This window comes from Streptomyces sp. SCA2-17 (assembly GCF_044336695.1).
The window spans coordinates 6,960,381-7,075,723 of sequence record NZ_CP117521.1 but is presented as its reverse complement, the minus strand read 5'-3'; the positions used below and the strand labels follow the sequence as shown (position 1 = coordinate 7,075,723).

At 69.3% G+C, this 115,343-nt stretch carries 90 protein-coding genes and 2 pseudogenes (1 of these 92 only partly in view); 43 read left to right on the top strand and 49 right to left on the bottom strand.

From position 1 onward, the window contains the following. Positions 1-2,148, top strand: partial view of a Helicase associated domain protein gene (locus PS271_RS31250; protein WP_398386578.1) — the 3' portion only. The gene continues 822 nt to the left of window position 1, outside the view; the window shows 2,148 of its 2,970 coding nt (coding positions 823-2,970); the start codon falls outside the window, past its left edge; it ends in the stop codon at positions 2,146-2,148. A gap of 105 nt (positions 2,149-2,253) precedes the next feature. On the opposite strand, the gene PS271_RS31245 is transcribed toward PS271_RS31250, so the two are convergent. Continuing rightward, the gene (locus PS271_RS31245; RefSeq protein ID WP_398386577.1) at positions 2,254-3,087 is read right to left on the bottom strand and encodes a hypothetical protein; all 834 of its coding nucleotides are present in this window, start codon (positions 3,085-3,087) and stop codon (positions 2,254-2,256) included. A gap of 790 nt (positions 3,088-3,877) precedes the next feature. Between PS271_RS31245 and PS271_RS31240 the strand changes: the two genes are divergently transcribed. Then, positions 3,878-4,408, top strand: coding sequence for a hypothetical protein (locus tag PS271_RS31240; RefSeq protein WP_398386575.1), 531 nt, complete (start codon positions 3,878-3,880; stop codon positions 4,406-4,408). Then, positions 4,338-4,886, top strand: a complete 549-nt coding sequence (locus PS271_RS31235; protein WP_398386574.1) for a hypothetical protein — start codon at positions 4,338-4,340, stop codon at positions 4,884-4,886. The genes PS271_RS31240 and PS271_RS31235 overlap by 71 nt, the downstream gene beginning before the upstream one ends. Here PS271_RS31235 and PS271_RS31230 read toward each other — a convergent pair. Next, positions 4,843-5,634 (bottom strand): IS5 family transposase, encoded by a 792-nt coding sequence (locus tag PS271_RS31230; protein WP_398386572.1) that lies wholly within the window; start codon positions 5,632-5,634, stop codon positions 4,843-4,845. The two genes, PS271_RS31235 and PS271_RS31230, sit on opposite strands and share 44 nt — an antisense overlap. Before the next feature lie 317 nt (positions 5,635-5,951). Next, the gene (locus PS271_RS31225) at positions 5,952-6,308 is read right to left on the bottom strand and encodes a hypothetical protein (protein ID WP_398386571.1); all 357 of its coding nucleotides are present in this window, start codon (positions 6,306-6,308) and stop codon (positions 5,952-5,954) included. A gap of 31 nt (positions 6,309-6,339) precedes the next feature. On the opposite strand from PS271_RS31225, the gene PS271_RS31400 reads away from it, so the two are divergent. Beyond that, positions 6,340-7,164 carry a helix-turn-helix domain-containing protein gene (locus PS271_RS31400; RefSeq protein ID WP_495656776.1) on the top strand — a complete coding sequence of 275 codons (825 nt, stop codon included), beginning with the start codon at positions 6,340-6,342 and terminating at the stop codon, positions 7,162-7,164. Here PS271_RS31400 and PS271_RS31210 read toward each other — a convergent pair. Beyond that, entirely contained in the window at positions 7,147-7,533 is a 387-nt protein-coding gene (locus PS271_RS31210; protein WP_398386570.1) for a transposase, read from the bottom strand. The genes PS271_RS31400 and PS271_RS31210 overlap by 18 nt on opposite strands. Before the next feature lie 88 nt (positions 7,534-7,621). Here PS271_RS31210 and PS271_RS31205 point away from each other — a divergent pair, with 88 nt between their 5' ends. After that, positions 7,622-8,350, top strand: coding sequence for a hypothetical protein (locus PS271_RS31205; RefSeq protein WP_398386568.1), 729 nt, complete (start codon positions 7,622-7,624; stop codon positions 8,348-8,350). 827 nt (positions 8,351-9,177) lie between these two features. Here the strand turns inward: PS271_RS31205 and PS271_RS31200 are convergent. The 15 genes from PS271_RS31200 to PS271_RS31130 all read right to left on the bottom strand — a co-directional run bounded on the left by PS271_RS31200 (position 9,178) and on the right by PS271_RS31130 (position 25,444). Further along, positions 9,178-9,462 carry a hypothetical protein gene (locus tag PS271_RS31200; protein ID WP_398386567.1) on the bottom strand — a complete coding sequence of 95 codons (285 nt, stop codon included), beginning with the start codon at positions 9,460-9,462 and terminating at the stop codon, positions 9,178-9,180. Positions 9,463-9,564: 102 nt separating this feature from the next. Next, positions 9,565-9,957, bottom strand: a complete 393-nt coding sequence (locus PS271_RS31195; protein WP_398386566.1) for a hypothetical protein — start codon at positions 9,955-9,957, stop codon at positions 9,565-9,567. 473 nt (positions 9,958-10,430) lie between these two features. Beyond that, positions 10,431-10,898, bottom strand: a complete 468-nt coding sequence (locus PS271_RS31190) for a hypothetical protein (protein ID WP_398386565.1) — start codon at positions 10,896-10,898, stop codon at positions 10,431-10,433. 162 nt (positions 10,899-11,060) lie between these two features. Continuing rightward, positions 11,061-12,995 (bottom strand): helicase HerA domain-containing protein, encoded by a 1,935-nt coding sequence (locus tag PS271_RS31185; RefSeq protein ID WP_398386563.1) that lies wholly within the window; start codon positions 12,993-12,995, stop codon positions 11,061-11,063. Between the two features lie 202 nt (positions 12,996-13,197). Continuing rightward, complete coding sequence (locus PS271_RS31180; RefSeq protein WP_398386562.1) at positions 13,198-13,971, bottom strand: hypothetical protein; 774 nt, start codon at positions 13,969-13,971, stop codon at positions 13,198-13,200. Positions 13,972-13,991: 20 nt separating this feature from the next. Continuing rightward, the gene (locus PS271_RS31175) at positions 13,992-15,182 is read right to left on the bottom strand and encodes a peptidase M23 (protein WP_398386560.1); all 1,191 of its coding nucleotides are present in this window, start codon (positions 15,180-15,182) and stop codon (positions 13,992-13,994) included. Next, complete coding sequence (locus PS271_RS31170; RefSeq protein ID WP_398386558.1) at positions 15,183-16,013, bottom strand: hypothetical protein; 831 nt, start codon at positions 16,011-16,013, stop codon at positions 15,183-15,185. Beyond that, positions 16,010-18,112 carry a TrbL/VirB6 family protein gene (locus PS271_RS31165; RefSeq protein ID WP_398386556.1) on the bottom strand — a complete coding sequence of 701 codons (2,103 nt, stop codon included), beginning with the start codon at positions 18,110-18,112 and terminating at the stop codon, positions 16,010-16,012. Before PS271_RS31165 ends, PS271_RS31170 begins: the two co-directional genes overlap by 4 nt. Beyond that, on the bottom strand, positions 18,109-18,663 hold the full coding sequence (locus PS271_RS31160) for a hypothetical protein (protein ID WP_398386554.1): 555 nt from the start codon (positions 18,661-18,663) through the stop codon (positions 18,109-18,111). The genes PS271_RS31165 and PS271_RS31160 overlap by 4 nt, the downstream gene beginning before the upstream one ends. Then, a complete protein-coding gene (locus PS271_RS31155; protein ID WP_398386553.1) occupies positions 18,660-21,209 on the bottom strand; it encodes an ATP-binding protein in 2,550 nt (849 codons plus the stop codon). The genes PS271_RS31160 and PS271_RS31155 overlap by 4 nt, the downstream gene beginning before the upstream one ends. Continuing rightward, positions 21,206-21,754 (bottom strand): hypothetical protein, encoded by a 549-nt coding sequence (locus tag PS271_RS31150; RefSeq protein WP_398386551.1) that lies wholly within the window; start codon positions 21,752-21,754, stop codon positions 21,206-21,208. The genes PS271_RS31155 and PS271_RS31150 overlap by 4 nt, the downstream gene beginning before the upstream one ends. Continuing rightward, on the bottom strand, positions 21,754-22,002 hold the full coding sequence (locus tag PS271_RS31145; protein WP_398386549.1) for a TcpD family membrane protein: 249 nt from the start codon (positions 22,000-22,002) through the stop codon (positions 21,754-21,756). Before PS271_RS31145 ends, PS271_RS31150 begins: the two co-directional genes overlap by 1 nt. 20 nt (positions 22,003-22,022) lie before the next feature. Continuing rightward, positions 22,023-22,841 (bottom strand): conjugal transfer protein, encoded by an 819-nt coding sequence (locus PS271_RS31140; protein ID WP_398386547.1) that lies wholly within the window; start codon positions 22,839-22,841, stop codon positions 22,023-22,025. A gap of 1,618 nt (positions 22,842-24,459) precedes the next feature. Then, positions 24,460-24,666: a DUF397 domain-containing protein gene (locus tag PS271_RS31135; RefSeq protein ID WP_398386545.1), complete on the bottom strand. Its 207-nt coding sequence runs from the start codon at positions 24,664-24,666 to the stop codon at positions 24,460-24,462. Beyond that, the gene (locus PS271_RS31130) at positions 24,644-25,444 is read right to left on the bottom strand and encodes a helix-turn-helix domain-containing protein (protein WP_398386543.1); all 801 of its coding nucleotides are present in this window, start codon (positions 25,442-25,444) and stop codon (positions 24,644-24,646) included. Before PS271_RS31130 ends, PS271_RS31135 begins: the two co-directional genes overlap by 23 nt. A gap of 291 nt (positions 25,445-25,735) precedes the next feature. On the opposite strand from PS271_RS31130, the gene PS271_RS31125 reads away from it, so the two are divergent. Both PS271_RS31125 and PS271_RS31120 read left to right on the top strand, forming a co-directional pair. Continuing rightward, on the top strand, positions 25,736-25,945 hold the full coding sequence (locus tag PS271_RS31125) for a hypothetical protein (protein WP_398386541.1): 210 nt from the start codon (positions 25,736-25,738) through the stop codon (positions 25,943-25,945). Further along, positions 25,942-26,304 (top strand): DUF6415 family natural product biosynthesis protein, encoded by a 363-nt coding sequence (locus tag PS271_RS31120; RefSeq protein WP_398386540.1) that lies wholly within the window; start codon positions 25,942-25,944, stop codon positions 26,302-26,304. The genes PS271_RS31125 and PS271_RS31120 overlap by 4 nt, the downstream gene beginning before the upstream one ends. A gap of 209 nt (positions 26,305-26,513) precedes the next feature. Here the strand turns inward: PS271_RS31120 and PS271_RS31115 are convergent, their stop codons facing one another. Continuing rightward, positions 26,514-27,275 (bottom strand): GntR family transcriptional regulator, encoded by a 762-nt coding sequence (locus PS271_RS31115; protein ID WP_398386538.1) that lies wholly within the window; start codon positions 27,273-27,275, stop codon positions 26,514-26,516. Between the two features lie 104 nt (positions 27,276-27,379). Between PS271_RS31115 and PS271_RS31110 the strand changes: the two genes are divergently transcribed. The 6 genes from PS271_RS31110 to PS271_RS31085 all read left to right on the top strand — a co-directional run bounded on the left by PS271_RS31110 (position 27,380) and on the right by PS271_RS31085 (position 31,082). Further along, positions 27,380-27,571 (top strand): hypothetical protein, encoded by a 192-nt coding sequence (locus PS271_RS31110; protein ID WP_398386536.1) that lies wholly within the window; start codon positions 27,380-27,382, stop codon positions 27,569-27,571. Between the two features lie 95 nt (positions 27,572-27,666). Further along, on the top strand, positions 27,667-28,701 hold the full coding sequence (locus tag PS271_RS31105; protein WP_398386535.1) for a radical SAM protein: 1,035 nt from the start codon (positions 27,667-27,669) through the stop codon (positions 28,699-28,701). Continuing rightward, positions 28,698-29,342 (top strand): dTMP kinase, encoded by a 645-nt coding sequence (locus PS271_RS31100; RefSeq protein ID WP_398386534.1) that lies wholly within the window; start codon positions 28,698-28,700, stop codon positions 29,340-29,342. Before PS271_RS31105 ends, PS271_RS31100 begins: the two co-directional genes overlap by 4 nt. Further along, positions 29,335-29,835: a hypothetical protein gene (locus tag PS271_RS31095; protein WP_398386532.1), complete on the top strand. Its 501-nt coding sequence runs from the start codon at positions 29,335-29,337 to the stop codon at positions 29,833-29,835. Before PS271_RS31100 ends, PS271_RS31095 begins: the two co-directional genes overlap by 8 nt. Then, positions 29,832-30,623, top strand: coding sequence for an STM4013/SEN3800 family hydrolase (locus PS271_RS31090; RefSeq protein WP_398386530.1), 792 nt, complete (start codon positions 29,832-29,834; stop codon positions 30,621-30,623). The genes PS271_RS31095 and PS271_RS31090 overlap by 4 nt, the downstream gene beginning before the upstream one ends. A 24-nt stretch (positions 30,624-30,647) precedes the next feature. Further along, positions 30,648-31,082, top strand: a complete 435-nt coding sequence (locus PS271_RS31085; protein WP_398386528.1) for an NUDIX hydrolase — start codon at positions 30,648-30,650, stop codon at positions 31,080-31,082. Positions 31,083-31,129: 47 nt separating this feature from the next. On the opposite strand, the gene PS271_RS31080 is transcribed toward PS271_RS31085, so the two are convergent. Next, positions 31,130-31,522, bottom strand: coding sequence for a hypothetical protein (locus tag PS271_RS31080; RefSeq protein WP_398386527.1), 393 nt, complete (start codon positions 31,520-31,522; stop codon positions 31,130-31,132). Positions 31,523-31,703: 181 nt separating this feature from the next. On the opposite strand from PS271_RS31080, the gene PS271_RS31075 reads away from it, so the two are divergent. The 3 genes from PS271_RS31075 (at position 31,704) to PS271_RS31065 (ending at position 36,295) form a co-directional block, all read left to right on the top strand. Then, a complete protein-coding gene (locus PS271_RS31075; protein ID WP_398386525.1) occupies positions 31,704-32,696 on the top strand; it encodes a hypothetical protein in 993 nt (330 codons plus the stop codon). A gap of 1,721 nt (positions 32,697-34,417) precedes the next feature. Further along, complete coding sequence (locus tag PS271_RS31070; protein ID WP_398386524.1) at positions 34,418-34,864, top strand: SUKH-3 domain-containing protein; 447 nt, start codon at positions 34,418-34,420, stop codon at positions 34,862-34,864. A gap of 921 nt (positions 34,865-35,785) precedes the next feature. Next, the gene (locus PS271_RS31065) at positions 35,786-36,295 is read left to right on the top strand and encodes a hypothetical protein (protein ID WP_398386522.1); all 510 of its coding nucleotides are present in this window, start codon (positions 35,786-35,788) and stop codon (positions 36,293-36,295) included. A 259-nt stretch (positions 36,296-36,554) separates the two neighbouring features. On the opposite strand, the pseudogene PS271_RS31060 reads toward PS271_RS31065, so the two are convergent. Next, positions 36,555-37,436, bottom strand: a pseudogene (locus tag PS271_RS31060) (IS5 family transposase). Positions 37,437-38,002: 566 nt separating this feature from the next. Here PS271_RS31060 and PS271_RS31055 point away from each other — a divergent pair. Beyond that, positions 38,003-38,374 (top strand): VOC family protein, encoded by a 372-nt coding sequence (locus PS271_RS31055; RefSeq protein ID WP_398386520.1) that lies wholly within the window; start codon positions 38,003-38,005, stop codon positions 38,372-38,374. Between the two features lie 650 nt (positions 38,375-39,024). Then, complete coding sequence (locus PS271_RS31050; RefSeq protein WP_398386519.1) at positions 39,025-39,546, top strand: hypothetical protein; 522 nt, start codon at positions 39,025-39,027, stop codon at positions 39,544-39,546. Between the two features lie 514 nt (positions 39,547-40,060). Here PS271_RS31050 and PS271_RS31045 read toward each other — a convergent pair. Further along, complete coding sequence (locus PS271_RS31045; RefSeq protein ID WP_398386517.1) at positions 40,061-41,212, bottom strand: epoxide hydrolase family protein; 1,152 nt, start codon at positions 41,210-41,212, stop codon at positions 40,061-40,063. Positions 41,213-42,047: 835 nt separating this feature from the next. On the opposite strand from PS271_RS31045, the gene PS271_RS31040 reads away from it, so the two are divergent. Further along, positions 42,048-42,788, top strand: coding sequence for a glycine-rich domain-containing protein (locus tag PS271_RS31040; protein ID WP_398386516.1), 741 nt, complete (start codon positions 42,048-42,050; stop codon positions 42,786-42,788). Positions 42,789-43,088: 300 nt separating this feature from the next. On the opposite strand, the gene PS271_RS31035 is transcribed toward PS271_RS31040, so the two are convergent. From PS271_RS31035 to PS271_RS30995, 9 genes are all read right to left on the bottom strand, one after another. Further along, positions 43,089-43,967, bottom strand: coding sequence for an IS5 family transposase (locus PS271_RS31035; protein WP_398386514.1), 879 nt, complete (start codon positions 43,965-43,967; stop codon positions 43,089-43,091). 39 nt (positions 43,968-44,006) lie between these two features. Further along, positions 44,007-44,414 carry a hypothetical protein gene (locus PS271_RS31030; RefSeq protein WP_398386512.1) on the bottom strand — a complete coding sequence of 136 codons (408 nt, stop codon included), beginning with the start codon at positions 44,412-44,414 and terminating at the stop codon, positions 44,007-44,009. Positions 44,415-44,416: 2 nt separating this feature from the next. Then, positions 44,417-44,839, bottom strand: a complete 423-nt coding sequence (locus PS271_RS31025; RefSeq protein ID WP_398386510.1) for a DUF6192 family protein — start codon at positions 44,837-44,839, stop codon at positions 44,417-44,419. Between the two features lie 12 nt (positions 44,840-44,851). Then, on the bottom strand, positions 44,852-47,161 hold the full coding sequence (locus PS271_RS31020) for a tyrosine-type recombinase/integrase (protein ID WP_398386509.1): 2,310 nt from the start codon (positions 47,159-47,161) through the stop codon (positions 44,852-44,854). A 101-nt stretch (positions 47,162-47,262) separates the two neighbouring features. After that, positions 47,263-47,592 carry a tyrosine-type recombinase/integrase gene (locus PS271_RS31015; RefSeq protein WP_398386507.1) on the bottom strand — a complete coding sequence of 110 codons (330 nt, stop codon included), beginning with the start codon at positions 47,590-47,592 and terminating at the stop codon, positions 47,263-47,265. A gap of 156 nt (positions 47,593-47,748) precedes the next feature. Beyond that, complete coding sequence (gene istB / locus PS271_RS31010) at positions 47,749-48,519, bottom strand: IS21-like element helper ATPase IstB (RefSeq protein ID WP_398382214.1); 771 nt, start codon at positions 48,517-48,519, stop codon at positions 47,749-47,751. Continuing rightward, positions 48,516-49,961, bottom strand: coding sequence for an IS21 family transposase (istA, locus tag PS271_RS31005; protein WP_398382215.1), 1,446 nt, complete (start codon positions 49,959-49,961; stop codon positions 48,516-48,518). The genes istB and istA overlap by 4 nt, the downstream gene beginning before the upstream one ends. Before the next feature lie 32 nt (positions 49,962-49,993). After that, entirely contained in the window at positions 49,994-50,872 is an 879-nt protein-coding gene (locus PS271_RS31000; protein ID WP_398386506.1) for a tyrosine-type recombinase/integrase, read from the bottom strand. A gap of 89 nt (positions 50,873-50,961) precedes the next feature. Continuing rightward, complete coding sequence (locus PS271_RS30995; protein ID WP_398386505.1) at positions 50,962-51,519, bottom strand: DUF6192 family protein; 558 nt, start codon at positions 51,517-51,519, stop codon at positions 50,962-50,964. Between the two features lie 1,469 nt (positions 51,520-52,988). Here PS271_RS30995 and PS271_RS30990 point away from each other — a divergent pair. The 3 genes from PS271_RS30990 to PS271_RS30980 all read left to right on the top strand — a co-directional run bounded on the left by PS271_RS30990 (position 52,989) and on the right by PS271_RS30980 (position 57,735). Then, a complete protein-coding gene (locus PS271_RS30990) occupies positions 52,989-53,117 on the top strand; it encodes a hypothetical protein (protein WP_398386504.1) in 129 nt (42 codons plus the stop codon). 134 nt (positions 53,118-53,251) lie between these two features. After that, on the top strand, positions 53,252-56,419 hold the full coding sequence (locus PS271_RS30985; protein WP_398386502.1) for a lantibiotic dehydratase: 3,168 nt from the start codon (positions 53,252-53,254) through the stop codon (positions 56,417-56,419). After that, positions 56,416-57,735: a lanthionine synthetase C family protein gene (locus PS271_RS30980; protein WP_398386500.1), complete on the top strand. Its 1,320-nt coding sequence runs from the start codon at positions 56,416-56,418 to the stop codon at positions 57,733-57,735. The genes PS271_RS30985 and PS271_RS30980 overlap by 4 nt, the downstream gene beginning before the upstream one ends. A gap of 46 nt (positions 57,736-57,781) precedes the next feature. On the opposite strand, the gene PS271_RS30975 is transcribed toward PS271_RS30980, so the two are convergent. Beyond that, positions 57,782-58,114: a hypothetical protein gene (locus PS271_RS30975; protein ID WP_398386498.1), complete on the bottom strand. Its 333-nt coding sequence runs from the start codon at positions 58,112-58,114 to the stop codon at positions 57,782-57,784. Between the two features lie 115 nt (positions 58,115-58,229). On the opposite strand from PS271_RS30975, the gene PS271_RS30970 reads away from it, so the two are divergent. Then, entirely contained in the window at positions 58,230-59,000 is a 771-nt protein-coding gene (locus tag PS271_RS30970; RefSeq protein ID WP_390956334.1) for a transposase family protein, read from the top strand. 766 nt (positions 59,001-59,766) lie between these two features. After that, complete coding sequence (locus PS271_RS30965) at positions 59,767-60,792, top strand: hypothetical protein (protein WP_398386496.1); 1,026 nt, start codon at positions 59,767-59,769, stop codon at positions 60,790-60,792. A gap of 644 nt (positions 60,793-61,436) precedes the next feature. Here PS271_RS30965 and PS271_RS30960 read toward each other — a convergent pair. The 7 genes from PS271_RS30960 to PS271_RS30930 all read right to left on the bottom strand — a co-directional run bounded on the left by PS271_RS30960 (position 61,437) and on the right by PS271_RS30930 (position 66,204). After that, entirely contained in the window at positions 61,437-62,546 is a 1,110-nt protein-coding gene (locus PS271_RS30960) for a M14 family metallopeptidase (protein ID WP_398386495.1), read from the bottom strand. Between the two features lie 15 nt (positions 62,547-62,561). Continuing rightward, complete coding sequence (locus PS271_RS30955; protein WP_398386494.1) at positions 62,562-62,885, bottom strand: hypothetical protein; 324 nt, start codon at positions 62,883-62,885, stop codon at positions 62,562-62,564. A gap of 401 nt (positions 62,886-63,286) precedes the next feature. Continuing rightward, positions 63,287-63,469, bottom strand: a complete 183-nt coding sequence (locus PS271_RS30950; protein ID WP_398386492.1) for a hypothetical protein — start codon at positions 63,467-63,469, stop codon at positions 63,287-63,289. Between the two features lie 108 nt (positions 63,470-63,577). Continuing rightward, positions 63,578-64,081 (bottom strand): SRPBCC family protein, encoded by a 504-nt coding sequence (locus PS271_RS30945; RefSeq protein ID WP_398386491.1) that lies wholly within the window; start codon positions 64,079-64,081, stop codon positions 63,578-63,580. Positions 64,082-64,085: 4 nt separating this feature from the next. Beyond that, the gene (locus PS271_RS30940; RefSeq protein ID WP_398386490.1) at positions 64,086-64,460 is read right to left on the bottom strand and encodes a VOC family protein; all 375 of its coding nucleotides are present in this window, start codon (positions 64,458-64,460) and stop codon (positions 64,086-64,088) included. A gap of 684 nt (positions 64,461-65,144) precedes the next feature. Beyond that, a complete protein-coding gene (locus PS271_RS30935) occupies positions 65,145-65,801 on the bottom strand; it encodes an SRPBCC family protein (protein WP_398386489.1) in 657 nt (218 codons plus the stop codon). Then, the gene (locus PS271_RS30930; protein ID WP_398386487.1) at positions 65,794-66,204 is read right to left on the bottom strand and encodes an ArsR/SmtB family transcription factor; all 411 of its coding nucleotides are present in this window, start codon (positions 66,202-66,204) and stop codon (positions 65,794-65,796) included. Before PS271_RS30930 ends, PS271_RS30935 begins: the two co-directional genes overlap by 8 nt. Positions 66,205-66,772: 568 nt before the next feature. On the opposite strand from PS271_RS30930, the gene PS271_RS30925 reads away from it, so the two are divergent. The 5 genes from PS271_RS30925 (at position 66,773) to PS271_RS30905 (ending at position 69,838) form a co-directional block, all read left to right on the top strand. Continuing rightward, on the top strand, positions 66,773-67,084 hold the full coding sequence (locus tag PS271_RS30925) for a methyltransferase domain-containing protein (RefSeq protein ID WP_398386486.1): 312 nt from the start codon (positions 66,773-66,775) through the stop codon (positions 67,082-67,084). Positions 67,085-67,503: 419 nt separating this feature from the next. Next, positions 67,504-67,878 (top strand): nuclear transport factor 2 family protein, encoded by a 375-nt coding sequence (locus tag PS271_RS30920; RefSeq protein WP_398386485.1) that lies wholly within the window; start codon positions 67,504-67,506, stop codon positions 67,876-67,878. Positions 67,879-68,250: 372 nt separating this feature from the next. Next, the gene (locus PS271_RS30915) at positions 68,251-69,063 is read left to right on the top strand and encodes an RICIN domain-containing protein (protein ID WP_398386484.1); all 813 of its coding nucleotides are present in this window, start codon (positions 68,251-68,253) and stop codon (positions 69,061-69,063) included. After that, positions 69,042-69,644: a glycosyltransferase gene (locus PS271_RS30910; RefSeq protein WP_398386483.1), complete on the top strand. Its 603-nt coding sequence runs from the start codon at positions 69,042-69,044 to the stop codon at positions 69,642-69,644. The genes PS271_RS30915 and PS271_RS30910 overlap by 22 nt, the downstream gene beginning before the upstream one ends. After that, the gene (locus tag PS271_RS30905; RefSeq protein ID WP_398386482.1) at positions 69,560-69,838 is read left to right on the top strand and encodes a glycosyltransferase family protein; all 279 of its coding nucleotides are present in this window, start codon (positions 69,560-69,562) and stop codon (positions 69,836-69,838) included. Before PS271_RS30910 ends, PS271_RS30905 begins: the two co-directional genes overlap by 85 nt. On the opposite strand, the gene PS271_RS30900 is transcribed toward PS271_RS30905, so the two are convergent. Next, positions 69,786-70,010, bottom strand: coding sequence for a thiamine pyrophosphate-binding protein (locus tag PS271_RS30900; RefSeq protein WP_398386480.1), 225 nt, complete (start codon positions 70,008-70,010; stop codon positions 69,786-69,788). The genes PS271_RS30905 and PS271_RS30900 overlap by 53 nt on opposite strands. Before the next feature lie 354 nt (positions 70,011-70,364). Here PS271_RS30900 and PS271_RS30895 point away from each other — a divergent pair, with 354 nt between their 5' ends. Further along, positions 70,365-73,352, top strand: a complete 2,988-nt coding sequence (locus PS271_RS30895; RefSeq protein ID WP_398386478.1) for a LodA/GoxA family CTQ-dependent oxidase — start codon at positions 70,365-70,367, stop codon at positions 73,350-73,352. Next, positions 73,349-74,518, top strand: a complete 1,170-nt coding sequence (locus PS271_RS30890) for an FAD-dependent monooxygenase (RefSeq protein ID WP_398386477.1) — start codon at positions 73,349-73,351, stop codon at positions 74,516-74,518. The genes PS271_RS30895 and PS271_RS30890 overlap by 4 nt, the downstream gene beginning before the upstream one ends. A 45-nt stretch (positions 74,519-74,563) precedes the next feature. On the opposite strand, the gene PS271_RS30885 is transcribed toward PS271_RS30890, so the two are convergent. After that, on the bottom strand, positions 74,564-75,463 hold the full coding sequence (locus PS271_RS30885; protein ID WP_398386475.1) for a helix-turn-helix transcriptional regulator: 900 nt from the start codon (positions 75,461-75,463) through the stop codon (positions 74,564-74,566). A 242-nt stretch (positions 75,464-75,705) separates the two neighbouring features. Here PS271_RS30885 and PS271_RS30880 point away from each other — a divergent pair, with 242 nt between their 5' ends. The 4 genes and pseudogenes from PS271_RS30880 (at position 75,706) to PS271_RS30865 (ending at position 79,027) form a co-directional block, all read left to right on the top strand. Further along, positions 75,706-76,440, top strand: a complete 735-nt coding sequence (locus PS271_RS30880) for an SDR family oxidoreductase (RefSeq protein ID WP_398386474.1) — start codon at positions 75,706-75,708, stop codon at positions 76,438-76,440. Positions 76,441-76,691: 251 nt separating this feature from the next. Beyond that, on the top strand, positions 76,692-77,297 hold the full coding sequence (locus PS271_RS30875) for a hypothetical protein (protein ID WP_398386472.1): 606 nt from the start codon (positions 76,692-76,694) through the stop codon (positions 77,295-77,297). A gap of 203 nt (positions 77,298-77,500) precedes the next feature. After that, positions 77,501-77,657: pseudogene (locus tag PS271_RS30870) on the top strand (IS5/IS1182 family transposase); the annotation flags it as partial. A 281-nt stretch (positions 77,658-77,938) separates the two neighbouring features. Then, positions 77,939-79,027, top strand: coding sequence for a hypothetical protein (locus PS271_RS30865; protein WP_398386470.1), 1,089 nt, complete (start codon positions 77,939-77,941; stop codon positions 79,025-79,027). A 266-nt stretch (positions 79,028-79,293) separates the two neighbouring features. Here the strand turns inward: PS271_RS30865 and PS271_RS30860 are convergent, their stop codons facing one another. Together PS271_RS30860 and PS271_RS30855 are read right to left on the bottom strand one after the other, a co-directional pair. Next, positions 79,294-79,542 carry a hypothetical protein gene (locus PS271_RS30860; protein WP_398386469.1) on the bottom strand — a complete coding sequence of 83 codons (249 nt, stop codon included), beginning with the start codon at positions 79,540-79,542 and terminating at the stop codon, positions 79,294-79,296. A 282-nt stretch (positions 79,543-79,824) separates the two neighbouring features. Then, the gene (locus PS271_RS30855) at positions 79,825-80,886 is read right to left on the bottom strand and encodes an ETX/MTX2 family pore-forming toxin (RefSeq protein ID WP_398386468.1); all 1,062 of its coding nucleotides are present in this window, start codon (positions 80,884-80,886) and stop codon (positions 79,825-79,827) included. A gap of 937 nt (positions 80,887-81,823) precedes the next feature. On the opposite strand from PS271_RS30855, the gene PS271_RS30850 reads away from it, so the two are divergent. From PS271_RS30850 to PS271_RS30830, 5 genes are read left to right on the top strand one after another with little or no spacing between them, the layout of a single operon-like run. Next, a complete protein-coding gene (locus PS271_RS30850) occupies positions 81,824-84,268 on the top strand; it encodes a metallophosphoesterase family protein (RefSeq protein ID WP_398386466.1) in 2,445 nt (814 codons plus the stop codon). Continuing rightward, the gene (locus tag PS271_RS30845) at positions 84,268-87,648 is read left to right on the top strand and encodes a DUF6603 domain-containing protein (RefSeq protein WP_398386465.1); all 3,381 of its coding nucleotides are present in this window, start codon (positions 84,268-84,270) and stop codon (positions 87,646-87,648) included. Before PS271_RS30850 ends, PS271_RS30845 begins: the two co-directional genes overlap by 1 nt. Continuing rightward, positions 87,645-91,070, top strand: coding sequence for a hypothetical protein (locus PS271_RS30840; RefSeq protein ID WP_398386464.1), 3,426 nt, complete (start codon positions 87,645-87,647; stop codon positions 91,068-91,070). Before PS271_RS30845 ends, PS271_RS30840 begins: the two co-directional genes overlap by 4 nt. A gap of 1 nt (position 91,071) precedes the next feature. Continuing rightward, complete coding sequence (locus PS271_RS30835) at positions 91,072-95,727, top strand: hypothetical protein (protein WP_398386462.1); 4,656 nt, start codon at positions 91,072-91,074, stop codon at positions 95,725-95,727. Between the two features lie 10 nt (positions 95,728-95,737). Beyond that, positions 95,738-97,579, top strand: a complete 1,842-nt coding sequence (locus PS271_RS30830; protein WP_398386460.1) for a hypothetical protein — start codon at positions 95,738-95,740, stop codon at positions 97,577-97,579. Positions 97,580-98,260: 681 nt separating this feature from the next. Here PS271_RS30830 and PS271_RS30825 read toward each other — a convergent pair. Next, positions 98,261-105,691, bottom strand: a complete 7,431-nt coding sequence (locus tag PS271_RS30825) for an SDR family NAD(P)-dependent oxidoreductase (RefSeq protein ID WP_398386458.1) — start codon at positions 105,689-105,691, stop codon at positions 98,261-98,263. 216 nt (positions 105,692-105,907) lie between these two features. On the opposite strand from PS271_RS30825, the gene PS271_RS30820 reads away from it, so the two are divergent. After that, entirely contained in the window at positions 105,908-106,870 is a 963-nt protein-coding gene (locus PS271_RS30820) for a 3-oxoacyl-ACP synthase III family protein (RefSeq protein ID WP_398386456.1), read from the top strand. Between the two features lie 515 nt (positions 106,871-107,385). After that, positions 107,386-108,645: a cytochrome P450 gene (locus PS271_RS30815; RefSeq protein WP_398387132.1), complete on the top strand. Its 1,260-nt coding sequence runs from the start codon at positions 107,386-107,388 to the stop codon at positions 108,643-108,645. Between the two features lie 102 nt (positions 108,646-108,747). On the opposite strand, the gene PS271_RS30810 is transcribed toward PS271_RS30815, so the two are convergent. From PS271_RS30810 to PS271_RS30795, 4 genes are all read right to left on the bottom strand, one after another. Next, entirely contained in the window at positions 108,748-109,767 is a 1,020-nt protein-coding gene (locus PS271_RS30810) for a terpene synthase family protein (protein ID WP_398386454.1), read from the bottom strand. A gap of 212 nt (positions 109,768-109,979) precedes the next feature. Next, entirely contained in the window at positions 109,980-110,537 is a 558-nt protein-coding gene (locus PS271_RS30805) for a hypothetical protein (RefSeq protein WP_398386453.1), read from the bottom strand. Positions 110,538-110,954: 417 nt separating this feature from the next. Next, on the bottom strand, positions 110,955-113,210 hold the full coding sequence (locus PS271_RS30800) for a M43 family zinc metalloprotease (RefSeq protein WP_398386451.1): 2,256 nt from the start codon (positions 113,208-113,210) through the stop codon (positions 110,955-110,957). A 502-nt stretch (positions 113,211-113,712) separates the two neighbouring features. Then, positions 113,713-114,174 carry a MarR family winged helix-turn-helix transcriptional regulator gene (locus PS271_RS30795; protein ID WP_398386449.1) on the bottom strand — a complete coding sequence of 154 codons (462 nt, stop codon included), beginning with the start codon at positions 114,172-114,174 and terminating at the stop codon, positions 113,713-113,715. A gap of 81 nt (positions 114,175-114,255) precedes the next feature. Between PS271_RS30795 and PS271_RS30790 the strand changes: the two genes are divergently transcribed. Then, positions 114,256-114,627, top strand: coding sequence for a VOC family protein (locus PS271_RS30790; RefSeq protein ID WP_398386448.1), 372 nt, complete (start codon positions 114,256-114,258; stop codon positions 114,625-114,627). The last annotated feature ends 716 nt before the right edge of the window (positions 114,628-115,343 follow it).

The following is a 115,343-nucleotide window of genomic DNA, read 5'->3' as shown; positions in this document are numbered from 1 at the left end:
CATCTCCCCTATCGCCTCGGTGAGATGCCCGCGCTGCTGGCCGAACTCGCACGCCGACTCCAGCGGCCCTGGATCACCCGTCACCTCGCCACCGATACCCACGGGCCGCTGTTCGCCTGGGCCCACTCCTGCGTACGCACCCGCGGCGCCTCCGAACCCGCGGCGCAGCACATGCTGTGGAAGGTCCACTCACCGCACCGGCCCCGCCCCCTCAGTGACCTCCTGGCCTCGCAGGGCTCACCCGTCGACAGCGGACAACAGCCGGCTCTGCGCGCCGTCAAGCGGCTGCGCGGCTACAGCCTCCAGGCCGAGCGCTCCTTCTCGAAAGGGCTGGGCCACGCCCGCATCTATCACCGGCAGCACGGGCACTTGGCCGTGCCCAAAGAAGCCGCACCAGACGGGTACCCGCTTGGTCAGTGGATCGCCAACCTGCGCACCCGGCACACCAGAATGCCCGCCCATCAAGTTGCTGCTTTGAGCGCCATCTACCCCTGGTGGAACGCCCCATGGAGCACTCTGTGGCAGCGCACCTGGCACCACGCCCGTACCCACACCCAGACCCACGGCCCGCTCGAGCCGACCCACGGCTTCCCCGCCACCGACTACAGCCTGGGCGAATGGCTGTACCTGCAGTGCACCCGCTACAGCGAGCTCCACCCCGGACAACAACGTCTCCTCGCCGAGATCGGCATCGACGCCCACGAGGCGGCCACGGCACGGCCACGACGCCGCAACGTGAAAGCCGGCGAGGAAGAAGCACTCGGCCACGCCCGTTCCCCCGCCGCCGAGCACGGAGACCTCGCCTCCGTCAGCGTAACCTCCATGCACCACGGATACCCGCTGGGCCGGTGGCTCGCCGGCCGACGAAGCCAGCAAGGACGCAGCGCCTTGGCGCACCACCGGGCACAGGCCCTCAATGACATCGACCCGTGGTGGTGCCCGCCCTGGCACCTGAACTGGCAGCGCAGCTACTACCGCGCCCGCAATGCCGCAAACGACCGGCTCCTGCGCCCCGACACCGGCTTCAGCGACCTTGACGACTCCCTCACCAGGCGATGGCTGCGGCGCCAGTGCAGCACGTACGACCAGCTCAACCCGGAGCAGCAGCGACTCCTCGCCGAGATCGGTATCACCTCCGAGGCGGCCCGCGCAGCCCGGGAACACGCATGCACGGCTCCGAAAGCACCGGCTGCCGCCCCGGTTCCGGGGGCAAAAGACAAGACCAGCCATGCCAGAAGGGCTGCAGATCCCTCAACTCCCACCGGTCCGCGTCGCGCACAGCGTACCGCCGAGCCGAAGCGTCCCCGCGAACCCCGCAGCCGCTTCGGCCACCGCCCCGGCCTGAGGCCGGGCTTCGAGACGGCCCTGGCACACGCCCGGGCCTGGCACGCCGAACACGGCCATCTCGCGGCTCCCCGTGACACCCGGCACGACGGCCATCCTCTGGGCATGTGGCTGTTCAGCCAACGCAACCGCGCCAAACAACGCGCCCGAGCCGGACAGCCGCCCTCACCCCACCTGAGCGAGCTCGCCGCGATCGACCCCTGGTGGAACCCGCCGTGGGACCTGCACTGGCAGCGCAACTACTACCGCGCCCGCGACCACGTCCAAGCAGGCCGCCCCTTCGACCCTGCCGCCCGCATCCCCGCACCGAGCACCGCCCTGGGCAGCTGGACCACCCGCGCCTGCTTGCAGTACCACCGACTCCACCCAGACCAGCAGCACCTGCTGAACGCCATCGGCATCACCGCTCAGACAGCCGGACAGTGGCCGCCCAGCCCCCGCCCCCGGCCGCACGCCGAAGCCCTCACGCACGCCCGTACCTGGGCCAGCGAACACGGCCACCTCTGCCCGCCGATCAAAACCGTCCACGACGGCTTCCCCCTCGGCGAATGGCTCAACCGACAGCGCGAACTCGCGAAGAAACGCAGCGGCCCCTCCCCAACCCAGCAGACACTGGCCACGATCGACCCCTGGTGGAACCCTCCCTGGCCCATCCTGTGGCAACGCGCCTACCACCACGCACACACCCACCCCCACCACCCCACAACCCACCACTGGCTGAACAAGCAACACCACACCTGGCCCCTCCTCCACCCCGACCAACAACACCTCCTCACCACAGCCGGCCTCACCTCGCCCAGCTGAGAACAGGCAAACCGCCGACACGCCCGGAGGCAGGAGCAGCCCCGGCAACTCCGCCCAACAGGCACCGGGACGCTCGCCCCTGGGGCCCCAGTGCTGGTGGTCCGGTCAGTACGCCGTGGCCCTTGCCACGTACCTGTGGTGAAGCCGCTGGAGAAGAGCCCGGGTGTGCTGCGTGAGCGGGCGGTGCTGTGTCTCGTCGATGACCAGCGCCATCAGATAGTGGTCGGGGCTGTTGCGTGCGGCATCGACCAACGTGGAAGCCCGGAGGTTGGGCCAGTACCGGCCATGGGCGAAGCCTGACGCGGCACGCCAGCCGGCGGTGACCTCGCGGGCCCGCAGGCCAGCGTCACAGGCCGCCTCCTCGATGATCTTCCCCGCTTCTGGTTTGTTGAGTGAAGAGACAGGGAGACCAAGGGACAGCGCGAGGTCAGCTATCTCCTGACGACGCTCGCGTCCGGTCTTTCCGCCCGGGCCAGGCACATGGTCCGTGTCCTCCTCGTGCTGGGCACGGTTGCGCATATCCTCACGCCACAGGGCCAGGGCCCGGCGGCGTCGCTCAGTGCGATCGTTACCGCCCAAGAGCCAGACAGCCGTAGCGAAGTTCTCCAGAGCCCCGCGCATCAGGGTCCACGGACTTTGCGGATCGACCTCCCCTGCCAACACCAGCCTGCGCAGCGCGTCGGCGTGCGCCACCCCGGCGCTGTAGGAGTTGCGGATGAGCGTCGACGCCGCGTACATACCCAGCGGTGCATCGTCAGCCGCGAGGCTGCTCGAAGGCTGCGGTGCCGGCAGTTGCTGGTACGCACCATCCCCGCGCAGGTTCTCCACATCCCCAAACAGCGGCTGCAGGTACGAGGCATCGAATCCTGACCTTGTCATGCCCGGCAGCGTACGGCCGACCACTGACACCCGAAGAGAAGAGAACGGACCAGCATGCATCCCCACAGCACCTCGCGCGCCGCGGTCCGCAACGCCCCTCATCACGTGAAGACACCCACAGCTGCCCGGTCACCCGCTAGACGAACACGCATACCAACGATCACTGAGCCTGATCGCCGCTCAAGATAGATGACAACAACTGACCACTCGACCAATTACCCGACAAAGGCCCAGCTCAGAACAACGCCGGATCCCACCGCCACGCCGCTTCAGCGATTCCCCCGAACCCAGGCCTGCTGACCACGCCACACACCAAACTGATCACCCAAGCTCAGACCAGCAGGCTCTGATCAGAAAAACCACCTCTGGACACTGGATGCACTGCGAAAACTCGGCATCGACTGGGCATAACCGACGCTGACCCGCCGCGGCACCGAGGCCCCGGGCATCATGCCCGGGGCCGTCGTGCTGTCAGCACTCGTTCCGGGCTTGAAGCGGATGCATCGTGATCCTGGCGTGCTGAAGGGTGGGCCTGGGCGTAGGCCTCGATGTCGCTCGGGACTGCAACGTGCGGGGTTTGCCCCATCTGCGGGCCGTCTTCTCCCAAGCACAGAGTCACGAAGCAAAGTTCTCAAGAGTCTGCGTCCAGACTGTCAATGCTTCTGATCTGAACAGGCAACAGTTCTAAGCTCCGAATAGTGATCTGCCTGCGGGTTTGGGCGTATAGATGTTTCCTACCATCAAGTGTTCACATGGTTTCCGATAAGACGAGCTGGGCGGATGGCCAGCCCGGCGGCCGCACCCGAAACCGACACCCGCCCCATGCGCAGCGGGGCGCATAGTTGGCGACGTGAACACCGAACTGACCGTGCTCCAGCGGGACAAGGCCGTGGGCCAGGACGACACGATACGGATGCTGCTGGGCGAGTCCAAGCGCTACGGCCGTGCCGTGCCGATCCGGCGCGCCTTCATCCAGGACGCCGACCCCGGCCCCCGCCTGGTCACGCGGCCCGGCCCGTTCCCCAAGCTGCTGCGCAGTCCCGGGCGGCTGGACCTCTTGCTGCTGATCCACTGTGTCGCCGCGCGCGCCGACTGGAGCGTCACCCGTCGCTCCGAGACCTGGGGGCGCGCCGCGGGGATCTCGTTCGCCACCGACGGCACGGCGAGCGCCGCGGTCTCCCGGCACCTGGCCAAGCTGAGAGGCTGTTGTCTTTCCGAGTCTGACGACTGCGTTTCAGCTGGTCAGGGGCAGGGCGGTGTTCGTGTGGGAGTGATGGATCGTCGTTTCGTCGCTCCTGTGGAGGTCGTGGATGCCGTCGGTTGTCGGACTGCTGGAACAGCACGAGCTTGCCGCCCGTCGTCGTGTGGACGGGCTGCGTGAGGAAGCCGACCGCATCCAGGCCGAGCTCGCGACGGCCGAGCAGGAGTGGCTGGAGTGGACGATCGCCCGCGAGCGTGTGGGTGCGGTGCTGTCCGCGCAGGGCGGGAGTTCAGCCGACGTGGTGGGCAGCGACCTGCCGGGCGGCGCCGGGACGGAAGCCGGGGTGAAGGCGTCAGTGCCCGTGGCGGCGAGGACGAAGTCGCAGGTTCCGGTGTGGCGCGAGGGGGTGGACGCGTCGGGACTGTCGGCGGACTACCAGCGCATCCTGGCCGTGCTCGCGGATCGGGTCCGTCTCGGTCAGGGCCCGCTGACCTGCCAGGAGATGGCCTCCGCCTTCGGCATGGACGTGGTGCCGGCCAAGGTGGAGGCACTGCGGTCGAAGGCGAAACGCCTGGTCGCGCGGGGCTGGCTGGCCGAACCTGCGCCGGGCCGGTTCACGCTCGCGCCGAATGTGAACGGGCCAGGCGGCGGGTCATGACCATGGTCATCGACCAGTAGACCATCGCCTCGGCGCTGGTCGTGCGGCGTTCGAAGTCGCGCACCAGACGGCGGCTTCGCATCAGGTGCGCGAAGAGCCGCTCGACGATCCACCGCTTGGGCAGCACCACGAAACCTCGCATGTCGTCACTGCGCTTGACGATCGCCAGGACCAGGGCGAGCGTGGCCAGGCAGTGCTCGACGAGGCTGCCGGTGTAGCCTCCGTCGGCCCAGACGAGTTCCAGCCGGTGGTGGGGGTCGGCCACCTGGGCGAGCAGCACCTTCGCGGCGGCGCGGTCGCCGACATCCGCGCTCGTGACCATCACGCCCAGCAACAGGCCGAGAGTGTCGACCACGACATGCCGCTTGCGCCCGTTGACCAGTTTCCCGCCGTCGAAGCCGCGGCTGTCGGCGCCGACCACGGCGTCCGCCTTGACGGACTGCGAGTCGATCACGCCGGCCGTCGGCTCCGCATCCCTCCCCGCCTCCTGGCGGACCCTGCCGCGCAGCCGGTCGTGGAACTCCCTGACCAGCACATGGTCGCGCCAGCGGCGGAAGAACGCGTAGACCCGGTCCCACGGCGGGAAGTCAGCCGGCATCGCCCGCCACTTGATCCCGTTGTCCACCAGATAGTGGATCGCGTCCAGCATCGCCCGGTGACAGTACGCCTCCGGCTGCCCGCCCCGGCCCCGCAGCCAGCCCGGCACCGGCAGCAGCGGCCGGACGGCCGACCACTCCTCGTCCGTCATGTCCGAGGGATAACGCGGCTGCCGGGCCTCGTGATCGGCAGCGTTTCCGAACCGGTGAGCCAAGCAGTCACACTCCAGGGCGACCGAGCTGGACGACCCACCCAACAACACGGAACACTGCGGCACCAGGGCCTCCTGATGTTGCTCGGTGATTCGACACCAACGAGCTGTTCAGGAGGCCCCACCCACATGCGCCGAGCACCCCGCGACCACCCGATCGGGACTCCCGTTCGACGGACATCCTTCAAGATCGGAAAGACAACAGCCTCTAACTGGTGCGGGGCATCACGGTCCCCTGCGAGGTGTTGGTGCTTCTATCAGCCATCGTCGCGGATGCACACCGCGTAGACGGTCAGGCCGAGTTTCGGAGCGATGGCTACGTACCAGCCGCTGCCGTCCTCCAGGGGACGGTTGTCCATGGTCGTGACCATGACCGACTCCCCGCCCATGGGTTCGAGGCTGTAGCCACCGCCGGTGACGATGTAGCCGGGAGGAACCTTCACCTCTACCTCCCCGTGGCCTTTAGCAGTGACGATCTTCTGGTCCAGGCCGGAGGCGTTCTTTCCGCCCAGGGTGGCGTGCGCGGTATCACGGACCTGACCTGCGGTCTTGACCGCTTTGTCGACGATTCCCATGAGATGCTTTCCGGTAGTTCGGGTGAGGTGCTTCCCCATATACCCTGCCTAACGAGCTCGTGCATGGTTGGTGGTGCGGCGCCGGGGCTTGATCCCTGATCATGTTCGTGTGGTGGGGTCTCGTGCAGCGATCATCAGCGACCGGAGGATCACAGGGCTGTCGGCCGATGTGATCGTCGAACTCGTCGCCGAGGTGGGTCCGTTATGGCACGAACGGCATCAGGCCGGACTGGCGTCCAGGCCGCGGAAGCGGGCGGTCGGGGCTGGCGCGAAGCACCGGTTGGTCTTCATCGACCGGCTGCTGGCCACCCTCGTTCACCTTCGTCATGGTGCCACTCACGACGTGCTGGCCTGCTGGTTCGGCGTTGACCGCTCCACGATCACCCGGGCGATCGGCGAAGTGCGGCCCTGCTCGCAGCCCGCGGCTGCACCATCGCCACCGGCATCCGGCTCCGCACCCTCGCCGAGGTCATCGGTCACCTCGGCGCCAGCGGGAAGACCGGGATCATCGACGGAACCGAGATCCGGGTCCGCAGGCCCGCCGTCGGTCGCAAGGACCGGGAGAAGTTCATCTCCGGCAAGAACAAGCAGAACGCGGTCAAGGCCATGGTCCTCACCGATGCCAGCGGCAGGCTCCTGTTCTGTAGTCCAGCCCAGCCGGCAAGCTATGCCGACATCACCCACGCCCGACAGTTGGGCCTGGTCAAGCACCTGGATGGCAGCCCAGCGGCCGTGTCGTGACACCACCGCACCGCAAGTTCAAGAAGAACCCACCGGACTGGTGCGAGCGCGCGATATGCGGCCAATCTGCTCGGTGCTCGAGTGGTGTTCCTGGACGGTGAGACGCTGTTGTCTTTCCGAGTCTGACGGCTGTGTTTTAGCTGGTCAGGGGTAGGGGTGGCGTTGGTGTGGGAGTGATGGGGTGTCGTTTCGTCGCTCTCGTGGAGGTCGTCGATGCCGTCGGTTGTCGGACTGCTGGAACAGCACGAGCTTGCCGCCACTCCTCGCGGACCCGGCCGCGCAGCCGGTCGTGGAACTCCCTGACCAGCACGTGGTCACGCCAACGGCGGAAGAACGCATAGACCCGGTCCCACGGCGGGAAGTCGACCGGCATCGCCCGCCACTTGATCCCGTTGTCCACCAGATAGCGGATCGCATCCAGTATCGCCCGGTGGCAGTACGCCTCCGGCTGCCCACCCCGACCTCGCATCCAGCCCGGCACCGGCAGCAGCGGCCGAACCACAGACCACTCCACGTCCGTCATGTCCGAGGGATACCGCCGAACACGCTCCGGATGGTCGGCCGCATTCCCGAACCGGTGAGCGACACAATCACACGGCAGAGCAACCGAGTTGAACTCCACCGGCGCGAGCACGTACAAATGCGGCAACAGGGTCTCCTGGATCTCGGTCGGCTTCGCAACCCCGAGCTACCAAGAGGCCCTGCCTTCATGCCCGCAGCCGGCCGCGATCACCCGAACGAGACTCCCGTTCGACGCCCACCCCTCACGATCGGAACGACAACAGCTACTGAAGGACCTGAAGCTGATCAGCACAGCGCCGGACGGCCGGATGACCCGCATCACCAAGCTGCTCGAGGACGGCTCCGGGAACCCGTACACGCGGCCGTCGGGCAACGCTGAGGGCTCCCGCAAGGACATCTACTTCAAGGTTCCTTTCGAGTACTGGGAGCAGGGCTACTACAGGTCCCTGGACATCCCAGCCAAGGCGATGCTGTTCATTCTCATGAGTCAACGCAGCCGGTCCTTCGTCCTGCACAAGGCTAGGGAGTACGCGCTCTGGTACGGGGTCTCCCAGTCGACAGTCGGGCGCGGCATCGAGGAGCTGAAGGCGAAGGGGCTGCTGTACAAGTTCCTGTCCGAGCAGTACCTGGACGGCTCCTCCCGCTTCGGCCAGAGCAAGCGTGTGCGCTGGGCCCTCGCCGCGCCGTTCGACCTGAATGTCAACAAGCAGGAACTCGAGGCAGCAGAGGCCGTGTGGACCCCTGAGGGCATCGCCCTCACCGCGCTGAGGCTCGGCTCCCGTATCCCCGTGCTCTCGGGGGCTGCAGCCCCGCGATGAACACCGCCGGGGACGCCACGGCGTCCCCGGCCCTACGACTCCCGGCCCGACAGGGTTGGGCGCGGCGCAGGCTGCCGCCCTGCAAAGGGCGACGGCCCCCTGTTCCAGCAGGGAGCCGCCTATGTGAAGAAACCAACAGCCCGCTCCACTGAGGAGGAACCATCAGTACCGACATCGAGCCTACGGGCACCGTCCAGCCGGCGTCGACCCGGCACCGCCAGTCCAAGACGCTGGGCCACAGCCGCCGTCTACGCGCCCTCATCCGGTCGGCGAGCCACGGCGTCGTCCGTGGCTCGGCAAGCACCCTGGGCGCCAGTGCCACGGGATGGCTCATCTGGTGGGTCCAGCAGCGCTGAGCCAGCGCATTCCTGCTGATCCGTTGACGGTCCCGACCTTAGGGCGGGACCGTCAACGGATCCTCTAAGGCGGCCCCTCGCTCGCCGCGCCCCACCGACCGGTGAACTCCTTCAGGGCGCGGCGCTGCTGTTCCTCGCGGGCGATCTGCCGCGCGAGGATGTCGTGTCCCCCGCTCCCTCGGACGACACGGGGGCCACTCCGACGCCGGCTGACCCGTCGCCAGGTGGGCCTGGGCCCCGAACCGGCGCGCGGTTCGGGCCCAACTGCGTGCGGACGATCACAGCTCAATGCCGATCCGCTCCACGTCGGAGCAGCTGGACGCGTTGCGAAAACTCGGCATGGAATGGACATAACCGACCACTGAGGCGGACCGGCCGTTGAACCGACCGGGCACCCGCAGCAAAGCGGCGCCAGAGCCCCCAGGCCGTACGGCAGCGCTCGGGGCCTCATGCGCAGCGGGGCCTCCGTAGTCATCCGACCGCTGAGCGGGCCTCCTGTGTCGCCTCCACCAGGTCGGGCCGCGCACCGTTCGCAGGGTGAACAACCCGGACCAGGCCCAGCTCGTGCAGGCGGAGCTGCGCCCTGTACAAGCCGAACTGCTTGTGCGTCCATGCCTCACGGCGATGGTCGTCCTCTGCGGCCTCGACAGGGAAATCCGGAGGATAAATGTCGTGGAAGAAGTCGGACATGGCAACAGGCCGTCCGGCCTCCAAGACCCGGAGTAGCAGCGCGTGCTCGTCATCGCTGAGAGACATGACTCCACCCTAGACCGGCCGGCCCCAGAAGGACCGCCGCCGACCAGCACCTCGACGCCGTGCGGTCGTTCCGATAGCAGGACCGACGACGCCGATCCGGCGTCAGGCCCGCTCCCGGGTCCGGGGAGCGGCGTCCTTGGTGCGGGAGCAGAGGTCTCCTACGGGGCAGGCGTCGCATCCCTTGTTGTCCAGCCATCCGCTGGCACGGACCGCGGCGAACAGCTCTTCGATATGGTCCAGTCCGTTTGTGTCGTCGAACTGAGCGAAGTATCGAGGGTCAGGCTCCTTAGAGGCTGCCAGGCAGCCTCGCATGTACACGAGGGCGCCGAACTCTTCGACAGACAGTTCGTGCTGGGCCTGGTTCGGGATACAGGCCTTGGGCACGGTCTCGGCTTCCGGGGCGTCCTGGAAGATCCACTTCCCACCCGGCGCGTCCGGGCGGCGTGCTACGACGCGCAGCAGCGGAGTGTCGTGGTGCATCTCGACCAGCAGCATGCCGTGCGCATGGAGCCGGTGCAGGGACCCCCGAACATCGCTTTCACCCGACGCCACGTCGTGTCGGCCGGTGCGCACGGCGACGATGCGGTCGGCGAGGCAGGTGTTGGCCAGAGCGCTTGGCGCACCTCCGCGACGCAACCCAATTGGAATGCGCACTGCACGACGACGCACTCCGCCTCGCGGCCACAGTCCCCGGCGTCCGGCTTCCCGAGACGGCCGGGCGTCTGGCCATCGATATCGCCGATCTACGCGAACAGATCTCGGCGTTCACCCCGACCTGCGACTGACGCTGCTCCAGCATCACGGCGTCGACACGCTCGCCATGGACCGCTTCCAGAGCCTGTCCGGCGGGGCACAGACCTGGGCGGGCGTCATCGAGACGGTGCGGCGATGGAGTGCCGGTGTTCGTCGAAGCTCCACCGCCTGCGCCACCTGCCTTGTGTGCTGGCACAGGTGCACTGAACGGCGGGTCAGCCGGCTGCTGCCTCTGCCATGAGGCGGGCCCGCCCTTCGGCACGCGGTTCGGCCTTCCAGCCAGGCAGGAGCGCCGATAGCATCGGGTCGCTTTCGATCTTCTGCTGGGTGAGCCGCATGCCTTCGTCGATGAGCGCGTTCCACTTCTCTGTGGCCAGCGCGACGCGGCAGGGCAAGTCCTTGATGATCTTCTCGTCCACGGTCAGGTAATTCGACGCCCGCCTCCCGGCCCCACGGGCCGTAGGCACGTAGGCGTCGGCGCCAGCCTGGTCAGGAAGCAGGGAGATGAGGACCGCATCCCCGGCCTCGGCGATCCTTCGTGCCGCCGTGTGGGCTGCCGAGACCTCCACCTTGTAGGGATCTCGTCCCAGCACCTCGATCACGGTCCTGCGGATACTGACTGTGTCCCGAGCGGCCAACGCGTTCTGCAGGGCCAGGCGGAAGGTCTCCGTCATCGATGTCATGACCGCGATTGTCACGACTGGCCGGCCCGGGACCGTGCACTTGGGGGAGGCGCCCGGGGTGCGTTCCCCCGTACGGCAGATACGTAGGGGCGTCGACACCGACGGTTTGCCGGAAGATCGTGCGACTAGCCGCAAGCGTACCCGCCACCGGTCTATCAACGATCAGGACACCTCAGCCTGGTCATCCACGTCTTCCACCGCCCGGGGCCGGTTCCGAGCCCACCGTTTAAGATCCGAGACCCGGTACAACAGCTCGACGCCCTTCTTCCCGGCCGATGCGGGAAAATCGGGATCGTTGGCCCGGGCCCACCGCAGCGTCGTCAAGGTGATGTCCGGCAGGTGCTTCAGCTGCGCCTGCCTCAGTCCGAGCAGTTCGTCGGCCGGCTCCTGCGGAGCCGCCGGAGACGCATCCTCGGCCTCGGTGGACGCTGCGGGGGCAGCGGGAGCGGCAGGAAGGCACTCGCCGCCGGGCACCGGGGCAGAGACCTGAATATCGCTGGGTATGACGGGCGGCGCGGCACGGAGCGGGGGGACGGGCGGGGCCGGAGCGGGACCGGCGGGCAGGGCCAAAGCCGTGCCGGCCGCGGGGCCGGTCGGGTGGGCCGGGCTGGCCGGTGCGGCGGGCGTCTTCTGCAGCGTGACCGCTGGGGTGCCGGCGGTGCCCATGGCCCAGGCGTGGGCTTCGGCGTGGGTCATGAAGAGGACTTGGGTTTCGTGGGCGGCGCCGCCGAGGACGACCTGGGCGCGGCCGGTGTGGGTGGTGCTCTTGGGAGCGGGGGTGATTTCGGGGGCGAGCATGCGCCAGGCGTTCTGGCTGTAGCGGGCGAGGATGCGGGTGTAGAAGTTCTCGCGCATTTCGGGTCCGCCGAGGGCGCGGGCGGTGGCGGACTGAGCGACGAGGAGGACGTGGAGGCGGACCTGGCGACCCATGAAGAGGATCTCGGCCAGGGCATCGATGGCAGGGGAGGTCTTCGGATCGTCCTTTTGCCGGGTCTTCTCCCAGTAGCGGGCCAGTTGCCTCATGGTGGCGTTGACCTCTTCGAGGAGGATCGCCAGCCTTGGCCCCACCGCGGTCGGGTCAGTGTCCTCGCCAAGCTGCTCGGCCAGGTACGTACGGCGCCGACCCTCGACGCCGAGCTGGATCAGGGCATCGTGGATCTCGGCGATATCCCGGCAGTACATCACTCCTGGCACGCCCCGGGCCCAGGGGTGAGAAATGCGCTTGTAGTCCAGGACGAAGGCCTGGGCGCCGTTGCGGATCAGCTGGGCGGCGATCGTGCGCAGGATGACGGACTTGCCACCGCCGGTGCCGGCGGAGACCAGGACATGCGGGGATTCGGCGTCCAGGTCGACTGAGATCCGCTTGCCGGAGCTGCCCATGCCGATCAGCGGGGCCGGCTCCGGCATCCGGGCGACCAGCTCGCGCACCTGCGCATCGCGGAAGAGCAGCCGCTTGGGGGGCCGTTGCGCTTTCTTCACCAGCACGTAGGGTTCCTTGCCGGCGGGGCGCCAGGAGAAGGAGACGCCTTCCAGGGCGAGCTTCTTCACGATCAGCGACGCTACGATCTCTTCGTTGAACCGCAGGTTCACCGGCAGGTTGATGCGGATCTCGGCGTCGTCGTCGGAGAAGCGCAGTGGCACGTGCAGGTAGGTGCGGGGGTCGGTCTGCTCCGGGATGCCCAGTGGTCCGGCGAGCGCCTGGTGCAGGGGCTCGACCCACTCGCGCATGAGCTCCCGCCGCTCCCGGCCAAGAACGGCGTACGCGAGCCCGCCAATCGCCGCTGCCCCGCCTGCGCCGGGGCCACCGTACTGGAGCGCCTGCAGAGTGGCGTCGGCTTCCTGCCAGTAGCCGTACCCCGCACCGCCAGCCGCGCCCAGCACAGACAGACGGACGGCCAGGCGCTGCCAGCCCGCCCGGAACGACCGCCGCGGCACCGGCCCCTCCGTCCCCGGCAAGAACCGGCGGCCCGGCTTGAAGAACGTGGCATCGGTGCGGTGGATGCCGTCCACGTCCCGGCCCGACAGCAGACGGCCCACGCCCAGGCCCAGCGTCCCGGCAAACTCCTCTATCTGACGGTTGACTTCATCTCGCGACATATCTACGCCTTTCGATCCCCTCGCCCCGGTTTCCGGGAATGGTCAGCAGACCGTACGGCGAGCGGCCTGTGGACAATGGACGGCTTCGAGACGGCAGGCGAAACCTCGCCTGTGGACAACAAGGGCGGGCTCGCCGGACGGCAGGACGTGCCACACGCCAGCGCCCTTTCTGACCGTTCTGCGATCAATTGCGTGGCCATCTTCACGATGTGCCGCCCTGCCGGACAAGAGAAGTGGCGCACCAGGCGCGCACCTCGCGCGCCCGACCGGCCTCGCCGAGGAGTTCGAGCACCTGCAGGACGTCGGCGCACATCGACGCTCCCGTGCCCGGATCCGTACGGGCCATCTCCCGCCATGCGACGTGCGCATTGCGGGCGTAGCGGGCGGTGTCCTCGTACGGCAGGGCGCCGGCGTGGTGACGGCGGGTGGCGGTGTGGAGGAGGAACTGGGCCGTCTCGTGCCCGTGGGGCTGCTGGCGCAGAGTGAGCCAGGCACGCAGGGTCAGGATGTTGACGGTGTGGGGGTGGAGGGGGCCGAACTCCTGGGTGAGGGCGGTTTCGAGGGTGACCGCGGCGACGGTGGCGGTGATGAGGTCGCCCGTGCGGTCGGCGGCGGTGAGGTGCTCGAACAGCGGCCCATGGTGCGCGGGGAGGGGCTGCTGCCAGCCGGACGCAGAGGTGGTGCCTGGCTGGACGTGTGGTGGGGCAGCGGGGTGGGGGGTGTCGAGGGTGGTGACGGTTCCGTCAGTGTCGACGATCAGGGGCCAGACGGTGCCGTCGGGTTCCTTGGCGGTGACGCGAACGGGCCGACCGTGCAGGGCCGCCTTGACCCGGATCTCGGCCAGGGCTGTCACGCGCGGCTCCTGGCCGGGTACGGCGTGGACCGGTTCGCCGTCGAGCGTGGCCTTGCCGGAGGAGAAGACGGTGATCGTGTAAGCGGGGGTGGCCGGTAGGTGGGCGGGGTCGCTGACGGGCATGGTACTCATCCCTTTCTTGGCTATCCGCCGTTGGGGAAGTAGGGCGGCGCCCAGCCCTCGTAGGTCGCCCGCCACTTGGCCTCGATCTCGGTGGCCGGCACGACATCGATGTATCCCGAGCGTTTGATGTCATTGCTGGCGATCACCCCGTTGCCGAGGTAGACGGCGACGTGTCCGGCGACCTTGCCGGTGTCCCAGAACATCAACGCGCCCGGGGGCGGGTTGCGGTCCTTGTCGTGCTTCATCGCCCCCGGCATCTCGCGGTAGTGCTGAATGGCGTACTGGGTGCCGGAGAAGTTCCAGCCATAGGCGCGGGCCACGAACGCCAGGCACATCGCATACCAGTCTTGGCCTCCCGTCTCGGACTCGTGCCGGGCCCACATGATGGCCGCCTCAGTGGATCGGGGGTTCTTCACGTCGGCCGGCCAGTTCGCGGCACCGTCGTGGAACGCCTCCCCCGGCTTTCCCGGCGTCGACGAGTCGGGGTAGCAGTTCTCGGCGTTGGCCGGGCGCCCCGGGGCCGACTCGGAGGGCTGCTCGCTCCCGGTCGCGCTTCCGGCCCGGTTGAGATCGATCTTGGCGCCCTGGGCGATCTGCCGGGCCGTGTCCTCGTGCACGGCGTAGAGGCTGCCGTCGGCGGAGCGTTGCACTGCCTGGGCGGCCTGGGCGTAGGGCATGGATTCCCAGCCTTTGATGTCGGTCAGTCCGGGTGGGTCGCCCTTGTCGCCTCCGAAGAAGAACATTTTCGCGGCGTATTCGACGTTCATGATCTGTTCCTTAGTGCCCCATCCGGTGGAGGGACGCTGCTGGAAGACTCCGATGGAGTCGCGGTCGCCGTGGTTGAGGTTGAGGAGCTGGGATTCCTGCAAGGCCGTCATCAGAGCAATGAGGGTGGCGCGGCCGGGCAGGCCGTTATTCTTCGCCACGCGGTCGATGATCTCGGCGTTCTCCGTCTGCTTCTGCCGCAGGTTCCCTGACGGGTCCCCGGCGCCGATGTTGTTGCCGCTGCGGTCGATGTCGGCCTCCGCGCCCGGCTTCCCTTGGTCGCCGCAGCCGTTGTCCCGTGCGTTGGCGCTTCCGCCGAGCATCCCGACGATGCTCATGAAGAAGACGAACGGCAGGAACAGCGCCCCGGCGGCTGCGGCGAGCTTGAGTATCAGCCCCCGGCCGGCCGCGCCCGCGGCGAGCCTGATGACGTCCTGAGCCTCCATCTACAGCCCCAGCACGCGGGTGATCTGCCACTTTCCCTCGCCGCTGAGCATCACCTCAGTGCGCAGGGTGCGGGTTTCGGTGTAGTCGGTGTAGCCGTGGACCTTGATCTCGGCCGCGGCGTTGCGCCACACCCGCAGCGGGTTGTCCGGCGGGAGATCCCCGCCGGCCGGAGTGATCTTGACGTCGGTGACGGTGGCGATGCCGCCGCGGCTGACGAGGACGTCCCACGCCGGATCCGTGTGGTGCAGGAGATTATCGGTCAGCGCGGATGAGGCCCACGGCGCCGCCCGGCGTACGGGTCCCTCGTGCGTCTCGTCCACGGGCGGGTTACGGGTGAGGTACTGGCGTACCCACTGATCGACCACCGACTCCGCCTGACGCACATCAGGACTGGAGTTCTCAGACAGCGAGGCCGGCGGCGACGGTGGCGCTGAGGGCTTAGGCGCGGCGAGTGCCGCCGAGGGCATTCCCGGCGGAGCACTCTGCGGGGCGAAGTGCGACGGGGCCGGGCGGGCGAAAGTCTCCGGGCCGGTGCTGGTGTCGCTGCTGCTGCCTGACCACCACTTCACCCCGAGGCCCACCAGCAGGAGCAGCACGACCAGGAGGAGGGCGCCGCCCGCGGTGACCGGCTCCTTCTGCCTTTCCTCGCGTATCCACTCCTGCCTACGCTCCCGATCACGCCGCCGGTACGCCTTACGAGCACGTCGGCGCTGCCGGAGCGTGCCGTCCTTCGCCTCGTCGGGGTAGTCGTAGCGGGCTTTGAGCAGTTCGCGCCATTCCTGGGCGCTGCTGGGCTTGCGTTCCTGGTCCTTGTCGTCGTTCTTGGTCACCGGGTGGCCTTCTTTCGGGTCGCCTTCGGTGCCGGGCGCGTGTAGCCGGCGGGCCGGGGCGGGGAGGCCGGTCGGTGCGGCGGGCGGTGTGTGACGCTCTTGATCACCTTGTGCTGAATGATCTTCGGTGTCGGCTCACCGGCCCGGGGCGGGGACCGGAACGCAAACCGCGGCGCCACATCGTCGATCTCCGGGCGCAGCAGCGGCGAGGGGCGGCCCGGCGGCAGCAGAACCGGGGCCTGTACGGGCGGCGGGGTGGGGGTGTCCTTGTCGCTGGCGGTGAGCTGCGGCATGCTCCGCTGCCCAGGCGTGCCGAGCGCAGCACCGGGGGTTTCCTCGGATTCCGTGTTGACTGACGGCAATTCCGGGCGGGGCCGGCGGATGCCGACTTCAAGAGGCCGACGGGTTGATGCGGTGACGGTGAGGGCGGGGTCGTCGACCCCGCTGGGGGTCCGGGTGATCGTCACTGACAGCCCGGGGTCCGGATCACTCGTCAGAGCCCTGTTGGTGTCCGGCTCGGCCGGAGGCAGCGGCCTGCGGATACGGTGCGAGGGCAGAGGCGGAGGCACCGGACGACGCGGGACCCCGGACCGCAGAGGGCCGGTTCCGCCTCCGGGAAGCCGGGGCGACGGCTTGATCGGCAGGTCGCTGTCGTCATCGCTGCCGCCGCTGCTGCTGTTCCGGTCGCGGGCCGGACGCCGCCCACGGCGCTTGAAGCGGCGGCCGATGAACCGGGCAGCCTTCGAAGCCCCCTTGGCCGCCAGCAGCCCCATGATTGCGCCACCGGCGCCCATACCGCCGCTGACACCGACGATCGAGTCAAGAAGCCTGCGAAAACGCAGAGCGACAAGGGCGGCCGCAATGCTCAGGCCCGCCGAGGGCAGCCACCCAATGGTGGGGATCAGACTGGTGACCGTGGTGTTCACGATCAGCGTGCAGCCCAGGACGAGAGTCGCGATGCACGACTGAAGCGTGAAGCCGACCAGCTGATCGAACCAGCGAATGCCCCACTGCCGAGGCCGACCGGGAATCACCCACATGCAGGCAAACAGCACCCCCGCGACCAGCAGCATCAACGCGCCCAGCAAGGAAGCGAGGGAGGTGAAGGCCAGCATCACGACCACGGCACCGAAGACGATCACAGAGATCAGCGCAGGCACCACGACCATGGTCTGACCGATCGGGTTATGCCCCTGCGCCCACCCCCGGGAATCCGCCCCGATCCCGGTCACCTTGTTCTTGATGTATTTCGACCGTTTGTCCTTGCTGATGCCCTCGTCGAGGATCTTCTTGCCGTGCTTCTCGCACGCCTCCAAGCTGCCGAACTGCGCCACGCACCACGGGCCAGCCACGTAGGAGCGCCAGAACGCGTCCGTGGCCTTGCGGATCGTGGTCTTCTTCTCATCGCTGCCGTACTTCGGCTTGTGGCCCATGTCGAATGGGAAGTCCTGGTTGCCCTCACCGAGACCGTTCGCGGTGGCGTTCATCGCGATGTTCGCACCGAGCTGACGCCCGGTGTCCACCGTGCTCACCCACGTCCCCGGACTCACCAGCAGCGACACCGCCAGGAGGCCGGAGGTGAACACCCACGCGATCTGATTCAGCCCCGAGCCGCGGGCACCTTTGTGCTTCATGAAGGCGATGAGGCCGCCGACCGCGAGAGCGGCGGGCAGCAGCGTGGCGGTCAGGCCTTTCGACGCGCCGCTGATCGCGGCCGTCAGCGGCTTCTCCAGCTCGGGAATCGTGATCGTCTGGAACAGCCACTGAATCAACACCGCGACGGCTGCCCCGACAGCCGCGGTCAGCGCCATGCAGATCTGAGGAATGATCTCGGCGGCAGGATCGAGCACATCGAAGGAGCCGTAATCGGTATCGAGGTGCCACATCAGAGGGTTGGCCCACGTCTCGTACATGGTGCCCTCGTTCGCGCCGACCGACTTGTCCGGCGACGGCAGCAGGGCACCTATTCCTGCCGGATCGATGTCCCCCGCGTGGGCAACACCGGCCAGCACCACCAGCGTGGTGTAGGCGCCCAGCAGCGGAATGACCACGGTCCGCAGACGCGGCAGCCGGTACCGAAACGGCACCCGCGCGCTCACCTCCGCATCTCCTTCGCCAGCGTGGCCCGCATGAACTCGGCCGTCACCTCACCCCGCAACGCATCCTCAACCTGCTCCACAAGCCACTGACCGTCCTGCTGCACCAGGCGCAGTGCCCACCGCGAAAGCTCGTTCTCCCTGTTGTGGAGGTAGTTGAAGGAGAGAATCACTCCCTGGCCCGCAGGATGGTTGCCGATCGCCGGTACCTCGCCCGTCACCTCGACCTTTACCGGTCCGGTGGGAGCGTGCTCCGGTTCCGAGGCGCTCGACGGGGACGGGGTGGCGTGAGTCGGCGGCGGCGCATCGTACGTTTCCTCTTTCTTCGTGCATTCCTCGACGCTGCCCTCCCGCAGAGAGGGGGCGCGAAGCTCACAGGCCCGCCGCCACTGCCGGGCATTGACCGCGTCCTGATACGCAACCGCCGCCTTCATCACCGCTGCCTCCGGACCACCCGCCACATCCGGCTTACTGTCCGAGCTCTCCGACGAGCAGCCGGCGGACACTGCGACGACCGCCAACATGACCCCAAGCGCAAGCGTTCTTCTCCTCATGCGGGCACCTCTTCCTTGGCCAGGCTCGGCCCGGCCGCATCGTCGGGGCGGGGGGTGGTGCTCAGCAGTTCCAGGAGTTCCACCGAGGGCACGTCCCACTGCACGGTTGCCGCGGAGAACCGCCGGTCGCGGATGATGGAGTGACCGTGGCGGATCTCCCCGTCCCGCTCAACACCCACCGCCCGGATCAAGGCGCGGGCGTGAGGGCCGACGGGGAGGCCGAGGAGCTGGGCGAGGGCATCCTGCTGGGACGCGGTCGTCAGCTGGAAGCCCACCACCGTGGTGAGCTGCTCGACCACGCCGGTGAGCAGGGCGAGCGAGTCCGGGTCCTGCGTGTCGATCACCAGGGCCGTGGACAGGGCGCGGCCGACGCGGGCGATGTAGTTCAGGAACGAGGAACCCTCGCGGGTGGCGGTCAGGACGTGTACCTCGGGGACCGCGACGACCTTGCGCAGGCCGCGCAGGTCTTTGCGGCCGGCGGTGGTGATGCCGTAGGCGAGGAGAGAATGCATCAGGGCGACCGAGAGACGCTGTGAGACGCCCCAGTCCTCTCGCGAGTCGTCGACGCCGGGCAGGGTCAGGCCGGGGATCTGCATGACCCAGATGCCCGGATCGGGCTGGAGTGGGACCGCGCCGGTCGGCCGGCCCATGAACGGTGCGCCGATTCCGGTGAGGGAGAGTTCGTAGAGTGCTTCGCCGGTCTCGCGGGCGAGCTCGTCGTCGGGGCTCGCGCGGAGTTTCTCCACCACCTTCCACGTCGCCGGTTCGCCCTCGGCGATCACCGCGTTCGTGGCCTGCTGGATGGGGGTCTCGGCGCCACGGGCACGAAGGTGCGGTGGCACGGCAATGCCCAGCTGGGCCGGGACCTCGATCTGCGCCCGCTCAGCACCGTCAGCGGTGAGGAGGTGGAAGAGGTCGGCGACGCCGGCGAACTTCGTGCCGGTTTCAACGAGGTGGGCGTTCAGGCCGTAGCGGCGGCCGGCTGCCACGACTCCGCCGAGGTCGCCCTTGAAGTCGAGGGCGAGGACGAACGCACCGCGGAACGCGGCGTCGAGGAGGGACAGCATCATCGACGTCGTCTTGCCGCGACCCGAGCGGCCGATGAAGGCCGTGGTGGTGGCGTCGCCGCGTTCGGAGCCGGCGGTGACGTCGTTGCGGAAGACGCCCGGCGTGGAGCCGGTGAGGTAGCCCGCGATCGGGCCCTCGTCGTCACCGACCTTTGCGCCGCCCCACCACCAGGACCCAGCGAGAGCGGCGACCTCGCGTATGTGGCCGAGGTCGGCGACGCGGAGCCGGTCGCCGGGTTGAGCTTCGAGCCACAGCTCCCGCTGCTCCTCCTCCGCCACGGCAACCTCGATGCCGAAGCCGCCGTAGTGCGTGACGACTGCGTCGATGCGGGCGCGCAGGTCTTCGAGGGAGGCGGTGCTGGTGACGATGAGGCGGGGGTGGTCCTCGACGAGGGTGACATCCTCGCGCTTCATCTCGCGCGCGAGCTCCGCCATGGCGTCCTCGGTCTCCTCCACATCCCGGCCGGCTTCCTCGGCGGAGTGCTTGGCTGCGGACTGGCGTTGTTCCTTCGCCAGTCGGCGGGCGTCTTCCACGCGCTTGAGGGCGTCCTTTTTGGGCAGCACTTTGAACCGCACCGACGGCTCGGGGCTGACCGGGAGCTCGAAGGGCGTGTCGTCATCGACGTCCTGGTCGAGGTCGTCGGAGAGCTCGGGCATGTAGGTGATCTCCGAGACCACCCGTAGCCACTCCCCCGCCCCCGGCGTGTCCATCTGCTCCGGGAACCCGGACATCACTAGGACGGACACCCAAGCCGTGGGCCGTCCGTCAACGTCGAGGACACGTAGGTGATCGGGGAAGGGGAGGATCCGGCCGCGGGTGAGCTGGGCGAGCTTCGCGCCCGTGATGCCCGCCGTGGTGGGCGCGGGCAGCGGGGCCTCGCGGCGCTGTTCGCGGGCGATCATCCAGGACAGCATGTCCACCGTCGCCGGCTGCGCCCGCCACGGGGTGGGCTCCAGGCGCCGCGCCATGCGGCGGACCATGGCGTCGAGGCGGCCGAGCTCGCGTCGGCTGATCGCGGTCGAGCCGATGCCGAGGGTGTCCTGAGCGGTACGGCCCGCGGCTTTCGCCTGGCCGGTGCGCTCGGTGATGCGGATACCGAGCATCAGGTGCCGGGCGGGCAAAGCGAGGCTGTCGAGCCGCTGGACCTTCAAAGCCGCCCACTCGCGGTAGTGACCCGCGGAGAAGAGAGTTTCGGCTTCCTCCTGGTACTCCTCGGCGTGCAGCGGGGCCCAGAGAACGCGGAGGTGGCACTCGTAGCCGGCCAGGGTCCGAGCGAGAGCGCTGGCGGCCTGGTCCTGCTCGGCATCACGCGCCGGCTCCGACATCAGATCGGTGTTCGAGGAGTCCAGCACGAACCACGCTTCGGCATGGGTGTCGGTGACGATCAGACCGTCCGCGATGGCGACGTACTGCGGCGGGCGCGCGGAGCGGTCCCCGCCCATGCCGAAGAACGTGCCCAGACGCTGCGCGAGCCTCATGCCGCATCTCCCTTCGTGCGTGCCTTGAACAACTCGTCCGGGCCGTACAGCCGCGGCCGCGCATCCAGCTCCAACGGAGCGCCGGCCAGAGCCTCGGACCTTCCTCGGCCCGCGGCGAAGAGTGCTTCGGAGCGCCCGCCGGTGACGTCCGCCGCGGTGTCGGCCCGCGCCCCCCAGCGGGCACGGCGAGGAATCCACTCACTGCGGGCGGCCGCCCGGCGGCCGCCACAGATGATCGGCCGGTGCCCCAGGGTGAGGTAGCGCAGGACGATCACCCACTGCGTGATGTTCAGACGCCGATCAAAACGACGGGAGCGCTGCATCCCCACCCAGGTGGTCAGCAGAGGCGGCAGGAAGTACAGGGTGAAGGAGTAGATGCCCGGCAGCCCGAGGAGCAGGATCATTCCGCCGCTCCACACTCCGAAGAGCACCATGCCGATCACCAGCGCCCGGCGCGGTGCACCTTCTCCGAGGTCGATGCCCAGGAGTTCGTGCTGGCGGGTGTCGAGGTCAAAGTGGCGGGTGTAGGTGGTCCCGGTGCGCATCAGGACCCTATGACCTTCTGCCAGATACCCTTCAGCAGGTCCACGGTGGCGTCGGGGAACCACACGAAGCCGACGACCAGAACGGCGGCGGCGCACATCGTGATCATCTCGCCCCAGTCCTTCTTCATGAAGGAACCCACCATGCGCGCGGCCAAGACCGCGATGAACAAGTTCCCGGCGACCACCAGGACCCACTTCTTCAGGCCGTCACCGGTGACTACTGGTGCGGCCAGCGTGATCCATTCCATGTCTTCCCTTCCCTGCGGTGTCATGCGGTGCCGCCGTGCACGTCAGACACCTGCCAGCGCTGCGCATCAGCGCTCGAAACACGAGTGAGCTCCACCCGATACGTCTGCTCCACCACCCCGCCCGCCGTCTCCCACGAGACCCGGGCCGTGCCCATGCGGTGATCGCCACTGCCCTGGTCCACAGCCCAGGAGCCCACTGCCTTAAGGGCCATACCGGCTGGCAGGGGCGGAATCGTTTTGCCAGGCGCGGCGACGGTGTCGGTCTCACCGGTGGCGTAGGCGCGGAAAAACTTCTCGACCACAGACTGCGTGGCGACGCTGAGATCCTGGTCAGTCTCCGGGACAGGCAGATCCGGCAGGCCCGGCGCGCTCGCGGGAATACCCACGATGCCCGGCTGACCGGTCACCACGATCCGCCCCCGGACCGCCACGACCGGGACATCGAGGCCGACCCAGTGATCCGGGGTCTCCTTGACGCCCTTCTTCTCGTCCGCCTTGGCACCGCGCAGGAGAACCTCGACGCGTACGCGCGCCTGATCCCGGGCCATGACGCTCACAGTCCCCGGCTGGACGTCCAAGACCTCCTGCTGACCGTGCCCGTCCCACCCTATCGCGGCATCCGTACCGCCAGGCATGTCCGCGGCCAGCATCCGCGCACGATCCGCGGCACGGGCCTCATCCCACGTCAGGTAAGCACGCGCCCAGCGAGCGGCAACCGCCTGCGCCTGGTCAGTGGGAAAGGACGGGCCGGTCTTGACAGGATCAGGGGCCGAAGCGCCGTGCTCCGGCGGGGAGATCCAGGTGCGTATGCCGGTGACTGCGGCCAGACCGATCACCACCCACAACACACCCCGCCCGAACCGCCGGGCGAACACCGCGCCCGACTTCTCTGGCGCCGGTATGGCCCAGGGCGTCGGCGGGCTCTGCAGAGACGGCCTTGGTGCCGCAGCCCTCTCGAGTGCCTGTAATCGCCGCGCAGCCTCCACCCATGGATTCGGCGAGCCAACTGTCGACGGCGGTTGCCCCTCGATGGGGCTGGATAACTCCGCGCTGCGATCCCCCTGTCTCTCGCGTGAGCGCGGCTCGGGTAAGTTCAACACGATCCGGGCGAGCTTCCCGAATAACGGCAACGCCACAACCTCCCCCCATGAAACGTCAGTTGAACCTGATGCCTGCGGGAACTACCGGGACATCGAACAGTAAGTCGACGCACACGCTCCGTCAAAGACCTTTCCCGCGTGTCGCGCCGGCCCGCGCCGCCCCAGCCTCACTCAAGCGCGAGGGAACGGCTTGCCGTGCGCCATCCCAGAACACCTCCTGCAGCATTCACAGTCGAGAATCCTGTCGCCCACGCCTCCCGTCACCACTCCCGATTGACCCGTGAAGCGGTCAGCCTCACCGCCCTGCTCGCCACTCAAGATTTCGACGAGGCGACCCTGCCGGAGCAGCTCGCGGTCAGGCAGGCACCGTTGCCGACCGCCCTGGGCAAGGGGCTCGACCTCCTCTGCGACCTGGCTGCCATCGTGATCGACAGCCTCAGGGACGCGGTCAGCACCCTCGTCGACGACGCCCTGGCGGGAGCCTTTCAGAACGCCCACTTGCGCGCCCTGCGTAGCTGCCTCGAGGCCATGGCGCTGCCCCGCCAGCGCAAATCCCCAGCCGACGTGTCGCGACCAGCGGCCGGCGCACGGCGGGGGACGCTGGCCAGGGCGAGACCGGCGACCGGACACTCGGCCTCCGCCGCACCGGTCAGCCACTCACGGCCGACCTCGACGAACTGGTCGAACTCGCGCGGCCGCTCTTCGCGAGGACGAGACACCCACCGTGACACCGTCCGCTGGACCATTCGTGCGGCCGGCCACCGCGTCAGCCACGAGCGGCTCGCCCGGGTTATAGAAGCTATGCGCCAACCATCAGCAGAACCAACCGCATCAGTCCCCAGCGGCCGTTCGGAGGCCCTCACAGATCGACGCACTACTGGAGCGAATACGGCCGGCGGAGGCAGGGGCGGAGGCGGGCCTGTCCCCGCCTCCGGACAGCTCCAGAGAGCCAGTCCCCGCGCGGGCAATGAGAATCACCCCGACACGGATATCGAAGCACCCCGATCCCAGCCGCCCTCTCCCGGGCGGTCCGCTGGACCAGAGATCACAGTCCGCATCAGGCGGCCGACGCCTCAGCCCGAAGCGCAGCAAGCTATCGCAGAACCATTTGCTTCCGCGACCCAGCTGAGACTGAGCAAGTTGGAATCTTGGGTACTCCCCTAAGGGGAGCGTCCAAACCGCCTCCGCCCCTGGGATGGCAAAGGCGGGCCAGTGTAGGGGCACCGGCCAAGCGGTAGCGGCCGCTTCGCGCCGCAGGGGAGCTGCGGCGGCACATCGCCGCATGCACCGGCAGTTCACCGGAACACAGTGGTCACTCCCCCACCCGCTGGGGAGTGACCACTTCCGTGCTGCATGATCAGACGATGCGTCGCTTGGCGTGAATCTCGCCGACGAACAACGCCCAGGCCGTGCCGGTGAAGGTGATGGACGGCCCGCTCTTCCTCTTCGAGTCCCGGACCGGGACGAGGCCGGGGAGGTCGTCCGAGACTTCGACGCACTCGGTTCCGTTGCCGCTGTGGCTGGACTTGCGCCAGGTCAGTTCAGTGGTATTCGCAGCGTGCATGGTGCTCCTCACGTGCCTTGCGGATCAGTTCAGTTGATGCCTGCGGGGACAAGACGTCCAGGTCCAGATGGTCGTAGAAGGACCTGTATACCTCCACTTCCCTCGGCGCCTCCAAGAAAGCGCCGTTGAGGCCGCTCTCCCAGTACACTGCCTCGTTTTTCCCCGGTCGGGACAGCAGCAGGAGCGCTCCGATGGAGATCACTCCGCCGGGCATGCCTCTGTCGTAGGGCAGGACGCGGAACGTGACGCGAGGGCGCGTGGCGAGGTCCAGCAGGTGAGTCAGCTGCGCGCACATGACGTCGTGGCTGCCCACGACCCGGTAGAGCGCCGCCTCGTCCAGGATGCTCCAGAACCATACGGGGTCATCGCGGTCGAGGATGATCTTGCGCTCCATCCGTGCCTCGACCTTGTCTTCGATGTCGCCGCCGAACAGTGGTGCAGCGGACGTGATGATCGCTCGTGCATAGTCCTCGGTCTGAGTCACGCCGGGGACGATGTTCGCGAAGTGCTGGATGCGGGTCGCTTCCGCTTCGGCGACAAGGTAAGCGTGGGACCACACCGGATACGTGGCTTGCGTGTGGAGGTCTTTGCGGACGTGGTGCCACATCGCGGCCACTTCCCCGTCCCCGCCCACGGCATCGTCGAGGAGCTTGCCGGCTTCGGCGCTGGGGACCTCCTTGCCCAGCTCGATTCCGGCGATCATGGCTTGCGAGAGCGGGATCAACGCCCCGAGAGCGGCCTGCGTCAACCCCTTGGCCTTGCGGCGGTTGCGAAGCATCTTCCCGGCGAGTGATGCGAGGTCTCGTAATGGGTCAAGTTCCCTTGGTGCAGGCATCGTTGCCCTCCCTGAGATATCAGCGCGTCAACTGATATACGGCCTCAAACGTCGATACCGCAAGCCTGGCGACCCCGCTGGAAGCGGTCCTACGGTGGGTGACCTGGCCGGGTCCTCGAAGACTCCGATGCCAGGGCCCGGCCTGCCCTGCGCGTGGTAGGCCGCCGTGTCCCGAGGCGATGAGTAGCGGCAGCCTGCCACGTCGCCAAGACTCTCACCCTTCGTGGAGATCCCATGCCCGCGTTCCCTGGCGCCGCCATACCCGGCCCCGCCCCCAGGCTGACGTTGCAGCAGCGCCTGCACGCTTCCGTGAAACCGCCCGTGAACCCGTCCGAGTGCTGCCCGGGGGCGGCGTTCGTGGCGGCGCACGGTGATCCGACGACCTGGTCGGGGGAAACCTGCGACGCCTACCTCGACCTCGTCCACGCTGAGGGCCTGCGGTGACCGCCCCTGTTCATGACCGCGCCTTCGACGAAGCGGCGGTCAGGGCCGCAATCCGCCGGGCGCTGGACCGCTTGCCACTCGCTGACACCGTGGACAACCTCGTAGGCGCCTTGTGCTGGCACACCGAGCGTCTGCTCCCGGTGGTCGAGGCGAAGGACTGGGCCGCGCACGGGCAGGGCGACCTCGTCGCCGTGATCGTGGACGAGGTGCGCAAGAAGCTCGCCGCTCGCCTCACGACCGGCACTGTCACGGCCGCCCGCGCCGTCTACGCTCAGGAGCTCGCCCGTACCTGCCGCGCACTCCTCGGCCTGGCCCTCGCCGAACCCGGCGAGGAAGAACGGCTGCGAGGGAGCGCGTGATGAAGGGCCGGCACGCTCGCGACGACGCCCCGATCGACTTGTCGCACCCAGCGCGCATAGTGCTCGCACTCCTCGCGCTCGGGCCAGCCGCACCCGGGGCAAACCTTGGCTCGCCGTGGGTGAGGTCAGCGATCAGAGTGCGCAGGCCGTGGGGCAGCAGCGTCACCTCGCCGGCGCCCATGTCACCGGTCGCCTTCGGGACGAAGGCCTTACGGCAGTCCTGGGGCGGCATCGAAGCGGTACTCGTAGCCGATGACGTGCCGGTACGGCAAGCACCACTCCCCGTACTCGATGCTCCCCGCGTCATCCCACAGTCGGTGGGATCCGGCGAGTATCGGGGTGCCGGTTTTCAGCCCGAGGAAGTCGGCCTCGCGCGCGTGCATGACGTCGCGCCCCTCGACAAGGCGGCGGCCGGTCGCTTCGACGATGCGGGGCAACAGCCCCAGGGCCTTGCTGGCTGCGGTGGAGAGAAGGTCGGGGACAGAGACTGCGAACTCGGCCGGGTACCAGGTGACCGCAAGCACGAGCCGCTGCTGGCCCCGGCCAGTGCGCCACTGGCGGCGTACGACCTGGTCCCCTTCGTCGAGGTCGACGATATCGGCGACGTACAGCGGCGGGACGACGAGCTGAGCTTCGGTAACGATGACGCTCTCGTCGGCGCCGTCGCCGAGGACGCTACCGGTCCGCAGGGCGCGGGTGATGCGGTCGTAACCGGAAGATCCGGCCTTGGGCCCGTTGGAGATGTAGGTTCCGCGCTGGCTGATGCGGATATAGCCCTCGACCTGGAGCTGTCCGAGGGCCTTTTGCAGGGGGCGCCGGCGACTCCGTGTTCGGCGGCAAGAGTGCGGTGGTGGGGGGAGCTTGGTGCCCTTGGGCAGTTCGCCGTCGAGGATGCGGCGGCGGGACTCGGCCGCGAGGCGCATGTACGGGTGGCCCTCAGTCAGGTCTGCGGTTTCCGGAACAGTATTCACGGTGGCGGCTCCCAAGTGCGATGTGGCCTAGGGCAAGCACCCTTGCGACCCAGCCACACGCTAAGTGCAGGGCTGATCACGCGTGCCTGGAAGGACTCGCGCCTGTGAGCCACCACGCACGCTCCCGCCCCCGCCGACGGCCCCGCAAGCCCGTCAACCTCTTCGGAACCATCACGGCTTGGGCCTACGGCATCGGCACCGTCGGCTGTCTCGGCCTGGCAGTGCATCAGCAGAACGCCCACGAGCCCCTGCACGTGCCGTCCGGGATCTCGCTGCCGGACGTCACGCAGGAGTGACACCCGCGGCGACGTGACCACGAGCACCTGGCCGACTCACGTGCTTCACATCACCTGTCATGGCGGCGGGAGGCCCGCTGCCTCTGGAGGAAGCCATGGAAGTACCACTGACCTTTGCTCCACTCGTCCCCCGGGGCGACACCGACTGGACGGCTCTTCGCGTCTACGCAGCCCTGCGTGGCCAGGTCCGCGTCTCGTTAGGGCCGCAGTGCAACATCGGCTGCTTCTTCTGCCACAACGAGGGCGACGTCCCACCAGAGCTGGCCCGGCGCGACGCGTCCATGCAGCCGCGGCCCCGTTCGCTGTGCGCCGAGCACTACATCACAGTCATCACCGCGCTCATGAAAGCCGGGCTCAAGCGGGTCTACTTCACCGGTGGCGAACCGCTCACCTCGCCCCTGGCCAAGCCGGTCCTGCAGCAGCTTCCGGCCCCGGACCCTGACGCCTCGTACACGCTGATCACCAACGGCACCCGTGTCCGCGCCAACCAGAAGTGGCTGGCAGACACGCACCTGGACAAGGTGAAGGTCTCACTGCACTACTTCTCCGACGAAACCTTCCGGTCCATCGCCCGGACCCGGCAGGGGATCGCATCGGTGCTCGACGGCATTGACGCCGCCCGCGAGATCTTCGACCGGGTGGAGCTGAACTGCCTTCTGCTCAGGGACAACGCCCACGAGATCCGCTCGATCCTGGACTTCGCCCTGAACCGGCGGATGCCCGTGCAGTTCATCGAGCTGGTCGGCACCGACTTCAACGAGGACCACGCGGAGTCGGCCGTCTCAGCTGACAGCGTCGTGGCCTACTTACGGACCCTGACCGGCCAGGAGCACATCGAGGTCGCCGGGGTCGGCCAGGGACGGCGCGTCTTCCTGGTCGATGGCATCGAGGTCGACGTGATCCACCGCGACCTGGGCCGCTACCACGTCGGCCAGTGCGGCACCTGCCCTCTGCGGCCCAAGTGCGTCGAGGGGTTCTGGGCCCTGCGCGTGGACCACGACGGAGGCCTCCAGCCTTGTCTGCTCCGTCAGGACCTCCGCATGGATCTCAACGATCACCTGGCCGCCCCGGACCAGCTGGCCGCCGCCGTCGCCGGACACATCGCCGCCTTCACCGAGGGGACACTATGAGCCTGCCGCCCGCGTACGCGCCCGTCCCGTACGACCGCGCGCGAGGAGCCTTCACCGTGTTCGAGGGACTGTCCGGCGTCGGGAAGACCACGATCGCCGAAGCCATCGCGGTCCGGCAGGCTGCCGGGAACCTGCACACCCTCCCGTTCCCGCACTCCGACTGGTCGCCGCTGATCAACAAGCAGCTGCGACCCCTGCCTCAGTTCGCGTTCTACCTCTCCGGGCTCCTGCACGCCTCCGACACGATTCGCAAGTACCGCCGGCACGGCCCCGTCGTCGCCGACCGGTACGTCTCCTCCGTGGCCGCCTGTCATGCCGCCGTCCACGGCATCCCCCTGAATGAGATCACGCGGCTCCTGGAGCCCTACCAGCCCTACCTGGAGACCCCGCACCAGACGTTCTACCTGCGATGCAATGAGGAGGAGCTGCGACGGCGCCTCGCGGCCAAGGAAAGGCACGGCAAGCTCACCGCCGACGACTCCGAACTGTTCACCGTCCCCGGCCGCCTCACGCGGCTCGTGGCCAACTTCGACGCGGTCGCCGAAGCGGATCCCACCGCCATCATCGTGGACACCGACGGCAAGGATCCCGACAAGCTCGCCGACTGGATCACCGAACGCATGGAGGCCCGGCATGCTTAACCCGATCGACACCGAGAAGGTGATCCGCGACGGCGCCGCCTGCGGCCAGTACCCGGGCGACATCCACGAAGGCGTCGGCTGGTGGATCGGCGCCTGCCTCGTCGTCACCACCCACGCGACCCGCATCGCCGTCGCCCACGACGGCAGGGCCACCAGCGCCCTGTTCTACCGCCGCCTGTGCCGGGGCGCGATGAACGCCCAGCACTACGCGTGCACCGTCATGGACCTGCACGTAGCCGACGAGCACGAGCTGCTGGCCGCGATAATGGACCTGGGCGGAGTCCCCGGCGCCCTTATCACCACCATGCCCCACGCAGGCACCGAGACCGTACGCATCGCCCTCTACGGCCACCAGGGCGAACCCCTCGGCGAGGATGAGGGCCTGGCCCGCATCCGGCAGATGATCGCCGACGATCACGTGCCCATCCCCGTCAACCACCAGGCCCGGGGCCACGTCAAGGACTACGTCCCGCCGGAAGGAGCCAGCCAGTGATCAACGCCGCCGAGATCATCACCACCGGTACGAACATCCTGTTCGTTACGCTCGACTCCCTGAGGTACGACGTCGCCTGCACCGCCTACGACATGGGCCGCATGCCGCACCTGGCCAATCTCCTGCCCCGTGGCGGATGGGAGCGACGGCACACCCCCGGGTCGTTCACGCTCCCGGCGCACATGGCGTTCTTCTCCGGGTTCCTGCCCAAACTCCCGAGGCCCGAGCAGCCGCCCCGTCTGTGGGAGTGCCGGCCGCCCGCGTTCAAGGCGGTGCCGCCCGAGACATTCATGTTCGACGCCCCCAACCTCCTGGCCGGGCTCGAACAGCACAGCTACCGCACGGTGTGCGTCGGCGGCGTCACGTACTTCTCCCGCGAGACCCCACTCGGCAGCGTGCTGCCCGAGCTGTTCGACGAAGACTACTGGCGGCCGGAGTTCTGCTCGCCCGAGCCCGACTCCACCCGCTACCAGGTGGACCATGCCCTCGAGGTCGCCGACAAGCACTCGGACCGACCGCTGTTCCTGTTCCTCAACGTCTCCGCCACCCACGTCCCCCACGGCCACTACCTCGGCCAGAGCACCGACACCGTGAAGTCCCAGCGGGCCGCCCTCGCCTACGCCGACGAACACCTCGGCCGACTGATCACCAACCTCACGGCCAACCGCCCCTGGCTGGTCATCATGTGCGCCGACCACGGCGACGCCTACGGAGACGACGGCTACCAGGGCCGTGGCATCGCCCACCCTGTCGTGATGAATGTTCCGTATGCGGCCACGGTGCTCTGAGCGCCGCCGCTAGGCTCGCTCGGCATGAGCGATGACGTTCAAGGACGAGGCCCGGCCCGTGACGCCGCCGTAGTAGTGGCCCGCGACAACCAGGGCCTCGTCGCCGTCCTGACCGCCGACTTCCCCCGTCACGGCGGCGAGTACCTGTTCCTACCCGGCGGACGCCGCGAAGACGGCGAGACACCCGAAGAATGCGCCCGGCGCGAGCTGATGGAAGAAGCCGGAATCACCGCGACGCGATGGAGGGCTCTCGGCGCCTACGCCATCACGCTCGAGTCCACTGCCCGTGTGCACCTGTACGAAGCGTCCGCCCTGACGCTCGGCCCCCAGCAGCTCACACCCACCGAGGAGGACTTCAAACTGTCATGGTGGCCCATGGCAGAAGCCATCGACGCAGCGGCCCAGGGCCGGTTTCTTCTCCCGGCAGGGCCTCTCGCCCTCCTGCTCGCGAACCAGTGACCAGACCGCGGAGGTGACTTCGGCCACCTCCGCTGGTGAGGTGTCATCTAGCACCTCCAGGGCGCGGTCTTCGCCCCTGTGAGTCGCTGGCCTGGCTCTCCGCGGCCGCGCCCCACCCTCAGGCCGCAGCCGGCGACGGGTCCGCAGTGCGGATCGCGGTCGCCGAAGGCGCCCGCGGCGCGGACCAGGAGCGGCAGGACGGCGGCACGGTCGTCGAGCGTGGGTGCGATGGCGGCAGCGCGGCACAGGCGTTCGATGGCGGCGCCGTGGATGCGGGCTTTACGGAGTTCGTTGCCGTGCATGCGCAGGATACCGGCGGGCAGGGCCGGGTCGTCGCCGAAGTGCCGAGCGGCTTCGAGGCTGCGGGCGGTCCAGCGGGCCGTCTTCGGTCTCGCCGCGGCACGGGAGATCCTGCAGCGGAAGAAGCCAGGACCTCTCAACGCGTATCCCATGCACAGTAGTTCGCACATGGGGTACCGTGCCCGCAACAGGTTGCTTCGTGCCGAAAACGAGGCGACCCCCGGAGGTGCTGGAACACCACCCGGGGGTCTTCACCACCAGGAGTTAGGGCTCCCCGTGATGCTTAGGCATGTTATCTCGCCTGCGGCGTTCTTCACGCAGGTGTCGAACGAGATCATCCGCCACCCGCGGCTGTCGTCGGACGCCGTGCGTCTGCTGACCTGGCAGTTGTCGCTGCCGGAGAGCCTCGATCAGCCGCTGTCGGAGACGGCGAAGCGGGCAGGGATCAGGAAGACCGGGTTCATCCGTGCGAAGCGCCAGCTCGCCGCTGAGGGTTACCTCCACGAGTGGCGGCGCCAGGACGCGGCCGGCCGGTGGTCGACTACGCAACTGATCTCCAACGTCCCGCTCTCTCCGGAGGCCGCCGCCGCTGTGCTGGATGGCCTCCCGAGGGGCCAAATCCCGGCCGCCGGTCGGCCGGAGGGCCGGGCCGTCGGCCGTTCCCAAGAAAACACTGAGCAGAACAACTCCACCTCTCCCTCCCCTTCCCCTGCCTCAGCCGATCCGGAGGACGATCACGCCCCGGCAGGGCGGGAGGACGAGCAGCCTTCCGGCGAGGTCTCGCAGATCACTTCGGCTGTGCCGACTGTCCCCGCTCCACTGGTCGAGCGAGGCGCGTTAGCCCTCGCTGTCATCTCGCACAGCGAACGGCGACTTCGGCTGTCCGGCCGTGAATTGGCAGGCCTGGCACCGCTGGTAGGCGAGTGGTTCCATCGGGGCACCGCGATGGCGGACCTCCGCGAAGCCCTGACGGCCGGGCTTCCCTCAGCCGTGCATTCTCCTGCCGGCCTGATCCGAAACCGGCTCCTCCGCAAGATGCCTCCGGCGCCGACCTTTGCCGAGCAACGGGCCACCGAACTACGCACGACCGCCGGTAGGCCGTCGCGGCTCTCCGGTACACGGGAATGCCTGGGGGATCATATCCAGGCGCGGCTATTCCGCCCGGTGGCCGACGAGATGTTGTGTCCGCAGTGCCGCAACGAGGCAGCCGCGGCCAGCCAGAACGCGGAGTACAGGGCGGCCGTGGCGGTGACCCTACGGGGCGCAGTCGCGGTGCGGGCAGCGATCAACGGTGCGGCGGGGGTAACCGGATGACCCTGCAGCGATGGATGCACTGGCGGCATTCAGGGACGTGATCCGGAGAGTGAGGTTGGAGCGTCTCGGTTACATCGATCGGGCGGCGGAGCTGTTCGCTCCATGCCAGGGAACGTGTGGCGGACGAACTAGGAGCAGGGTACTTCCATTTCACCACCCCGCCCCTCCGGTACCATGCTCACCCATGATAAAAGAAGTCAGTGATTGCCCTCTTTAAGCGCGTTAGGTCAACGACCAAACCGACAATCTCACACCGTACCTGCCTTGTTCCCACGAGACGAGGAACGTGCGAAATCCGAGCCTAGGGGAAGGCAGGGCACTAAAGCTGGACAGCCACGACGGGTTTATTCTCGGTCCGGGCTCGTGAGAGTGTCGGCGCCTCTTGGTGCCGACGTGATCACATCGCCCTGGGCGGCACAAGCAGGGCCGTCATCCGAATACAAGCATGCAGGAAATCGCAAGCCTTGGTCGGCTCGCCATTGCTCCAGCGACTTAACGGCGCAGCCCACCCCGGCCATCGTGCAGATACGGTCACCTCTCTCACCAACGCACCCTCCTCCCCATAATCCAGTGCGGTACTCCCAGGCCCTATATTCATGCTCCTCGTACCTGTTAAAGCAGGAGGCGACCTGGGGTAAACCACTGTCTGAGATCCTGAATCTGGGCCACCCAGGTCTAGCCGGCATCATCGAGGCGTGACCTCATTCCCGCCTCGGTGGAGGTGGATGAGGCGTCCCGCGGCGAGAGGGGCTCACCATCAGGCACTACCTGTTCGGTGCCGCTTCGGGCTGCTTGGAAGGACGGATCGCACCTGGGTTGGCGTTATGCTGCCGAGCGTTGCTCACAGCTCACAGGTCTCACAGGTCAGCTTGCCTACCTGGGGGAACAGGGTGTGAGGCTCACAGCTGTGAGCTGTGAGCTGTGAGCTGTGAGCTGTGAGCTGTGAGCTGTGAGCTGTGAGCTGTGAGGAGCGTACTGCCCGAGTCAGGCCAGGCCGATGGCGCACAGACAGCCGGCAGGCCGTGCGGACAGGCACATCCAGGCGGCAGAATCCGCCGACTATTGTGTCCCTTCCCCGTGCGGGGAGGGGGCGTTGCGCAGGATCTGAGAAGGTGAGAGCGGTCGGGGTATCTCGGTTTTCCTTTGCTCAGGTGTGGTTGGCGACTTCCCTGCCAGGGGGCACGAGGGGGGTCTGGGTGTGTAGCGTAAATCGTGCTGTCCGTGTGCGTGACACGTGAGGGGGACTGAGGCTGTATCCGGGAGTGCTCCTTCCGTTTTCTCAGTGGAGAGAATCGAGATGTTCTCAGTGTGGATACAGCCTTATGGTTCAAACCATGTGTGCATGCTCTGATGGTGCATGGCGTGTCCGGGCGTCACAAGCTCAGCTCAACTTTGCGGTTGAGCACTTTCGTTGGCGAGTCGAGCGCCGATACACGGCTGGGGCCGCCTGTTAACGACTACGCCGTGGCCGCCTCACCCACGAGATGTCGACAGGGGCTGCTGGAACAGCACGTCCGGGTGCTCCACAAGTTCCCTGATCCGCTTGAAGTCGTGACTGTGAAACCACGCGAAGGCCCGGCTTCCGCAGGCGTGTCCGTTCAGGACGAAGTGCAGGTTCATAGGAATGGAGGCCTCCTGTGGTTCAGTCACCCGCTGTCCCCTCCCGGGCTGCCTGCTGAGATGATCACATCTCGCTTCACGTCGAGGAGTGTGAACTACTGATGAGCAGATGGTCACCAGAGGTGGTTAAGATCCTGGAGGCTGCGGGATGGAGAGCAGGCAGGCGGGTCGATACAGCTGACTGGCGGTCCATGTTCGAAGCGGTCGGCCTCACCATGCACGATGCTGCGGATGCATTCCTCCAAGAGTTCGGGGGATTAGCTGTGAGCATCGGTGGTCCGGGAATCAACCGCGCCCGCGAACCGTTTGAACTCGACCCGGAGTTGACCCGGGGCGAGGAGGGCCGCTTCTCGGAATGGAGCGAGTCCACCGGGAGACGTCTCTTCCCGCTCGGCGAGCTGGATCACGGCCGATTCTTCCTCGGTATCGACGAGGCAAGTGAGATCTACCTCGTCGAGACCTGGGTCGCCGGCTTCGGAGTGATGCCGCAAGCCCTCGAGAACCTGATCCTGGGAGTGGCACCCCGCAAGATCGATGACAGATCCTAACTCTCAGACGAGGCCTTTTGTGACGTGCTTATCTGCAGAGCAGGACTCGTTTGGCGGAAGACTTCCAACCCTGCGCAGCCGAACCTCTAGCGCCCCAGCCTCCTTGGCCCGATGGAATGTTCCTCCACAGCGCGGGAGTCCACAGGCGCGGAAGACCCGCGTTGATCAGCAGATCTCACCACCGACCCGGCCACGGAGACACAGCGCCAGCCATGAGCGACGTTGCACCGAATAAGACGCCGCAAGCCCCCCCCCCCCCCCCCGCCGAACCCACCCCAACAGCACTCACTCAACAGAGCGAGGCCTCTGACCACCCAACACACCCCGAGACACCCTTCACCACCCCCCGCGAGCGCGAGGAGCACTGAGGCCTGGACACCCCAGCCGTCGCCGACCCGGAACCATCCCCACGAGCGCGAGGAGCATTGCTGCTGACGCGGGAGCAGGCTCAACGCTCGGGGACCATCCCCGCGAGCGCGGGGACCATCCCCCGCGGGGGCGGGGAGCATACTCGACGACCAGGGCTTTTAGCGGACCCCAGACCGGTTTTCACTCACTTACAAAGACTCGGGCAAACCTCACCTATCCGACCTTCGGGCCGACTCGCCCACCACCTCAACGACCTACTCGCACCAGAATATTAGGGCCTGTCCGACGAGTCGTGGCGCGGCGCCGAGGCCAGGCACCCGGCCGAGGACGGAGGGGGATGGGTACAGCAGTGGCTACCTCCACCCTCATGGGTGAATTATGCAGATAGAGGCACCATGTGTTTGGTGTCGCTGCTGTCCTGGGCGTACGCCCCGCAACCAAGGGGACGGTATGCGATCCAGGAGGCGGCTCATGCGGCTTTCACGACGCACCCAACCAGCACCCACCCACCCCGTCACGACTCCCACCGCGTCCGGGCACCGATCCCGGAGAATGGCGGCTGGCCTCGGCGCCATCCTGCTGGCACTGTCCGGGGCCACCCTCGCCACCCCCGCCGCCGGTCAGCAGCGAGCCGCTGCCGTTCCGGCGGGCGACTATTGCGGCCCGAACCAGTCCTTCTACGGCGGAGGGCAGTACACCTACGCCGAGGCGCAGGTATGCCTGCGCTTCGGATCCAGCGGAAACCAAGTGATCGTGAACAACCGCAACGCCCAGTACTACTGGGGCGGCTCCTGGTACTCCGCGACGTCGAACTATCCCGCCAAGTGGTACGCGAGCGGTTCAGTGAGCATCGGCGGCCAGTCGGGAAACTTCGCCACCCCCAACCCCGTCACGCAAGGGTCCGCCAACGGTTCGGCCGGCGGCGGCTCACCCGCAGCCCTCAGCGCCTGCGGTACCTACAACGTCACGATGACGTTCCATCAGAACGGCCCTTACTGGACCGACAGCGGTCAGGACATCGACTCCGGCCAGCAATCCTACCAGATCAGCGTGCCCTGTTAGAGCATGTCCGACCGGACGGTGCATCGTTGATCCGGTCACCAGGCCGTGATGATGAACGGCCCATATGGCAGGAGTGCAGCGATGCTCTTGCCCATTGTCGGCCAGCTCCTGGGCTTGGCTGTGGCCGGACTCCACGCCTTCGTCGGAGGCATGATCGGCCACGTGGCCAGCCTGCTCTGAGATCAATGCACTTCCCGTGGCGTCGAGCCGGGGAACCCTCCGGGTTTCCTCAGCCCGACGCTACGGCGTGTCCGACGACTCATGAACGGAGCCAGAGCCGGACGGCTGCGACCGTGACCGTTCCCTGGAAGATGTAGGCGCGCTTGTCGAAGCGCGTCGCTACGGCGCGGAAACCCTTGAGGGCGTTCATGGTGCGCTCGACTTCATTCCTGCGTGCGTACCGGTCCCGGTCGAAGCCGACGGGTCTGCCGCCCGCGCTGCCACGGCGTCGGCGGTGGGCCTGCTGGTCTTTGCGTTCGGGGATCGTATGCCGGATCTGCCGCCGCCGCAGGTATCGCCGGTTCCGGCGGGAGCTGTACGCCTTGTCCCCACACACGTAATCCGGGCGCGTTCCGCGAGCGGCCACTGGCAGGCCGTGGAACGCGGATGTGGTCCAGGACCGGTATCAGCTGGGGTGCATCGCCCCACTGCCCCGGTGTGATCAGGACAGTCAGCGGCCGACAGCCTCCATCACCCGCCAGGTGGACCTTTGTCGTCAGTCCGCCGCGCGAACGGCCGATCGTCTCATCGTCCCGATGCCAGGCAGGAGAACGGCGACGTGCCGGAATCCGTGCCGGCCGGTGCCGGGCCCAGCGGCGTGCTGGTGAACACGGCATACCGTGGAGTCCACGCTCACCACACTCCAGTCGATCCGGCCCTCCGCGTCAGCGTCGGCCTGGAGGGCACTCAGCACCTTCTCCCACGTACCATCCGCTGACCACCTGCGATGCCTGTCGTGGCAGGTCTTCCACTTCCCGAACCGCGAGGGAAGATCACGCCACGGGATCCCCGTCCGCTGCCGGTAGAGAATCCCGTTGATGACCACGCGGTGGTCCTTCCAGCGCCCGCGCCGTCCCACGTTCTTCGGAAGGTGCGGCTCCAGCCGATCCCACTCGCCGTCCGAAAGATCACCCCGCCCCACACCGAGCGGAACGAGACACCGGCGTGACGGTCATGCGACCCACCGGACAGGCCCTAATCACACCAGCATCCAGGGCCTGGACATCAAAACCAGCCCCCGCCAAACACTCCCCCGCGAGCGCGGGGAGCGCTCGGCCATGAGCTTCTGAAAGCTCACCCGGCCGGATCCGCCTCCCCGGCTTCGGTGAGATCGGTACGTTCACCGAGGAACGCATACGTGCCCCGGTCAAAAACCCACTGCGCCTGCCGCCCCTGCACCGTACGGGCAACCGCGACGCCCTCACGTGTCGCAGCGTCGGTGGCCGAACCGACCACTGTGACACCGGGGATCTTCGCGGCAGCGTTTAGAGCGCGGTGCTGGCCTGCGGGGGCCGCCCGGATGGTTCTGGCTCTGCGCGACTGTCCGCAGCGAGGCGTCCAGTGCTCGCGCCTGGGGCACCGCCGTAGAGGATAGCGTTGCGGGTGTTTACAGTTGAGCCGAACGAACGCGCCCTCGCCACCCCGCTCATCCATAGACAACCGCCTCTATAACGTGCACGGAAGTCCATTGATCGGCTCGGAGGTCTCATGCCCCTGCAGATGGAATTGGCCGCGATAACACTCGATTGCCCTGATCCGCTGGCTCTGGCGACGTTCTATCAGCAGGCCACCGGCTTTGAACTACACCCGAAGTCGGATGCCGAGTTCGCCGGTCTCAACCGTGAGGACGGACTCTTCGTCGGCTTCCAGCGGGTCGAGGACTACCAGGCTCCGAGTTGGCCTGGCCAGATCGTTCCCCAGCAGCTTCACATGTGCTTCAAGGTCGCGGAGAACCTGAACGAGGCTGAGGCCCGGCTGCTGGAGCTGGGTGCAGGCAAGCCGGAACACCAGCCGCACGGGGACAAGGCACGGGTCCTTACCGACCCTGCTGGGCATCCCTTCTGCATCGTCACGCGCTGACTGGCGTTCTCGTAGTCCGAGGCGGGCCGGTAACCCGGCCCTTCACAGTGCAGCCAGCCCGAGCGCAGCAGGGTAGCGCCGTGGCCGCGCTTTCGGCTGCCGGGTCGGCGCCGCTTTCGGCGCATCGGCCGTTCCGCCGAAACCCGCCCAGTCGCTGGCCTGAGCCGGTCGGCGCAGCATCGGTCATTGGCCGTGGTGATCTGATGAACGAGGGGGGGCACCGTGACCGAACTCCCCATACCCGCTGGATACACATGAAACTATTGCGACGATCAGACGAATGAGCTGGAGTCGGACACCAGGTCGCAGTACCGCCTGGGAATCAGTTACGCCTCTCCCCTACCCCGGCCTTCTCGTCGCCGCGGCCGTCGCCGAACGAACCGATGCGAGTGCCCGGCGCACCGCCTACGTAGCACGGCCCGAGCGACCCCGAGCCACCGTTGACCGTCCCTTCAACGTTCTACGGCGGCGAATCCGCCTGCAGGCGCGCTCAAACAACTGCCCGTCCCAGCGGAAGAGGCCACCCGTCGCGGCGCTGGAGGGCCGGCGACCGCTTCATAGCTGTCCCGCTGCAGTCATCGGGCAGGCAGCAAGCGTACCGATCGGGCCCGGCTACCGCTCACACAGCTCCATCGGCCATACTGCCCGCCGTGGATCACCGCATAGGCCAGAACACCCCGCTCACGCACGCCGCCGGAACCGATCCGGCGTTCATCCCCGGCCTGACGCCGCCGCTCCCTGCCGCAGCAAAGGAGCGGCCGACGGGACCGGCTGACGCCGTCCCGGATGCCGACACCGTCTCAGAGCCACAGGCGGAAACGGAGACAACGAAGGCAACTGCCGCCGATGAGGAACTACGACCGGCGGCCGACGGACCGACTTTCGAGGTTTCCGACCGGCGCGGCTCAATGTCCGTTGACAGCACCGGCATCACGCTCCAACTGGACGGAGAAGCAGCCGAGTTCGACTGGCTGGAAATCGGCGCGGTGGAGACGAATACCTCCCGGTTCGGCCGGCAGATCACCATCACCGTCTACACCACCAACCGCCGCCGCTACCACGTCCACATCGAAGCACCTAACCGAAACCTGCTCAAGCAGTGGGCGACGGAACTGGACACCGTACTCGATTCCTACTTCGAATTCGAAGCAGACGGCAAGGCCGCCGGCTGATCATCAGCCTCCGCCTCTCACCGTCGGCCCGGCGCGAGCGCCACACCACAGACCTGCATGGCCGCGCCTGGCAAGTCCGTCCGACGTGCCCGGGGCCGGCGCGCCTGCGCGTCTGCGCGTCTGCGGCCTCAGAAGCTGTGACGCATCCTCGCTCTGAGTAGTTCGGCCGGGTCGGGAGGCCCGAGGGATGCCCTGGGCGGTGAGCTCACCCACCTCGATACGCGTCACCGGCTCTCGCTTCCTGCGGTCCGCTAGGAGGCTGACCGGGACACGGCGGAAACGTGCCGTAGAGGCCCGGGGCGACGTCGATCAGGTCCTTTCCCAGGGACATCGAGGGCGAGGTCCAGGCGGTGGATGGATGGTCCCGGGGTTTCGAGGCCGTATTCGCGCAGGTGTTCGCCGAGCCGGTCGATGCTGTCAGAACTGCTGACAGCGGCCAGCAGGATTTCCCCGCGTACGGCCACATAGCGCCGTAACGCTCCGTGGCCGTACGCGGGTGTGCGTTCTGCTGCTGTCAGCGGCGGAGGGTGCGGAAAAAGGCGCGGATGTCGTCGACGAACAGGTCGGGAACCTCGAATGCGGGGAAGTGGCCGCCTTCGGTGTGTTCCCGCAGGAAGGCGGAGCTGTCACTGGGGCCGAGGACCTTGCGGATCAGCGGGTTGCTGTAGAACAGTGAGGAGCCCTGGGGTACAGCCGATGCCGTGCCCCAACTGGTGTTTTCGGCGTGGGCGAGTTCCCAGTAGAAGTCGGCCGCGGCGGGGCCGGTTCGGGTGAACCAGTAGAGGCTGGCGGTGATCAGAACGTTGTCGCGGCTGATCGGTGTGGCGGGGTTGGCCCACTCCACGAACTTCTCGGCGATCCAGGCCAGTTGCAGGATCGGAGAGTCGGCCAGGCCCGCGGAGAGCGCGTTGGGCTCGGTCGAGTGCAGCACTCGGTAGCCCTTCATCTGCGACCAGCGTCGTTGCGCCGCTTCGAGTTCGGCGCGTTCATCCGGGCTCAGGCCGGGCGGTTCAGGGAGGTCCTCGCCGACCATGCCGAGCTGGAGTCGGTCGCCGTGGGTATGGGCGCCGATCACGCGGTCGGGCAGCAGGGCGGACACCCGGCCGGTGACGCCGGCCCCGATGTCGCCTCCCTCGATGCCGAAGCGTTCATAGCCCAAGCGGGTCATGAGCTCTCCGAACGCGAGGGCGGTGCGTTCCAGGTTCCAGCCGCGCGCGGAGAGCGGACTGGAGAAGGCGAAGCCAGGCAGTGAGGGGATGACGACGTGGAAGGCGTCGGCCGGGTCCCCGCCGTGGGCGCGCGGGTTGGTCAGGGGGCCGCTCGCCTCCAGGAACTCCACGAATGAGGTGGGGTAGCTGTGGTTGAGCAGCAGCGGCGTGGCATCCGGCTCCGGCGAGCGGATGTGCAGGAAGTGGATGGTCTGACCGTCGATCTCGGTCAGGAACTGCGGGAACGTGTTCAGCCGCGCCTCGTGGGCCCGCCAGTCGAACCCGTGCGCCCAGTAGTCGGCCAGTTCGCGAAGATATGCCGGAGGGATGCCACGGTCCCATTCCGAGCCGGTTCCGGGCACCGGGTGCGGCGATCGCGTACGAGTCAGGCGGTGCTGTAGATCGTCCAGGTCGGCCTGCGGGATCTGGATACGGAACGGTGTGATACCGACGCTCATGGTGATCAATTTAGAGGTTGAACAGGTCGCTTGATGCCGACCACCGACGCGGCCGTGTCGTGCAAAGCGCAGCCCAGCCCTACAAATCGACTCCCCGCATCGCCAGGCAATCTCATCACCCTCAGTGAGAATCACGGCCAGATGGCTCCCCACCAAGTGGCCACGAGCGGGGAATCACAACTGGCCACTGACACTGCCGGATTTTGATCCGTACAGTGCAGGCTCGCTCGCGCGGCGAGTGGAGCGTGAACTTCCTGGTGCGCCCCAGTGATGCTGCCGCACACCTCTGGTTGGACGTGTCGTTGATCAACAGCCGGGAGAGATTCCCCAGTGCTTACGCGCGGCTACCGCCGCCACACCATTCAGGAGGTCACCATCAACGCTGTCCGTCGCACTGCCGCCGCCTTCGCCGCGGGCGTTGTGCTCGCTCTGGGAAGCGTGGCTAGCGCCACACCCGCGCAGGCCGATGTCAAGAGCACTCTGTGCGATATCACGGCGGCCGCTCTCCCCGACATCGTTCCCGCCACGTGTACTCCGTCAGCGGGCGAGTGACAGCTCCCCAGCCGGAATCGTCACCGCAAGGGGCCAGGCCTCTGACGGCTTTCAGCCGGTGGGGCCTGGCGGGACCACCACCGCCTTGGCGGAGGCATTCCGCAAGCGCGAAGCACGACGGCCTGGACGCGTTCAGAGCGCCCCCGGATGGAGTGATGTCACAGGCCGTTGAGCCGACGCATCGGGGAGAGAGGCGTTTTGACCATACTCGAGGAGGTTCTTTGTGAGGCTGCTTCCCACATGGCGGTCACGGTGCGCGGCACTGGTCTCCGCGGTGGCGGCTGTGTCCCTGCTGGCGGTACCGGGTTCCGCATCGGCGGCCCTGGCCCCCGTCGTCACGACGTTCGACTCACCTGGTAACCACTCCTTCACGGTGCCGGACGGCGTCAGCCGCATCCATGTAGTGGCGGTGGGCGGCGGGGGCGGCGGCGGGGGCGGGGGCGGCAACAACGGCGGTGTCCTCAGCGGTGCCGGCGGCGGGGGCGGCGGCAGCGGGGCGACGGCGTCGTGCGTGGCCACCGTCAAGGGCGGAGACAAGCTCGAGATCATCGTCGGCCAGGGCGGCTGGGGAGGCCTGCGCGGAGAGGGCAAGTACGACAACGGCAAACCCGGCAAGGACGGGGCCTACTCCGGTGTCGGCACGGCCAAGGGCTGGCTGGCCTATGCCCGGCATGGCTGGCATGGGCAGGGCGGCGAAGCGTCGGGAACCTGGGAAAGCGGGAACGGAGGGCACCCCGGGGCAGGCGGCAGCGGGCCGAGAAGCGTGTGCCAGCGCACCGATCGTGTCCTCACATCCGGCCAGGACGGCAGGCGCGGTCAGCACGGCTACCGCAACGATCCGGGACGGGGCGGTGCGGGAGGTTCGCTGCCGGTGCACCACTGCTCCCTCTTGGCCGGGCGGGGCGGTGACGGTGGCGATGGGGCAGGCAACAATCATGCAGGAGACGGACAGCAAAGTTCTTCCTCGGCCGGCTGGGGCGGGAGGAATGGCTGCGTGACCCTGACCTACACCCCATCAGGGTGATGCTGCTCATGAAGCCGGGGCAGGGCATCGGCATGGAGCCGGGCGGCCCAGCGCGCCGGCTCCGTATCGCCCACTACCTCAAGGCCGAGCCCTCCTCCGTCAATGGCCGGCAGACCCACTGACCAGCCCTGGCACGTGCCGTACGCTCGCCGCATCCGGGCGGGGAGCGTACGACACCTGCCCAAGCCACCCCTGCCGCCTGTCCACGGGCCCAGCCGCTCCGGCGAGTACGCGCGGCAAGCGGGTGAGCAGGGAAAACGCTGTGCACCGCCCACAGTCGTTGTCGCGCGGGCCGCCCGGTCACCGGGGTGCGGGAGTGAGGCGGACACTCCAAGGGCGCAGACGGATCCTCGGCAGCGGCGAAGCCGGTGCGGGTGGTGGGGGCTTGGGCTCGCGCCAGGAGGTCACCGGTTTGGTCAGCCGGTGTGTCATCAGCGTCATAACGCTCCAGGCCAGATGCGCTTCGGCATGCTGGGGCAAACGCTCATAGTCACGGCAATTGCGGCGAGCCCTCATGATCCATGAAATTGACCGCTCTACCACCCACCTCTTGGGCAGGAGAACGAACCCCTTCGTTTTTGGCCGGTTGACGGTCTTGAGGGTGAGGCGGAGGCGGTCCTTGGCCCAACCGACCAACTCGCCCCCGTAGGCGGAGTCCGCCCAGACCAGGGTCACCTCGGGGTGAGCCAGCCGGAGGCGAAAGAGAAAATCGCGCGCCGCATGGGCGTCGTGGATGCTGGCCGGGGTGACCATGGTCATCACGGGCAGGCCGCGGGTGTCCACGGCCAGGTGCCGCTTGCGGCCCGTCGTTTTCTTCCCCGCGTCGTACCCGGACGTCGCCTTCGGGACGGTGGCGTCGGCCTTGACGGTCTGGGAGTCGACCACCACGGTCACCGACCGCGGGTTCTTCCCCTCCCTCAACCGCACCTGCTCATGCAGTTCGGCGCAGATCCGGGCGGTCACCCCAGCCGCGTGCCACTTCTGAAACCACCGGTAAACCGTGCGCCAAGGCGGGAAGTCGCCCGGGACCGCGCGCCACTGGCAGCCTGTCCGGTTCACATACCGGATGCCGTCAACGACATCGCGCCGGTCGTAGACCTCCGGGTGCCCGCCAGTGGGCAGCGTGCAGGCCGGCGGCGGAAGCAGGGGCTCGATCAACGACCACTCCGCATCGCTCATATCGGAGGGATAACAACGTTCTCGCACGTCAACGGCCTCCTATCGTTCCATGCGGGTAAGGACTTCGAGAGTGGCCTTAACCCCACCAAGCTGTTCCAGGACCAGGCGGACCCACTCGTCGGAGGGCTGGCGTTTGGCGTGCGGAGCGATGATCCCGGTGATGACGTTGGTGATCCGGTGCAGTTCGGTAGTGAAGATCGCCCGCTCGTAAGCGACCCAGATCTCCGGGTCCTCCGACAGCTGGAACCCCTCCGCGCGCGAGTGCGTCACCGGCGGCAGCCCCTCCTTCAGAGCGGTCTTCCTCAGGAACTTGATGCCGGCCCACACCTGCGAGGGCGTGCGGCGAGTCGAGTGGCACAACTGGGCCAGGCTGACCCCGGCCGGCTGGGCCTCAACCAGCGCCTTTCGCACGGCTTCGCCATGGACATGGGCGGGCAGCCCCCGCATGACTACTCGCCCCGGAGCAGCTGGGCGAGGGCCTCGTCCAGATCGGTGCGGCCGGTTTCCACGGCCGTTTCAATCCAGTCAGCCGTGGCCCGCAGCTTCTCCAAGACACTTCCCACCTGCTCGTACTGCCGCTCGGTGAACTCGTGCCCGCGCAGCTTCGGCACCAGCCGGGTAGCGCCCGCGATGAAGCCCTGGCACACCGCCATCAAATCGGCGAACTCCATCTGACGGTGCCACCGCCGCACGACGGTGGCCGGATCATCGAACCGCTCGTCCTCACCGTCTTCGCCTTCGCGGGCCAGGACGTCCTGGAACTCCTCGTCGAGTTCATCGTCCTCATCCGCCTGCTCGAACTGGATCTCGTTCACCATGTAGCGGGCGTCGGAGTCCTTTTCCGAACTACGATCTTGCTCTCCTGGCGGCATGAGGGCAGCTGGCTACTGGGTGATGACGGGCATGCCGAGCTGGACGGGGCCTCTGCCGGAGTGCGTGCGCGTGATGCTGCGGTCGAGGCTGGCGAGCTTCTCCTTGGCCTTGGTCAGGCTGACCTGGAGACCCTGGACTTCGCCGAGCCAGCCGTTCAAGCGGGCCTCGGTGATGCGGTCGCCGAGGTTGTGGATGATCTCGACGAGTCGTGCCCGCTGGCGGGGCGAAATCTGGAGCATCGGGCATCTGATGCAGGAATGCTCGTGCTGGCAGGGGGTTCCGTAGGGCCGAGCGCAGTCCCCCAATTCCAGCTTGCGGGTGTGGAAGTGCTGCTGGAACTCCCGCCACTCCTCTGCGGTGGGGTCGCGGTATTCCTCGACGGGGCGGACCGCGCGACGCTTGTCGAGGAAGGACCGGTAGGAACGGATCAGGTCTTCCTGGAACACGGCGAGGTAGGCCTCCGTGGTGGTGACCGAGGCATGGCCGAGGAGGCGGGCAGCGATGTGAACGGGGAGGCCGCCGGCCACGGCTTCAGTCGCGAAGATCCTTCGGAAGTCGTGAGGCGTGTAGCGCAGGGGCTGGCCGGCGTGGTCGGTCAGCGCCGCCCTGGCGAGGGTGTCGTTGAGCAACTGGTAGACCATGTTGGTGGTGATGACGTCGCGCCTCCAGCCGAAGCGGCGTTGGAACAGGTGCGGAAGAACCGGTCCGGTGACCAGCTCGTGCGGGTCGTAGCGCGCGACGAGCGGGACGGCGCCGTCGTTGTCCGCGCGCAGGCGGCTGATGACTGTTGCCAACACGCTGGCCAGCTCGGGGCTGACCAGCAGGAGCCTCTCCTCGTTGCTCTTCGAGGGGACGATCTGAAGCAGTGGAACGATCTCGCCGGTGTCGGGGAGCTGGTAGGACACCAGGGCCATGTGGGTGAGTTCCAGGAGTTCTTCGAGGCGGATCCCGGTGTGCCGGAGCGTTTCAATGACGGCCCAGGCCCAGAACGCCTCGTCCTCCGCGCGGGTGAGGTCGAATTGCTCGCCGGTGGCGTCATCCTGTGCGAGCACGATGGCGGGCCGGTAGTGGATGCGCCGCTGGCTGCGGTGCTCTGTGCGGTCGATTCGCCGGTAGTGGCGGCCGTCATGAACGAAGGTCTCACCCACCGCAGCGGCCTCGGCCGCGGCCAGGAGCCGCTGCTGGAGCGCATGGTGGTGCTCGGTGGTCTCGACCAGCTCAGGAAGGCGAGGCAGCCGCTCGCGGACGCGCTGGTGCATCTTGGCCCGAGCCTTCTTCTTCACCTTGGTGAAGCCCCCAGTGTCGGAGCGACGGACCGGGCTCGGGACTGCCCAGGCGGCCCAGCTAGGGTCCTCCAGTGCCCACTCGGCGAGGTCGAGGTAGAACGCGCGGACACTGGCCAGGACGCTCGGCCACTGTGCCCGCGGGACGGGCGCCTTTCCCTCACGGGAGATCGTCTTGACGCGGTGCTTCCACGCCTCGGCGACTTCCGGCGCGAGGTGCAGGCCGGTGACCTCCGGGTGGTGCTTCTCGATGTCGGCCCAGAACGCGCCCACCAGCTGGCTGGCCAGTCCGGACAACGAGCTGTAGTCCAGACTTGGGCGGCGTTCGTCGAGGTAGCGCACGAGGACATCCCGGACCGGCCCGGGACGGATTCCGTAGCGGTCGACGAGGCCGGCCGTGGTCAGCGGACCGCGGGCCAGCGTGCGACGCAACGACAAGTCCTCTTCCAGGACCCCGACGTCCCGCAGCAGGTCCCAGGCAGCGTGCACGCCGAAGGGTGCCTTGGCCGCAGCCTGCCGGTTCCACTCGTGGTAGCCGATCACGTCCTCGCCGGTGAGCTGGGCGAGGTCACGTCCGGTCCTCAAAACCATCTTCACCAGGCAGTTCTCGGCGGTGCTCAGCTGGCTGGGGATCATTCCACGGGCCAAGCCAGCCTGGTGGACCTGGGCGAACAGCTCGGCCCCGAACTCCTGCTTGGCCTGGCGGTGAAGTCCGGAAGTCCGGTAGCACTGCAGGAACTCGTAGCTGGGCCGCACCACCCTGGCCAGCAGAAGGCAGCCCAAGCCGTCCGTGGTCAACGACCGTCGGGCCGCCTCGACGCGGCCATATCCGGCTGTGACCAGGTCGATCCAGTCCACGTTGTTGTCGGCGCCGGAGACGATCCAGCGCTGCTGCCACCCCTCGCCGGGGAAGGACAAGAGCCAGTCGAGGATCCGGACCGTGCCCCGGAGCCGGTCCGTTCGCTTGCTGCGACTCCGCTTGCTCGTCGTGGCTGGGAAGGTGGCCAGCGAGGGCAGGAGGTCCAGGACCTCGGTCACCGACAGGCGATCGAACGGTCCACGCTCGTCAGCAGGCTCTTCCTCGACGGCGGCAGGTCGGCCAGGTGAGCTCGGTGCCGCCGGAAGGTGGATGGTCGTGGTCATCGTGGCAGCCCTCCGAAGAGCACGGCCAGGTCCGCGGCCTCGTAGCCCACGGCGACTGGAGGAGGCGGCTGGCGTGCGCGGTCCTCCCGCTCGGCCAGGTGCTCGGCGACGCGGCGGATGACCCGGGCCTCGTCCTCGATGAGGTAGATGTCGGCGGTGGTGCTCAGGTGGGCGTGGCCCAGGATGGTCTGCACGTCCCGCAGGGACAGGCTCTCGTCACGGCTCATGCGAAGGGCTGCCGTGTGCCGCAGGTCGTGCATCGTGTAGTTGGTCCCGAGCAGCGTATTCGCGCGCCGCAGCACCGCGCGCAGGGCGTCGTAGTTCATCGGATAGCGCCGGAGCCCCTCGCCGTGGTCGCGCCGCCGCAGAGTCCACCAGACCGGATCATTTGGATCCAGTCGGTCGAGTTCGGCCAGGTTGAGCCTTAGTGTCGACGTACGACCTCGGCTCCCCGGTCGTGTACGGGTGAATGTCCCCAGCTGTCAGGCCACGTCTGTCTCTCGTTCGATGGCCTTGAGGCGGTTCTTCAGCCGGTAGCTGGGGCCGTTGATCGCGATCACGTCGCAGTGGTGGAGGAGGCGGTCGAGGATGGCGGTGGCGAGGACTTCGTCGCCGAAGACCTGGCCCCATTCACTGAAGGTCTTGTTCGAGGTCAGGATGATCGACCCCTTTTCGTAGCGCTTGGAGATCACCTGGAAGACCAGGTTCGCCTCGGCTCGTTCGAGGGGCTGGTAGCCGACTTCATCGACCACGAGGACTCCGGGCCGCAGGTAGGTGCCGAGCTTGCTGGCCAGGCGGCCGGCTGATTCGGCTGCCTTGAGGTTGCGGACCATGTCGTCGAGGCTGGTGAAGTAGATCGAGTAGCCGGCCCGGCAGGCCGCGACCGCGAGGGAGACGGCGATGTGGGTCTTGCCGACTCCGGGCGGGCCCAGCAGGGCAGCGTTCGCCTTGGCCTCGACGAATGACAGCGTGGCGAGGTCCTTGACCTTGCGCGGGTCGAGTTCGGGCTGGAAGGAAAAGTCGTACTCGTCCAGGGTCTTGTGGTGCGGCAGCTTCGACAGCCTCAGGCCCTGGCGGAAGCGGCGGTCCTCGCGGACGGCGAGTTCTTCAGAGAGGACCAGGTCGAGGAAGTCGAGATATCCCATCTTGGCTTCGTCGGCCCGCTGGGCGTACTGGTTCAGCGCTTCAGCCAGGTGGGGCAGGCCGAGCTTGGTGGCGGTGGTGCGGATGCGGGTGCTGACCAGCTCGCTCAAGAGGATTCCTTGGTGCTCGGACGGGTGGTGAAGGGGCGGGTGCCGGTCAGCTCGTCGTAGACCGACAGCGGGCGGCGGCCGACCTCGACCTGGGTGATCGCGGCCCGGGTGAACAAGGCCTGCAGGGGCCCGGTCCCGGCCGGCGGTCGTTCGCGGCGAGCGGGTGGGATGTCTCCCGTGGTGACCCTGCGGTTGTCGCCCTTGGGCAGGCCGTCCCAGTGCTTGTCGTCGACGATGCGGGCGCCGCGGCCGACCGCCCGGGGGTGGCTGGCCAGCAGGGTCTCGCCACTGCCCTGCGGGGCTGTGAGGTGGAGCATGATCTGCGACCTGGTCGCCCGGACCTCGACCAGCTGGCGGGGCCGGACCCTGCGGGCAGGGACCGAGTAGAGGTTGCCGTCGAAGGCGACGAGGCAATCCTTGCCGACATGCCGCAGTTGCCGCTCGGCCACCAGATACGGGGTGGAGGGAAGCGGTTTGAGGGCGGCATGGTCGTGGGCCGCCCGCTCGCCGATGACGTCGCGGTGGGTCTGGTGGATCTGAGCGCGTCGCTGGGGGACCCAGGACATGAACGCGGCGTCCATCTCCTCGACCGAGGCGAATGACCTGCCTGACAGGACGTGGTCCCGGACGATCAGTACCTGCCGTTCGACCCGGCCCTTGCCGGTGGGTCGGTAGGCAGCCAGCACGTCGGGATCGAAGTCGTAGTGGCCGGCGAAGCCGACGGCCTCCGGGTGCAGCGGGACTGCCTCGCCAGGGGCGACGTGGCGGCGGACGACGGTTTTGGTGCGGTCGTAGACGATCGTCATCGGCACCCCGCCGTAGTGCGCGAACGCCCGCCGGTGGCAGTCGAAGAACGTCTGCAGGTCCTGGCTGGTCGTGAAACAGCAGAACGGATCGCGCGAGTACGACAGCGTCATGTGAAAGGAATAGACCTTCCCAATGCCCATGTGGGCGAGGATCTTGCCCTCGTCACCCCAGTCGACCTGGGCCTGGGCCCCCGGGATCACCTCGAACCGGCGGTGCATGCCCGCCAGCTCCTTCGGCGCGATACCCAGCTCGCCCGCGATCCGCGGGCGGGCTTCCTGGACGTAGAGCTTGACGCGCTGGTAGTTGCCGGTGAACCCGTACTCGCCGACCAGCCGCTCGTGGATCACCGAAGCTTTCATCAGGATCTCGGCCCGCAGCATCGAGTCGACCAGCGGGGTGAACTCGTCGATCACCCGCTTGTGGGACTGCCCGCCCGACGACCGCCGAGGCGGTGCAGCGGGACTCTTCTCCGACAGGTACTTGCGGACCGTCTTGCGGTCCAGCCCGGTCTCCCGCGCGATCTCCGACAGGCTCATCGCCCCGGATGCCAAGAGAGCACGGAACCGCCGAAGTTCCAGCCAGCGATGCGGATCGAGGACCACCGCCACCCCTTCCACCAGACCCACACCGATCATCAGAAGAGTGCCGGGCCCCAGCGGTCACCGCATCAACAACTGTCCCTTTTCATCCGTACGCGGCTGGGGACGTTCATGTGTACGCCGACACTTAGCCAGACGAAGGCATCGGGGCTGGCCGGCAGCCACTGCTCGGCGTCGTTGCCCTTACGGTGCACGCGCACGAGCTGGTCGCCCCAGTCCACGTCGACCCCGCGGATCCCGAGGATCTCGCTCGCGCGAGCCGCGCAGCTGATGTCCAGCGCCAGGATCGCCCGGTCGCGGTTGGAGCGCAGGGCTCCGAACAGGTCCTTCCAGCGCTCGTCCGGGATCTCCCGTGGCCGGGACCTGGGCACCTTCGGGTTGTAGCGGATCCGGCCCTCGGCCCGGAACGGTTCGAGGGGGTTGTGGTGCGCGTGCGGGCGCCGGCCCCGGCGGTCGAGCGGGACCGGGTTGAGCAGCGGACCTTCCCCGAGCTCGATCCAGAACTCGTAGAAGCTGCGGACGACGGAGTTGCTGTGGCGAACCGTCCGCGGCTCATAGCCGTCGCCGAGGTTCCGCTTACGGGTGATCGGATTGAACTTGCCCGCCGTGGCCGCCGAGGCTCTGCGCGGAGAGTTCCGCGGCTTCTCCGCTGCCCTGAGCCACAGAACCAGGTCCCTGGCCTCCGCAGTGCTCGCCCTGTCCCACTGGACTCCCACAGCCTGCAACCAGCGCCACCACCTCAGCAGGCCGTAGGCGTAACTGCGGACCGAGCCCGGACGATTCCTTGCCGAGAAGTCGTACAGGTACCGCCGGATCGGCTCGACCGGGGCCCCCTCCGGGTCCAGCACCATCCACGGCACAACACCGTCGACGGGAACCACCCGTCCCCACTGCGGCAACCGGATCCCCGCAAGGTCCCGCACCACGTCGCCAGCAGACGTCCCCATGCAGCCTCCTTCGATCGGACTGCACGAGGTCTACCGGCCAGACGCAGATCAACTCGTTCCAGGCCCCGGCGTGTCGCCTGGTAGTCCGGTCAACAGGCACGCATGGCCACGAACGCCACCTCCCGGCGCTTGAGGAGATCGACCGCCACCCGGCAGGCCACCGTCTCGTCCCGCACCAGCTCAGCGACGGCGTCGACCTTCTCCTCCACCGTGACCGGCGTGGACGTCTTCCAGCCCACCACCCGCTTCGCGGCCTCCCCATCCCACGACCGCCGTCCCGTCCGCTCGTTCAACGGCGGATGCGCGATCACCTCGAAGGGGTCCTCGGCCGAGGCAAGGATCTTATGGACTTCCCACGACACCCCGGCCACCCGGCGTTCGGCCGGCCACTTCGCCGCCACCCACCGGTACGTCCGCACCGTCGATACCGATAAGCCCACGTCTTCGGCGAAGAACGTCAGCGCTTCCTCCACGCTCTGCCCGTCCTCGGGGACCCGCTGGTGGCCGCCCCACTCACGCATCGGCTCTATCTCCAGCGCCGCATCCCCGAGTGCCCACTGGGCGCGGGAGTGAACTTCGACTTCACGGAGCGAGGAGGCCACCAGCTCGTGGTAGCGGCTTGCGGCGACGTTCCCGATAGCGACCACAGTGGATCACCACCCACCAGCAGGACGAGGGCGCGGCCCAACGCCAGCGACATGGACACCGTCCCGCCATTACCAGCACGGTCCGCCGACCCAGCACAGATCACCAGCAAAGAGCGAAAGACACCCAATGAGTCACATGATCCGCCTATTCGGTAGCGACAGAAGACAGCCCCCGACTACCGGACGACCGAAGCTGGCACCACATCAGCTCTCGTAACTCACCGTAGATGCGGGACGGCTTCTCAAGGCAGGCACAACCGCTCCGGGAGGTTTCACAGCAGGTCCGGCACTGCCGCAGGGAAGCATCAGGCGTCCGGGCTGTTCGCCGACACCTTCAGCGGGCACCGCTTCGATCGCCGACCGGCCATGGTCGGCTACCCCCGGGCACACCTCCTCGCCGCCAAGGCCGCCTCCCTCGCACTCGCCTCCGCCGTCATCGCCGTCTACGCCACTGCTGTCATCGGCCTCGCCTGGACACCCGAGCAGCCCCTCCAGCTCCCAGCCGCTCTGTTCTGCGCAGCCATGACCTGCGGCGCGTTCGGCGTCATCCTGGGATCCGTCCTGCACCGCGAAGTCGAGGGCATGTTCGCCCTGGTGATGATCAGCGTCATCGACGCACTCCTGCCCAACCCCCTGCGGCTCCCTGCCCTCCTACGGTGCCGCCCAGGCCGCCACCGTCGCAGGCTTCTCCACCGCCCACACCCCCGCCCACCTCACCATCGCACTCCTGCGGTTCGCCGACGCCGTACCCCTGGCCCTGCTCACCTTCCACCACCGCACCCGCCCACGGGGCAGAGCGCACTGAACCATGCCGGACACCTCGACCCGGAACCAAGGGCAGCTCGAAGGGGAGCACCTCGCGCAAGCTCCCGTCACGGACCTTGCAGTTCGCCGGATTACCCCCACGCAACGCATGAGGAGCCGCACCTGCCCCGGTCCGGGAACGCGCCAGCTCCGCCTCGACGAGCCGCAAGATGTCCGCGGCACCCTCCTCACTGAGCGAGACCCCTGACCCTGCCCATAAAGCCAAGGGTCTCCCGCAGGCCTTGGCACGCCACCGGGGAGACGACCACGCGCCCGCCGCCCGGGCCGGCGCGGGAGGCGGATGCGCTCCGGTGCCGGGGACAGCTACAAGACCGGCCTTGAGGCGCCCGGGTGGGCCGTGGTCAAGCTCGTCCTGACGGCTGGGGGCATCCACTTCGCCAAGGGGAGAAGTTCGCTGTCCGAACCATTCGAAGAGTTCGCATATCCGACTGCACCATTACCGGGCCGTCGACAACATCACCGCCTCCTGCGCGTACGCGGCGGACACGTACGGCTCCATGGACCACGTCAACTCCGTGTACTCACCAGCACCACCCCGCCGCCCTTGGGCATTCGTTGACCGTTTGTTGAACGGCCCCGTCCAACGTGGTCTCCCACCGCCCCACCAGGGCGCGGTGCAAAGGAATGAGAGAGAGGAAATCGCCATGGACGACCTGTTCGACCTGGACGTGGAAGAGATCGCGGCGCCGGCCCTTGAGGGCGTGCCCGGCGAGGCCGGGGCGGCCCTGGTCACCAGCAACGAGTGCCACACGGGCACGGGTTGCCTCTGCTGACCTTCCCGGTGGACGTCGTACGGGCGGGGCCCTCCCCCGCCCGTACGACACGCACGCACGCACACGCACACACACGTACGTACGTACGCATGCACGTAAGTGGTGACCAACGGGGCGGAGAAAAGGTGTCGGTGATGAGGTCGGCGAATGAGACGAACGGCGGCTACGCCTGCGCCGACGTGGTGCTCCTGAGAGCGGCGATACGGCCGGTGGACACGGCCCCGGACCCGGCGGGGGCGCCGTCCCCGCGGCAGGCCGCCGCGGTCGGGCTGCTGCGCGAAGCCGTCGCTCTCGCCAGCCCGTCGCTGTCCGCCGTGCTGGACAGGGCGGCGGCCGGCGCACCCCTGACGGCCAAGGAGGAGCGCCGCGCCGAGCGGGCCCTGGCGCGCTACGCGCTGCGAATGAGCGAGCGGGCCACCCCCTTCGGCCTCATGGCCGGCGTGGCGACCGCGGGCTTCGCGCGGCATCCGGAATTCCGGTGGGGCGAGCGGCACACCAAGGCCGTACGGGCCGATATGGGCTGGCTCACCGCTGTCGTCAGCCGCCTGGAGGAGGACCCGGGCATCCTGGCGGCTCTGCGGGTGACGGCCAACGACCTGTGCACGGTGCGCGGCGATCGGCTGGTGCTGGGCTTCGTCCCCGTACCGGAGGACGTCCCCCTCCGGCGGCCTGCGGTTCGGGAGATCGCCGTGCGCCGCACGGCGGCCGTGCGTCGTGCGCTGGAGCTCGCCCGTACCCCGGTGCCCTGGTCCGAGCTCGTCCGGCGGATGACGGAGGACTTCCCGGCCGTGGCCGGGGACACCGTCCGGGCGATGCTCACCGAACTGGTCCGGCGCGGGGTGCTGCTCACGGAGCTGCATCCACCCATGGACGACAGCGACCCGCTGGCCCATGTCCTTCGCCTGGCGGCGCGTGCCGGGGAGGGCCTCTCCGTAGGGAGCCGGGACGTCCTGCGGAACCTGGAGCTTGCCGAGCGGGATCTGGCCGATTACGCGACACGGGCCCCGGGCCGGGGCCGGGCCGCCCTTGCCGTGGCCGAGGCGCGCATGCGCCGGGCGCACCCGGCCGAGCGGCTGGTGCAGGCCGATCTCCGGCTGGACGTCACGGCCCGGCTGCCCGAGGCCGTACGGGCCGAGGCGGAACGCACCGCCGGTGTGCTGGCGACCCTGGCCGCCGCGCGGCCCGGGCCACGGCATCTGCGTGCGTACCACGCCCGGTTCCTGGAGCGCTACGGAACGGGGCGCGCTGTCCCCCTGACCGAACTGCTGGACGCCGAGCGAGGTCTGGGGGTCCCCGAGGAGTACCACGCACCGGCGGCGTCCCGGTCCCTGCCCGGCGCGGAGGGCCTCGACGACCGTGACCGGCTGCTGCTTGCCTGGGCGCAGGAGGCGGCCGCGGCCGGGGAGCGCGAGCTCGTCCTGGACGACGCGCGCGTGGCTCGCCTGACCGGAGCCGGCCGCCCGTCGCGGGACGACCGGGGCACGGCCGAGGGGACGCGGTTCGCGCCCCTGCCGTCCTTCGACCTGGTGGCCGAGGTTCGCGCGGCGTCCCTGGAGGCTATGGCTGAGGGCCGGTTCCGGCTGTTGGTCGGCGCCGTCTCGGCCGTCGCGGGCGCCGTCGCCGGGCGTTTCGCGCCTGCCCTGGGCGAGGAGGCCCGGCGCTTCGGGGAGGTGTTGCGCTCCGTCCCGACGCGCGACCCGCGGGTCGTCCGCGCCCAGCTGGCCTTCCGCACGCTCGGCGGCCGTGCCGCGAATGTGGGCCGTGTCCCCCCCTGGACGGACCACGTCATCACGGTGGCGGCCTTCACCGACCGGGCGTCGCGCTACGCCCTGGGCCTGGATGACCTGGCCGTGGTGGCGACGACGGACCGGCTCGCCCTGGTCTCGGCCGCGCTGGCCGTGGAGGGCGCAGAGGTCGTGGAGGTCGTCCCCACCATGCCGAGCATGCTCAGCCTGCGCGGCAACGCCCCCGGGACGGCTCGCTTCCTGGCCGAGCTGCCCCGCTCCGGGGAGTCGGCGCTGCCCGCCTGGGACTGGGGCGCGGCGGCCGCCCTGCCGTATCTGCCTCGCGTGCGCTCCGGCCGCTCCGTTCTGGCCCCGGCCCGCTGGTACCCGGCGGGTCCGGAGCTGCCCGCGGCCGCCGGCGATCCGGCCACCGGCCCGGCCGAGTGGCGGCGGCTGTTCACCGCCTGGCGCGAGCGCGCCGGTGTGCCCGACCGGGTCACGGCGGTCCACGGCGACCAGTGCCTCACCCTCGACCTGACCTCCGGCGCGCACGTGGAACTGCTCCGGCATGAGTGGCGGCGCCGGCCCACGGCGCACCTGCGGGAGGCGCCGGAGGGCGAGGAGTACGGCAGCGGCTGGTCCGCCGGGCACCGCACCGAGATCGCCTTCCCCATGGTCCGCACGGCCGCTCCCGATACGGCCCGGGAGCAGCTCGCGGCCCCGCCGCGCCCCCGGGCCGCCGCCACCGCCCACCACCCCGGCTCCCGCTGGCTGTATGCCAAGCTCTTCTGCTCTCCGGAGCGCCACGACGAAATCCTGACCGCCCATCTGCCCGGGCTGCTGGACGGCTCCGGGACCCGCTGGTTCTACCTGCGCTACGCCGACCCCGATCCCCATCTGCGCCTGCGTTTCCACGGAGAGCCCGCCGACCTCGGCGGGCGGCTGCTGCCGCGCCTGGGGCAGTGGGCGGCGCGCCTCGCGGACCACGGGCTGTGCGGGCGCCTGGCCCTGGACACGTACGACCCCGAGCTCGAGCGCTACGGCGGCCCGTCGGCCATGGCAGCGGCCGAAGCGGCCTTCGACGCCGACAGCAGGGCCTGCCTGGAGCAGCTCGCCCTGGTGCGCGCGGGCACCCTCTCCCTTGACGCCCGGCTCCTGGCGGCCGCGAACTATATCGACCTCCACCACCGGTTCCTCGGCCGGCCCGACGGCGCGCTCCGCCTCCTGGGCGACGACGCCGCGCGTGGCCACGACGACGCGCCCACCGCCCTGCGGGAGCCCGCCCGCCGCCTCCTCGACGCCGACGGCCGCTGGCAGGCCCTGGCCCGCCACCCCGGCGGAGCCGAACTGCTGCGGATCTGGGACCGCCGCGCCACCGCCGTGGCCGCGTACGGGCGGCGGCTACGCGCCCTGCCCCCGGCGGAGCGGTGGGGCGGGGAGGAGCGCGCCCTGGCCTCCCTGCTGCACATGCACCACAACAGGCTCGCGGGCATCGACCGCACCGCCGAACGGCAGTCACTGGCCCTGGCCCGCGCCGCCCTGCGGGCGCACCTCGGCCGGGTAAAGGCGGGGGCGTGACGGCCCGCGCCGCTGCGGCGGCCCTGGCCTCCGGCATCGCGGAGCGGCTCGCCGACCCAGGGCGGGTCGCGGCGCACCACCCCGCCTCCCGGCCCGCCTGGCAGGACCTGACCCTCAGCGAGGGCCTGCCCGGCATCGCCCTGCTGCACCTCGAACGCGGGCACGCCGACGACACCGACGACGAGGCGCTGCGCACCGCTCACGGCTGGCTGGCCGAGGCGACGGCGCGCGCCGCGACGCCGCCCTCCGCCGCTCCCAGGCCCAGCCTCTACTACGGCATGCCCTCGCTCTCCTTCGTCCTGTCGCGCGCGGCGGCGGCCCACGGCCGTCCCCTACGGGCTGCCGAACAGCTCGGCGCCCAGCTCCGCCGCTACGCCCGCGACACGGCCGCCCGGGAACTGCGGCGCCGGCCCCGGGACGGTGAGTGCGTGACCATGGCCGCCTACGACGTCGTGTCCGGGCTCACCGGTCTCGGCGCCCAGTTGCTCGACGACGCCCCGGGGCGGGACGCGCTGGCCGACGTGCTCACGGCCCTGGTGGCGCTGACCGTGCCCGTACACCTCAAGAGCGGCCGCACACTGCCGGGCTGGTGGACCGCCCAGAGCCCCGGACCCGGCTATCCGCCCACCACACCCGAGGCCGGGCACGCCAACGCCGGGCTGGCGCACGGGGCACCGGGGCCGCTCGCCCTGTTCGCCCTGGCCCGGGAGCAGGGTGTCGTGGTCCCCGGCCAGGAAGCGGCCATGCGTACGCTCGCTGACTGGCTGGCGGACATCCGTATCCACGACGAGCGGGGCACCCGCTGGCCCAGGGCGCTCGTCCTGCACCCGGCGGGCGGCACCGTCGCGGCCACCGACGACGCCCTGGACCGCCCGGCCTGGTGCTACGGAGCGGTGGGCGTCTGCCGGGCGCTGTACCTCGCCGGCCGGGCCCTGGACGTACCGGAGTGGCGGAGCACGGCCCTGGCCGGCTTCCATTCGGAGCTCGCTCGGGCACAGCGGGAGGACCGCGAGGAGCTGGCGGATCCGGGGCTGTGCCACGGCTGGGGCGGCGTCCTGCAGATCGCCTGGCGCATGGCCCACGACACCGGGGATCCCCGCCTGCGCGAACTCCTGCCCTGGCTCGCCCGGCGCGTCACCGGACAGGCCGCGCCCGACGAGCCGTTCGGGCTGCGGCACCAGCCCACGGCGCGCGGACGGACTGCCGACCGCGCCGGCTTTCTGACCGGCGCGGCCGGCACGGCCCTGGCCCTGCGCACCTTCGCGACGGACACGGCACCGGCGACGGGCTGGGATCGTGCCCTGCTGATCGCGTGAGCCCTGGGCGCCCCGGTCGGGCCCACCGGGACACCGGGACACCGGGTCATACGTTCGTGACCAGGCACGCGCCCTTACCGATCACGCGCGATGCCTGTACGGCGACGGATACCGGGACGCGCCCGAATACGGCGGCGACCACCGCGAGCGCTACTTCATGAGGGGTGGCGGACTGTTCCGGGGTGCCGGTGCTGGTGGGGTCGGAGACCTGCGCCTGTGTCAGCCTGCAGGCATGCCACGGGTGGAGGGGATGCGGCTGGTGCGGGAACGGGGCAATGTTCTGCTGATGTTGTTCGGTGCCCTGATCTGAGGGTTTATTGGAGGCCGCGCGGTCCAGCTCAAGGTGAGCTTCGTCAAAACCGAGGGATGGCGTCGTCACTTGGGAAGTCGTCGAGTTGCGGACTGACGGCACCGGCCACGGCAGCCGCCATCGCGCGCAAGCGACTGTGGCCTAAAGCGTGTTCCGCAACCCGGTGAGCGGGCATCTGTCCGGTATGGCTGGGGTTTTGCGGGCCGAGCGGGTGTGGGTGGAGACGTTCACCGGGCTGCGGGCCGGGCAGTTCGAGCGGCTGTTGCGGGTGGTGCGCGAGCGAGGTGGTGACGGGCCGCGGGTGGGTCGGCCGTGGGCTCTGCCGCTGTCCGAGCGGGTGCTGCTGGTGGCCGTGTACTACCGCACGAACCTCACCATGCGGCAGGTCGCCGTGTTGTTCGGTGTCTCGACGGCGGGCGTGTGCCGGGTGATCCAGCGGCTGGGCCCGTTGCTCGCGCTGGAGCCCGTCCGGCCCGCTGAGAGTGCGGTCGAGCGGTTGTGGATCGTGGACGGGACGTTGATCCCGGTGCGGGACCGCCGTGTGGCCGCGTCCAGCCGCAACTACCGGTTCTCGGCGAACGTGCAGGTCATCGTGGACGCGGATACCCGCCTGGTGGTGGCCACCGGCCGGCCGGTGCCCGGCACCACGGCCGATGCCCGCGCGTGGCGGGCCTCCGGGCTGGCGGCATCATGCGAGGGTGTGACCGTGCTCGGAGACGGCGCCTACATCAGCACGGGCCTGATCGTCCCCCACCGCAAACGCCCCGGCAGGCCCTTGCTGAAGGGCGAGGAAGAGGACAACGCGGCCCACCGCAAGGTCCGTGCCCGGGTGGAACACGTCATCGGCCGCATGAAGAACTACAAGATCCTCCGTGACTGCCGGCAACGCGGCGACAAACTTCATCACGCAGTCCAGGCTGTGGCCCACATGCACAACCTCGCCTTCGCCGCATGACCAGCCACGGTCGACCACCGGCGCCAGCCTGCCCGCTCACCGGGTTGCGGAACACGCTTTAGCCAGCTTGCCCCTGGGCCTCGACGCCACCCTGATCACCTGCCACTCGGAAGAAAATCAGGCAGCAGCAACGTACAAGTACTGCTTCAACTCCCCCACGGAACAATCCCTGTGGGTGCGGCAAGTATCCGGCCTTGATCTACGACATGTACCGGGGCCGGGCCCACCCTTCCAGGGAAACGCCCAGGTGTGCGGTTGCCGTCCTTGCCGAGCTGCTGGGTCGGCATCTGTAGCTGAGGGCGGGAACGACGATTCATCGACCCGGCCCTGGCGCTGAAGGGGCCGAGGGGTGCCTCTATGGGGTTCGCCAAGTAATTGAGCTGCGTTTGGGCGCTGACGGGATCACGCCCAAACAAACTGCTGCTCTTTCAGAAGGCGAAGCAGGCGTTGGTGCAGTACTCATACTGGCCCCCCGCCCCCGGGTCCACCGACGATCCCGTCCCAGCGACGCACGTTCATCGACCGGTACTCCGCCATCCGCCGCGACAGCCGCGGCACACCTGGGACTGATCGAGAGGGCGGGTCTCCACCCGGGCCCCGCGAGCCTCACGGTTCAGACGCCCCACCCGCCTCAGCTACCACCTCACCGCATGAAGGCGAAGCCGCTCCCCGACCGGCCCAGCCTGAAGCCGAAGGCGCCACCTGCCCCCCCCCCGTGATGGACGCTCTTAACTTTCACTAATAATGATCCCCTAGCGTCTCGTCCATGATGACGCAACGTGGTGCAGTCGGATCTGTTGTCCTCACGGCCGTCGCCCTGACGGCCGGCGCCGGGGTCGGCGCCGCGGCTCCCGCCCCCGCCAAGCCCGCCGCCGTGTCCCACGGCAAGGTGACGGACAATCTGTACATGTCGCTCGGCGACTTCGAGGATGCCACGTCCGGCGAGAACCCGAAGGTCAAGGCCATGATTGACCGCTCGGACATCGGCGGCGTGCAGGTGGTGGTGCCCTGGAAGGCCCTCGAGGGGAAGAAGGGGGAGTACAAGTGGTCACGGCTGGACAATGCCCTGACGTATCTCCAGGAACGCCACAAGGAACTGTTCGTCCAGGTCCAGGACCGGTTCTTCGACGTAGCCATGAAGGACGCCAACGTTCCCCAGTATGTGAAGGACGAGGGCGGAGTCGCGCCAACGATCGACGAGAACCCTGACAACCCCACCACCCGCGGGGCTATGGTCGCGCAGTGGAACAAGGATGTGCGGGCGGACTTCCAGGCCATGCTCAAGGCGATGGCGGGGAAATTCGACGGAAAACTCGCCGGGGTAAACCTTCCGGAAACCGCGGTCGAGGTGGAAACCAAGACGGATCAGACCAAGTACACCTCGAAGTCCTACATCGATGCCGAGATCGACAACATGCGCTACGGCAAGAAGGTCTTCACCAAGACACAGTTCATCCAGTACATCAACTTCCTTCCGGATGACGACGACCACAAGCGCATGAAGGAGATGTTCGACCTGGCCAGGGACAAGAAGATCGGCATCGGAGGACCGGACACCCTGCCTGACCGGAAGTACCAGATGGAGAACTCCTACAAGTTCCTCCACGAACACAAAGATGACCTCCCCCTCGTCGCGATGGCCGTCCAGGAACCCGACATCAACGCCAAGGACCCCAAGACAGGTAAGCCGTACACCCGCGAACGGTTCACAGACTTCGCCCACGACTACCTCGGTGCGCGCCACATGTTCTGGACCACCGAAGCAGACTGGCTGCAGAAGCCCGCGGCATGACACGTGTGCGAGTACGGCTGCTCAAACCCGTGTGAATGACTGAGCGCTCCCGGGGTGGCACAGCCTCACGAGGCGATCGCCACATGACCAACGGGAATTGCTCAGCGCAGCAGAGTCGCCCCCGGACTCAAAACAGCCCCGGCCGCTCTCCCTCATGGAGGGCGGCCGGGGCCTGCTGTCCCCGGCACGGCCACGGCTCACAGCACCTTCGAAGCCGAGGTGTGCGTCCTCCCCAAGAACAACGGTGGTCATGACGTGACCTGGGCTGGTGCACCGGCCCGCCTGCTGCCCGCCCGCCTCGTACGTGGTCTCGCAGGCGTACGGCAGTTGCTGGGTACGAGCGAGGCCTCGTGAGTGACACGGCTCTTCAGCTGCTGGTGCGGGATGACGTCACGGCTCTCCAGGAGCATCAGGTAGTCGGAGACGGCTGCGTGGCAGACGGCGTCGACGGTGTCCTTGTCTGCTGCGCGTCGACTGGACCCGTCATCGCCGGGGCACCGTACCGGGCCATGTCGTCCGCGCTGCCGAGGTCGACGACAGTGGTCGCCGACATTGCGTTCCCGGTCAGCTTCGATCAGCCCGGTGAAGGCGTCGCGTACCGACGTCCGGACAGCACTTTCTTGGACCCTGGCTCTCTTGCCGGTTCAGGTCTTCAGCGCGCCCAGGCAGAACTGGACCAGCCCCGCATCGACGTCCTTGATGATCCGTTTCATCTCCGCCCACGGCGGGTGGAAGCTCGCGGCGTCCGAGGCCGGGTCCTCCTTGCCCCACTCGATGGTGAAGGCGAGGATCTTGCCCTTGCTGTCGTCGACGATGTGCCGGGAGTAGGCGTAGTCGTCGCTGGTCCCGCAGGTCGGGTACAGGTGGAAGCCGGACATCGGCTTGTACGTGGCCCCGCGGACGCCGTGCAGCCCCGCGCAGAACTCCTGGGCCAGGGAGAGAGCGGTGTCCTCGTCGGCCCGCGGGATGTACTCCGCGTACACAGTGTCGTGGGGCAGGCCGCGCTTGCCGTCGAAGTGAGTGTTCCGGAAGTTCTGGTCGGGGTGGGCCGACTGGTTCTCGTCGTCGCCCCAGATGTAGAGCATGTCCTCGGAGTAGCTGTGCACGTCGACGAACCACCGCGCGCCCGGATAAGTGTCCAGCAGCCAGCGGACGTTGCGCGTCTCGGGTTCGGAGAACGCGTGCGGCCCCTGGTACGTCTGGAAGTCGCACGGATCATCGGTGACCCGGGGACCGGCGCCCGGGGCGAAGGCGGTGGCGAAGTCGAAGAGGAAGTCGAAGTTGCGGTTGATGTCGACGCCGACGCAGGCCGGACCGCCGCTCGCGTGGGCCGGGTTACGGTTCTTCCGCCACATCGGATCGGCGGTCTGGCTGTAGTGGCGGCCGTCGGGGTTGACGAGCGGGAAGACGACGACGGACAGCCCGTCCAGCAGGCCCCGGACCTGCGCCGCGTCGAACCGCGTGCCGCCGTAGGCGAGCCCGGTGCCGCGCTCGTACGCCTCCAGGAGGTCGGCCGCCAGGTGAACGAGGACTTCACAGCTGCCCCATTCACGGGCGTGCACCCCGCCTGTCAGAACGACACAGTCCCGGGCCCCGTCAGGGGTGGAACCGACTTCGAGGGCGTGACACGTCACGCCCTCGACCGACGGCTCGGGAAGGGTGATGAGCCGGCTCAGCTCCGGGTACGCGCCTGCCAGGCGGACCACGGCCGAGTCGACCTCGGTGGTGTTGAAGTACTTCGCATCAGTCGGCATGGGAACCTCATCGGATCAGTCCTCGGCCTTGTCGCCCAGCCCGCGCGGCACGGCCGAGGGATCGGCGAACCGGTCGCCCTCCCCGACCTCGGCCTGACGGGCCTTGCCGGTGGCGGTGGCGTCACCCACCACCGTCACGGTCACTCCCGGGTGCTCCAGCGCCTCGGCCTTCCGCGCGGACACGTAGGCGTCGATGCCGACGCTGCCGTCCGCCTGCGTGCGGGGACGGCCGCCGACGTCGGGGCGCTCGTCGCGCAGGAGAGCACGGAGCGTGTCCGCGTCCTTCGCGGTCACGCGGACGCGCAGGATCTTGTCATGGTGACTGTCGTCGGAGGGCATGGCCTCACATCCCTCGCTGTTGGTCTCTGCTCTCACCGTGCACCCTGTGGCGGGTGTGGTGTCAAACGGAGCGAAATTCCGTTATCGCCCGCAACAAGACGGAGTTGCGCGCCACGGGGTCCGGGCGCGCGGAACAACGGAACAGTTGTTACTGCAGGTCGTCTTCCTCACGGCCTGAGAGCGGCCGATCCGATCATTGCCCGCAGAAGCTGGTGCCCAGGAACAGCTCCCCTTCAATGTCCGAGGTGTGGCTCAGCAACTGCTGGACGGTGATCGCGGCGGCGGCCACCATTCTCACGCGGCAGCCGGGCAAGTACCGGCGCACCGGCCGTCGTGGGCGTTCCACGGAGCGTCGAGCTCCACAAGCCTGTCTCCACGAGCTGGAGCACCGACGTCGCGGTTCATGCCGGGGGGATCCGACCGATCTGGAACACCGAGTCGGCCGTGGTCACCACCTGGCCACTCGCGCTGAGCACACCGGCCACCGTGTCGGCGATCTCACGGTCGGCGAGAACCGCCACTTGTCCGCCCGGCACCGCGTGTTCGGCTGCCAGGTCGGCCAGACGGCCGGTCAGTTCTCCCACTCAGGGCGTGCACGCTCTCCCTGAACTTCTCGATGCCTTTCCACTTCCCTCACTGTATGGACGAGTCGAAACCAAGGTCCACTCGCGAAGTAGAGGCGATGGATAGGCTCAGACCCCTTGTCGCGTGCGGTCATGGTTGCCGCGGCCACCTCCCCGGCCCGTTCCCAGCAGCAGGCCATCAATGATCCGCCCGTACATGAGGCGTGCAGCCTTTCCCGTAAGACCGTCGAAAAATCGAGGCACTCCGCGCAAGCGCACATCGGCGGACCACACGACGCGGCACCATCGTGCACCTGTCTCTCCGGTAACTGGCTGCACTGCGATCTCGGCCCAGCCCTGCACCACACGCCCTCGCTTCTCCACCCGGCAGTAGCCGGGAACTGCATGGGACCGGGGCGGCTCCCATCGCACGACCTCCATGGGGTCGTCGAAGGCGGCGGGGCCGAGACGGGTGCGGGCGACGAACCGCGTTCCCGAACGGGTGGGTGGCGGAGTGATCACCTCGAGGGCGGTGAACGGCACGAGGGCGGCGTGCCCCTCCCAGTGTGTGAGTCGTTCCCAGACGGTCGCGGCCGGCAGCGGGACCTCTCGTACGATCCGGAAGAAGGCCACGCCCCTACCCAGCCGCCGGTCGTCCTCGGCGGAGGCCGCGCGCGAGCGGGTGTCGCGGCTCGTACAGACGCAGCTCGCCCCCACCCGGGAGACGGAGGGTGGTGAGCAGCCCCCACCCTTCGTCGCTGACCGGCTGGGTGAAGTCCACACCTCGCGCGGACAGCTCTTCCACGGTCCGCCGGATGTCGTCACACATCAGGAACAGTTCGTGGCCACCGGATGCATCGGACGGGTGTACCGCGGCCTCGGCGGGCGGCAGCTCGAAGATCAGCCACCCGCGGCCGGCGTCGACGCACAGGAAGCCGAGCACGTCCCGGAGGAAGGCCCGGTCGGCCTCGGCATCCTGGCTGAACACGACGACGTGCGCGCCACTGATCATGTCTCCGCCCTCGCTGCCGGACCGGGAAGCCTTCGGCCCTCACCGTAAGGAGCGGGACGGGGCGGCGCCACCGGGCAGTGTTCCGGATGCGGCGGCCGCGTAAGGTCCCACCTGTCGCCCCACATCGCCAGTGGCTGGACGCGTGTCGCGAGTCGGTGCCGCGTTTCGGTGGATCGCCGCGACACGCGAGGCGTTCGCCGTCTCCGTGACCACCCACGTGTTCGTGGCCCGGCCGTGCCATGGCCAGGCACCCGAGCTCGGCTACGGTCGTCACCGACCCCGCCACCGGCATGTTCGCTGCCGCCGGCGGTGAAGCCCTCAACGGCAAGAACGCCCACCTCACTCCCCACTCGCTACACCGACCGGCTCTCCTGAACACCTCCGGACCAGGCCCGCAGCGCGAGGCAGGTACCCGACCCGGGGCAGGCTCGAGCGCCGGCGCCCACAGGGCGGTCAGCGCCCTGTCGGCATCGGGAGTCCGGCTCGGTTCACCGGTGGCACCGTGCCGCCCGCTTCCGCCCGCTTCCGACCGCACGCTCAGCTTGCAACGCGCGCTTTCCGGGACGACGCAGACAGCCTGCGTCGTCCCGGTCCGTTTTTAAGCGACGCCCACATGGAGCAGAGCGATCCGTGACGTGCGCGAGGGACCAGCCGGCCGCGGGCCGTCCGGTCGCCCACCTTGCCTCAGGATTCGGAGGACGGCTGCGGCACGTAGAAGGCCGTGGTGGCGGATGTCATCGCCGCGACCGTTCCGGCGGGCGTGCCATAGTCCGCGTTCGCCTTTCCCCAGGCCTCGCTGCTGGCGGCCAGGAACAAGCGTGCCTCCTCGGACTCACTCCATGCCTGCGTCGCCTCGCGGTCGAACGCTTTGCCCTCGGTGAGGTACTTCGAGAGACCGACGAGGCCCAGGTCCCAGCCGACACCGGTGGCGCCGGGCCCGTAGGTGTCCCAGAACGCAGGGTCGACGATGGCTGTGTGCTCCAGTTCGAAGATAGTGCGCTCCTCTCCCTCGGGCATCAGGCGCACCTCGACCTCGCTGAGGTCACCCTCCTTGGGCTCTCCCAAGATCCAGCTGACCCGCAGCAGCCGGGGCGGCTCGCAGCACAGCACCTCGCCGCCCGCGTTCCCCTCCAACTGGTACCGGCCGCCGGGCTTGAGTTCGCCCGTGACGGGCAGGAACCAGCGTCCGAGGCGCTCCGGGTCGGTGCATGCCTCCCAGACATCGTGGACGGCGGCGTCGTAGGTGCGCCGCATGATGATGCTGCGGCCTGTGCCCTTGGGGGTCTCGGTGTCCCGCACCTGGCGGTGCATGGCGTTGATCAGGTCAATGACATCAGCCACCTGGGGTCTCCTCTTTCTCTTTTCCGGCAGTACGATCCTCCGCACTGCGATCGCCGCCCCCTTGTGTGCCGTCATGCAGCCGCCGGGCCCGCTTGCCCCTGGCGAGTTCGGAGCCGAGCGCGTCGAGGCGTTGTTCCCAGAAACCGCGGAAGCGCTCAAGCCAGACGTCCACCTCGCGCAGCGGCGCTGCGTCAATCGTGTAGAGCCGGCGCGCGCCCTCAGCGCGTACCGTCGTGAACCCACTCTCACGCAGGACCCGCAGATGCTGGGAGACGGCCGGCTGGGAGATCGCGAACTCTTCCCGGACCGCAGCGGTCACCGCCCCGGAGGTCCGCTCGCCTTCGACCAGTAGTTCCAGGATGCGACGCCGGACCGGATCCCCCAGCACATCGAATGCATGCATGACTCATATTATGCAAGCTATCCCTTATATAAGGCAACTCTTATTCAAGGGGTCGCCGGCCGGCGCGAGGAGGGCGGAGGGGCTGCTGTTCCGGCTTCTCACCACCTCCTGCCCCGTCCCGATACTCCCCCGAAGGCCCTCCTCCAGCACCCTGATCCACCCGCCCGTGCGAAGGGGCACCCGTCGCCGCGCGCGTGGCAAGGCGATCCTTGACGCCGTCCCGGGCCCGGTCAATCGCGTGATCGCTGTACCACCATCAGTTCATTTTCGCAGGTCAGCGGCAGTGCCGCTGCCGAGGCGCCGCAGAGGCACAGCGGCAGCACTGGCAGAACGCTGCACTCTCTCCCCCCACCCGCACGTACGGAGAGGAACCCTCCGTACCCGCCGTCCACACCGCACGGGTCTTTCATGCGGCCGGAGCCGACGACGTACTGGAGCTGGGCGCTGGGAACGGGCGCGACGCCCTGCACTTCGCCCGTGAGGGCTTCACCGTCCGGGCCACCGGCCTCAGCCCCTCGGCCTGAAGTAACTCCGCCACGCCGCTCAAGCCCAAGGCGTCGCCGAGCGGGTGCCCACCGCAGTGCACGATGTGCGCGAACCTCTTCCCCTGCCGGATGCTTCCGTGAACGCCGTCTTCGCCCACATGCATGCTGTTCATGGCCTTGCCGACCCAGGAGATCCACTCCCTGCTCGGCGAGATCCCCGCCGTGTCCTGCGTCCTGGCGGCGCCCTCGTCCACACCGTCCGGCACACCGGCGACGCCCATTACGGCACCGGCATCGCCCGCGGTGACGACATCTACGAGCACGGCCGCTTCGCCGAACGCTTCGTCCCCCGCCGCCTCATTGACTCCCTCGCGGAGGCCTGGCCTCTCGATTAGGCCTACGCGTTCAGGCCTACGCGTTCGAGGAGGGCGGCCTGCCCCGTCGCCTGCGGCGCATCACCCGGACCTGTGCCGATGAGCGCCGACCCGATACCGAGGCCGACCTCTCCGTCGACGACACCGGACTGCCGTGCGTCACGCTCTTGCTGCGCTGCCCTCAGTCGGCGGTCTTGTCCCGTCACGCCTCGTCAAGGACGTACAGGGCAATGCCGACCAGCAGTGCGCGGATCGGTGAGCCCCGAGCGGTTCCCGCCCTCTGCGGCGCAACCACTCCACCCCGTGATCGAGGGCGGACCGACCCACCGCTCCCCCTGTTTCGGCCAAGATGCGGCGCGACACGAGGGCCGGGACGGGCCGGGGCAGGTGCTGCCGCTGCCGGGGGCCACCTTCCGCAAGATGACTGGTATTACTGATACATGCAGGAAGAGAGCGCACAGGGTGCGATCGACACGTTCATCTCCGCGTTCAACGCCTCGGACGACAAGTACGTGACCAGTCTGCTGGCCCAGGCCCTGACCTCGGACGTGATCCTTTGGGGGCCGCTGGGACGCAGTGAAGGCATCGCGGCAGTCGAGCGCTTCGTCCTGGACATCCGGCGCCATCCGGCAGGAACCGGCACGATGACCCGCTGCTCAGAAGTGGACATGCCCGATGAGTGGGCCCGGTACCAGTGGTCCTTCACCACCCCTGACGGCGGCCCCCGCCTCGCCGGAACCGACGTCGTCCACCTGCGGCGCAACCTCATCGACCAGATCATCGTCTTCGCAGGGGACACCCAGCTTCTCCCCTGACTCCCACGCACTTGCTCCGTCTGGCGAACACCGGCGCATCAGCGCCGCCGGCTGGTCGAGCCATGACCTGGGACCGGGACATTCGTGGTGCCGGAGCGCGCATGCGGTGCCCCTTGGCGGCGGTGCCGGCCACGGCCGGCACCGCCGGACGCACAGCGTCACCCCCCAGGGAGCGGGAACCGGCCGCTGATTCGGGGCCTCACCGGTTCCACGGGGAGCAACTGACCTCAGCTGCCAACACCTGCTCAGGCAGGGCACCCGCCTGGCGAAGATCCACGGGCGAGGCCGTGCAGCAAGGCCCGGGCCCGATCGGCGAACTGACGGCGGGTAGGGTCGCAGCTGTTTGGCCAGGACTCGACAGCCGGAGCCGTAGTGAACCACCCGCAGCAGCCTGCGACGCCGCCGCCCTACCGCCCCTCAGCGTTCGACCCGGACGCGACCGAGGTCCTCTCCCCGGGAGCCTGGCAGCAGTACGGCCACATGCCGCCGGAGGACCCGGCCGGCACGACCAAGCCGTTGCCGCGCATCGAACCCGAACCGGCGCAGCTCCGCGAGCCCGGCCGGCCGGCTCGCCGGCCCCGACGGGCGTGGATACCCGTCGCGGCCATCGCCGCTTGCGCGGCCGCTGGTCTCACGGTCGGCGCACTGGTACTCGGCGGTGACGAACAGGGGGCGGCTCCTGCGGCCCGGTCACCAGAACCCGCCATCCCGGCCACGCCCGGCTCCGCCGGTCCCTCCCCGTCGAACGCTCCTTCCGCCACCCCCAGCCCGCCCGCCGCCGTGCTCCTGGGCGGGCCGTACATGCTGATCAGCGACACCGGCAAGGCCGCGGACGTCACGGCGGCCTCCCGCGACAACGGCGCGGTAGTCATCGCCTACCAGCCCACCGGCAACCCCAACCAGCGATGGACCCTCACCGACGCAGGTGGCGGCTACGTCCGCATCACGGCCGTCCACTCCGCCAAATGCCTCCAGGCTGACGCCTCCTCACCCGCAGGCGGAATAACCCAACAGCCGTGCGCCGGAACCGATACCCAGCAGTGGCGGGTGGCTGCCGACGGCAGCACCTACATACTGACTCTCAAGACCTCCGGACAGACCCTGGACATCGGCCCCGGGGACATCCTGCGCCTTCAACGGCCAGGAGCCGGACCAGCGCGGAAATGGTCCGTCAGGAGCCCCTGAGCATCGCCGTGTTCACCGGCGTCTACAACATCTCGCTTCTTGCCCTGGGCATCGACCTCACCCGCCGCACCGGCGGTTCGCTGCGCGGGCAACTGAGACATGCGCACGAGCCGCCCGTCACGCTCCCCGCCGGCTGGAACGTCTTCGCCCTCGTCCCCTGTCTGAACGAAGAACGCGTCATCGCCAACACACTGCGCTGCCTGCTCGACGGACAATCGGGCGTACGCATCGTCGTCGTCGACGACGGCAGTGACGACGCCACCTCCCGCATCGTGCATGCCGTCGGCGGTGACCGCGTCACCCTGGTCCGCAGGACGTCGCCCGCCGCGCGGCAGGGCAAGGGCGCCGCCCCCAACGCCGGACTGCGCACCGCGCGCGAGCATGCCGCGAAGGAAGGCCTGGATACGAGCCGGGTACTCGTATGCGTGCTGGACGCCGACGGCCGGATGACGCCGGCGCCGCGAGCCGGGCGCCACAGCGGTTCGCGGACCCGGCGGTGGGCGGGGCCCAGCCGGCAGTGCGCATCCGCGGCAGACGTCGCCGGGCGCTACGGTCGCAGGACCTCAAGTTCTGGGCCTTGAGCGCGCTGGCCCAGTTCGGCCGGATCGCCACCGGCACGGTGAGCATGTGCGGCAATGGCCAGTTCAGCCGGCTCTCCGCCCTCGACGGCATCGGAGCGCGCCCCTGGTCGGGCTCCCTGTCCGAAGACCTCGACTTGGGCATCAGCCTCGCGGCCCGGGGGTGGACGGTGGCATCGCATAGCCACAGGCCATGAAGGACACGGCCCGCTCGTGCCGTGTGATGACCGGCCGGATCCGCTTCGAGTGTTTGAGCGCCGGCAGCAGGCCGGCCACGTTCTCACCTGCACCGCCGAAGGCAGCCTGTACGCCGTGCAGGGCGCCCGCCGACGCCTTCCAGCCCCTGCCGATGGCCTCGTCAACCCGCATCGGCGTTCCTCGTTCATGCCTGGAGACACTGCCGGTCGCGCAGCGAGGCCGGTCTCGACCCATGGGAGCGATTTCTACGGTACGGACGCTTTTCATGCGGAACCTTATGCGATAAGGCGGATGATATCGCGGGAACGCCTCTCCAAGGGCACCCATACGGATGCCGCAGTGCCGCAAGTCACCCGCACGACCCATAACGCATCGCCCTCCCCCCGGAGAAAACACTCCGCCACCATCCGGGGGACTCGTCATGCGCAATTTGTATTACGGCGGATACGCAACGGGCAATGATATGCCGGCCGTGCGGCGAAAGGTCCGTCGTCCACTCCACTCCGCCGACAGGAGGGTCACACCATGAGCGGGACGTCCGCTGCCCCCGGGAATCCCCCGGAGGCGCTCCCCGACTGTGCCACCGATCCCGTCACGTCCCTGGTGGCCGAGTTCGTGGACAAGCGGATGGGAGGCAGGATCGTCCAGGGACAGGACCCGGTCCTGCGGCCGGTCTTCGTCAAGTTCCACGGTGCCGCCCGCGGCGTGCTCACCGTCGACCCCGCTCTTCCACCCGATCTGTGCATCGGATTCCTCCGGGCCGCGAAGGAGCAGAAGGGCCTCACCGCCTGGATGCGCTTCTCCAGCGACGTCCTTCCGGACCGGCCGGACCTGCGCAGGACCGCCGGCGCCGGCATCAAGCTGTTCGGAGTACCCGGCCCGAAGCTGCTGGAGCAGGAGAGCCGAGCGGACACCCAGGACTTGCTCCTGCAGAACCACGACGTCTTCTTCGTCGACACCACCCGGGACATGTGCGAGTTCGAGCAGGACCCGGTGGCCTACCGGCGCGACCATCCGGTCACCGACCGGATCCTGAAGGAAATGCGCAAGCTCGAGGAGAGCGTACTGACCGCCACGTACTGGGGTGTGCTCCCGTACGCCTTCGGCACGGACCGGCACGTGAAGTACAAGCTCGTACCGGCCGGCTGCGCGCCGGGCGACCCGCACGCGACTCCGGCGGACGAGAACCCCTCCTTCCTCCGCGGCGATCTGCAGTACCGGCTGGCCGCCGGCGAGGCCGCATTCGATCTGCTGCTGCAGTTCCGCACGGATCCGGATCGCATGCCGCTGGACCGCGCGACCGTGCGCTGGGAGGAATCGCTGAGCGCCCCCGTGAAGGTGGCGAGGCTGACCCTCCACCAGCAGGACGTCACGGCGCGCGGCCAGGAGGCCTACGGGGACAACCTCGCCTGCAACCCCTGGCACAGCCTGCCCGAACACCAGCCGGTCGGCAGCCTCGGCGAGGCCCGCAAGATCGTCTACGCCGCCTCTGCCGCCCGCCGCCGCGACGCGAACGGGGTTCCGGTGGTGGAGCCCGGCCCGGCGCGGCCCGCGTCCACCGAGGCGCCCGGCCGTGACACCCGGATCGCCCGGGCCGCGATCCACCCCGCGATCGGGGTGGCTCGGATCGGCGACAGCGCCGAGGAGTTCTTCCTCGGCCCTGAGGTGGAGGATGCCCCTCCGCTACCGACCGGCAGCTACAAGGACGCCACCGGCGCCCTCAAACGCCAGGCTGCCCGCTTCCGCGTGTACGGCTACAACGCCGCCGGTGAGGTGGTCGCCGAGCTCACCTCGGACAGCGCCGACCTCAAGTGGACCGTGCACGTGGCCAACAAGAAGGCCGCCTGGTACCAGTTCCAGCTGGCGCTGGACATCCCGGAGGCGGCCCAGGCCCCCGCGACCACGCTGCGCAACGCCACCGTCCCGGAAGACCAGCGGCACCAGCTGGTCATCGACCCCGGGCCCCGGTCCATCCGCGGCGCCAACCGCTCCGGCAAGCCCGAGTACGCCTTCGACACCGGCACCTTCATGGACAGGCCCGTCTACCTGGGCGAGCTGCGCACGGATGCCGCCGGCCGGCTGGTCTTCCTCGGTGGCCGCGGGGTCTCGGCCTCCGCCACCAACACCCCGGCGGGACACTTCGCCAACAACGACACCTGGCACGACGACATCTCCGACGGCCCCGTGACCGCCGAGGTCCGCATCGACGGGCGCCCCGTACCGGTCGACCCCGCCTGGGTCGTGGTCGCTCCCCCGAACTACGCGCCGGAGCTCAAGTCGGTCCGCACGATGTACGACCTGCTGCGCGACCTCTTCGTGTCCGCGGGCACCCTCGCTCCTCCGCAGGAGGTCTCTTTCACCCGCGAGGTGCTGCCGCTGCTGCGGCGCCTGTGCGACCTCCAGTGGGTCAACCACGGCTTCGCAGCCCACTTCGGACACGCCGGACGCGAGCACCTCCTCGCACCCGAGCGCCTTGCCCGGCTGGCCGACCACCACTCACGCAACGCCGAACTGCGCCACCAGATCTGGGCGACGATGCGGGACATGGACCGCGACGCCGCCTCTCCGGTTCCCTGGCCGGCGATCTACGGAGACGCGATGGGCACGCGTCCTCCCTCGCCGCGGCAGCACCTCGCGCTCACCCCGCTCCAGTACCGGCTGCTCGACCGCTGGGCCGCCGGGGACTTCCACGCCGACTACGACCCCGCCGCCACGACGCCCGCGTCCCTCGACGACCTGCCCCTGGCCGAGCGCCCCCGGGTGCTGGACCGGGCCGTCCTGTCCTTCTGCCTGGCCGACGCCTTCCACCCGGGCTGCGAGTTCACCTGGCCGATGCGCCACCTGACCATGTACACCGCGCCCTACCGGCTGAGGCACCGCGACCCCTCCGAGCCCGAACCCTCGTACGGGCCGGCCCTCACGCCGCAGCAGGCAGTCGCGGACGACGGCCCGCTGCACGCCCAGGGGCCGGGAGACCTGACCCGGTGGATGGCCGTTCCCTGGCAGACCGACACCGCCCGCTGCCGGTCCGGCTACAACCACCGCTACGACCTCTACCTGCCGACCTTCTGGCCGGCGCGCGTGCCCAACCACGTCCTCACGGAAGCGGACTACAAGGCCGTCATCGACACCACGCGCACCACCGAGGAGCGCCGGTCCGCCTTCGAGAACCGCGCCGTGTGGGACCGGTGGCTGCCCTCCACCAGCCCCGTCGCCCAGATGAACGCCATGGTCAAGGATTTCGGCAAGCTCGGCCTCGTCGAACGGCGTGAGGGGGCGACCGACGACCCGGAGCTGCCCCGGGCCGTGCTGGTGGAGTCCGAAGTGAGCTTCGCCCCGGCCACGCCTCCGCCCGACCGGCGCAACCTGGTGTTCCTGCACGTGCCCGAGGCCGCCGACCCCGCCCGCCGGGACGAAGCGGTGGACACCGCCCTGCGCACGGTGGACCTCCCCGACGAGGAGGTGCTGGCGGGCTACTTCGAGAAGATCGTCCGCTACCCGGACCGGCGGTGAACACCCGCACCGCGCCCTCGGCGGGCGGACGCTTCGAGGTGGTCGTGGCCGGCGGCGGCCCCGCGGGCGCCGTGGCGGCCCTTGTCCTGGCCCGGGCCGGCCGCCGCGTCCTCCTCGTTGGCGACCGCGCCGACCCGTCCGGGGCGACCGCACCGTTCACCATCGGCGAGACGCTGCCGCCCGCAGCCCGGCCGCTGTTGCACGACCTGGGCCTGTGGCCGCACGTCACAGCCGACCGGCACCTGCAGTCCACCGGAATCCTCGCCTCCTGGGGGTCACCGGAGCTCTACGACCGCAGTGACATCCTCGACCCGAACGGTCACGGCCGGCATCTCGACCGCGCCCGCTTCGACGCCTCGCTGCGCAGAGCCGCCGTCGCCGCGGGCGCCGAGTTCCGCCGGGCCACCGTCGTGCGCCACCATGCCCGGGGATCCGGCCAGCAGATCCTGGTGCGCCGGGAGGGCGCCGTCGAGGAACTGCTCTGCGACTGGGTCGTCGACGCGACCGGTCGCCGCTGCATCATCGGCCGCCGCCGGGCCGTCCGGCACCGCCAGGACCGGCTCGTCGCCGCCTACGCCCTCTTCGACCGCCGCATGCCGCACGGCCGGGGCGCGGACGAGGACCTGCGCACGCTCGTCGAGGCGGTGCCCGGCGGCTGGTGGTACACCGTCAGGATCCCCGCCGGCCGGCTCGTGGCGCACCTGACCGACGCCGACCTTGCCCCTCCCGCACTGCGCACGCCCACCGGATTCCTGGCACACGCCGCACACACCCTGCACCTGCGGACCCGGCTGGAAGGTTGCTCCCCGCCCGCCGCCGCTCCGCGCTGGACAGCCGCCCACGGCCTGCGCCTCTCGCCGCCGGCAGGTGCGGGGTGGCTCGCCACCGGGGACGCCGCCCTCGCCTTCGACCCGCTCTCCTCCCAGGGCATCCTCACCGCCCTCCACACGGGGGCTCACGCGGCCCGCACCGTCGACCTGTGCCTGCGCGGCACCGTCACCGTCACCGAGGCCCTCACCGAGTACACCGCGTTCCTCGACGGCATTGCCGACGCCTACCTCGGCCATCACGCTTACTACTACGCCCAGGAACGGCGCTGGCCGGCACACCCTTTCTGGAAGCGTCGCACCAACTCCTCTATGGCTCCCGAGCAACGCCCGGCATGACGTCGCGGTCACGGTCATTGGTCACTGTCACTGTCACTGTCGCTGTCAGAGGCAGCCCGGGGCCGCCTGCCCGGGCGACTCGGCGGCGCCGTGCGTCCCGTACGGAGCGCCGCATGTCTCGTCAAGTCGGCGCGTGGCGTTGAGGCTGCCCAGCAGGGAAAGCGCCCGGGAGCTGGGGCTTTCCGGTTCTGCGTGGTAGATCACGACCTGCTGACCAGAGGCTCCGCGGACGTCGAAGGAGTGGTAGGTGAGTGAGAGGCTTCCGACTTCGGGGTGGATGAGTTCTTTGGCGCCGTGGGTTTTTCCGTAGACGGTGTGCGCATGCCAGAGCGTGGCGAATTCCTCGCTCGTTTCGGTGAGGGTGCTCACCAGGTTGTGCAAACGCGGGTAGTGCGGTTCAACGCCGGTGGCCTGGCGCAGGCTGGAGACGACCGCCTCGGCCGCACCGTGCCACTGCGCGTAGAAGGTGCGGCTTGCCGGGTCGAGGAAGGTCATGCAGGCCAGGTTGTCCGCTTTCTCGAACGGCGAGAAAAGCGCGTCGGCCAGGCTGTTCGCGGCCAGGAAGTCCAGTGCCGGGTTGAGGACGAATGCGGGGGTGTTCGCGTACCCGCTCAGCAATTGGTTCAGCATCGGGCTGACCGTCTCTCTCGGCTGTGTCCGCTGACCGTCCGGCAAGGCATCCGCCAGTCGGTACAGATGGTCACGTGCCTGATGATCCATGCGCAGGGCGCCGCTGATCGCGTCGAGGATCTGTGGTGAGGGGTTCTGCTCGCGGCCTTGCTCAAGGCGGGCGTAGTAGTCGCTGTTCATGCCGGCCAGAACGGCAACCTCCTCCCGCCGCAGGCCTGCCACACGGCGTCGGCCGTAGGAGGGCAGTCCTACGTCGCCGGGCCGGAGTCGTGCACGGTGTGAACGAAGGAAGTCTCCGAGAGAGTTGCTGGTCACTTCGTCAGGTTAGACCGCTTCCCAGCTGTGTTCCTGGGTGCGCCGTACCCAGGAACAGCCTGCCCTGGCCGGCCCTTCCGGCGAAGCCCAGACTCCGGAGAACGAGCTGGACGGAGGTGCGGAAGGGCGCGGCGAGTAAACGGCCGAGCCCCGTGCCTGACGACACCGGTCTCGGCGCCACGGGCAAGGTCCGTGGCGTGTGCTCCGCCGCGAGCACCCCGTTCCCTGCCAGGAGGAAGAGCATGACGCAGACCACCAAGGTCGTAGCCATCACCGGTGCGAGCAGCGGCATCGGTGAGGCGACCGCACGCCGTCTGGCGGTGGACGGGCACCGGGTTCTTCTCGGCGCGCGCCGTACCGACCGGCTGGAGCGGCTGGCCGTAGAGATCACCCGGAAAGGCGGCACCGCCGCCTTTCGCAAGCTGGACGTCACGGACGCGGCGGACATGCGCGCGTTCGTCGATGCGGCCCTTGCCGAATACGGCCGGATCGACGCTGTCGTGAACAACGCGGGTCTGATGCCTCTCTCCCCGCTGGAAGCGCTCAGGACCCAGGAGTGGGACCGCATAATCGACGTGAATGTGCGAGGAGTCCTGCACGGAATCGCCGCTGCTCTGCCCGCGATGCGCGCACAGGGCGGCGGGCACTTCGTGAACATCGCCTCCGTGGGCGCATACGAGGTCTCCCCCACCGCTGCTGTCTATTGCGCCACCAAGTTCGCCGTCCGTGCGATCTCCGAAGGGCTGCGCCAGGAGTCCACCGGGGACATACGGGTCACCCTTGTCTCTCCCGGCGTGACCGCATCCGAACTCGCCGACAGCATCTCCGACCCGCAGGCCAGAGAAGCGATGAAGAGCTACCGCGCCGTAGCACTGCCCGCCTCCGCCATCGCGGACGCCATCGCCTTCGCCCTGTCCCGGTCTCCGGAGGTCGACGTGAACGAAATCGTCCTCCGGCCCGCAGCAAGCGCCCAGTGACCCGCCTCGGAAGCACAGGAGCTGACGTGCCGCCCGGCGCCGGCCACCCGGCCACCTGGCCGGTCGCACGGTCGAACGGGGCTCGGCCACAGGTAAGGCACGGCTCCGTCTTCATTCGGTCGCGATTTGATCATGGTCGAGCAAACGAGCGATTTTCGCCATGGTCATGCCCATAAACTTCCGGCCGGTTCGTAAGTAGTTCATCGTTCAACCCCGGCGTCCGGCGCCGGGCAGCACCCTGGGGGATCCCTATGCCCATTCGCCATGTCGTCACGGCCGCGCTCGTCGTCTCCGGCGCACTCGCACTGACTGCCTGCGGGCCCACCGAAGACAGCGACAGCGGCAAGGCCGGCGCCAAGGGTTCTGCGAGCGCGGCGCCGTCGCAGCCCACTGGGGGCAAGGGCGACAAGGACGGCAAGGGCGATAAGGGCAAGGACGGCTACACGGACCCGTGCGCGCCGCTGCCCAAGGGCCACAAGCTCATCAAGGTGAACAGCGTCGAAGGCGCGATGAACAACATCGTCGCGCAGGACGCCAAGGTGTCCTGCAACACGAAGATGGACGAAGGCGCCTTCTACCGCCCTGAGGGCGCGACCAACACCTACGCCTTCGACAACGAGAACGCCAAGGTGACCGTCCTCAGTCTGAACGGCCCCGAAGTCCGCCCGACGCGACCCACCGACAAGACCCTCTCGGGCATCGGGCACGTCAAGGAGTGCGCGGACCCGAACCACCAGCAGTACGACAACCAGAGCAAGGCGGACCACAAGGAATGGTGCGCCGGCCAGAACTACTACAACGTGACGCTCGGCCCGGGCAACAAGATCACCGAAATGGTCGAGCTCTCCGGCTCGTGACGCCCCAGGGATGCCGTGGGGCCAGGTGCCGGCCGGACCCCACGGCATCCCTGACATCGTGAGCAACGTGCCCCCCTACGACACCCCCCGGCACAGACTCGCCGACGTAGGCAGAAGCACGTAGTCGTGGAAGCGGCGGAGCCGCGCGTGTCTCCACGGCGTGCCACACGAGACACGACCCCCACCGCAGCCGCCACTTCACACCCGGGCGCCTTCACGCCGGCAAGGCCTACCTACGACGTTCCCCACCTTCGGAAATGGCTCCGCGGCAAGCGCATCGGAGTCCGCATCGCCCGCAAGGGCATCGAGTCCGGCGAACGCCTCGGACAGCACAGGTGGGTGATCGAGCGCACCATGTCATGACTGACCGGCTACCGCCGGCTATCGCCCCGCTACGCACGCGCCCCCGCAACTACCTGGCCTTTCTCGGCCTCGCCGCACGTGCGGCATGGGGTGTTCAGCTGCCACGATCGAGCGAAGGGCTCAGCGACTCCGGCCGGAACGGGCTCACACCCGTACCGGGCGGTGATCTGGTCAGCAGGCCGCCGGTGAGCGTCGTAACCTGAAGGGAGACATGGCAGGCCCGCAGCCTTCGAGGCGTCGCGCTCAACCTCTCCCGCGTGGAAAAGGAGGCCTTCGTCATGACCACTCATGCCCTTCAGTTCACCGTAGAGACGGTCGATGACTCCGCCGTTGCGGGGCAGTCCTTCCTCACTGTGGACGGCACCGGGGCGCCCGCCGTCGCCTACGTGATCGATACTGCGGCCGGCGCCGCCGTGAGGGTGGCCCGTCGGCAGAACGGTCACTGGACGCACGAGGACACGGGCGGCTTCCCCGCGGGAGACGACGTGCGGATCAGTCTGAGCTTCGACTCGGGCGGCGTCCCGCACATCGCCTACCGGGACGGCGACAGCGGCAATGCGATGTTCGGCACCAGGCGCGACGACGGCGGCTGGACCCTCGAGGCGATCCCCACCCAGGCCGGGCTCATCGTGCGCTCCGCCGCCGACGTCTCCATGCAGATCGAGCCGAACCTGAACGATCCGCCCTTCGCCGACACCCCGACCGTCGGGTACCGCGACGCGTTCAACGGCGACTCTGCGGCGGTCGCGCGGAAGGTCGGCGGATCCTGGCAGATCAGCGGCGTCGACGCACCGAGCGATGTGAGGACAGGCCTGTCGCTGGCCTTCGACAGCAGCGCCGGGCTCAGGCTCGCCTACTTCCAAGGCTTCGACGACGGGTCGCCCGTGATCCCGCAACCGCTGAAGCTGGCGCAGGAAGAGGTCAGCGACGCCGGGGACACCCACCCGCCGACCTTCGTCAACAGCGTGATCGACCCGGACATGCGCGCCGCCGAGAGCGTGTCCATGGCACGAGGCCTCTTCTCCAAGGCGCTCGTCGCGTACGCCGACGTCCGGACACGCACCGTGCGCGCCTGGTCCAGCTCGTTCGGGTCGGAGCCGAGTATCGAGGTGGTCGCCGAGGGCAACGACGCCAACGGCCCCCGGTTCCCTTCTGCCGCGGGCGACCCGCACCAGACCCTGTTCATCGCCTACCTCGACGACGGTCAGGTCGTGCTCGCCAGGCGCGGACCCGCGGGGTGGACCAGTCAGCCGGTCGCCACCGGCGGCGGCTGGCCGTCCCTGGAGTTCGGCAAGGACGGTACGGCTCATCTCGCCTACGGAACCGGGACGTTGATGTACGCACGCGGCACGGTCAGCCCCGGCTGACCGGCACCCCCGACCGGATCCACGAGGGGCCGGGGCACACCAGCACGTTGACCAGCGACTTCAAGCCGGCGGGGCTCAGTGACATGGCGCCCCTGGGCCCGGGCCGGTGCCAGGCGCAGATGAGCTTGAACCTGTCCCTTGCGCCAGTCCTGGCGTTGAGGATCTCGCCGACGAGGCAGGGGCGGCGGTCAATCCGCGGCAGGCCGGGTTTCCCGGGCCTTCGGCTCATCGGCGCCGTCCGGCCCGGGAATTCCGCTCCACAGCCGTCAGGGCAGGACCAAATCGTCATCGTCGTTGTCGATGACCTTGCCGTCGAATGCGCCACCTTTACAGATCGTGTAGGTGTCCTCGTCGTACCTGACATCCGTCGGCACCCCGCCCCCTTCGATGCACGTCACATCGTCGATGGGCATCGGCGCCCGGGGCGCCGCCGTGGCGGGCACGGTGCCGAGGCCGGACACGGCGAGCAGAAGAGCCAGCGGCCCGAGGACGCGGGACAACTGATACGTGCGCATGGAATTTTCCTCCGTCCACCCCCGAACGTATCGCCTGCTCAGTGTCGCAACTCCCGGGGTGGGCCAGCCCGGCCTGCTGCTCCATCCGGGGGAACCCCGCCCGCGGGGGCGGGGCCACGGTCCGTCCGTGCGAGTGGTGCCAGAAGATGACGGCGAGGCGGCGGAGTACGGCCTGGCAGGCGCGGACGAGCTTGACGGTTCGCCCGGCCAGGCCGCGCTCCGTGCCCCTGCTCATCCTGAGGGATGACCGCGCGCATACGGGTCTTACTCAACTGCCGGGCGTCAGTGCGTGATGACCCGCGTGTGGCCGGCCGTGGGATTGATGTCGAGCGGGATCGAGTACGCATGACCGATCCGTCCCGCGGCCTGCGGCGTCGCCGGCGCCCAGCCCGGAAGGGGAACCGGGCGGTCGACCGTTACCGCGACGTCCGTGCCCGTACGGGTCTCGTACGTGCCGGCACCCGGCACCGAGACCGAGTGGTGACCGCTGATGCCGAAGCCTTGCGGCAGGTTCCCGTACGTGCCTCCGTGAGAGGCTGCCAGCGCCAAATCGAACACCGAATAGGTCTTGCAGTCCTTGTTTCCGTCCTTGTAACCGGGGCCCCACATCGTCAGCCAGGACCCGTCGTCTTTCTGGAGGGACGAGTGAGTGCACTGGGTGAACTGCCCATTCAGGTCCCCTTTGAGGTTGACCTTCCCGGTACGCACCGTACGGGTCATGGTGCCGTACACCTTGCGAGAGGAGTGGGGCGGTACGGGGATCGTCTGGGAGGGGATGGTGACCTCCACGTCCTCGCCTGTCGTCGTTTCTTCGGAGGTTCCCCATGTGTATGTCGTGCTGAGCGAATCCCCCAGGTTGATCAGCGGGCCGACCTTGAGTTCGGCGCTGACGGTATTTCCTGTGCTGACCTGTCGGGTCACCTGGCTCGTGACGGAGTTGTGGTAGGTCTTCGCCATGGGTGCGCTCGTCATCATGAGCGTTTCGTCTCCGGCGTTCGTCAAGGTGGTGGACAGCTCTTCCGAGATCTCCACTCCCTTCTCCACCGACGTGACGGTCGGGGAGCCGGCCGGTGTCACCTCAAGGTTGCCGAACGTGACCTGCGAGGTGTCGTTCACTATTCCGTCGTACAGGGCTCCCGTGTGGGCCCATCGGCATCCGGCCCTGGTGCAGACGAGGCCGTACGGTTGCGGGGAACCCCAGTGCTGCGCATGATCGGCCTGCTTCGCTGCCCAGGCGGCCGGGTCGCCGTAGCGCACCATGTCGTTGAGCGCTTCGTCGAGGGTGGCGGGGGCCGGTGGCCGGGTGTCGGCGTACGCGTTGCCCGGCACGGCGGCGACCGCCATTGTCGCCGTCATCGCGGCAGCCGCGGAGAAACGCGCCATCGACTTCTTGGATATGTGAAGCCTCATCATGCAACTTCCCTTATCGGAAATATTCCGGATCTACCCGGAATGTCTGCACGCTAGCACGCAGATATACCGCTCCAGCGGCCGCCGGACGCCGACGGATGAGCTTTATCGCATTCCTTACATGAATTTTTATGCGTGCTCGGTCATGAAAGGGGCCGCGGGGACCGCAGGATATGGGCCAGCAGGCGTTCCATGGCCTGGCGATCAAGCCTCGAGCTGATGTCCCGCAGTGCAGCCCGTGCCTGTCCGGCGTGTTGGGACACTAAAGTCCGGATGCCAGGTCGGAGGCCGGTGTCGTGCCCAGCCGGGTGGGCTGACCGGTTGCCCTGCGGGCTTCCTCGGTGAGTCGGAAGGCCGGACGGAGAAGGCGGCCGTAGTCCTCCAGGGCGGCTGCTTCGGCTGTTGTGGCACCGGCGAGCAGGGCGCCGCAGGAAATCACCGACCATCAGGGCCGGCATGTTGCCCCAATTCGCCGGTCTGCCACCCTGCCCGGGATCTCCGTCTCGGGTTTCCTCGGCGACGCTGAGCCCGGCCAGGGCGGCCGGGTAACCGAGCTCGACCGAGGCCGCGGCACCGTGTACCTGCAGTCGAGCGCTGACCTTCCCCAGGAGCCGGTGGCCCTGGACGGAGTGCCCCTGCGGTTCACGGTCACCGGCCCCATCCGTCCGCTGCACCCGGGCGAGGGCGTGGGATAGCCGAGGGCGCGCGGACCACTGCCCGCGCGCCCCGGTGCAACCACTGTTGGTGCCGGTCGCAGTGCCGGCCGTGGCCTTGTCGTAGACCGAAGGAGCGACTTTCCGCGTCCCCTCGCTACGCGTCAGGCGTGCGCGGGGACCGTTCTCCGAGGACCGGGGACCGATGTGGAGGGCGTATGGGCAGTCTGCCGCTCGTCCTCGCCGGCCCGGTTCTCCGGCGGGTCGACGCCCGTTACGTCTGTGTGTGGATCGCGCTGAGCCGGCCGGGTGATGTCACGGTCACCGTGTTCCGGGGCAGGGAGGCGTCGACCGGGAACGGCACGTCGGCGGGCACGACCGTGGGCACGCAGCAGCGGCACACCCGGAAGTGCGGAGCGAACCTGCACGTCGCCGTCGTGGACGTCGAAGTCGCCGGGCTGCCACCGCTGACCAGGCACTGTTACGACGTGGTCGTCAGCGCGGGCGGGCAGCCGAAGGGGCTCAAGGCACTTGGTCTGCTCACCGACGGCAGCGGCGTGCCGAAGGCGCTTGCCCTCGGTTACGCCGACGGCATGCTGCCGAGCTTCGTGACACAGGCCGACCGTATCGAGGACGTGCGCATCGCCCACGCGTCGTGCCGCAAGTCCAACGGACCGGGCCCGGACGCCCTGGCGTGGCTGGACGACAGGATCCAGGCGGGCCTGTCCGACCTCGGCAGGGCCCCGCAGCAGCTCTTCCTCACCGGCGACCAGATCTACGCCGACGACGTGGGAAGCGTGCTGCTGCCGATGCTCGCGGAACTCGGCAAGGATCTGGTCGGCACCGAGCAGCTGCCGGTCGGCGGGGCGAACCTGGACGCCACCTACGAGCGGTTCCCGGCCCTGCGACGGCAGGACACGGTCCGCACCCTGGGCCGGCTGAGCACGACCGACGGCCACAACCACCTCCTCACCTACGGCGAGTTCGCGGCCATGTACTGCGCGGCGTTCAGTCCGTCGGCGTGGCGGGCGCTGAAGGCACCGGACGACCTCTTCCAACCGCCTCCCTCCGACGCCGCCCTCACCCACCTGACCGACTGGGAATCGGTCTACGACGGTGACACGAGCCAGTGGAAGAGCCGGCCGGACAAGGCCGGGCGCACCCGGCTGGGCACCGTCACCGATGAGGCCCGCCTGGTGGAGGAGTGGCGCGATGCGGTGCCGAAGGTAGCCCGGGCCCTGGCCAACGTGCCGACGTACATGATCTTCGACGACCACGAGATCACCGACGACTGGAACATCTCCCAGCGCTGGCGCGAACGTGTGATCACGGCGCCTTTCGGGCGGGCCGTCGTGCGGAACGGCCTGCTGGCGTACACGGTGTTCCAGGGCTGGGGCAACGACCCGGCACGGTTCCGGCACGACGGCAGCGTCACCGAGGGCCAGAAGGACCCCGACGAGAAACTCCTGGACGCCCTGGCCGACTTCGCCGACGGAATCGGTGCGCAATCCTCGGCCACCCTGGACAGGATCGACACGCTCCTGGGCATCGACCAGCCGGTGACCGTCCCCGCGATGCGCTTCGACTACGAGGTGACCGGACCGCAGTACACCGTACGCGTGCTCGACACCCGCACCCGGCGGACCTACCGGGCACCGGGAAACACGCCGGCGAGGCTGCTCGGACTCAGCATGGACGACCAGCTGCCGCCGGGGTCCGGCAAGTGGGAGCTGCTGGTGGTGGTATCGGCAGCGCCCGTGCTCTTCCCCCGGCTGTTCGAGTCGGTGGCGCAGCCGGTCTCCGCGCTCGTCTTCGACCTCAAGGCGCACATGTCCGGCCGCGAGGAGAAGACCGAGCCCGGCAAGGTCACGGGGCTGGCCGGCAGTGAAAGCCTGGACATCGAGGGCTGGCGTGCCGACGAGGAGCACCACGAGCAACTGCTGCGGCGGCTCGGCACCTATCGCCGTGTCGTGGTCCTGTCGGGAGACGTGCACTTCGCGAGCACGCTGACCCTGGACTTCTGGGGCACGGACGACACGGCTCCTAGCTCGCGCATCGTCCAGTGCACCTCGTCGGCGGCCCGCAACCAGCCGGGCGAGGACATGCGCGGCCTGCTGCGCACACTTCGCATCGGACAGCAGCTGCTCCGGGGCGTCCCGTGTGAGCGCATCGCCTGGGAGGGTGACCACGGCGTCGTCCTTCCGCCGGGGGCTTCGATCCGGCCCGCCCGGCGGGCGCGGCTGCACCGGAAACCTTCGGTTCTGCCGGCCCGCGGGTGGCCGCCCGGTACCACGGTCGGCAAGCCGCCCGACTGGCGCTGGCGCGTACAAGTGGACCGGGATGAGCGGCCGAAGGCGGCGCTGCCCGCAGGTGCGCCCGAAGTGCCGGTCGTGAACTGGAACACCGGTGACCGGCTGTCGTCGTATGCCGATATCGCGGGCAAACATCAGCAGGTGACCCGCGATCCAAAGGATCCGGTGCGGCTCATGGTCTTCCGCAACAACATCGGGCTGTTGTCCTTCGCCACCGACGGTCCGGACTACCGCGTCGCGCACACACTCCTGTCCAGCGCAGATGACCGGACCGGTGCGGGCTTCACCGAGCACGGCGTCCAGTTCGCCCCGTCGCCGGCTCCCGTCGCTCCCGTGCTGAGGTCCGACTGATGGCCGGGCAGGGCATGCACAACGCGTACCAGAAGATCACTGGCTTCTTCACCGACTTCGCCGCGTGGCTCGGGGAGACCTTCGCGGACCCTGCCCTTGCCCAGGAGGTCCGGGACGACCTCGGGCTGAACACAGGCAATGCTGCCACCCCTCCGGCCGTCGATCCGGCGGTGCGACAGAAGATCGACGACTTCCTCGCCAAGGAGAACGTCGACGCGCGCGCCCTTCTCGCCACCCTGCCTCAGATCAAGACGCTGGTGGACACGATCCACACGTTTGCCGATGCGGTGAAGTCGGACGGCGCTGACGCGTGGGACGTCTTCTGGCTGCTCTTCAAGGTGTGGGTCGCCGACTCACTGCGAGTGCGCAATCCGAGTGCCTACGCGCTGTGCTCGCTCGTGGGTCTGATCGCCGAGGACGACGAGTTGCTTCCGCAGGCCGACCCGGCGCTCGCGGCCCGGTTGCTCAAGGGGGAGGTGACCGGCGCCGACGCGGATGCGCTGATCGACAGGGTCTCGGCCCTGAGCGGCGCCCTGGTGGTGACGCTCGACCGGCTCAGCGCGGCGGTCGGCGGCACGATCGACGCGTTGTACGGCTGGGATCCTGAGCCGGGCTCGGACCCCGACGCGTCGGTCGCGGCCTCCCGCGCGCTGAGTGTGGTGTTCAAGACCGGCGATGCCGTCAACCCCGTGATGACGGTCATCCCGGTCGCCAGGGCCGACGGCGGTCCCGGCCTGCTGATCAGCATGGGCGCGCACCTGCACATCGAGCACGACGCGGGCGGCTCGGCCGTCTACACCACGGATATCGGTGCCCAGGGCGCCTTCTCGTTCTTCTTCCGGTTCTCCGAGGACGATCCCGGATTCCGGACCTTCGGTCCGGGGACGCCGTCCCTCGAGATCGGGGTGAAACCCAAGACCGCCTCGGCCTCGGCCGGTGCGGCGGAGCCGAGGCTCGTCCTCGGCACCAGCGATGCCACGCGCCTGGAGCTGGGAGACTTCTCGTACGGTTTCGAGTTCGGTGCGCAGAGCGCCGGGTTCAAGACTCACCTGCACAGGGGCAAGCTCGTCATCTCGCTCGGCGACGGGGACGGCTTCCTGTCCAGACTGCCCGGTCACAGGGTCGAGGTGCCTTTCGAGCTGGGTCTGCTCGCCGACACCGCACACGGCATCCGCTTCGACGGAGGCAGCGGGCTGAAGGTCGACCTGCCGGTGGCCGCCTCGCTGTTCGGCGTCTTCAGGGTGCAGTTCGTCGCTCTGGAGCTGAAACTCGCCGGCGTGCCCTCCGCCGAGATCCGCGGCGGCTTCTCCCTCAAACTGGGGCCGTTCCAGGCGTCGGTCGACCAGATCGGCACTGCTCTCGACCTCGCGGCCGTGGCCGGGGGTGCCGACGACATCGCTGGGCTGGTGACGTTCCTGCCGCCCAGGGGCATCGGCCTCGCGCTCGACCTGGGGCCGGTCAAGGGCGGCGGCTACCTCGCCATCGACGCGGAGAAGGGCGAGTACGCCGGGGCCCTGGAGCTGAAGGTCTTCGTCCTCAGCATCAAGGCGATCGCACTGATCTCGACCAGACGGCCGGACGGATCGGACGGCTGGTCACTGCTGATCTTCCTGTTCTGCCAGTTCAAGATGCACATCGCGTTCGGCATCTTCCTCACGGGCCTCGGCGGCATGATCGGCCTGCACCACCGCGCCGACCTCGACGCCCTCAGCGCGGGCATGCGGACCGGTGCGCTGGATGACGTCCTGTTCCCCGAGAATCCGGTCGCCGACGCCCAGCGGATCGTCAACCGGTACAAGCAGCTCTTCCCGGTGGAGTCCGACAGTCTGCTGGTCGGTCCGATGCTGGAGATGTCGTTCTCCGAGCCGCCGATCGTCTACGTCCGGATGGGTCTGGTCTTCGAGGTCCGCAACGCTCTGGGGGACGACAGGCCGGCCGAGCTCACCAAGGTGATCCTGCTCGGCCAGCTGCTGGTGCAACTGCCGCCGAAGGATCTCGGCGTGCCGGCCGTGCTCAAGCTGCTCGTCGACGTCGTCGGCTTCTACGACGCTCCCGAGCAGTTCCTTCTGATCCGGGCTCGGCTGCGGGACTCGTTCGTGGGCGTCGAGGGCTTCGTCAAGCTCAACCTCACCGGCGAGCTCCTGCTCGCCGCGCGGTTCGGTGACGACCCGTCGTTCGTCCTCTCGGCCGGCGGCTTTCATCCGGCGTTCAAGGACGTGCCGCGCGGCGTGCCCGCGGACCTCGCACGCATGGCGGTGTCGTTCGGGCTCGGCCCGATCAAGATGCGTGGTGAGAACTACTTCGCGGTGACCAGCAACACCGTGCAGGCCGGCTCCAGGATCGAACTGTCGGCCGACATCGACGTGGCCGCGATCAAAGGCCATCTGTCCTTCGACGCCCTGCTGTACCTGGAGCCGACGTTCCACTTCCTTGTGCAGCTGGAGTTCCAGGTGCAGTTGGAGGCGTTCGGCGAGAGCTTCTGCTCCGTCACCGTCCGGATGTCGCTGAAGGGCCCGGGTGAATGGCAGGCCAAGGGCTCCTTCAGCTTCTCTCTCCTGTGGTGGGACATCAGCATCGGAATCAACGAGACGTGGGGCACGGACCCCGCCGTCGAGACCACCACCACCAGCGCCGCGGCGATCCTCCAGCAGGAGCTGGGTGCCCCCTCTCGGCTGCTTCCCGGTCCCCCCATCGGCGGCAACGGGCTGGTCACTCTCGCCCCGCCGCCCGCAGGAGTGATTCCGGCCCACCCCCTGGGGCAGGTCACCCTCGCCCAGAAAGCGGTACCGCTCGACGTACAGATCGACAGGATCGGCACGAAACCCCTCACCGAGGGCACCGCGAAGTTCACCATCGACACGGTCACCGTCGGTGGCCGGCAGGACACCACCCACGAGACGGTCACCGACCACTTCGCACGCGGTCAGTTCATGGAACTGACCGAGCAGCAGAAGCTCGAAGGCCGCTCCTTCGAAACGTTCACCAGCGGCGTACGGATCGGGTCGGGCGACTACACCGTCAAGGGCGTCGGCACGACCGTACGGGCGGACTACGAGGTGAAGATCATCGAGCCGGAGCCGGTGCTCAATCTGTACTGGAAGGTGATCTCGGTGTCCCGGGACACCCTGAGTGCCGACACGGCGATGGCGCTCGCGGCGTACGGCGCGGCAGCCGGCTCGGCCCGCGCCACCGCCATCGCGCTGCGGTCGGGCATCGGCGCGGCGACCCTGCGCGAGCCGCCCCTGGCCGTCGTCGACCCCGGCTCGCTGCGGGAGACCGTGACGGTGACGAGCGGACCGGCGTCGTCCGAGGCGATCGCCTCCGAGGCGGCGGCACTGAGCGGCGGCCTCGTGGTCGAGGCGTACGAGGCCGTGCGATGAGCGACGCGGTGTACCGCTTCCTGCCCTGGTCGCGCCGCGGCCTGGCCGCGGCCGTCCCCGGGACCGACGACGGGGCGCCGGTCCCCGCCAGGCCCGAGGTGACCATCGATGTCGTCGTGGGCGGCGCGGGAACCGTCTCCACCGGCACGACACTGTACGGCCCCGGTGACGTGATCGGACTCGACCCCACGGTCATCGTACGGACCGTCCCTCGCGCGAACGCCACCAATGTCGAGCCGAACTACCTCGTGGCGGTCGACTTCGACCAGCCGGAACTGCCGTGGGCGTTCACACCGACGGGGGTTCCCGCCTCCGGACGCCTGAGGCCGTGGCTCGTGCTCGTCGTGGTGCGTGACCGCCCGGGAGTCGCGCTCACCGTGCCCGGCGGCGCGGCGCTGCCGCATCTGACGATCGATTCGGGAGCCGCTGAGGAGCTCCCCGACCTCGCGGACTCGTGGGCCTGGGCACACGCCCAACTACTCGACGCCGATGCCGGAACGACACCGCAGGCCGTCGGTGCGGCGCTGGCCGGCCATTCTGACCGCAACGTCTCGCGACTGGTGTGCCCGCGCCGCCTGGAGGCGGACTCCCCGTGGATCGCCTGTCTGGTCCCGGCCTTCGATACCGGGGTCGTCCGCGGTCTGGGAGGCGAACCACGGACGAGCGAGGCGAAACCGTCCTGGACCTCGCCGGACGGCATCACGCTCCCCGTCTACTACCACTGGCGATTCCGGACCGGGCCGCAGGGAGACTTCGAAGCGCTGGCCCGCCGGCTCGCACCGTACGAGGCGGGCGCTCGCATCGGCCGCGTACCCATGCACATCGGCGACGCCTCCCCGTTCGTCCGGCTTCCCGGCGGCGACCCGGCGAGGTTCCTCGACATGGACGGAGCGCTGCGGGCGCCGGGGGTCGCCCGGTCGGCCGCCGGTCCCCCGGTGCCGGAGCCCTCCCTCGGCGAGGTCCCCCACGCGGTGCGCTCCGGCCTTGTCGACGTCACGCGCGTCCTCGCCGATGCCGCCGACGGCGCCCTCGACGGCCGGGCTCCGGAGAGCGGTTCCGCCCTCGGGCCGCCGGTGTACGCGGGTGCGCACATCCGGCGCACGTGGGTCGGCGACACCGACGCCACCTGGTTCCGTGAACTCAACACCGACCCGCGCTGCCGGGTCGCCGCGGGGCTGGGCGCCGAGGTGATGCGCACGTACCAGGACGACGTGGTGGAGGCGTGCTGGCAGCAGGTCGGCGACGTCCTCGCGGTCGAGGCCGCCCTGTCGCGGGCGCGGCTCAGCCTGGAAGCCGGCCTGCGCTTCCGGCTGCGGCACCTCGACCCGCTGCCCGCAGGCAGGTTGTTCCAGCTGACCGCGCCACTGGCCGACCGCACGCTGCTGGACGGCACGACGCTGCCGGCAGCGATCGAACCCACATCGCTGCCGGGCGGCACGACGGATGCGGCGATGCGGCGCTACACCGCCGCGACCGGGCGCGTACTGGCCGGAGTACGGCGCCGCGCCGCCCGGCCCGCGGTCGCGGTGGCCGCGCGCCGGGCCGGTCAGCAGCTGGTGTCGACGCTGGCTCAAGGGCGGGCGGATGTGGACCCGACCCGGTTCCCCGTGCTCGCGATCGACGGGCTGGAGAGCCGGATGCCTCCGGCGGCCGAGGACGGCACCGTGGCCCTGAACGCCCTGGGGATCGGCCTGACCCTGGATCAGGCGACCGCGACGGCCCTCGCTCAGGCCTCGCAGGAACTGCGGGCCTCACCAGTACTGCCCGCACACGAGATGATGCGGCCACGGGCCGACCTGTACAGCACCGGTCTGCTGACGGATGCCCACCTCCGGGCGGCGCGTGAGGCGGCTGCGGAAGTACTCGCGGCCAAGGCGGCCGCGCTCGGCCCCGGCGGGCAGCTCACGGTCACCGACGTGCTCTCCTCGTCGTCGGCACGCGTCGTCGACGCCGTGGCGACGACTGCCGCCGCAGCCCGAGGTGATGTGGGTTTCCTCATCGAGACCGGGTCGTCCTGGGCCGTCCGCTCGCTCGGTCTGAGCGGCGGCAACCGGATCGTCGCCTTGACGCCGGCCGATGCCGGCGCCGTCCCCGTCGCGTACCTCGACATCCGGCTCCACGGCGATGCCGGCGAGGTGGGGGAACTGGTCGGCCGGCTCCCCCACGGCACCCTCAATCCGCCGGCCACGGACCGGGCCGGCCGGCTCGTGGCCCCGACGCCGGTCGAGCTGAGGCCGGGCGCGAGCGTCGGAGACGTACTCGGCGGGCCGGTGGGCGCGGGCGCGACGACACCCGTCACCGTCCCGACAGGCACCGCCGGCACGATGACGATGCCGCCGCTGGTCAAGGACGCCGCGTCCCTCGCACGCTACGAGTCCGCCGTCACCGGGCTCCTCGAACACACCGCGCTGGGCCAGGACCCCGTCGTACCGGTCCTGGTCCCTTTCGCCCTCCCGGCGGCGAGCACGGCGATCCTGGACCGCGTCGCACCCCTCACCGTCCATCCGGCCCGGCTGGACTCCATGATCCGTATGGCCGGCCACGGCCTGACGGCCGTCGCCGCCGACGCCTCCCTCGTCCCGGGCTGGCAGCTGCCGGCGAGCCTCGACCGGGTGATGGCGTACCCGCGCCTGGACCTGCCCGCGTACGCCTACCTCGCCTCCTACGACCGCACCCGCTTCTGTCCCGGGGTCGACGAGGTCCCGCCGGAATCCGTGACCCTGCTGGAGACCAATCCCCGGTTCATCGCCGCGTTCATGGCCGGGCTCAACCACGAGACGAACCAGGAGCTGCTGTGGCACGGCTATCCCACGGACGGTCGCGGCACACCGTGGCAGAAGTTCTGGAAACGCACGGACAGCGGCCCCGACATCTTCGAGATCGCCACCTGGGGCATGCGCGCCGGCCGCGACGACCTGCCGGCGCAGACCTCCGATGCCCACAGCAACCTGGTCCTGCTGCTGCGCGGCGACCTGATCCGCCGCTATCCGAACACCATGGTCGTCGCGGTCCGGGCGGTACGGGGCGCAGGCGGCGAGCAGCCCAGCAGCAACGCCGCCGACCTGCGCGTCCCGATGTTCGCGGGCCGCTTCGACCCGGACGTGTCGTTCTTCGGTTTCCCGCTGGTCAGCGACGATCTGACCGCCGGTGACGGCTGGTTCTTCGGGCTGATGGAGCCGGTGACCGAGCCGCGCTTCGGCTTCGACGAAACCGTGGGGCGCACCACCGCCGGCCCGGCCGACTGGAACGACGTCGCCTGGCCGGACCTCCAGGTCGAGCCGGCGGGGATGCTGCCGGTCAGCCGGCTGGCCGCCCTGGGAATCGGTCCGCGGGTGGATCAGGCCGATGCCGTCGCCGCAGCGCTGTTCCAGCGGCCGTTCAAGCTGCTCGTCCATGCCCGCCATCTCGTGAAGGGACTCTGACGTGCCCGAGGCGGACCCCGCCACCCACCTCCGGAAGATCGGCCGTACGAGGGACGCGCTCGCTGGCATCGACCGCAAACTCGCGCGCTTGCGCATCGACCGGGCCCGGCTGGCCTCCAGGCAGGACACCTTCCTCGGCGCCGGAGACGTCACCCGTGCCGAGGAAGTGGCACGCCGCATCGAGAGCATCGATGCGGACATCCTGGCCAGGTGCGGGGCGCGCGACGGCCTGGTGGAGGACATCGCGGGCCTCTCCGGCGGGCTGCTCGCCCAGTTCACCCCCGAAGCCCTCGTGACCACGCTCGACGGGCGGCTCCCGGTGGCCATGCTCCCGGTGCGGATCGAGACCCGCTTCGACTCCCCGACCAAGCTGCGGGTGCGCGTCTTCCCCGACCAGTTGCACATCGACGCGCACGACCCGGCGCTGACCGCCGACGAGGCCGAAGCGGCCCGCTGGTACTGGAACGAGCGCCGGCGTGCCGGCCTGGAGGACGCCGCGGCGGCGAAGGCCGCCTGGCAGGTCCTCACCTCACGGTTCCGCCCCGGCCGCGCGGCCTACCTCGTCAAAGCGATGACCCCGACGAACGCGCCGCACGACGGTGACCCCGTGTTTCCGGACGTGCCGTCGCGAGCGTCGACGTGGAGCCGGGCACCGGTGGCCACCGCGCTGCCCGACCGGTTCTGCGTCGTAGGCCTCGGCAACGAGGACGGCCAGTGGGTCGAGCGGTTCCGCGCCTGGGGCGACCACGTGCCCGACCGCCTCGCCGTCGGTCTCTCGCCGCAAGAGGCGCAACCCGCAGCTACAGAAGGAGGGCTCCCGGTCGACGAGGGCACCCGCTGGCTGCGGGAGCCTTCACGTGCCAAGGACCTGGGCACGCTGATCGAGATCGAGGACCCCTCCCTGACCCAGGGCGTCGAACGGCTCGTCGTCCTGGGCGTCAACTGGACCCAGCCGCCGGACAAGGCGGCGGATGCGCTGTCCGCACTCCTCGAGGCACAGAAGTACGCCGGCCACCTGGGCTTCGTCGCCCAAGGCACCCCGACCAACAACACCACGCGGAACCGGTCCGGATATACGGGCGACGCCGACGCGGAAGCCGTCGCGCTCGACCCCGCGGCCCCCGCCCCGGCCGGCGACGCATGGAGCGCCGGCCCGCGGCTCGCCCGGGCACTCGGCATCGAACCGGCGGTCCTGACCGGCCTGCCGGGCGCCGACCTGCGCGAGCATGCCTGGGCATCAGCGCTGACCGACGCACTGTGGCGCGGTACCGCCGGCCACTACCTGACCGAGATGCTCGATCCACTCGCCAAGGACCCGCGCATCGACAGCAGCCTGCGGGAGTTCACCAGCAACCACGTGTTCGCCTCGGGACCGCTGCCGACCCTGCGCGCCGGTGCTCAGCCGTACGGTGTGCTGCCCGTGGTGGCGCCGCAGCACTTCGAGCCCGGGGACAGCGACCGGGGCGACGGGCTGGTGCACCGCGTGGCGAGCCTGATGCGCGGCATCGTGGCGCCCGCGGTCGCGGACGTTCCCCACCTGCGGCGTGCCGGTGAGGACCAGGACGTCGACGCGGTACTGCTGGCGCTGCTCCAGCGCACACCGGTTCCCTGGACGTTCCGATTCCGTACCGTCACCGGGCCCGTCCAGCGCAAGAACTTGAGTACGCGCTGGGACCTCATCAATACCTGGCAGCGTTCGTGGACATCCGCCGTGTGGGCCGGGCTCGAGGTGTCCGGGAACGCGAGGCTGACCGAACTGACACTCGGCAGGGACTACCCCCTCCCGGTGCCGCTCGTCCTCAAGCCCGGGGAAGTGCAACCGACCGCCTACCTCACCGAGATCGCCGATCTCACCAAGGACACCGACGGCCGGATGGCGCTGAACCTCCGTGAGGACTCCGTCACCCTGCTGGAAGCCCTCTGCGCCTACGGTGCCGTCCTGGAGCTGGACCGCTGTGCGCTGCAAGCCACTCGCGACCGTCTGGCGATGGCACCCGGAGTGCTGCAGGCGTTGCCGGCCCTGAGCGGACTCGCGGTGCCGGCCCCGGAGACGGTACGGATCGAGCCCGAGCCATCGGTGCCCACTCCGGCGCTGGACTTCCGGACGGGACGGCAGCTCGCCGACACGGTCGTTCCCCAGGTGTCGGACCGGCCCCTGGGCGAGTTCATCACCTCCGCATTCGCCGGCAAAGCGATGGACCTCGCCGGACTGCTGAACACTCCCACCGATCCGTTCTACTGGCTCGGCCGCCATCAAACGGCGCTGAGAACTCTGGCCGAGGCCCCTCCCGAACAGCTCGAATGGGCGTTCCGAGGCCACCTCGACCTCTTCTCGACGCGCCTGGACGCCTGGATCACCGGCCTCGCCACCAGCCGCCTGGCCGAACACCGGGCCGCCGCCCCGTCAGGCATTCACCTGGGCTGCTGGGGGATGGTGGAGGACCTCCGCCACGACACCGCCGCAGAAAGCCTCGGCTTCGTACACACGCCCTCACTCGCGCAGGCCGTCAGCACCGCCCTCCTCCGCAACGGCCGGCTGGCCAACCGGGGCGACGACGGAGCGGTGTTCGACCTTCAGGTGACCTCCGAGCGGGTACGCCGAGGACGGTGGCTCCTGCAAGGGGTGGCACACGGTCAGCGGCTCGCGGCGCTGCTCGGCTACCGGCTCGAGCGCAGACTCCGGGAAGCCGGGCTGACCATGATGCGCTACCAGATGCCGCTGCGGCGCACGGCTCCGCTCCGCGGACCGGACGTCGCCCCCAGCGAGCCGGTCGAAGTCCTCGCAGCGCGGGACGTCGTCGACGGAGTGGCCCTGCTCGACCGCTGGCGCCAAGGCCCTGACGCCGTGCTCGACGACATCGCCCGGCAGGCCGGAGCGGCTTCCTCCGCCTCCCTGCCGGCCGGCGACGCCGCGCGGCTCCGCGAAGTGATCGATGACGTGTACGGCGACTACGACGCCGTCAGTGACCTGCTCGTGGCCGAGAGCGTGCACCAAGCCGCCCTCGGCAACCTCGACCGGTCCGGCGCCGCGCTCTCGGCACACGACCGGCACGACCGCGCGCCCGGCCTCGACTACATCGCGTCCCCGCAGTCCGGTCACACCGTCAGCCACCGCGTCGCCGTCGTCCTGCAGGACACGGAGCTCGGCAAGGGGTGGCCGCGCGATGCGCGGGGCGCCGCAGAGCCGATGCTCGACGCATGGATCGCCCAGGTGCTCGGCGATCCCTCGCAGTGGCTGTTCGACGCGCGGCTCAAAGCCCCCGACGGCGCGGAGACGGCACTTGCCCCGGTGTCGCTCGCCGATCTCGGCCTCGGCCCGCTGTCAGTGGCACTGGCTGCGCAGAAGCCGGGCGAGGGGCGGCCCAGCGAGCTGCAGCAGCGCATCGGCCTCGCCTTCGCCGCCCAGGCCGCCGCCGACCCGTCCGCGGAACTCGAGCTCCTCGCGGAGCCGCCCTCCACGGCGGCGACGGGTGGCCTCGCCCTCCTCACCACCCTGGGAGAATGGGTCGCGAAGGTCGCCGCCGCTCCCCCGCTCACCGCCGGCGATTTCGTCCCCGGCGCCGACGCACGAGGCGGTGCCGCCGCGCCGGGCTCGATCGACACCACTGAGCTGACCGCCCGGGTGGCGGACACACGGGCCCGCCTCGGCGCCGCGGTCAGCGCACTCGCCACCGCGGCCGGCGACAAGCAGCGGCACCGGGCACTGATCGGCGCCGTTCCGTTCGACGGCCCCGATGCGATGCCCCGCGTACCGGCCGGCCATCCGGACGCGACGGCAGAACTCAGCGCCCAGGTGGACGAAGTGACCACCCGGCTCGGCGCGCTCGCGCAGGCAGTGAGCGACGCCATGGACGGGCAGCCGGCCGGTGACGGCAGTGAGGAGCACATCGCCGCCCGGCAGACCGCGCTCCTGCGCTCCATGCTCGGCTCCGCTCAACCGGTACTCCCCCGGTGGACGCTCACCGATCGCTCGCCCGTCGCCGCTTCGCTCACGGCGCGGGCCGACCTGCTCGGGGACGAGCCGACCGCCCCGGCCTCGTGGCTCCAGCGCTCCGCACTCGTCCGCCCCGAGCTCGACGCCTTCGCCGGGCTGCTGCTGCACGCCGAGGCCGCCGGAGCCGACGTTGCCGGCCGGCTCCAGCTCGTACAACTGCCGCACCGGCCGGGCGCCCGCTGGCTCGCCCTGCCCTTCGGCGACTCCGGCGCGCCACCGCACGGCTCGATCGGTGTGGTGGCCCACTCCTGGCAGCCGTTCAACCCCGCACGCCCCTTCGCAGGCCTCGTGGTGGACGGATGGACGGAGACGATCCCGGCCCGCGCCGAGACCACTGCCGTGACCTTCCACTACGACGCACCCGGTGCCCGGGCACCCCAGGCGGTGCTGCTGGCCGTCCACCCCGCCCGTGCCCCGGAGAAGTGGAGTTTCGAGATGCTGCTCGACACGGTGAACGAGGCAGCGGACCTCGCCCGTTTGCGGACCCTGTCATCGAAGGAACTGGCACCCATGGGCTCCTTCCTGCCCGCGCTGTACCTGCCCGACGACTACACGAGGGACGTGCCGTCCGTGTCTCTGGACGGCCTGAAGGAGAAGGCCAAAGCCATGGCCACGGCCGCCGGCTCGGACAGCCCGTACCAGAGCGTGCTCGGCAAGGCGTGAGGAGGAGGACATGACACCGTACGATCTGCTGAAGCTCGGCGCCACCGAGGCCGGCCTCAAGGTCCAGCCGTCCATCGTGTCGTACTCCCGGCTCGAGCCGATCAGTCTCACCAGCGGTGATCTGGACCCTGGCCTTGAGGTTCGCATCGGTGACCCCTTGTGGATGGTCGGCCGGCAGTGGCAGTTCGAGGAGCTGCGCGGCGAGGACGGTGGCTCGCCGGTCCTTGCCGAGATCGCTGCCGAGCGGGCTCCCGTCACCCGGTTCCACCCCGGCTCGCTCACGGGGCCTGCGGACCCGGCCGTGACGTCCGTCGACGTACCGGGGGCGGCAATTCCCGTCGAGGTGGCCGTCGAGGCCGAGGCACCCGTGGTCCAGCCGGAGCGGGTGCGTGCACAGACCGGGATGCACCTGCTCCGCCTCACGCGGGCGGCCGGCCTGCCGGCCGCGGTCCTCGCCGCCGTGCAAGAGGCGTTCCTGGCCGAATGGAAGTTCGCGGGCGACATCGATGCCGGCGCCGACCCGATCGGCGCCGCACGCCGCCGGATCACTGCCGGCCGGGTACCCGACGGCGCCGCGGCCGCGGCCGGCCTGGCTGCTCTGCGCGGCCCCGACGGAAAGCTGAGCGGCCTCCCGCCCTCCCTTCACAAGGCCACCGGCGGCGGGCAGGCCGCCGTCACGCTCCAAGACGTACTCGCCACCTGGCTCACCTGGGCCGAACAGTACGTCGCCGCCCCCATCGGCACCTCATGGGACCCGTATCGGCTTGAGTACTCCTTCGCGCTGCAAGCCAGCCTGCCCGGCCAGGATGTCGTCCTGCGGGCCGATGGTTATCAAGGGGAGGCCCTCGACTGGTACTCCTTCGACGCCTCCGGCTCCCCCGGGCTCGGGTCACCACCGGCCGATACCGGGCTCCCGCCGCTCAAGCAGCAGGTGATGCCGACGCCGGTGCGCTACCCGGGCATGCCGAGCGACCGGCTGTGGGCCTTCGAGGACGCCGAGGTCTACCTCGGCGGGGTGAAAGCCGGATCGACCGACCTGGCCCGGCTCGCCCTCGTCGAGTTCTCCCTCGTCTTCGGCAACGACTGGTTCCTGCTCCCCGTCACCATGAACTACGGCGAACTGGCCAATGTGCAGAGCCTCGACGTCGTCGACACGTTCGGCAAGGAAATCACCATCCGGCCCTCTCGCGACATCAGCCGCCCCGGCTGGAGCGTCTTCCAGAACACACCGATCGACGACACGTCCGCTCTGGCCGACGTGTTCTTCCTGCCGGCCACGGTGCGCCATGCCCTGGAAGGCCCGCCCCTGGAAGAAGTGGCGCTCTTCCGCGACGAGATGGCCAACCTGGTGTGGGGCGTCGAACGCGTGGTGCAGAGCCGGCCGAGCGGAGAGCCCGTTCGGCGCGGACTGGCCGAATCCCGCTCCCTGCGCCAGCAACTCCCCGGCGACCTCGATGACGCCGCCATCGTCTACCGGCTCATGACGCCCGTTCCCGAGCACTGGCTCCCGTTCGTGTCTGTCCCTGCCCGCGACGTCCCGGTGCAGCAGTTCTCCACCGAACTCGAGCGCCGCCCGATGGTCCGTTTCCTCGACGACCACACAGTCGAGGTCGCGCACCCGCGGGGCGTAATCCTCCGGGAGCGCCCGGAGGGCGACGTATCGGCAGACCGGCTGCGCATCGCCGAAGAGGAAGTACCGCGCGAAGGCGTCGTCATCACACGGCGCTACCGGCTGGCCCGCAGCCCCGGCGGCGGCACGGTGCTGTGGATCGCCAGGTCCAAGCAAGTCGGCCAGGGCGAGGGCTCGTCCGGCCTCAAGTACGACACCGCCTTGCCACCGGGCGGGCTGTGATCGCGGCGCAACGGCGCAACGCTTTCGGGGAGGTCTTCTCGCCCGCCAACCGTTGGCGGGCGAGAAGACGGACACCGCCGGCCCGACGGGCTTGGGGCGATGTCCGCGCGGCTGCCGGGTCCGGTCTCGCCGCGGAACCGCAGGCGGCGGGCTGACGGACGAGCGGCGGCGGTTTCGCGAGGGGGTCCGGACGACGGCGGCCGATGCCGGGAAGCGCAGCTAATACGCCTCAGCCGTGCCTGGCGGGACGGGGTCCAGCCAGGCCCCACCGTCGTCAAGGGCGGGCCGACTCATCCGCCAGGTCCCGTACATCTACAGCAGGCTCGGGAGCCCCGTCCGCCTCCTCGGCACCCACTTCCACGGACCGCCCCGCCTCGCACTCCGCGAATCCACACGCACCCCTCCTACCCCGTCATTGTGACCTCGGCCGATATAGGCCAGGCAGGTTCGAGAAGTCTCAGGTCAGCCGTCAGCCGCAACGTCCCCCTGGCCAGTTTGTCGACGGTTAGTTGGCCATTCGAGGCCTTGAGTAGTGGGCTGACTTGGTTCGCCCACTCGCTGCGAGCCCTCCGCTGAGCCGGACCCGTCGAGGGGCCGGCAGCGGGCGAGCGTGCCGGCGGCCGGATCCTCTTCGCCGCCTTGCGGCAAACGGACGTGCTCGACGGGGGCCCTGACAGCGGTTCAACCCGCGGGAGAGGCGGGCGCGGTTGCCGGAGGCGTCCGCTGCCGGGAGGTGTCGGGGGTCAGGCGCTGGTGGACCAGGTGGGCGATGTGCGACAGGGTGCCTCCACTGCCTTGGAGTTCGGCGGGGGAAAGGCGGATGTCGAATTGCTCACGGGTGCGTACGAGGAATTCGGCGGCCATGAGGGAGTCGATCCCGAATTCGGTCAGCTGCCGGTCCGCGGCCAGTTCGGCCGGGTCGGTGTGCAGGATGGCGGCGAGCAGACGGGCGAGGGCGTCGGTGATGGTGGGCACGGCGTCCTGCGGTGTCATACCGGCCAGGGAGTGGAGGAGTTCCTCGCGGGTGTCGTGTGCGAGGACGGCGTGGGCGGGGACGAGAAGGGAGAAGCGGGGTGCTCCGAGAGCGGGAAGCATCCGGCGCGCACGGAGCCACTCGATGGCGCTGATCCCGGCCACGGGGGTACCCGTCGCGAGGACGCCTGCAGCCGCGGTGAGCGCGCTCGCGGGTGCGACCGGTTCGTAACCGAGGGCGGCCAGGGTTTCGTGCATGCCGTGACGGGCCACGTAGCCCGTTTCGGCGATCGCTCCCCAGCCGATGGCCGTGGCGGGCCGTCCGGTGTGGCGGCGGGCGCGGGCGAGGGCTTCCAGGTAGCAGTTCCCCGCGGCGTAGGGGGCCTGGTGGATGGTCCCCAGGCGTGCGGCCATCGACGAGTAGAGCAGGAAGACGTCGAGCTCGTGGCCGGCGGTGAGGCGGTGCAGGAGGGCGGCGCCGGCTGCCTTGACCGCCAGGACGGCGGCGAAGCGCTCGTCGGTGAGCTCGGTGAGCGGGGCGTCGTCGAGCCGCATGGCGCAGTGGACCACACCTCGGAGGGGGTGGCCCGTGGCGTCGATGGCGTCGATCACCTTGCGCATGGCGGCCACGTCGGTGACGTCTGCGGCGTATGGAGTGGCGGTGGCGCCGCGGCGCGTGAGCCGGTCGAGGACGTCGGCCGCTTCCGGGGCGGCGCGGCCGCGGCGGCTGACGAGGGCGAGATGGCGGGCGCCGAGGTCGGCCAGCCATTCGGCTGCGGCGCCGCCGAAGCCGCCCAGTCCTCCGGTGACGAGGTAGGTGCCATGAGGGTCCGCCGCCGGAGGGGCCGGTGTGGTCCGGACGGGGACGGGTTCGTCCAGGGGGTCGAAGCGGATGACGACTTTTCCGGTGTGGCGGGAGTGCTGGAGGAGCCGGAAGGCCTCGTGCACGCGGGCGGCGGGGTAGGCCACGTGGGGCAGCGGGCGGTAGTCACCGGCTCGGATCCTCTCGGTGACCTCGCTGTAGAGCCCGTCCCATGAGCTGGATTCTGACTCCAGGCCGTGCAAGTCGAGCCCGAAATAGGAGAGGTTGCGCAGGAACGGGCGCTGTGGAAGGTGTTTGTCCTCGAGCATGTCGCGTTTGCCGAGTTCGATGAAGCGTCCGCCCGGACGCAGGAGTTCCAGGCTGCGGGCGATGGCCTCTCCGCTGAGCGAGTTGACCACGACGTCGACCCCACGCCCGTCGGTCAGTTCCATGACTCGGGGGGCGAAGTCCAGGGTGCGGGAGTCCAGGACGTGTTCGGCGCCGAGTGCGGCCACCAGGTCGCGTTTGGCCTCGCTGCCCGCCGTGGCGATCACCTTCGCGCCGATGAGGCGGGCGTACTGCAGGACGGCCATGCCGATGCCGCCGGCGCCACCGTGGACCAGCACGGTTTCCCCCGGGGCGAGCCGCGCCAGGTGGGCGAGGCCGTAGTGGACGGTACCGAAGACGACGGGCAGGGTCGCCGCCTCGGTGAAGCCCATGCCGTCCGGGATGGGGAAGGCAGCCGTGGCCTCGACGACCACATGGGAGGCCAGTGCCGACGCGGCCAGGGCGTAGACCCGGTCACCGGGCGTCCACGCGGTGGTTCCGGGTCCCGTCATGGTGACGACGCCCGCGCATTCCATGCCCGCCCCGGATTCGGTGAGTGTGCCTTCGACGGCTTCGGTGGGCAGCAGTCCGTTGGCCTGCAGGGTGTCGCGGTAGTTCAGGCCCGTGGCCCGGACCTCGATGGTGATCTGACCTGGGCCGGGACGGGGCACCGGGCGTCGGGTCCAGGCGAGCCGGTAGGAAAGCCCGGGATCGTGCACCGTCAAGGCGAAGCTGTCGCCCTGGCCGGTGGCGGGTGGGTCGCCGGCCGGCTGCTCGGTCTCACGTGGGACGAAGCGGCCGCCCCGGGTCAGCACGATCTCGTCCTCGTCGGAGGGGTCGAGCAGCTCGGCTGCGAGACGGCGGGCGTCGGCGGAGGAGTTGCCGCTGCGGTCGAGGCTGACCCTGCGGACCGTCAGTTCGGGATGCTCGTTGGCGAGGGCGCGGGCGGCACCCCAGATGGGAGCATCGCCGGAGTGGGCAGGGCGTTCGGGGGCGGGCAGCAGTCCGGTGGGGCGCGTGATCAGCCACGTCCTGGTCCGTACCCCGTCATCCGGCAGCTGCCCTCCTGCGACGGCCACGGCGCGCAGCGCGGCGGTTCGGCGGGTGGTGCGTGCCACGATGTGCCCGGCGTCCTCCCCGGGCTCGGCGAGCAGCAGGACCGTGACCGCCTCCCGGGTGCCAGGGGCGAGAGGGCCGGGCAGGTCGTCGAGTGCGGTGACGGTGGCGTCGCCCAGCAGCGCTGCCAGTTCCCGGGCCAGCGGCTCCTCGGCCGCGCTTTCCACCGCGATCGTCCACGCGGTACCGGTGTCCGCGGTCCCGAGGGAGGCTGCCGGGAGGGCACGGTCGTCTGCTGCCGCGACGAAGACGGAGAATTCGTTCCGGCAGGGACCGGCGTGCCCGGCCCGCACGACGTCGGTGAACCCGCACCGCTCCAGCAGAGTGGCCCAGTGCTCGCGGTCCAGGAGGATGCTGTCCGGTCGCAGCCGGCGGTCACCGCGGTGCCAGAAGCTGTCGAGGGTGCCGAAGGCGGTGGCGAGCAGGACGGAATCGTGCGCCTCCGCCGCGAGGAGCCGCCCGCCCGGGGCGAGGAGCCGGCTGACGCGACGGAGGGCCGCGGCCAGGTCGGTGGCGGTGTGCAGGGCGTTGGAAGCCACGATGACGTCGACCTCACCCGCGGGCAGATCCTTCCCGGCGGGATCGGAGTTGAGGTCGAAGACGCGGTAGTCGAGGAAGTCGTAGGCGGAGAAACGGTGTTCGGCCGGGGTGAGGAAGGAGGCCGAGACGTCGGTGAAGGTGTAGCGCGTGCGGTCGGCGGGAAGCACGGGGAGCACGGCGGCGGTGAGCCCGCCGGTACCCGCGCCGATTTCCAGGACCCGCAGCGGCCGGTCGCAGGGCCAGTGCCGGACGATTTCTTCCAGCACGGTGCGGACCACGATGTTGGTGAAGCGGGTGCGCAGACCGATGTCGTAGAACTGCTGGAAACGGACCCCGTCGGAGAGCAGGAGCTGAACGGGGTCGCCGACGCCGCGCAGAAGGCCGGGGAGGTGGCGCAGGTGCACGGCGGCGACACTGTTGTCGGGACTCGCGGCCGGGCAGGCGGTCAGCAGGGAGCGTAGTGATTCACCGAGCGGGGGTGGCGGGGCCGTCAGCTGCCATCGGCCGTCGGAGCGGCAGTGGGCGAGGCCCTCTTGCTCGAGATCGGGGAGGATGACCCGGATCAGCCGACGGTGCTGGGACAGCATGCCGGCGGCCACCAGGTCCTGGGGGGTGAACGGCTCTGCCGCGTCCTCCAGGAACCCCGCGAGCACAGCGGACCAGCAGCGAGCCGTAGCCTGTCGGTCCCGCCGCACGGCTCGCTCGTACCCTGAGCTTCGCCAGGCGGCCTCCAGTTCCCCGATGCGGGGGGTTGCCGCGGTGACGAGTTCGGTGGGCGTGGGCAGCACGTGGCCTTCGGTGGTGCCGGGCCGGGGAGCGGCCCGCAGGACCGTGCGCTGCACGCTCAGCGGGATGCGGCCGGTGGGCATCCGGCGCAGACGGAAGCGCTCGATCTCGACGGCGACGGTGCCGTCCTCATCCGTGATCGTGATGTCCCAGTAGGCCTCGGGGTCGATCGAGGTCCGCTCGCGCACATGGACGAAGCCGGACGGGGAGAGGGCGCGCCACACGCGGGCGCTCGTCAGGCCGCAGGGCAGGTAGGGGTCGCCGTCGGTGCCACGGTCGCGCAGCAGGGGCGCTCCCGTCTGGAAGGCCGCGTCCAGCACGGCGGGGAGGACGTCGTGGGTCCGCTCCGGGGCGCTGTCCGGCTCCGGAGGCGGTGCGTCGTGCCGGTAGGAGGCCAGTACCTCCCCGTCGCCCACCCGGAATTCCCGGAGCAGCCGAAAGGCCGGGCCGTAGGCGAGGCCGGTTTCCCCGCACCGTTCGTAGTGCGTCTCGCCGTCGAGGACGTGCGGGCAGCGGGTCCGTACCGCTCCGGGGTCGGTGGCGGGCGGGGGGCTGCCGAGCAGGGCGCGTGCCTGCGCCCGCACCAGCGGCCGGCACGGCCGTCCACGGCCCTCGCTGGCGCTGATGGTGACGCTGCCGGTGTCGGGCAGGAACGTGGTCTGCAGTCGCCGGCCGCCGGGGTCGGGCCAGGGCACGGTCAGTGGGCGGGCGATCTCCAGGTGCCGTACCTCCACCACCGTCGTGTCCAGGGCCCGGCGCCCCGCGGCCAAGGCCATCTCCAGGTAGCCCGCCGCGGGCATCACGACGGCCCCGCCGACGCGGTGATCGCCGAGCCAGGGCACGAGCTGCGGTTCGACCGTCGCCTCCCACAAGGGGTGGGGGCCGGGCAGGCGTTCGCCGAGCAGCGGATGCTCGAAGCGGCCCGTGCCACTGCTGCGTTCCCAGTCCGACGGACCGCCGTTCCAGTGACGCCGCCGCTGCCAGGGGTAGGCCGGCAGCACGGCGACGCGGGCGGGGCGGGGGAAGTAAACGGGCCAGTCGACGGGCGCCCCGGCCGCGATCAGGGCGGCCACGGCGGCGGCCACGGCCTGCTGCCCCGGGGTGTCGCGGCGCAGGGTGGGCACGCGGACGGCGTCCGTGCGGCGGAGGTACGGGCCGAGGACGGGATGCGCACCGATCTCCACGACGATGCCGGCCCCGTGGCCGAGGACCTGGGCAGCGGCTTCGGCGAAGCGGACCGGCTCGCGTACGTTGCGCCACCAGTAGTCGGCGGTCAGCTCCTCCCCGGACAGGAGCGTTCCGGTGACGGCGGAGAAAAAGGGGGTGTGCGCCGGGGACGGGGTGAGGCCGGCCAGCGCCGAGCGCAAGGGCGCGGCGAGGGGGTCCATGGCGCGGCTGTGGAAAGCGTAGTCGAGGCCGAGGTCGCGGAAGAAGATGCCCCGGGAGGCGAGTTCGGCGCCGAGTGCGGCCAGGGCCTCCGTCTCCCCGGTGACGGTGACGTCCTGATCACTGTTGACACCGGCCAGCTCCAGCGCGCGCCCGTAGCGGTCCAGTTCCGCGCGGGCCTCCCGCTCGGGCAGCCCGACGGCTGCCATCCGGCCGCTGCCGGCCGTGGCGGACTGCGCGCGGCCCCGCGCGGCGACGACCAGGGCGGCCTGCTCCAGGCTGAGCGCGCCGGCCGCGTGGGCGGCGGCCACCTCGCCGACGCTGTGCCCGAACACCGCCGCCGGGCGCAGGCCCTGCGCGGCGAGCAGGGCCGTCAGCCCCGACTGGACGGTGAACAGGAGCGGCTGGGCCACCTCTGTACGGCTCCACCGGGAAGCGTCAGGATGGGCGAGCTCCCGCGCCACCGACCAGCCCAGCAGGGGTGCGAGGGCGGCGTCGGCCTCTTCGACGGCCGTGCGGAAGACCGGTTCGGCGGCCGACAGGCCGGCGGCCATACCGGCCCACTGGGAGCCGTTGCCGGCGAAGGCGTACGCCACGCCGGGCCGGCCCGCTTCCCTGCCGACGGCTCCGGCGGCCGGTTCGCCGGCGAGGAGCCGGTCGAGTTCTCCTGCCGCCTGCCGGGCGTTATCCGCGAGCACCACGGCCCGGTGCGGGTGAGCGGTCCGGCGGCGGGTGGTGGTGTGGGCGAGGTCGTAGAACTCCCCGGGGCCGGCTTCCTTCAGCCGTACCGACATCCGGGCCGCCAGTTCCTCCAGGGCCTTCGGTGAACGGGCGGAGAGTGCGACCGGGAGCCGGCCTCCTCGCTCCGGGGCCGGGGCGGCCGGTGGCGGGACGGGGGGCGGGACGAGTACCGCGTGGGCGTTGGCGCCGCCGAAGCCGAAGGAGTTCACGCCGACGGCGGCCCGGCCGTGCACCGGGAGCGTGACGGGCTCGACCGTCGGAGCCAGCCCCAGTCCCGCAAAGTCGATCTCAGGATGGAGAGGGTGGGCGTGCAGCGTTGCCGGGGCCACGCCGTGCCGCAGGACGAGCAGGGCCTTGAACAGGCCCGCCATCCCGGAGGCGGGTTCCATGTGCCCGAGGTTCGACTTCACCGAGCCGATCGGCAGCGGCCCGTTCCCGCGGCGCTGTGCCAGGGCCCGCCCGACGGCCCCGGCCTCGGCCGGGTCGCCGACGGGGGTGCCGGTGCCGTGGGCCTCGAAGTAGACCAGGTCCTGCGGAGCCACTCCGGCCCGCTCGTAGACGTCGCGCAGCAGCGCTTCCTGAGCCTGGGAGCTGGGCAGCGCGAGACCCTGGGTACGGCCGTCGCAGTTGCTTCCGGTACCGGCGATCACCGCGTGGATCCGGTCGCCGTCGGCCACCGCGTCGGCCAGCCGCTTGAGGATCACCGCACCCCCGCCCTCGGCACGGACGAAACCGTCCGCCTCGGCGGAGAACGCCGCACACCGGCCGCGCCGCGACAGCATCGACGCCGCCGAGAAGCCGACGAAGCCGTCCGGGCCGCTCAAGATGTTGACGCCGCCGGCGACGGCGATGCGGCTCGTGCCGTCCGACAGGGTCCGGCAGGCACGGTCCAGGGCCGTCAGAGCGGACGAACAGGCCGTGTCGACCGCCATGCTCGGGCCCCGCAGATCCAGGAAGTGCGACAGGCGGTTGGCGATGACCGCCAGGCTGCCCCCGCTCGCCTGGTAGGCGGTCGCCGCATCCCCGTTCTGGGTCTGGAGCCGGGCGTAGGACATGTCGGAGACACCGACGAAGACCGCTGCGGACGACCCGGCCAGCGACTCCGCCGGGATGCCGGCATCGTCCAGTGCCTCGACCGCCACCTCGAGGAACAGGCGCTGCTGGGGATCCATGGACGCGGCCTCGACGGGGGCGATACCGAAGTAACCCGCGTCGAAACCGGCGACGTCGGGGAGGAAACCGCCCGCCGCCGTGCAGCTCCGGCCCGGCCGCTGAGAACCCGGGTCCACGACAAGAAGCCGGTTGAAGCGCTCCTCCGGCATCTCGCCCACCAGATCCCGCCCCCCGGACAGGGCCTCCCACAGGCCGTCCAAGTCCGTCAGCCCTCCCGGCAGACGGCAACCGACGCCCACGATGGCGATCCTCGCGGCACCTTCTCCCATCCCCGCGCCCCCTCCCCGGCCGGACCTCCTCCCATCCTTCCCCTGAGAAGGAAAATCATTAATTCGTACGTTCGTCTCCTGTTTCCATCTTTCAAGTGGCAAAACGGCATGGATCTCCCCAATTCACCTTCTGGTGCTTACGGTTTCCAGGTGCGTCCTGCCCTGCGTGCCCGTTTGCTGGCTACCGCCGTCCATCTGCCGCCTACCTACCGCACCATGGAGCAGGCCCGGGCTCGCATAGCCGGATCGGGCGGCGACTTCGTCCCTCCTCCGGGCCTGCTCCAGGACCTCACCGGCGTGCGTGGCGTCCACGAGAAGGCTGTGGACGAGCAGGCCTCCGACCTCGCCGTAGCGGCGGCCGTCAAGGTTCTCGAGGCCGCGGAAACCGCGATCAGCGAGGTGGACCTGCTGCTGTTCGCCGCCTGCAGCCAGGACCTCATCGAACCCGCCACCGCGCACATCGTCGCCGCGAAACTGGGCGCCGGCTGCCCCGCGTTCGATATGAAGAACGCCTGCAACAGCGTGCTCAACGGGATCGAGGTCGCCTCCGCCCTCATCGAGGCGGGGCGCTACGAGACGGTGCTCCTCACGTGCGGCGAAGCACCCACGCTCTCCGCGCGCTGGGACGTGCCCAGCCACGAAGCATTCCTGCGGGCCATGCCCGGCTACACCCTCTCCGACGCGGGCGCCGCCCTCCTGCTCACGTCAGCCGCCGCCACTGACAAGGGGCCGGGCGTACTGACCATGGCCTTCTACGCCGACTCCAGCGCCTGGCAGTCCTGCACCCTGGAAGCGGGCGGCACCATGCACCCCCGCATGACCGACTTGGAACCCGCCTACCTCCGCCTCAACGGCGACCTGCTGCGCGACGTCGCCCTCGACACCCTGCCCCGGATCCTGGCCCAAAGGCCCGGAGAGGCGGAGGCGGTCCGTAACAGTGACTTCATCGCCTTCCACCAGACCACCCTCCCCCAGTTCCACGGGACCATCGCAAGCCTTCACCTGCCCGCACACCGCTGCCTGCCCACCGTCGCCGAACACGGCAACGTCGCGTCCGCCTCCTTGCCGCTGCAACTGGTCACCGCCATGGAGGCCGACCGCATCGACCGAGGCGACACCGTCAGCCTGATCGGCATGGCCAGCGGTTTCAGCGCGGGGCTGGCGCTGATCCGTCTGTGAGCAGGGCTCCCGGAGCCGCCGGGACTCCTCAGTCCCAGTGGTAGGTGAGAAACTCGCGGCCGATCCTGCGGCCGAGCAGTTCCGCCTGCACCATCTTTTGAGGCGGACAGCAAGGCGACGCCGCCCCGTCCGTCCACGCCCGAGTCGAGCGGGCCGCAACCTGTCAGTCGATGACCTCGGTGAGCTCAGTGGCGAAGCCCTCGGCTGGGAGCGGTAGCGTCCCAGTGCACCCGGCCCGGCCGCGCCCCCAACCGTCAGCCCCTGTCCCGCGTAGGTGGGCTGCCAGTCGGTCACCGCCGACAGACGAGCCTCGGATGCCCCTGGCATACGTACGAAGACAGGCAATAAATGTCCGATTTTGCTGCAAAATAAGTTCTCGACTGGTGTCGGGCGCCCGGGCCCGGCCCGGAGCCGAAAGGCGGCTGTTGATGCCCTCACCCACCGTCGACCGGGTTCATTCCGTGCCCCTTCACCGTGTTCTGGGCCAGTTGGTGAGAGGGGGTCCTCTGGGGTTGGTGGACGGGGTCGGTCGGCAGGCGCAGGGGGCGGTGGTGCGGCTGGGCCTGGGGCCTTTCAGGCCACTGCTGGTCACGCACCCTGACCATCTGCAGCACGTGTTGCGCGACGGGGCGGAGAACTACGTTCGCGGGGCCGCGATGTGGGACGCGTTGGGCCGGCTGACCGGTCAGGGGATCGCCGGAGAGGGCCCGGGGTGGATGGCCAGCCGTGACATCCTCGTCAAGGGGATGTCGGGCAGATTTCTGCAGCGGACAGGAGAGGTGATCGCTGCCTCGGCCGAGGTGGCGGTGGAGGAGCTGGCCGACCGGGCGCTGGGGCAGCCGGCGGACGCGGTGGTGGAGATGACCCGCCTGGTGCACCGGATCATCAACCCCGTCTTCTTCGGTTCCCGCGTCAGCGCCGCGCAATGCGATCGGCTGGGCGGGGAAGTGGCCACGGCACTGGGCTCGTTGTTGTGGCGCATGGCGATGCCCTTCGTCCCGTACCGGGTGCCGATGCCCGGGGACCGGGCGTTCCTGCGGGCGACCCGCACCATCGACCGGATGCTTGCGCCTGTCATCGGCAGGGCCCGCCGGCAGGGTGACAGCGGCACGGATCTGATGAGCAGGTTGCTAGGGGGAAGCGGGCCCGACGGCCGGCCGCTGAGCGATGAACATGTCGGCCGGGACATCGTGGCGTTGTTCGTGGCCGGCTCGGAGTCCAGCGCGCTGACGCTGACCTGGGCCTGGGTGGTGCTGGCCCGGCATCCGGACGTCGTGGCCGGACTGCGCCGGGAGGCGGATCACGTGCTGGCCGGTGGGCCGCCTCAGGCCGGGCACGTACGGGAGCTGGTGTTCACCCAGCAGGTGTTGGCCGAGGTGATGCGGTTGTACTCGATGGCCTGGGCCGTTCCCCGGGTCGCCCGAGAGGACGACACGGTCGGCCGGGTGACCGTTCCGGCCGGCACCACACTGGTCGTCTCCCCTTACCTCACCCACCGGCTGGCCGAGTTCTGGCCCGATCCGCTGCGCTTCGATCCCGGCCGGTTCGACAAGCAAGCCGTGCGCAAGCGGCACTCACTGGCTTATCTGCCTTTCGGAGCCGGTGCCCACCAGTGCGTCGGGCAGGCCTTCTTCGGCATGGAGGCGGCGCTGGTGCTGGCCACCGTACTGAGCCGCTACGACGTGCACATCTGCGGGGATCCCCGCCCGCGGCTGGCCGTGACCCTGCCGCCCCGCGGTCGCCTCAGCCTGACGCTCACCCCGCGCAGCCGCTAAGACACACCGACATTTCCTCCCTCTTCTCTCCCCGCACCTCTGAGGAGCCGACGGTTACTGACCAGCATGGCCCTCGGGTCTGCACGGACCCGCTGCGTCGTCCTACAGCCGGTCCCACCACCACGCCAGTGACGGAACATCTGGCGGCCCGGCCGGCGGAGCCGTCCCGGTGAAGGAGCCGGTGGTGACCACAGCGCCGGGGTGGCAGCCGTCGGGGTTGGCGTAGCGCCCCGCGTGCAGGCCCCACTCCACATTGCCCCTGATCAGCGCCGAAAGATACTCCAAGTGCCGGCGCAGTGGCTCGCTCGCCCGGGGCAGCACCTGGTCGCGCAGCTGTACGAAGCGGGCTGTGAGGCGGTTGTTCAGGGCCACCGCCTCCTCCATGGCCCGCCCCAGGGACAAGGAGCGCTCCTCGATCAGGACGTCCACAAGGTTCAGCCGGCACCCGTTGCTCTGCCCACTGCGCGCGGCCAGCCACTGCTCCTTACCGTAGGAGAACAGGTCGTCGTCGAAGGCGGCCGTGGTGAAGGCCAGCTCCCGCAACGCCTGCACCGCCGGGGACGCCATTTCCCGCTCGGGGACCTCCTCCCCGTCGACGATCTCCGTCCAGCTGAACGTCGCCGAGCCTGCCGCGGTGTGCTGCCGCATGTGCGCGTAGTCGTCGAGCGACGGTGTACGGCCTCGCAGGCGGCAGCCGAACTCCCACAACACGCCGAGGAACCAGGCCCGATGCCCCTCGGCCATGCGCCGGAGGTGCACCGGCGTGGCCTGCGCGTGGGAGCGCCTCGCCAGGTCGCCCGCCGCCGCGAGGAAGGAGCTCGCGGATTCGTCCCGAGCCGTTTCTGGTGTTTCCGGCGTTCTTAGTGTCCTTGGCGTTTTTGGCACTTCCAGGATGCGCAGCAGGCGCGTGGCGAAGTCGGTGAAGTCGCCGACGCGCATGCTGGCCGGTCCCTCGTCGCAGTACACGTCGTCGAAGGTGAACATCAGTACGCACCAGTCCACGGCGATCTGAAGCCGGTCGGCCGGCGCGCGGGGCATGATCCGCCCGTAGAAGCCGCCGCAGTCGTTGCCGATCATGCGCGCCCGCTGCGCCCCGGCCCGGCACAGGCCGTACCCGTTCACCCAGGCTGCCGCCCTCGCGTTCAGCCGGCCGGTGTCCGGGTGTTCGGCGCAGGGCAATGGGCAGTAGCGCGGCGGGATATCCACCCGGATGCTGGCCGCGTTCCGTTCTTCGGCTTCGGCTTCGGCTTCGGCTTCGGCTTCGGCTCCGGCTTCGGCTTCGGCTCCGGGGGCAGGTGCGGCAGCCGGGGCCAGGGTGGCACGGGCCGTACTGGTCACAGCAGCAGGGCGCGGGAGAACGCCCGCATCGCCTGGGCGATGTCACCACCGGCGGTGGCGTCGAACACCGCTCCCTGAGCAGGCAACGGGTTGCTGCCGAAGGCGTCCTTGAGCGCGCTGTCCCCGTCCTGCCCCAGACCCAGGGCCGCGGCACCCTCCGCCGTACCCCTGGCGAGATCGACCTTGGTTTTGTCCAGCTGGAAGTCCAGGGTGAACAGTTCGGCCGGCTGTCGGCGAGCCATGCCGGCCGCGGAGCCCTCGATGGTGGCCCTGCCGCCGGCCTTGCGCGTGCCGAAGTCGAACACTACGTCCGTGAGGGTCAGGCTGCGGCCCGCGGACTTCGTGAAGGTGATGCCGCCGTCAGCCGGTACCGAACCCGCGCTGAGGTCCATCGCAAACTCGCCCCGCGCCATCGGCAGGCGCACACACGTGCGGCCATCGACGTGAGACATCGCCGCCGGGCTCTTGGCACCGAGCGTCACACCCTGATCGGCAAGCGCCTTAGCAGCGGCGGAAGTTGGGCACAAGTCCGCCTGCGCCTTGCTGACCTTCACCTGCGGAGCGGGCAGCACGCCCGGAGTGAGCCCCGTCGCCACACCGGCCCAGCACAGGACGCAGGCCGTGGCGGCCGCCACGCAACCGAGCACCGCGACACGGCTCCAATGCAAGGACATGACCACTCCCGTCGACGTATGCGTAGGGCGCCGAGGCACCCCTCCGACCGACGCTGCCCCTCCGTCTCACACGAGTCACACGAGTAACACGAGCCAGCCTTGCTCCACACCATCACACCGCCGAGCCGGGGACCACCACAGGCGGGCCACCCGGGTGACAGCTGTACGGACCAGAGCCCGATCGTGGGCGATGAGCTGCCGCAGGCCGGCCATTACAGAGACAAGGGGCGCCGGGAACGCGCTGCCCTGAGGGGGCCACGGTCGGCCGGCGGCAGCAAGAGCCGGTGGGGAATCGACTCATTCTTCGAGGGCGATAGCGGACTTTCGCAGCATAAGAGACCCTTCACCGACAGAGTGGATCCACAACATGAGGTCGCCCCGGTCCGGGTCGCCCAGGCCGATGTGGATGCGATCGTCATGGTTCGTCCACCAATAGCCGTCGATCCTTTCGACGCCGTCCGCAGCACTGATGTTGAAGACGGCTGCGGTGTGGTTCTCAAGCAGTTCGAGTCCCCAGCGACGGTCGCGGGAATCGGGGAACTCGTACCCTTCCGGCCGGAACACCTGCAGATCCGCTCGGTCTTCCTCATGCGAGTGCCACCATCGCCCTAGAGGTGGTTCCTTGTCACCATGGCACGGCGGGAGCACCTTGAAGGCCACTCGCTGACCGCCGACCAAGACATTGCGTTGATCGCGGCGCTCGTACTGCTCAACGTCGACGGGGAACAGACCGAAGGGCGGGGCTTCGATGTCGGCTACGGCCCGGACGCCGAGAGTGTAGTACTGGCCACCGTCGACCGGCACCGGGCCGATCAGCGTGTCGAGTTTGTGAATCCGAAGTGCGCCCTCTTCGAAGCTCGCGATCGCCGGGTCGAGGCGCGCGCCCCGCAATTTGGTGGCCAGTTCGCTCGGCACGTCGAGCTCGACGTGACCCCACGGGTGCTCGCCACCGAGCGAGGGAGCACGCACGGCGAACAGCACCTCGCACTCAGCGGCATGGAGATTGCCCAGCGTAACGAACCCCGGCCGGTCGAAGTGACTGCTGGTGGCCACTTCCACGTTCTTCCAGACGATCTTGTTGTTGTTCTTCACGTTGTCATAGAGGTTCGAGGTCTCGGGAAAGGACATTCCGTACGGTGGGGTGGCCGCGGTCTCAATCCGGCTGAGCAGGCAGAAATGATTTTGATCGCCGCCGAACATGCTGTAGTCGGCCGGGTCGGGCGGGGACCAGGGAAACTCCAGCACTTTTGATCCGTGCCCGGGAACGGACCCCGTCGGCCCGGTGCCGATGAGGCCACCCATCAGCGCGGGCGCCGTGACGCTGCCGTCCCACGGCGCCGGCCATGCGAGCCCCGATGACGCTTTGGCCCAGTAGAGCTTCACCGTGCCCTCGGCCGGTGTGCCGCAGGCCGCGTTGCGCACCCGGACGTATACATAGTTGGGCTGCGACCCTGCGGGGCGATGGACCGGGTTCTGGTGGTTCTGTGTGGTGAGACCGTCGTTCTGATTGCGCACCCAGATGTCTTCGCTCTGCCACATCGGCTCCGCGAGCGGATCCGGCTCCACCGCGGTGTCCCAGGGCGTGTCGGCCGACCACAGTCTGCCCGCGTCGTCGGCGGGCGGCGGAACCAAACCGTCGGACGCGAGAAGCGAGGACCGCGGCCCTGCCAACACCGCCTGCATCCGCGCGGCCTGGTCGACGGTGAACATCACGCACGAGGAGTCGTTCGCGTAGTCCATGTAGTTGACAAACATATCCCCGTTCGGGCCGTTATTACAGGAGATATGAGGGAAGGTCGGGTTGCCGTAGTTAGGATAAGCCTGCGGCGGCGTGTCGCCGCACAGGTCATTGTCCGCGCAGCCTCCTTGGAACACGTGGTACAGCTGGAAGTAGTGCCCCGTCTCATGAACGGTGATACGTCCGCGATCGTTCGGAGGATTGCCGGGGCCGAAGATCTTGTAGTCGGCGATAATGCCGTCGACTGCCGCGGGCGCGCCGGGAAATGTCCCGCGCCCGCCTTGCCCGGGCTGTGCCGGACACACCCAGATGTTCAGATAACGATCGCTCGGCCAGGGGTCCGCTCCTCCGGTGACCGCGGACTTGACGTCGTCGGTGTGGTCGATGTCGAACGACGTGATGGCGGTCTGGGTCCGGGTGATGCCGGTCGTCGGTCGGCACAACGGGTCCCGGGCGGCCAAGTGGAAGCGAATTCCGGTGTCGGCCGCCAGCGAGGAGAACACCTTGGGCGCTGTGGAGAGGTCGGAGTTGCTCCTACCGAAATCGCGGTTCAACGCGTCGATCTGATTCTGGACAGCAGCATCCGAGAGGTTTTGAGCCGGGGTGTTGTAGACGACGTGAACCACGACGGGAATGACAGCCGGGCTCAAGCGGAGTGCTGCGTCTGCGTTCACCGCGACGTAGTGGTTGATGAACGCTTCCGCGGCCAGAAACCGCTCGCGGTACTGGGCGTCCCGCTTGAGGAGTTGAAGGTGGTACTCCCAGGTCCCGCAGGGCCTTCGCATGACACTCGTCTTGCCGGTGGGCTCTGACATCCGGACATCTCCCTGGCTCTCTTCTCACCGATGCAGCGAGCTGACGCCATCAATGACGCTTCCCGGCTCCCCCTCCGCGATACTGCGTTCCTTGGCGAGCACGAGCAGCGGTCGGACCAGCACGGCTATGCACCGGCCACGCCCGAGGCGCCCTCACGGGGACATTCAGGGCGGGCAAAGGGCCGCGGCGAGTGCTTGCACCGGCTCACTGGCAACGCCCCCCCAGGAGACAACGTTCGTTCCTCAGGAGTTGCAACAGTGGCCTTCTTCATCCCACGCCACACCGGGTCGCGGCGCACCCAACCGGGGGCCAAATGGGTGGCGCCGGGTCGCGTCACATATACGTGGGGGCGGGAACAGCCCGACGCGGTAGGCGGTTTCTGCCAGAGGAGCCCCTCTTGAGGGTTTCCGCCGCGCGCAGGTCGTCAACGTCTCCACCGGCCTGAGCGCGCTAGCGACCGATGCCGGCCCGGCCGCCACCGGCGCCCCTACGGCCGGCCGGTCAATCACCGAGCGCTTCGGCCATGGCGTCGAGGTCAGTGAGCAGCGCCGTCAGGCGGTCTGCGGGAACTCTGCTGATCATGCGTTCCTCGATGGCGTACACGGCGCCGCGGGCGGCGTGCAGGCGTTCCTGTCCGGCCGGGGTGAGGTGCACGGGGAGGGCACGGCCGTGTTCAGCGGACACCGGCCGGGTGATCAGGCCGGCGTCCTTGAGGCCACGCAGGACGACGTTGGCCGACTGCCGGGTGACAAAAGTGCCGCGGGCGAGGTCGGCATTGGACAGACCGGGCTGCTGATCAAGAAGTTCCAGGCAGGAGTACTGCGGGACGGTCAGCTCATGCTCGCGCAAGGCTTTGTCCATGGCGCTGCGCAGGGCGGCTGAGGTCCGCTTGAGGCGGTATCCCACGTGCTCGGTGACGTCGTGGGCTGGATGCGGTGGGGGTACGGGCGTCCGATCTTCCATGTCAGCATTTTGACATGGCAGTCGGCGCACACCTACAGTCCCACATGTCAAAGTCCTGACATCAGAGTCTCTGGAGGAATCATGACCGCCACCGTTGAGGGTCCCGACTTCATCGCCCTGCAGGTCAGGGACGTGCCCGCCGCCGCGGCCTTCTTCGAGGAGCACCTCGGCCTGCACCGCGCCCCCGTCTCCCCGCCGCACGCCGTCGTCTTCGCCACCACCCCGATTCCCTTCGCAGTCCGCGAGCCACTCCCGGGCACCGACCTGACCGGCGACTCCACCCCCGGGCTGGGCGTGGCACTGTGGCTGCGCACCGACGACGCCGACAGGCTGCACGCACAGCTCGTCGCGGCGGGAGTCGAGGTCGCCGGTCCTGTGCAGGCCAGCCCCTTCGGGCCGACGTTCGCCTTCACCGGCCCCGAGGGCTACCGGCTCACCGTCCACGGAGGCTGACCATGGCCGCCGCCGTCTTCACCCCTCGCGGTCCCTTCTCGCTCGCGTCCGCTCCATGCTTCCTCCGGGGCTTCACCCCCGCCCGCCACTAGGGCGGCAGCGGCGGAAGCGATGGAGTGCTCCGGCTTGCCTTCCCGACGGACGCAGCCGCTTCACCATCACGGCAGCGGTGCGCCAGGACGAGACGGCGGCGGACAGACCCGGCCCGGTGCACGCCGACGTCACACCCCGCTCGGCCGGCCGAGTCCACGCCGGCTCCCCACCAGCACGGCCCGGTGCTGGTGCCGATGCCGACCCGGTCGTCGCAGGTCTCATGCGGCAGTTCCCCGCCTGCGGCCCGTCTGCTTCAACTCGTCGTACGAGGCGGCAGCGTGGGCGGTGATCGGACACCGGGTCCGGATGACCCACGCCGCCGCCAAGGCACTGCTCGCCCAGCGCCACGGTCACCGTGTCAAGGTCGCCGGCCAGGACCTGTAGGTCTTCCAGCACCCGACGTCCTGCGAACGATCACCAGCTTCCCCGGCCTGACCACGGTGAAGCTGCAGCGGTTGCACGCCATCGCCGACGCCGCGGAGGCCGGCGAACTCAAGGCCGCACATCTACGTGCCGTACCGGCTCACCACGCTCTCGCAGCACTGCAGAAACTGCCTGGCATCGGCCCCTTCTCGGCCGAACTCATCCTCATCCGCGGCGCAGGACACCCCGATGTCTTCGCC

Excerpts from the sequence above, each read along its gene's own strand:
- PS271_RS31245 (WP_398386577.1), bottom strand. The coding sequence starts at position 3,087 with ATGCATGCTGGTCCGTTCTCTTCTCTTCGGGTGTCAGTGGTCGGCCGT.
- PS271_RS31235 (WP_398386574.1), top strand. The coding sequence starts at position 4,338 with ATGCCGTCGGTTGTCGGACTGCTGGAACAGCACGAGCTTGCCGCCCGT.
- PS271_RS31230 (WP_398386572.1), bottom strand. The coding sequence starts at position 5,634 with ATGACGGACGAGGAGTGGTCGGCCGTCCGGCCGCTGCTGCCGGTGCCG.
- PS271_RS31225 (WP_398386571.1), bottom strand. The coding sequence starts at position 6,308 with ATGGGGAAGCACCTCACCCGAACTACCGGAAAGCATCTCATGGGAATC.
- PS271_RS31210 (WP_398386570.1), bottom strand. The coding sequence starts at position 7,533 with ATGACGGACGTGGAGTGGTCTGTGGTTCGGCCGCTGCTGCCGGTGCCG.
- PS271_RS31200 (WP_398386567.1), bottom strand. The coding sequence starts at position 9,462 with ATGTCTCTCAGCGATGACGAGCACGCGCTGCTACTCCGGGTCTTGGAG.
- PS271_RS31195 (WP_398386566.1), bottom strand. The coding sequence starts at position 9,957 with ATGCTGCTGGTCGAGATGCACCACGACACTCCGCTGCTGCGCGTCGTA.
- PS271_RS31190 (WP_398386565.1), bottom strand. The coding sequence starts at position 10,898 with ATGACATCGATGACGGAGACCTTCCGCCTGGCCCTGCAGAACGCGTTG.
- PS271_RS31185 (WP_398386563.1), bottom strand. The coding sequence starts at position 12,995 with ATGTCGCGAGATGAAGTCAACCGTCAGATAGAGGAGTTTGCCGGGACG.
- PS271_RS31180 (WP_398386562.1), bottom strand. The coding sequence starts at position 13,971 with ATGCCCGTCAGCGACCCCGCCCACCTACCGGCCACCCCCGCTTACACG.
- PS271_RS31175 (WP_398386560.1), bottom strand. The coding sequence starts at position 15,182 with ATGGAGGCTCAGGACGTCATCAGGCTCGCCGCGGGCGCGGCCGGCCGG.
- PS271_RS31160 (WP_398386554.1), bottom strand. The coding sequence starts at position 18,663 with ATGAGGAGAAGAACGCTTGCGCTTGGGGTCATGTTGGCGGTCGTCGCA.
- PS271_RS31155 (WP_398386553.1), bottom strand. The coding sequence starts at position 21,209 with ATGAGGCTCGCGCAGCGTCTGGGCACGTTCTTCGGCATGGGCGGGGAC.
- PS271_RS31150 (WP_398386551.1), bottom strand. The coding sequence starts at position 21,754 with ATGCGCACCGGGACCACCTACACCCGCCACTTTGACCTCGACACCCGC.
- PS271_RS31145 (WP_398386549.1), bottom strand. The coding sequence starts at position 22,002 with ATGGAATGGATCACGCTGGCCGCACCAGTAGTCACCGGTGACGGCCTG.
- PS271_RS31135 (WP_398386545.1), bottom strand. The coding sequence starts at position 24,666 with ATGCACGCTGCGAATACCACTGAACTGACCTGGCGCAAGTCCAGCCAC.
- PS271_RS31130 (WP_398386543.1), bottom strand. The coding sequence starts at position 25,444 with ATGCTTCGCAACCGCCGCAAGGCCAAGGGGTTGACGCAGGCCGCTCTC.
- PS271_RS31125 (WP_398386541.1), top strand. The coding sequence starts at position 25,736 with ATGCCCGCGTTCCCTGGCGCCGCCATACCCGGCCCCGCCCCCAGGCTG.
- PS271_RS31105 (WP_398386535.1), top strand. The coding sequence starts at position 27,667 with ATGGAAGTACCACTGACCTTTGCTCCACTCGTCCCCCGGGGCGACACC.
- PS271_RS31100 (WP_398386534.1), top strand. The coding sequence starts at position 28,698 with ATGAGCCTGCCGCCCGCGTACGCGCCCGTCCCGTACGACCGCGCGCGA.
- PS271_RS31095 (WP_398386532.1), top strand. The coding sequence starts at position 29,335 with ATGCTTAACCCGATCGACACCGAGAAGGTGATCCGCGACGGCGCCGCC.
- PS271_RS31085 (WP_398386528.1), top strand. The coding sequence starts at position 30,648 with ATGAGCGATGACGTTCAAGGACGAGGCCCGGCCCGTGACGCCGCCGTA.
- PS271_RS31070 (WP_398386524.1), top strand. The coding sequence starts at position 34,418 with ATGAGCAGATGGTCACCAGAGGTGGTTAAGATCCTGGAGGCTGCGGGA.
- PS271_RS31065 (WP_398386522.1), top strand. The coding sequence starts at position 35,786 with ATGGCGGCTGGCCTCGGCGCCATCCTGCTGGCACTGTCCGGGGCCACC.
- PS271_RS31055 (WP_398386520.1), top strand. The coding sequence starts at position 38,003 with ATGCCCCTGCAGATGGAATTGGCCGCGATAACACTCGATTGCCCTGAT.
- PS271_RS31045 (WP_398386517.1), bottom strand. The coding sequence starts at position 41,212 with ATGAGCGTCGGTATCACACCGTTCCGTATCCAGATCCCGCAGGCCGAC.
- PS271_RS31035 (WP_398386514.1), bottom strand. The coding sequence starts at position 43,967 with ATGAGCGATGCGGAGTGGTCGTTGATCGAGCCCCTGCTTCCGCCGCCG.
- PS271_RS31030 (WP_398386512.1), bottom strand. The coding sequence starts at position 44,414 with ATGCGGGGGCTGCCCGCCCATGTCCATGGCGAAGCCGTGCGAAAGGCG.
- PS271_RS31025 (WP_398386510.1), bottom strand. The coding sequence starts at position 44,839 with ATGCCGCCAGGAGAGCAAGATCGTAGTTCGGAAAAGGACTCCGACGCC.
- PS271_RS31015 (WP_398386507.1), bottom strand. The coding sequence starts at position 47,592 with ATGAACTACGACGCCCTGCGCGCGGTGCTGCGGCGCGCGAATACGCTG.
- istA (WP_398382215.1), bottom strand. The coding sequence starts at position 49,961 with ATGATCGGTGTGGGTCTGGTGGAAGGGGTGGCGGTGGTCCTCGATCCG.
- PS271_RS31000 (WP_398386506.1), bottom strand. The coding sequence starts at position 50,872 with ATGGGGACGTCTGCTGGCGACGTGGTGCGGGACCTTGCGGGGATCCGG.
- PS271_RS30990 (WP_398386504.1), top strand. The coding sequence starts at position 52,989 with ATGGACGACCTGTTCGACCTGGACGTGGAAGAGATCGCGGCGCCGGCC.
- PS271_RS30985 (WP_398386502.1), top strand. The coding sequence starts at position 53,252 with ATGAGGTCGGCGAATGAGACGAACGGCGGCTACGCCTGCGCCGACGTG.
- PS271_RS30970 (WP_390956334.1), top strand. The coding sequence starts at position 58,230 with ATGGCTGGGGTTTTGCGGGCCGAGCGGGTGTGGGTGGAGACGTTCACC.
- PS271_RS30965 (WP_398386496.1), top strand. The coding sequence starts at position 59,767 with ATGATGACGCAACGTGGTGCAGTCGGATCTGTTGTCCTCACGGCCGTC.
- PS271_RS30960 (WP_398386495.1), bottom strand. The coding sequence starts at position 62,546 with ATGCCGACTGATGCGAAGTACTTCAACACCACCGAGGTCGACTCGGCC.
- PS271_RS30955 (WP_398386494.1), bottom strand. The coding sequence starts at position 62,885 with ATGCCCTCCGACGACAGTCACCATGACAAGATCCTGCGCGTCCGCGTG.
- PS271_RS30940 (WP_398386490.1), bottom strand. The coding sequence starts at position 64,460 with ATGATCAGTGGCGCGCACGTCGTCGTGTTCAGCCAGGATGCCGAGGCC.
- PS271_RS30930 (WP_398386487.1), bottom strand. The coding sequence starts at position 66,204 with ATGCATGCATTCGATGTGCTGGGGGATCCGGTCCGGCGTCGCATCCTG.
- PS271_RS30920 (WP_398386485.1), top strand. The coding sequence starts at position 67,504 with ATGCAGGAAGAGAGCGCACAGGGTGCGATCGACACGTTCATCTCCGCG.
- PS271_RS30910 (WP_398386483.1), top strand. The coding sequence starts at position 69,042 with ATGGTCCGTCAGGAGCCCCTGAGCATCGCCGTGTTCACCGGCGTCTAC.
- PS271_RS30900 (WP_398386480.1), bottom strand. The coding sequence starts at position 70,010 with ATGCGGGTTGACGAGGCCATCGGCAGGGGCTGGAAGGCGTCGGCGGGC.
- PS271_RS30895 (WP_398386478.1), top strand. The coding sequence starts at position 70,365 with ATGAGCGGGACGTCCGCTGCCCCCGGGAATCCCCCGGAGGCGCTCCCC.
- PS271_RS30880 (WP_398386474.1), top strand. The coding sequence starts at position 75,706 with ATGACGCAGACCACCAAGGTCGTAGCCATCACCGGTGCGAGCAGCGGC.
- PS271_RS30875 (WP_398386472.1), top strand. The coding sequence starts at position 76,692 with ATGCCCATTCGCCATGTCGTCACGGCCGCGCTCGTCGTCTCCGGCGCA.
- PS271_RS30865 (WP_398386470.1), top strand. The coding sequence starts at position 77,939 with ATGACCACTCATGCCCTTCAGTTCACCGTAGAGACGGTCGATGACTCC.
- PS271_RS30860 (WP_398386469.1), bottom strand. The coding sequence starts at position 79,542 with ATGCGCACGTATCAGTTGTCCCGCGTCCTCGGGCCGCTGGCTCTTCTG.
- PS271_RS30855 (WP_398386468.1), bottom strand. The coding sequence starts at position 80,886 with ATGGCGGTCGCCGCCGTGCCGGGCAACGCGTACGCCGACACCCGGCCA.
- PS271_RS30850 (WP_398386466.1), top strand. The coding sequence starts at position 81,824 with ATGGGCAGTCTGCCGCTCGTCCTCGCCGGCCCGGTTCTCCGGCGGGTC.
- PS271_RS30845 (WP_398386465.1), top strand. The coding sequence starts at position 84,268 with ATGGCCGGGCAGGGCATGCACAACGCGTACCAGAAGATCACTGGCTTC.
- PS271_RS30840 (WP_398386464.1), top strand. The coding sequence starts at position 87,645 with ATGAGCGACGCGGTGTACCGCTTCCTGCCCTGGTCGCGCCGCGGCCTG.
- PS271_RS30830 (WP_398386460.1), top strand. The coding sequence starts at position 95,738 with ATGACACCGTACGATCTGCTGAAGCTCGGCGCCACCGAGGCCGGCCTC.
- PS271_RS30825 (WP_398386458.1), bottom strand. The coding sequence starts at position 105,691 with ATGGGAGAAGGTGCCGCGAGGATCGCCATCGTGGGCGTCGGTTGCCGT.
- PS271_RS30820 (WP_398386456.1), top strand. The coding sequence starts at position 105,908 with ATGGAGCAGGCCCGGGCTCGCATAGCCGGATCGGGCGGCGACTTCGTC.
- PS271_RS30800 (WP_398386451.1), bottom strand. The coding sequence starts at position 113,210 with ATGTCAGAGCCCACCGGCAAGACGAGTGTCATGCGAAGGCCCTGCGGG.
- PS271_RS30795 (WP_398386449.1), bottom strand. The coding sequence starts at position 114,174 with ATGGAAGATCGGACGCCCGTACCCCCACCGCATCCAGCCCACGACGTC.
- PS271_RS30790 (WP_398386448.1), top strand. The coding sequence starts at position 114,256 with ATGACCGCCACCGTTGAGGGTCCCGACTTCATCGCCCTGCAGGTCAGG.